Here is a 98,247-nt window from a genome sequence, read left to right on the forward strand (position 1 = left end):
TCACAGGCAACGCGCCGCATAATCAAACCAACCAGATGAGCCAAACTCTCACTTAGTTTAGGCCGCCTTTGGACCCAAAAACTCTGCCGACGCACACGCGTGAATATTTTTTTGCAAACCGGAGCGTCAGCGGGATGCTGCTCCACCAAAGTACGACTAATTGTTTCAAACACCGCAATTTGACCAAAATGACTGAGGGTAAGCCTCATCGCGGACGGAATGATTGGCGGCTCTTAGCGGTTCGATAGAATTTGCAAAGTCTAGAAACTGCACATAGCTACAGTTGGTGTTGACCACGGCGAAGGCCCGGATAGTGCAAAAACTAAATCTGGTTCAATCAACTAAGTCCCGTTCGTCAGCTAGCGCATGAGGCATGAGCCAGACGGCAGCTCTGGCCTCCAGCCTGAGAGCTAACCCGACCATCAGTTACACCACTTACGCAATCCCAATACAGCCTGGTTCAAGGCAGATACAACACTTCCAACCCTCGTTGTTGTATAAGCTGGAAACCTCCACCGAAAGCGCAAGGATTATACAACAGCTATACAACAGAAATGTTGCTGAAATCGGGTGTATCGGCGCAACTTCCGCAAATCAAAGTTGAATGCTGCGGTCGGAAACCCATATAAACAAGGCACTTCGCCTCTTGGGCAAAGTTGATTATTAATCCGAAAGTTGGAAATGGTGCCAGGGGCGGAATACGGAACAACACTCAACCAATTGATTTAAAACATTTATTTGTTGAGGAAAAATCGACATACCCCCAGACATACCCCCGAAGCCAATTTTGCTACGTTACCAGGGACATTTTCCGAACATTTAACCCGCCAACTATTGGAGTGTAGCGAACGGCCGAGGCTAAGTGGAAACGTGGATTTCTGCTAGTCTCATTGAACAATCAGCGGATATTGTATGAAGCGTTTCATTGAAGGCGATGATCGACAACAAGGCGCATTGCTTGCCAACCGACAGGCCTGGCAAGTTTGGCTCAATCATCTTACGTCTCACCGGCTGGTCCACGGCTTGAGCTTTCTTTCCAAAAAATCGTTTGCGACGGCCAGCTCCCCGATCTTGGCATGCAGCTCTTTAACCTGTTCTTCGTCAACTTCAGAGCTCTTCCGAACGCCACGCTCAAACACTCCGGATGCGCCTTCCAGTAGAGCTTTCTTCCACTGATGGATCATGGTGGGGTGTATCCCGAACCGGCTCGCCAGTTCCGAAACGGTCTCCTCGCCCTTCAGTGCTTCCAATGAAACTTTGGCCTTATACTCTGGATGATGTTGCTTTCGTTTAGACATCGCCGATCTCCTTCAGATTGAAGATCAACAGACAACAAGTCGTAGCTTACGTCAGTGTCCGAATTTCGGGGGGTAGCTCAGGGCTGAGACACATACACAGAGTTTCGGATACTCCCTTCTGAGGGGCCGCCAACTTCAAGCAATGCTCATAAAATTGGAAAATTTCGTTCCCTTGTTTGCTGTCAAAACTGTGCATGTTTTTGATGAGTTCATTCCAAGTCAGAATCCCCAAGTTTTTGGGGCTCTCTTACAGCGCACACAGTCAGCCGACCGCTTGCCCTTGGTCAGCCCAAAACGGCGCCCGCAACTCACGTTTCATCACCTTGCCTGCACCAGACAATGGAAACGGTTGGTCGCGAAACTCGACGCTGTGGGGGCGCTTGTAGTTGGCGATCCGTGATCGGCAATGATCAATGATTTCGGCTTCGGTGGGTGCGGCTCCCAATTTTGGGATTACGATGGCATGGACGGCTTCGCCCCACTTTTCGTTGGGAATGCCGATAACTGCAACAGAGGTGACAGCCGGATGGGTCGAGATGACATTTTCAACCTCAGCTGAGAACACATTCTCACCCCCAGTCACAATCATGTCTTTGACGCGGTCAACAATGAAGATGAAACCATCCTCGTCCAGATAGGCCCCGTCTCCGGTTATAACCCAGCCGTCTTTCAGCGTGGCTTTGGTCTGTTCTGGGTTTTTCCAGTATCCCAGCATCGTATGCGGACCTTTCACCGCAATTTCACCAACTTCACCCTGCGGCATTTCAGTGCCATCCTCGCCAACAATCTTGACCTGCACTCCAACACAAGGCCGTCCGGCTGAACGTAATTTGCCCGAGTATTGACCCTGCAGCACGTGATACTGCGGCGGCAGTGTCGAGATGATTGGCCCCAGTTCAGTCTGGCCATACCCTTGCAGGATCTTGACGTCAGGCAATGCCGCCATCGTTTGGCGCAACACCCCTTCGGGCATCGGTGAAGCCCCGTAAATGATGTGTTTCAAACTGGAAAATTTAGCACTGTCAAAGCCAGGGTCTTCTAAAATCATTCCCACCATCGTCGGAACCAGTAGCACGTGGGTCGGCTTGTTTAGTTCTATCTCGGCAATGACATTTTCTACTGAAAATGAAGACAGAAAACAGTGTGTCGCTCCGGCCATGGACGCGCCGTTGCTGCCAGATCCATCGGCTAGATGGAACATCGGTGCAGCGTGCAGGTAGCGATCTCCGGGTTCGAAATAATAGTGTTTGGCACTTATGATCCCATTGAACCAAAGGCACTGGTGGCTCAGCATCGCCCCCTTTGGAAAACCGGTGGTGCCACCGGTATAAAAAATCCCTGCCAGATCACCGCCGCCCGCCTCAGCATCTTTGATCGGGTCTGATTTCGCTATCAGGTCCTCATAACACAACATCCCTGCGGGGCAGTCGCCGTCGCCGATGTAAATCAAGGTCAGGTCGTGATCGGTTTTGCTGCAAATTTCTGCAACATCCGGGCTGAAATACGCATCCACAAATAGGGTTTTTGCACCGCCATCGTTGAGCGAATAGGCATTTTCAGATGGCGACCAGCGCACATTCAGCGGCATCACTGCAGCCCCGGCCCACCAGACAGAGAAATAGTATTCCAGATACCGATCCGAGTTATTGGCCAGGATCGCCACACGGTCCTCACGCTCCACGCCAAGACCGAGCAAGGCACCCGCAAGTTTGGCAACGCGCGCCTGCATCTGACCCCAGGTCTGCTCACGCTCGCCGAAAACGGTGGCCAACGTATTGGGAGTAGTTGTTGCCGCAATTTTCAACGGTTGGGTCATTTGCATGAGGGCAGTTTCCTTGTTGGAAGGGTCTATTTTGTTGATTTATAACAAAGCTCAAGGAGCTACATTCAGGTTTTTCTGTTCATTCGCAGCATTTTGACAATCCAGTCTCGTGTGTCGGCCGGATCGATCACGGCGTCTATTTCGTTCAGGCTGGCCACGTTGATTGCCTGACCCTTCTGATAGGCTTCAGCCACCAGCTTGTCATACAGCGCTTGTTGCGCTTCTGGCGAGGGTTCCGCTGAAATTTCTTTGCGGTATCCAAGTCGCACACCACCTTCGAGACCCCAGGCGCCAAATTCGCCGGTCGGCCAAGACAGGGTACAAGCTGGCGCAGCAAAACTTCCGCCCGCCATGGCTTGCGCACCGATCCCATAGCCCTTGCGCAGGCAAACAAAGATTAAGGGGGCATTCAGCGCCGCCGCGGCCCCGATAAAGTCAGCGGCGGCCTTAACAGCACCCTGCGTTTCGCTCTGTGGGCCAACCATAAAGCCCGGCGTGTCACAGAGTGACAAAACTGGCAAGTTGAACTGAGAACACAGCTTCAGGAAATCTGCGCCCTTGGCGGATGCGGAGGCATCCAGGGCACCACCCAAATGGTGTGGGTTGTTTGCCATCACAGCCATTGCACGCCCTTCGATCCGAAGGAAGCCGGTGATCAGTCCGTTTGCATGGTGTTCGCCCAGTTCCAGAAAACTGCCAGTATCCGCCAAGGCCTCGACCACTGGACGCACCAGATAAGACCGTTTTCTGTCTTCAGGGATCATATGGCGCAACACCTGTTGATCTGCCGCACCCCAAGTTGCCAGATCTCCTTGAAAATACGAAAGGGCCTGCCGTGCCAGTTGCGTGGCCTCGGCGTCATCATTGGCCAAGATATCCACCAGCCCGATTTCAGCCTGCATCATCGCCGGACCGATGTCCTTGGGATGGAACGCCCCTAACCCACCTGCTTCGATCATCGCTGGCCCTGCCAACCCGATCCAGCTTTCGCGGGTAGCAATACGAATATCACCGGACCCAAACAGCGCCGCATTCCCAGCAAAGCAGTAACCCGAATTGACCGTTACTTTGGGGCCCCTGCCCTGCAGACCTGCATAAGCGCTAAAGGTAGTGATGTTCAAAGCACTGTGCATGATGTCAGAGAAATCATCATCATTGGGGCGTCCTCCACCCCCTTCGGTCAGAAAAATTGAAGCCAGTCCCTGCTTGTGAGCCAGCTCAATCATACGGTCCGTCTTTTTGTGCCCGGCAAAACCCTGGGTCCCGGCCATTACGGTAGAATCGTAAGCAAGTATTGCAACTTGCGATGATGTTTCGTCAAAGCTGTCCGCGTTCACCCGCCCTATGCCGGTGACAATTCCGTCCGCCGGAGACAGCTCTATCAGATGATCAACGCCAAGCTTGCGACGTTGCCCGGCCAACAGCAGCTGGCCGTATTCATGGAAATCACCCGCTGCACATAGATCTGCAATGTTTTCTCGGGTGGTCCGCTGACTGCGGTCTCGGCGACGCTGTACGGCCTTGGGCCGGCTGGCATCCAGCGTCAGCGCAAGCCGGTCCTGAAGCGCCTTTAGATCGGCACGGATATGGCTAGGGTCTGCTGCTGCTTCTGCGATCTCAATCTGACCGAGGTCTTCGCCCGCCTCATAGGTCAACACGATTGCATTTGTATCGATGACATCGCCCTCGCCTACAAAGACCTCGCACACGATGCCGCCGGCCGCTGCCACAATAGCATGCTGCATTTTCATAGCTTCAATAACAGCAATCTCTTGCCCTTTTGAAAATGCCTCACCGGGGGCTACAAGTATGGTATGTACTACAGCTTGCATGGGTGACTTTATCGCCAAAACTCCTTCTGGAACTGACGCTCCACCCGGGTTTCTCACGCCGTTTTGCTGGGCGGAAGGATCAAAAAACCGCCCACCGCCGATACCTTTTTGCAGAGACCTCAGGGTTTGAATGCTGTTGTCCACACTGCGGACATTAACGGACCAGTCCTGTAAGTCCGGCAGCCCCATCAGGCTGCGCAAGAAACCAATATTTGTCTCAACTCCATCAACATGAAACTCAGACAAGGCATTCTCAGCTTTCTTAAGCAACCGAGCGAGATCAACCGATTTTTCGCAAACGATCACCTTAGCCAGCAACGAGTCAAAATTCGGGTTGGTTTTGTAACCCAAATACCCATAGCTGTCGATCCGAACCCCCGGCCCCGAAGGCGGAGAAAACACCGACAACGTACCCCCAGAGGGCACTAACTGTCCGTCTTCTCTGAAAACCTCTGCGTTTACGCGCAATTGCACAGCGCTGCCCAATGGTGGCTCAGGTGCGTCAACATTCAGCCCAACTTGGGCCAGCGTTTCACCACCTGCGATCCGCAACTGGATTTCCACCAAATCATAACCGGTGATTTCTTCAGTGATCGTATGCTCAACCTGAATGCGGGGGTTGGTTTCGATGAAATAGACCCCCTCGCCGCCATGCGCGTCAGTTTCCACCAAAAACTCAATTGTTCCAAGCCCGCGATAGTTGCACGCCCTGCCAATCGCAACGGCTGCTGACAACAATGCGCTGCGCGTTTCCGGATCCAGATTGGGCGCTGGGGCCAGTTCAATGAGCTTTTGATTTCGCCGCTGAACCGAGCAGTCACGTTCCCACAAATGGGTCACACTCAAGCCATCACCGATGATTTGAACTTCTATATGGCGGACCGAGGGCAGGAAACGCTCGGCGTAGATCGTGTCATCTCCAAAGGCCGCTAATGCCTCGGCCCGGCACTGATCCAGAGCCGTTGCAATCTTGTCGGCGGCGTCGACAACCCGCATTCCGCGTCCGCCGCCACCATTCACCGCCTTTAGCATCATCGGTGCGCACCCTGATGCTTCAAAAAACAATTGGGCCGCTTGAGCATCTTGCAGGGGTGGTGATCCATTGATCACCGCGATGCCCAGCGCCTCGGCCAATGCGCGCGCCGCCACTTTATCGCCCTGTACCTTAAGGGTTTCAGGTGTTGGCCCAACAAAAGTAACGCCGTGGGCTTGGCATTCCTGAGCCAACTCAACCCGCTCGCTCAACAGACCATAGCCCGGGTGAACAGCATCACAACCGGCCGTTACCGCAAGCCCGACTATGGCCCTGTAATCAAGGTAACCCGCCACGCCAGATTGCGGCAGGATACACAGCTCATCCATGTATTTCAAATGCAGAGAGCTTGAGTCGTCAGGCGAATAGATGCCCACAGTACCAATTCCCATCGCACGCGCAGTCCGCGCGATCCGGATTGCAATCTCACCTCGATTGGCGATCAAAATTTTCTTTAACACCGGCCCGCTCCCCTTCAAACCGTGTCGCCATGCGCAGGGTTGCCCATGCGCATGGCGGTAGTTTTAACGTGAATGCATCAAATTCCGCGTCCGCCATCAACTTCCAACGACACGCCGGTGATGAATTCTGCATCATCAGAACACAGATAGAGAGCGGCGCCAGCCACATCCGACGGGCGACCTAGACGGCCCAAGGGAATAGTCGCAAGGAATGCAGTGCGGTTCTCCGGAGTATCCTCGACGCCCATAAACTCTTCCAGCAGGCCGGTTTCGGCCAATACCGGGCACAGTGCATTTACGCGGATCTTGTCTGGTGCCAGCTCGACCGCCATGCCTTTGGTCATGTTCAGTGCGGCACCCTTGGAGCCGTTATACCAGACAAGACCGGGGCGTGGACGCAACGCACCAATTGAGGCCACGTTGATGATCGTGCCGCCGCCGAATTTCTTCATGACGGGGACCACTGCGCGCGCCGCAAGATAGATCGCCTTGGTGTTGACGTTGAAAATGCGATCATAAGTCTCTTCATCGACATCCATCATCGAACCATTGCGGCTGGTATAGCCCGCATTGTTGATCAGGATATCAAGGCGTCCGAAACTCTCTTCTGCCACCGCAATCATCGCCGCGACATCTGCTGCTGACGTCACATCTGTTGTGATAGCCACGGCAGCGTCACCGATTTCATCAGCGACACGTTTTGCGCCGTCAGCGTTGATATCAGCCACTACTACTTTGGCCCCTTCTGCGGCAAAGCGTTTTGCAATGCCTTCGCCAAAGCCCGAACCGGCACCGGTAATGATGGCAACTTTATTTGGAATGCGCATGTTTTTTCCTTTTTAGTCGTGCTTAAGAACGACGGTCTTGGTGACCGTAAATTCGTGCATTGCGGCAAGGCCTTTTTCGCGACCGTGGCCACTGTGCTTGACCCCACCAAACGGCAGTTCAACACCACCGCCGGCACCGTAATTATTGATAAAGACCTGACCACACCGCAGGGCCTTGGCGACGCGCATCTGGCGCGCACCGTCATTAGTCCAGACCCCCGCGATCAGCCCAAACTCAGTATCATTGGCAATGCGGATGGCATCTGCCTCATCCTTGAACGGAATGGCTGCCAGTACTGGTCCAAAAACCTCTTTCTGCGCCAGGGCACTGTCCTCGGGCACCGGCCCATACAGCGCCGGGCGGACATAGTGACCATCGTTGGGGGCTGCAGGATCGAGCTGCGCCTGCGCCATGCAGCGAACACCTTCAACTTCGGCCTGAGTGATGAATTCCTGCACCCGCCCCTTTTGCTTGGCACTGATCAGCGGTCCGCAATTAAGGTCTTTTTCATGGGCCCCAACAACAAGCGCGTTGATCCTGTTGCGCAACTCAGCCGTGAAAGCCTCAAAAATGTCCTGCTGGATCAGCACTCGGCTCCCTGCTGAACAAGTCTGCCCGCCATTTTGCACAATACCGGCCACTACAATGGGCAGGGCTGTGGCAAAATCTGCGTCCGAGAAAATGATCTGCGGTGATTTTCCACCCAGTTCCAACACACAGGCGCGGTGATGCTTTGCCGAGGCAATCTGAACCATTGTTCCCACTTCGGGAGAGCCGGTGAAGGAGATGAAATCCAGGTCAGGATGTTCTGCCAGCGTGGCGCCAGCTGTCGCGCCATAGCCAGTTACGACATTCAGAACACCGGCCGGAAACCCGGCCTCGTCTGCCAGTTCAGTAAGCTTGAGACAGCTCAGACAGGCCTCTTCAGCGGGTTTAAGAACCGCTGCATTGCCAGTGGCCAGAGCCGGGGCCAGTGTGCGTCCGAACATTTGTGCAGGGTAGTTCCAGGGAATGATATGCCCTGTCACGCCGCGAGGTTCACGTATGACAGTAACGAAATACTCAACCTGATAAGGGATCGTTTCACCATGGATTTTGTCGGCGGCGCCAGCGTAAAATTCAAAATACCGCGCGCAGGCCGCAATGTCGGCACGCGCCTGCGACATAGGTTTGCCGGTGTCGCGGGCTTCGAGATCTGCTAGATCATCGGCGTCCCGATTGATCAGTTCGCTTAGCTTATATAACAACCGACCCCGCTCAACTGGGGCCATCCGGCCCCACTCTCCCGAAAGACTGGCGCGGGCTGCTTTGACCGCCTGGTCTATGTCTTCACCTCCCGCATCCGCGATCCGCGCAAAAACTTGGCCATCACTGGGCGAGATAACATCAATCGGCTGTGCTGCCACAGGTCGAACCCAAGTTCCGTTGATATAGATTTTTTCAGATTTCATAGTCTCACCCAGCAAGAGTTATCGCCGCAGCAGCATTCAGGAAAATGCTCGCCGCCCATCAAGTTTGTACTGTCAGGAAAATGCTATCGGCCACGTCGATATGCGTCGAATGCTATTTCACCATGCCGTTCATGCCGGAAACGCATAGGGGCATCACCGCGCCGCAAACGGTGCTGAAACGTCCCTTCATCTCAGCCAGTAATGCCAATATCGCCAACACGATCATGTGGTTTCGGGGCGGCGTTATCGCGTTGCAGCCGCTCGGCAACCATAGTCTTTACCGCAGCGGGGAACTCAATCGCCCTTGGCCCGCCTGGTTGTTTTACATGAACCAATACGGCCTCGTTCACAGCGAGCACTGAATTGTTTGAATCGTGGTAGATCGTCGAATGTAAATGCAACCGTTTCTTGCCTGCATCAAGCAAACGCATATCAACGCGCAGAGGATCCCCTTCTCGCGCTTCCTTGCGGTACTGGATGCGGTTGTCCAAATTGTACAACGTGCACCCGGTGGATTTCAGGTACTCTGGCCCCATGCCCAGCTCATCCATCAATTGGTCATTGGCAAAGCTGATAAGCAAAACATAAAATGCATCGCGCATGTGGCCGTTAAAATCCATCCACTCGCTAGGGCATATTCTTCTGATTTGCAGCACTGAAGCTCTCCTGAGTATTTGATCTGGGCTCTTGGTTTTGAAGCGCGTTTTCCAAGGGGCTTACCCAGAAAATTGAGACGAGGCTCACCTTGTGAACATATAGATGCACCAAAAAGAGGGCGACTCTCCCCCATCGCAGATGCGCATCAAATTAAACTACCGCCAGCCCTTACATGCGTCGAATGCCTATTGAACATGCCATCCATGCCCAAAGAGCATAGCATGTAACAACGTGACCAGCTAACATTGAGGTTCTTTTGTCAACGTGCGCCCTGGGACCCAAATGAACCTGAATCTAAACCTGACCCATCTTCAGAATTTCATCCAAATCGTCGAGTGGGGAAATATTTCCAAGGCGGCGTCGGTCCTGAACATCGCGCAACCCGCCCTCAGCCGACAAATCAAGGCGCTGGAGGATTCTTTTGGCGCCAGTCTGTTGCAGCGGCATACTTGGGGAGTTGAGCCCACAGAGGCGGGCAAGCTGGTTCTTGAACATGCCAGGCGAATTCAAAAAGAATGCCTTTCGGCCAAGGAAAGTGTCCAATCAAACCAGGACAACCCAACCGGAACAGTCTATTTGGGTATCCCGGCTGCCTATGCGGTTTCTCTTGTTCCACCGCTTTTGCAGGGCATGCGTGTCAAGTACCCCAATATCAAAGTCCATATTGTAGAGGCCTTCAGCGGCACGATCTATGAATGGCTGGTTACAGGACGGCTGGATTTGGCTCTCTTATACTATTCAAGAGAACACGATGCGGCGGCAACAACGCCCTACCTTGATGAAGATATGGTGGCCCTTCGGGGGCCGAATGCGTTCGAAGCTGATAGTACAGTGACGTTGGAGGAACTTGCAGGAAAACAGCTGATCGTTCCCTGGCGTCCACACATGTTTCGTCTTGCACTAGAAACAGCCTTCTTTTCCCAGGGCATTCCATTCGAGCCGCACATCGAGATCGATTCCATGCCCTGTATGAAGGAACTGGCACGTCGAGGTGAAGGAACCACAATTCTACCGCCGTCGACGGTGACATCTGAGCTTGATCTTGGGTTGCTGTCTCAGGCTCAGGTCACACCACGCCTTAATCTGCGCACGGTTTTAGGCCAGCCGATGGGACGCAAGCCGACACGAGCTGTCAGCCTGGTAATTGAAGAACTTGAAAGGCTGGCGATTGAGCTGGCGCCAGAAGCAGGCTGGAATGTTGCAACAGAACTGGCGAGCAAAGCATCAACTCACCAGTCCAAGGCACCTCGAAAACTCAGTTGATAACGGCTAGTTTCATCATTCTATGGGCTGCAACATCTGGCCGAACTCTGCGCGAATTTCGTCGGTGTGCTCGCCAACATCAGGGATCACTGCCATTTCTATATCCGGATGCAAAGGTGGAGCAGCCAAAGAAAAGACCTTGCCATTGGCGACACCTTTCACCCGCCTAAGGGCTGGATGTGTGCTTAGGTCGGCCACGGAACTAACCGTGGCCGAAGCCAATTTGGCATCCTCGACCATACGAAATGCCTCGGTTCGGGTCATTGCTGCAAAAACCGGCTCAAGCTTCTCGTCCAAGGCCTCACGATTCTGCACCCTTAGGGCATTGGTCGCGAAACGCGGATCTGTCTCTAACTCGGGCTGTTTCAGCACCTCACAGCATAGTCTGTGCCATTCGCCACTGTGCTGAACAGCGATGACGATGCTGCCGTCTTTGCAATCAAGCCGCCGATAGGGATAGATCGAGGCATGCGAAAGACCGTGGCGCGCCGTTTCTTTGCTCTGATGTTCGTAGTGCAACAGCGGTACATTCATCCAGTCCGCAAGCCCGTCAAACATAGCGATTTTAATTGCCTTACCCTTGCCGGTGATCGAGCGCTCGATAAGCGCCTCTAGAACAGCAGCGTGGGCATTCATTCCGGTTGCGATATCGGCGACGGACACACCAACCTTGCACGCCGCATCCGCTGTACCCGTAACCGCACACAAACCGCTTTCGGCCTGCACCAGCATGTCATAGGCCCGCATCTCAGCATAATCGGTGTCTTGCCCATAGCCCACAATGCCGACAGTGATCAGCCTTGGGTTGGACTGATGCAGCACCTTTGGTGACAGGCCCAATCGATCAATTGCGCCCGGCGCAAGATTTTGTACAAACACATCGGCCTTTGCCAGCATGGATTTGACAACCGCAATATCCGCCGCGTTCTTCAAATCAAAAACGGTGCTCTGCTTGCCGCGATTTAGCCAAACGAAATAGGCGCTCATGTCGTGAACAGCAGCGTCGTAATGGCGTGCAGTCTCGCCCTCGCTGCGCTCAATCTTGATCACACGCGCACCTGCATCGGCAAGCCGTGCGGAGCACATAGGCGCGGCAACGGCCTGTTCGATGGAAACAACAGTTAGGCCTGCAAGCGGTTTGTTAATGGCCATCAGCAGAAACCTCCTCTCAATTTTCATCGCGGCGTCTGGAAATCGCGCAGCCGCTGAATCTTTTGCCGGAACGCTAGCGAGCGAGAGGCTATTCGTCCAATGCTGCAAATCAATGCAGAACATAACATTCTGGCATGGCCCTAGGCCAGCCTGGAGATAGTAGGCTCGCTAGCAGAACAAGGGTGTTGACAGAACGGAAAGCCCCTGTAGTGTCCTATTGTCGGACACTAACGCGGTATCATCACCAATGCTCAAAATGCCCAACCCAAGCTCACTCGTCGACGGGCCCCTCGTTTTAAAGGGGCTGGCCACGGCGCCATTGAACGGCCGTCAACTCAGGATTTGCGCTCCGGGCTTACGGTCAGAACTGCCATCCAAAGTGCAAGGGATCTGACATGACAGCCCATCCAAAACCGCCGCAGACAGGAACAATGGAAGTCGTACCGCGATACATGACCAAGAATATGCAGACCATAAATATCGAGACGCACAGCGGCGTTATGACCATAACGCTGAACCGACCGGATCGGTTGAACGCATTCACCCGGATAATGATGGAGGAAATGGTTGCAGCGCTCGACGAGGCCGATGCTGACGATGACGTCCGCGCCATCATCGTCACGGGCAACGGACGTGCCTTTTGCGCTGGCGCTGATCTGGACGACCCTGATGCCTTTGCCACTGCCAAGCCAGATCCCGCATCAAAGGACCCTACCGTTTGGGCAGATCCGGCGATCCGCGACAGCGGTGGCATCCTGGCCCTGCGTCTGTTCAATTGCCTCAAACCGGTCATTGCAGCGGTGAACGGAGCCTCTGTTGGCATCGGGACCACAATGCAATTGCCAATGGACATCCGTATCGCCTCAACAGACGCGCGGTTCGGCTTTGTCTTCGCCCGCCGGGGGATCATACCAGAGGCAGCATCAACTTGGTTTTTGCCACGCCTAGTAGGGATGTCCAAGGCGCTGGAATGGTGCTGTTCAGGCCGTGTTTTTGGCGCCGAAGAGGCGCTTGAGGGTGGTCTGGTCCGTTCAGTTCATGCCCCTGAGGATCTACTGCCCGAAGCCCACCGGATCGCTCGTGAGATTGCCGACAATACCGCACCTGTTTCTGTGGCACTGACGCGTCAAATGTTATGGCGCATGGCTGGGGCGGATCATCCGATGAGAGCCCATCGTGTGGACAGCCGGGCCATTGCTGCACGGAACGCTTCAGGGGATTCAGCTGAAGGTGTTTCGAGCTTTTTTGAGAAAAGAAAAGCCGAATTTCCGAACCGCGTCAGCACCGATATGCCCGGATTTTACCCCTGGCAGGATGAACCGCCATGGGCGTGATTAAACCAAATTCAAAGAATTACAACAGAGGGAGAAGACACATGAAATACACTATCAAGGGGTTGCTCACCGGCGCGTCGTTGTTGGCACTGGCACCCGCCGCGTTTGCGGATCAGCTCAACTTTGCCGGTGGTTGGCCGCCAAATTCACGCCCGAACTCCGTTGTGGAAGACTATGCCGCAGCCCTGAGCGAGAATAGCGGTGGCGCACTGACGATGAAGGTGTTCCCGCAATCGTTACTCAGCTTTGGCGAAGCCAATGCTGGCCTACGCGATGGTATGGCGGATTTGGCCGTAACCCTGACGCCGTATTTCCCAACCGAATTCCCCAACATGAATATGGTGTCGGAATTTGCTGAACTGACCGAACTGCCAGAATTTTCAGGCGAGCTAAGCTCGGCCGCCTTCGCCGGTGCAATTTCCGAATACGTGATGACACAATGCACCGAGTGCAAAAGTGAAGCCGCTGCGCAGAACCAGGTGTTCATGGGCGCTAGCATGACAACCTCATATGTTCTTCAGTGTGTTGTGCCGATCAACTCGCCTGAAGAGCTCAAGGGCAAGCGGATCCGGACAGCCGGGGCCTATTGGTCGCGTTGGGCGGAATCAGTTGGTGCCGTTCCGGTGTCGATTTCGGTCAGCGAAACCTTTGAAGCTCTGAACCAAGGTGTTCTGGATTGCACCGCCAGCAACACTGCCGACTTCATGAACTTCAGCTTCATTGATGCAGTCAAATACGTTTATGCCGGGCTTCCAGGTGGTCAGTTTACTGTTCCGACTATGATGAACAAAGACCGTTGGGACGGGCTATCTGCTGAAGGTAAGTCAGCGTTGATGAAAGCGAATGCCAAAATGGCCGCTGACATGACCTGGGTCTATGTTGACATTGGCCGTAACGGTAAAACAGAAGCGCTGGAACGTGGCCTCGAATATGGTCCCGCGGCCGACAGCCTGCTGGAAATGAACCGGAGCTTTATCGAAAATGACATCACTTCGGTTGCAGCCATCTATGACGAACGTTTTGGGCTAAAGAACGGCGCCGAAGTCAGTACCGCCCTGCGCGCGTCATTGGGTCGTTGGACTGCGCTGATCGCCGATGTTGATAGCGCTGAGGCCCTGGCCGAGGTGTACTGGAATGAGATTTACTCCAAGATCGACGTAAACAACTACGGCATGTGATCAATATGGGGCGCTGGTTCGAAGACCGGCGCCCTTTTTGGCTGCCTTGAGGGAGAAAAGCCATGCTTCTTGTTGGAAAGTTCTTGTCTGGTCTGACAAGAATTGCATCCTTGATCGGGACGTTTTGCATCGGCTTGATGATGCTACATGTGACCGCAGATGTTATTGGCCGATATCTGTTCAATGCACCTTTGACCGGCACGATCGTTATCGTCGGGCACTACTATATGATTATCGTGGTTTTCATGGCTCTTGGTGTTGCCGAAGAAAAAGGCGCCCATATTTCCGTAGAGTTCCTGACAGACATGATGCCAAAATCCGTTCAGGGTTGGCTGTCTGTCTTTTCCGGTGTGCTGACAGTCGCGGTCTTCGCGTTGCTAGCCATCAGTGGCTATTTCGAAGCCATGAAGAAAACCAAATATGGCGCATCCATCGAACAGGGATCCGACATGATCACCATTTGGCAAAGCTACTGGGCCATTCCCATCGGCGCAGCGCTAATGGCTCTGATTGCTGCCTACAAGATTGTAGTGGCGCTGACTGGTAGCCAAAATGGCCTTCACGAAACACTTGAAGATGCAGAGATAATAAATGAGTGAAGTTGCAATAGGCTTGACCGGCCTTGGGTTTCTGATGTTCCTGATCGCCCTGCGCGTTCCAATTGGAATATCTCTGATCGGGGTATCCTTTGTCGGATTATGGTCACTTATGGGCCCGCAGGTCGCCTGGGGCGCATTGGGCGTCATCCCCTACCAGTTCTCGGCAAATTGGATTCTCAGCTCCATTCCAATGTTCCTGTTTTTGGGGTTCATCAGTTATCACACCCACCTGACGCGCGGCATGTTCAATGCGGCACGGGTCTGGATGTCTGCGGTACCGGGGGGGCTAGCCATCGCTGCCATCTTTGGTTCGGCTGGCTTTGCTGCGGTGTCAGGCTCTTCCCTTGCCTGTTCGGCAGCCATGGGTCGTATCGCGATACCCGAAATGATTAAACACAAGTACCACCCGGAATTGGCCACGGGAACTGTGGCCGTAGCCGGGACCATCGGCGCATTGATCCCACCATCAATCATTCTGATCCTTTACGGTGTCATCGCGCAGGTTTCGATCGCCAAGCTGTTTCTCGGAGGGATCAGCGCAGGGCTTTTGACGGCAATTGGCTATGTCATCGTGGTTTTTGTGCGGGTCAAATTGAACCCAGCTCTTGCACCGGAACGGGATGAACAGGTCAGTTTTGCAGACAAAGTCCTTGCTCTGAAAGATACTTGGCCGATCTTTCTGGTCATGATTGGTATTTTCGGAGGGCTTTTTGGTGGTATCTTTACCCCTACAGAAGCGGGGGCCGTTGGTGCATTTCTGGCCTGTCTTGTTGCACTGGTCAGTGGCGAATTGACCTTTGACCGGTTCATGAAAGCCGCTCGCGAAACGATAATGACCACAGCCTCGCTTTTGGTCATCGCAATTGGCGCCAGCTTGCTGACCCGGTTTCTGGCTCTGTCCGGCGCAGGGGATTATCTCTCGGCCGGGATCATGTCATTGGCAACCAGCCCAACGTTGCTGCTTGTCGGTATCATTCTTGTCTATTTGGTGATGGGCATGTTCCTGGAGCCAATCGGGGCGATGTTGTTGACGTTGCCAATCATTCTTCCAGTTGTTGATTCCGCTGGCTGGAGCTTACTATGGTTCGGGATCGTCCTGACCAAGCTGCTAGAAATCGGGATGATTACCCCACCGATTGGAATGAATGTGTTTGTGATCAAAGGTGTCGTTGGCGACCTTGTGAAAACATCGGCAATCTTCCGAGGCGTTCTATGGTTCATTGTGATGGATCTGATCGTTGTAGCAATCTTGTCCGCATTCCCCGCCTTGGTACTGAAGCTGCCCGAGCTCCTGAACTGAGCACCGTTTTCTCCTCTTCCAATGCCTGAACACGGTGATAAACCGTGGACACTGAGACAAGCACATGAACCAGATCACCAGTGATTACATACAGAAACTGACCAATGCCCTGTATGTAATCACAGAACGTCTGGCGGACGGAAGATCACCCCAATCACGTCTCTCTGGAAATCGGCGGTTCGTCTTCCAGACCCGCCATCTGAATGCCACGCCAAAAATCTTCAATATGACGGCGCGTCCAGTCACGCGCGCTCTCCGGATCGTTATTGCGAATGGCCCCCAGAATATGGGAGTGTGCCTCGATCTGGCGATCAATTGCTTGCGGAACTTTGGGCGCCACCTGCAAGAAACCCTGATACAGAAGCAAAGCAAGCGGTTCACGCGCCAGACTCAGCACTCGATTTTCGCCCATTTCCGCTATCTGAGAATGAAAGAGCTTGTCCAGTCGGGTGGTCTCAACGACATCGTTTTCTACCGCAACAAAGCGCGCGTGAATGTCTTCCAGTATCTCGACCTTCTCTGGCGTAGCCAATTCCGCAGCCAAAGCCGAGGCCAGGGATTCAGTTTCCCGCGCAACCTGCCAAAGTTCACGGAACGTGACGTTCATCAAAACCATGGCGCGGCTGGCGCGGCTGGCCAGCTGATCGCTTTGTGGCACTGCAACCTCCAGCCGACGCGGCGACGGGCGATTCACCAGCCCTTCACTTTCAAGTTGGCGAAGCCCTTCGCGAACAGTCGACCGTGTGACACCAAACATCTCGGCCAGTTCTACCTCACCGGGCAGCCGTTCGCCTGGCTGCAAGGTTCCTTGCATGATTTGCGCTTCGATTTCGTCAGCGAACTGGCGGTAAGCATAGTTCACCTTCAACGGCTGTCCGCGCAAGCTCATATTGTTATCCCCATAAGGTGGTGGCCCGCCGAAACGAAACCCAGTTCAATTTTTTTCGCGACGGCATATAGGTTTATAACATCATTCATCCAGTTTTGCGAGATAAAGACTAACTTCAACAACGAAGATTTACACCCCCTTTGGCGGCCGGTGATGCCCCCTATCGTCAACACTTTTCTTGGTGTTTGGTCTGTGTTTGCGCTTCTCTTGAAACAGCCCCCACAAACTAAAAACTTAAATGCCACGTTAAGGCATTCTCATGCTTGATCATATGCCAGAAGGATCAGAGTTAACCATCGCCCCCATGATCATGATTACGCCCGACCGTGTCCTACATATCTGTCGTTTGGGGTCGCAACTCGATCATCGCGTCATGGGCGCCCTAGTCATTTACATCGGGTTGGAAGACGACATCGTTGTTCATTTACGTGGCGAAGACCCGATCAAAGCACGCGTCGTGGTGGTGCCGCCATTCAAGGCTCACCGTATCGTAGCAGGCCATCAATTTGTGAAAACCGTCCTCGTCGAACCAGAAACAGTTTCAGACGAAAGCCTTATCAAATTAGAATCCTCCCTGAATGGGTTGAGCCTCGTAGAAGCAGAAACGCTGGGGTTACTGACCCTCCCGAAACACCCGGACCAATTTTCGAGATCCGCGATCTCCAGCTATTCGTCACAGATCTTTGACATTGAGATGTTCAGCTACGGTCTCGAACCGCGCCCAATGGATGACCGTATTAAAGCTGCGACCGATCTTGTGAAAACAAGTATAAGTGACGTCATTCTAACCTCCGATTGCACAGTTGACCTTGAAATCTCCAGCTCGCGGTTTCGCAGGCTTTTTGTAAGCAATACCGGGATACAGTTCCGGCACTACAAAATGTGGAAACGGGCGCGATCATACTTAGAGAAGATCTTGGCACCTGCCTCTCTGACACAGATTGCAATGGATCTGGGATACCCAGATTCAACCCATTTCAGTCGCTCCATTCGCTCTACATACGGGCTGCCCCCGCGCAGAATGAAGGCTCACATGCAGGATTCCGCATTTTTTCTTACGAGAAACGTCTAAACTTGGCGCTGAGTTCCCAGCTTTTTTCACAAACCCCGGTTTTTGAGCTGCCATAGCCCTTGAACGCAAGAATATCACCTGAACGAAAAGTAGGTGTCGCCTCACCAATATAGGAGTAGCGACATGACCACGTGCGTAAGGCTTTCGATCGTACAAAATGTATCCGTTCTGGAAGTCGACAATCCTCCTGTTAATGCACTGTCGCGGGATGTTGTCGCAGGGCTGATCCAAAGATTTGACGAATTCCAGACCCAGACTGAAACCATCGGCCTGGTAATTTGCGCCTGTGATAAAACGTTCGTCGCCGGTGGTGATATTGCTGAATTTGAAAAACCTGGATTTTCGGCGCAGCCCTACAACGACTTTTTGATCCGGCTTGAAGCAAGCCAACGACCAGTTGTTATGGCCTTGCATGGAACCATTTTGGGTGGTGGCCTTGAACTGGCCATGGCCGGCCATCACCGTATTGCAGCCGAAGGCAGCCAATTTGCCCTCCCTGAAATCAAGCTCGGCCTCATTCCCGGGTCTCATGGCACTCAGCGCCTGCCGCGACTGGTCGGGCTAAAGACAGCCGCCAAAATGATGCTCACTGGACACATGGTGGACGCAGGTTTTGCACTATCCAGCAACCTTGTGGATGCGATTGTACCATTTGAATCCCTTCGTGATGCGGCCATCAGCAGGGTGCAGACGCTAGTGGGTCAAGCCCCTCGGCGCACCTGCGATTTATCTGTGCCGCAGGCAGATATGGACGCGCTATCCAATGTGAAAAACCAAGCAGAAAAACACCCATTTCAGCCTGCCTATACCGCATTGTACACATCACTCTGCGCCACCCGTGACCTACCATTCAACACGGGGATCGACATCGAGGCAGCTTGCTTTTCTGAACTCGTCCCTTCCCCCCCTTCACGGGCCCAGCGTCATTTGTTTTTTGCCGAACGCATGGCGTCACGCGTTCCTGCCATTGGCAAGGATACGCCCCACCGCATCATCGAAAAAGTTGGCGTTCTGGGGATTGGCACAATGGGGGCCGGGATCGCGGTCGCATCCGCGTTGGCCGGATATGAGGTCACAATCAGCGAAGTAGACGATGCAGCGCTAAAAAAGGGCATTCAGAACGTTGATGGAACAATATCTGCGATGGTTAAACGCGGTCGACTGTCTGACGCGGCAGGAAAAACCTGTCGGGATCGGGTGACCGGTGGGATCGGCGCCAAAGCTCTCAGTGATTGTGACCTGGTCATCGAAGCCGTTTTTGAGGATATGGACCTAAAGTGCTCCGTCGTGAAAACGCTAGGAAGCCTTTGCAAAAAAGGCGCAATCATCGCCACCAACACCTCGACGCTGGACGTCAATACAATCGCGCAGGCCAGTGGTCGCCCAGAAGATGTCGTCGGCACCCATTTCTTTTCGCCCGCACATATCATGCGACTGCTTGAGGTCATTCGGGGGAATCAAACCGCCCCGGAAGTTCTAAAATCAGTGATGCATTTTGCTCGACGCATTCGAAAAACCGTAGTTGTCAGCGGTGTTTGTTATGGGTTCATTGGCAACCGCATGGCCGAAACCTACCTGCGCGAAAGCGAAGCACTGCTGCTGGAAGGGGCGACGCCCTCTGCCATCGACGGCATCGCAGAAAATCCCCGGGTCTGGGGCATGGCGATGGGGCCAAACAGGATGCTGGATATGGCCGGCATCGACGTGGGCGCACGCACGGTTACAGAATGGATCAAGTCCGAGGTTGGGCCCCGCGATCCCGCCTACCGCGCAATGTGTCGTGCAATGTTTACCTTAGGTAGCCACGGACAAAAATCCGGCACTGGTTATTATCTGTATGAAGGCCGCTCAGCCCTTCCAAACCCAAAAATAAGAGAATTGTCACAAAAGCTGGCCGAGCAACACAGGATCGGTCTTCGTTATGACATCCCAAACACCGAGATCTTTGAACGACTGTTGTTCCCAATGGTGAACGAGGCCGCCCGCATTCTTGAGGAGGGCATCGCCAATCGTGGCTCGGACATCGATGTTGTCTGGACCAATGGATATGGCTTTCCAAAATGGCGTGGCGGGCCGCTTTTCATGGCGGATGAACTGGGTCTGCAAAAGGTGGTTGATCGGATGGATTTTTACGCCAAACGCTCTGGAAACACCTGGGGCTACTGGGACGTATCCCCCCTGCTCCGCCGGCTTGCCAATGCCGGCGGACGTTTGAGCAACTGGCACACCCCACATTAGACGAGGAAAAGACGCAATGAGAGAAGCTGTCATCGTAAGCACCGCAAGAACAGGTATCGGTCGTGCCTATCGGGGGGCGTTCAATGCAACCAAATCCCCATCACTGGCCGGTATCACTCTGACCCATGCCGTCCAAAGAGCGGGCGTGGACCCGAATGAAATCGAAGATTGCGTGTTTGGCACGGTGTTGTCAGCAGGCACAGCTGGGATGAACCTTGCGCGTAACGCGGTTTTTGCAGCGGGTCTGCCCGCCTCCGTTGCCGCACAGACCATTGACCGCCAGTGCGCATCAGGTCTTATGGCCGTGGCAACCGCGGCCAAACAAGTGGTGCAAGATGGCATGGACGTGGTTCTGGCAGGCGGGCAGGAAAACATCTCAGCTGTTCAACAACCCTATTTCGAATGGATCCAGACCGAGGCTGATCCGAATGTGATTGCCAAGGTGCCCGCAGCCTATATGCCGATGTTAAAGACGGCTGAAATCGTAGCCAACCGCTATGGTATTTCGCGCGAAGCGCAGGATCTGTACGCCTATCAGTCGCAACAACGCACAGCCCAGGCACAGGCTGCCGGTGTTTTTGATTACGAGATCATTCCGGTCACAACAACAATGCTGATCAAAGACCGCGAAACTGGCGAAGTGACTGAAGCTGAAGTGACTTTGGCTAAAGACGAGGGCAACCGCCCTAATACTACAATGGATAGCCTCAGCGCGCTCAATCCGGTTCTAAAGGGCGGCTCAGTCACTGCCGGAAATGCGTCGCAATTGTCCGACGCGGCATCTGCATGCGTCGTAATGGATGCTGGTCTTGCAGCACGGCGCGGGCTGTCCCCTCTTGGCATCTATCGCGGCATGGCAGTTGCAGGGTGTGATCCCGATGAAATGGGGATTGGCCCGGTCTTTGCCATTCCAAAACTGCTGCAGCGCCACGGCTTGAAAGTTGAGGATATCGGCATTTGGGAACTGAACGAAGCCTTTGCCTGTCAGGCTATCTATTGCCGCGATCACCTTGGCATTGATCCAATGCGATACAATGTAAATGGTGGCGGCATCTCAATTGGCCACCCCTATGGTATGACCGGTGCACGCATGGTTGGGCACGCTCTGCTGGAAGCGCAGCGGCGGCGCGAAAAATATGTTGTCGTGTCGATGTGCGTTGGCGGCGGCATGGGTGCGGCCGCGCTGTTTGAAACCGCCCTATAGCCAACCACAATAAGGAAAACTGGAATGATGCGCCGCGAGATAGATTTTCTGCTCTATGACTGGCTTGACATAGAACGTCTTGTTGATCTTGCGGCCTTCGGCGATCAGGAGCGCACAGATTGGGATGCGTTTCTAAACCTGTCCGAAGACATTTCCGAGAATGAATTCCTTAGTTGTTACAAGGCCACTGATCGCGAAGAACCCTATTTGGACAATGGCCAGGTCAGGGTGCAAAAAGATCTCAAAGCCGCGCTCGCCACATATCTTAAAGCAGGGCTGCATCTCTCAGCGCTTGATGTTGAGAATGGAGGTATGGGTTTGCCATACACTGTGGCGACCGCAGCCATGGCAGAGCTGATGGCCTCCAATGTGGCAGGATCGGGCTTTATCTTGCTATCTGCGGCCAACACCCGCGTCATCACCGAATTTGGGACCCCGGCGCAAATTGCCTCTTTTGCAACCCCCCAGATCGAAGGATCGGCGCTTGGCACGATGTGCCTATCCGAACCCGATGTTGGCTCCTCTCTTGGTGATATCACCACACGTGCGGTTCCTGACGGCGACGACGCCCACGGAATGCGGTATCGGATCACCGGCCAGAAAATGTGGATTTCAGCAGGCGATCACGACGTCACAGAAAACATAATCCATCTGGTTCTGGCAAAGGCAGTGCAACCAGACGGCAGCACAATTCCTGGCCCCAAAGGCACCAGCCTGTTCATCGTGCCCAAAGTTCTGCCCAGAAGCATGGGACAGGTCCGCAATGACATCGCCGTTGCCGGGCTCAACCATAAAATGGGCTACCGCGGAACGCCCAATTGCCTGTTGAACTTTGGCGAGGATGGCGGCGCAACTGGCTGGCGGATTGGTAAAGAAGGTGAAGGCCTGCGCATCATGTTTCAAATGATGAACGAGGCCCGCATAGGCGTCGGACTAAGCGGGGCCGCCCTCGCCTATCGTGGATACCAATTGGCCCGCACCTATGCCGCAGAACGAATTCAGGGGCGCCCTATCCACTTACCCAGTAATTCCAGACCAATCACCATTAATCAACACCCAGATATACGCCGTATGCTGTTGTTACAAAAAGTTATTTCTGAAGGCGCCCTGGCGCTGTGCCTAAAATCAGCTCTGCTTTGTGATGTTGCTCAATATGCCGAGAATGGAGTTGAAAAAAAGAATGCTGCCGCCCTGTTGGACCTGTTAACACCCGTGATCAAGTCGTGGCCCTCTGAGCAGGGTTTGATGGCTCTGCATCAGTCCATTCAGGTACACGGCGGATACGGTTACACGCGAGACTTCGATGTTGAACAACTGTATCGTGACAGTCGCCTTAACCCGATCCACGAGGGCACGACCGGTATTCAGGCGATCGATCTCCTGCGCCGTAAAATCCTTTTGGACGAAGGTAGGACCTTCAAAATCTTCTTAGAAACTGTGCGAAACACAATCAAGGACGCAACATCTTTTCCCGACCAGGCAGCTCAGTTGTCCGGCCTGTGCGATCACTTTGATTCATTGGTCAGGGCAATCCTCGAAACGGAAAGCACCGAAGACGCCTTGTCCAACGCCACCGGTTTTTTGGAGGCGTTTGGACATTTTGTCATAGGCTGGATCTGGCTCGACCTCGCCATGGCAGGCGAACGGTCCGGTGACCACCAGATTGCCGAAGTGAAAAAATGGGCCTGCCGGTATTTCTTTGCAGCTGAGCTGTCCAAGATTCCAGGGCTGTTAGCGCTTTTGGAAAACGACAACAGCCTAACCCGCACCGTACCAGACACAGTTTTGATTTAGTCTCCCAATCCAACAAAACCGTGGATTGCCCATAAACGCAAGAATTGCCCTCGGACTGCATGTAAGAGTCTTCCTGACCATATAAAAGAGGCGCATTATGTCTGTCACACTAGACTTCTCAGGTAAGACAATCGTGGTGATCGGCGGGACCAGCGGGATCAACCGTGGGATCGCCAAGAGCTTTGCAGCACATGGCGCAAAACTAGCCGTTGCAAGCCGGGATCAAAACAAAGTGGATGACACGGTATCCGAATTGAAAGATGCAGGTGCGCAGGAAGCCATCGGCGCAGCCTTTGACGTGCGCGACCCAGACGCTGTCGCCGAGAGCATGCAGATGTTTCACCAACAGCTAGGCGACTTCGACGTTCTGATATCAGGCGCTGCGGGAAATTTCCCAGCCTTTGCTGCTGAGATGTCGACCAACGCCTTTCGCAGTGTGATCGAAATTGACTTGATGGGTACTATCCACGTCATGAAAGCGGCTTACCCCTATCTGAGGCGCCCGGACGCAAGCGTCATCAATATCTCAGCGCCTCAGTCCTGGCTGCCTTATGAGGGACAATCTCATGTCTGCGCGGCCAAGGCCGGAGTGGATCAGATTACCCGAACGCTGTCTTTGGAATGGGGGCGCGAGGGCATCCGAGTCAACTCCGTTGTTCCCGGCTTCATCGATGACACTGAGGGGTTGCGGCGTCTTGCACCGGATGAGGAGACACGAGAGTCGTTGAACCTGGCAATCCCGGCGGGCAGGCTTGGCCAGAAACAGGATGTAGCCAATGCCTGTATGTTCCTGGCGAGTGAGTTGTCGAGCTATATTTCAGGCTCGCTCATCGTGGTTGACGGCGCAGTTTACCAACGTGGATCTGGCCAAATCGGGCAGGACATTGCCAAAACATTACGGACCCGAACCTCGTAAAAGTGCCGCCCTGAAGGATAGCACACCGTCATTCGATCATATCATCGTCCCCGCGTGCCTTCTCACGCTTTTCCGCCAGTCTTCGAGCGATACGATATTCCACAGTGCCGCGTGTAAAACGTCGTTCGTAAAAGTCGATGATCATTTCGTTTTCTTCTTCGGTAAATACTTCATCTGAGCACAGCGCCTCGATAATCGAGGCGCTTCGGGCCGAAGACATCTTCCCGTAGTGCCTTTCGGTGATTTGCTCGTCCGAGTGGCCCAGGTTCATCGACCATGCTTTACGCTCCTCCTGTGTGCGGCAGATTTTTACGCCCAGCGCCTTGAGCGTGTGCCTTGCCGAGTGCGGGGAATAACGCTTGCCCAGCATGTCAGATGCGCGGAAGAAGGCCGTTTGCAAAGATCGACTGGATCCTAGCGGCTCGATGTTAGACGTGCCTTCAAAGCGCATACATAGATCTTTGAGCTCGGGAAAAGCAGCGTCCTCGTCTTGGAAACCCAGTTGTGTCAATTCATCAACCCATCTCAAGAAAACTTCTTGAAACGCTTCGGTTCTCGGGAACCATTTTGCCTGATAACTCTTGCCGTTTTTGGCCCGCATCATTGTGGCGTCTTGCACAAAAGTTCTATTCTCAAGGTCTAGGTGCTTGAACCGAATTGAGGTCAACGCACCCGCCCTCAGCCCGCAGATGTAAGCGAAGGCGACCATCGCACGATCACGGCGCTGTACAATCGTTTCCTCCGGCATCAAAGCGACCATGCGCCAAGCCTCTTCAATGGATGCGTAGGCTTTCGCCTCTTGCTTTGCCTGCCGTGCAGAGGCGCTGCGGGGTAATGCAAAATAGTCGGGAATGCTGGCACTCAGACGCCGGTATCCGCTCTGGCCTCTGAGCCATTTGAAGAAGGCGCTGAGGTGCGAGGCCCTGTGACGCACTGTCGAGTTGCTGAGCCCTCCCTCCTTCTTTGGCTTCGCTAGCAGTCTCACAATGTGGTCGCGGTAAGCGCCGACATTTCTGGGTTTCACCTTGTCGAAGGGGCGGCCATCGAGAAATCGCTCAAGATCCCTTATGCTGACGAGATGGGACTGCACGGTTTTGGGGTCATATCTGCCAGCGTAAGCCTGCCATTCGTGCACGACCCGATCATTAATTGTGTGCCATTCAATCCCCCGAGACTCTGCATCTTTCCCAACACAGGCCGGATCTGGACCTTTACTTTCGTCTATTCCGGCAAGGCTAGTGTTGGTGGTCAGGCAATCCTTTATTGCGTCGCACTCTGTCTCACTAAGTAGCTTCATCACCGTACGGCCACAGTCGCAACACGTCGCAGTGGCGAGGGGAGCACGCCCTCCGTTCCCCTTAATGAAGACCGAGTTGATTTTGGGGAACACCGCGTGCCCGCAGCCCAAGCATTTGAACTCGCCGTGCCGTAGGTCCTCGCGCTTGCGGGCGGCTCTTTCGGCATGAAAACGCTTGAGTTCTGCCCCACGAAAGAGTTGGGGCAGAACACTATCCGATGGTGTCAGGCCAGAACTGACCCAATTTGACACGGTGTTACGACAAACGTCGTAGAGTGCCTGAACATCGGCAACGGAATAGACCATGGAACCGGTCGGGCGGATATGTCGGTAAGATCTACTCATGATTGCACTTCCTTTTTGGAAGTACGGCCAAGAGTTGCGTGTTCCGCCCCAGATTTGTCAGAGACGGGCAAAGATGCCTCGTACGCAACCAGGTCAATAATGCGCCAACGTGTTGAGCGCGCACTCACCTTTTTGGGGTTTGGCAGCTCCCCTTTAGCCGCCCATCTCCAGATTGTTTGACGGCAAACGCCGTAACGTTTAGCAACCTCGTGATCCGTTAGAAACTGCGTTTTTGCCGTCCTTGGGAATTGATTCTCCTTTGCCGCTGACGTATTGGTGGTTGCCTTACGCTTAGCATTCTTTTTCCGTTTTCTCTGTCCAGATGAGGCAGACAATTTTTTTTCTTCCTCCAACTCCAAGGCATCGAAGAGGCCTGGAAAGAGAGGGGTCTTTTCGGTGTAGCCCGGCATCATCACACCCCACTTTGCAGAAGGTCACGGATGTCGGCCACACGCCAAGCAGTGGTGCGCGGTCCAAGGCGAACTGGTTGTGGAAAGCGCCCGCTCCGCACCCCTGCCCACCAAGTGGAACGAGAGACAGGTACGGGGCCGTTGGGATGCAGGATTTGTTTTTCGCGCAACAGCGCTTCGTTGGGGAGTTCGTCAAACGTCATTTGATCCATCCTTGTATTTGAAGGTGGATCCAAGACTGATTTGGTGCAACGATGACTTGGCTGAATTCAACTATGCTAAGTTGAATTCAATTGGTCTTCTATATTTTTATGGGTAAATCGCGGTCCAGAAGGCCTGATCTACATGTTCTTCGGCGCTTTCGTTTAGGTGTTTTGCGACCGTTTGCGAGGTCACTGGGCACCCCAGCTCATCCGACTTTGCGGCAATTTGTTGGGCAACATCAGATCTGGCGCGGCGTGGGTCGTAAGAATACCCATCAACAGCCGCTGCCAACAGCGCCTTCTGCAAGCTGTTGAGGCGTCTTGTCAGTGCCGCCTTTTCACGGGGATTTTCCGGATCAGTCTTAAGTCTTGCGGTCTCTTTCTTGAGGCGTTCAATTTCTACCGCCTGGCCGTCAGTCGATACTGACTTTTCTGCGGCTTCCAGTTCCTCAATTCGGTCGGTCTTCGTCTTGACGTCCTGCCGTAATTTCTCATTCTCGATGGTTAGGGCCGCCAATTGGTCGGCCTCGATGCTTTCGATGATGGAGCTCTTGAGACCAACAGCGCGCCACCACGCCTCCGAGACGATGTACCCGCACTTATTAAGCCATAGAATATAATCTCCGGGAGCCGCTTCTTCCGAGATGTCTCCGACTTTCGCTGCCCGCTCCAGCATTTGGAAACGGTCTTCGCGCTCGCGAATTGTTTCGCCGGTCTCCGGTGCCTCGCCGCGCCAGCCATCCGTTGTGAATGGATCAAAGTTCAGCGACAGGTCAATTGCCTCTCGTGGCGTCCAATAGGGCTTTCGTGCCCACTTGTTGATCAAGCGTCGCTCTTGCTGCAAGTATGCGTCAGAGAGCATTTCCCCGCGGTTGAAAGCGAAGTGCTGTCCATCAAAACCAGTTGGCCCTTCGGGTGTTATCGCCAGCCACCAATCACTGTGAAAAGGCATGTCGTTCTTTTCGCCCCACCATAACCATTGCTTGGGTGTCGCTGCTCGCATGCCATCGCGTTCTGTCCGTTCCAGTAGCGACTGTAGCGATTGCAGACTGTCCTGATCGGCATCAGCGACCGGAGTGATGCCTGCCGCGAGAGCTACGGCCTCATTCATGGTCCAGAGTTTTCGATAAATCCAAGCCTGCATCAGGCTTTCCGTGGGCCGGGCTGGGTTGATCATCGAGTCAGTCACGGTTTGGTCCTTCCAGCTTCATTTTATCCAGAGTATCGGCCCACCACTGCGCGAGCTTCACACGCTCATCCCAATGCTGGCCACGTGCATAAGCGCGCCGGATTTCATTTTTCTCAACATGCGCAAGGGCGCGTTCAATTGCATCAGGGTGCCACAGGCCAGCTTCGTTAGCCAACGTGGAGAACACAGCTCGGAACCCATGGGCGGTCATTTCTTCCTTGCTGTAGCCCATGCGCCGGAGAGCCGCATTCAGAGTATTGTCACTCATCGCCCGCTGAGAAGAGCGTACAGATGGGAAAACCAGTTTTCCCCAGCCAGTTAGTTCTCTCAAGTCTTTCAGAATGCCCAGCGCTTGGCGCGGCAAGGGCAGCGCGTGCGGGCGACGCATTTTGGCGCGATGCGACGGAATGGTCCAAATGGCGCCGGTTTCGTCTATCTCTTCCCATTCAGCCAAACGCAGCTCTCCAGGTCGCACTGCTGTAATCGACAAAAGTTGCAACCCAAGCTTGGTGGTTCTTTGACCTGAGAAGCCATCAATCGCGCGAAGCAGCTCTCCAACTTGTTTGGGATCCGTGATGGCGGCACGATGGTTGATTTTGGGACGAATGAGTGCACCCTTAAGACCGTAAGTCGGGTCGTTCTCAGCTTTGCCCAGTGCAATGGCGTAGCGGAAGACCGCACCTGCCGCGGATCGCATTCGCACAGCGCTCTCGTGGTTTCCTTTGCGCTCAACCTTGCGCAGTGGCACTAGAACATCCTGAGCCGTAATGTGCGAAACTGGCATCGCGCCTATGTCGCTATTCAGCAATCGGTGGAACCATTCAGTTTTCTTAAGTGTGGCTTTGGCTCGACCTTCTTGCCGTTTTTTCTCTAGAAGTTCCGCAGCCAGTTTTGAAAATATGTCGTTCTGTTCTGCTGCTTCCTGGTGCTTCTGGGCCTTACGGTGGGCAGATGGGTCTTCGCCACATGCGACTAGGCCTCGCGCGTCGTCTCGCAACTTGCGCGCATCTGCCAGTGTTATGTCGGGGTATTTGCCCAGCGCCAGGAGCTTTTCTTTTCCATGCAAGCGGTATTTGAAGCGCCAGAGTTTGGATCCGCTTGGGTTCACCAGAAGATACAACCCGTCAAAGTCCGCTTGCTTGAAAGGTTTGCCCTCGGACTTAATCGCTCGAATCTTCGCGTCACTTAAAACGGCCATGGGGGTATGTTCCTAGCTACCTCAGGGCACGTACCCCCAACTATACCCCCAATCAGGGTGGATTGAGCTGCACGTGGCAGGACAACATGAGACAACTCGTTCCACAAAGCCCTGTGAATACAGGTTACTATCGTACTACTATGGACGCAATTGGAAGTTAAAATGGTGCCCAGGGGCGGAATCGCTTTATTTGAAGCGCCCCCTTTAACTAATTGATTTTATGTGATTTGTGGGAACGGAATGCAGACAAGTGTGTAGCAAAATGCGTAGCAAATCATGGAGTGCAAAGTGGGTGCATCCGGAAAGAAAATCCCGCCGAATATGGGGCTCAGGAATGGTATTTGGCACCTTCGGATGAGGGTCCCCTCTCGTTACAAATCGGTGGAGTCAAAATCTGAACTTCACCGATCCTTGTACACCGGCGATTTCGAGGAAGCGATCACCCGCAGAGGGGTCATCAAAACTCAGGTATTGGCTGAACTCAACGCAAAGCTCGCAGGCAAAGATCCTTCGCCAGCAAATCACTTCGAGGCAATCGCCCAATTGGCCACCTCCCGGAATTTCACTTACCGGACGGCAAATGAACTACAAACTGCTGGTCCTGCCGCTATTATGGAGCGTGTGTTGAACCTATTCGGAAACAAAGACACAGCCCAATCAGAAGCAGCGACAGCCCTCCTGGGAGGAATTGAGAGACCAAAACTGACGATTACGGAAGTCGCGGAAAAAATGCACCAATGGTATCCTGAAAATGTCAAAAACAAAGCGGCGAAGGCAAAGAAGACGTGGAAAGCACAGTGGACGAGACCAGCTTCCAAAGTCGTAAACCTTCTGGGATATGATCCGGTTTTCCACGAAATTTCACGTTCGGAAGCCGTCTCGCTCCGGGACGCCTTGAAGGACAGGGTCATCGACGAAGACATGTTGGGAAAATCGGCTCAGAAGGAACTGCGATTGTTGAATACCTTGTGGGAGAGGTTTCATAATCATTTGGGTGTAGATGATCGTGTGATGCCGCCTTCCCCCTTCTACAACCTGGGAAAAGGGTTTGGGGCACTTGATGATGAAGACAGTAGGAAGCTGGAAGTGCCCACCGAAATCATCCGGGACAAGATCGTCGCGCCCGGAGCACTCGATTTCATGAATGATGAACTGCGCGACATCACTCTTGTCTTGGCCGAAACCGGGGCTCGTCAATCGGAAATCACTGACCTGCCTCCACATTCCATTTTCCTTGACGATCCAATTCCACACTGCTGGGTCCGGAAGGAAACCGGCGAGTGGGCAAGAGAGATTAAGAATAAGCCAAGCAAGCGAAAAATCCCGCTTGTTGGTGTTGCATTGGAGGCCTTCCAAAGGAACCCTGATGGGTTTCCGAGATACCGTTACAAAGGCACTTATTCAGCGGCTGCCAACAAGGTGCTTCATGAGAAAAAGATTCTGCCTGAGGACATCACTATCGGCGGCCTTCGCCATACCTTCGAAACACGGATGGAAGACGCCGGCTATCAGAATGATGTGCGCGCCGGAATGATGGGGCATTCTGTCAAGAAAGCGCGTGGTCGGGAAGTGTATGGCAACGAAATGCCACTCGAGAAGAAACTCGCGATACTGCACAATGTTATGTTCAATCCAAGCACAAGATAAGTGTACCACCGACGCAAACTTGGCCTTTCTCACCCATAAGTGTTCCTCGACACTGCATGGGACATCTGAATTGCCGACATTCCGGAAGCGACAGGTATTTGCGGGTAGATTAAAGGAATCCTATGTGCGGCAACGAGAACTGACTGGCTGTGGCCTGCTGGACCTCGCCGAGCGCACTGCTGTGTCATCAGCCAACTTCAGGGGCTACTCCAAGAGAGACCAAGATGGCACCGCTCGATACTAATCTTCTGATTTATCGCGCGCAACGACATCCATTACCCGCGGAGGCAGAACGTGCTGCTGCGAGGCCGGCGCCAATGCCGCACTTACAGAACCTGAGCGGATGACTTGAGGATATGCCGCCAAACATCATGTGATTATTGAGGGTACGCCGGACTAACCAAGAAAGTTCTCGATTGGCTCATTCTCAAAATCAGCAAGTGCTACGCTAAGTGCATCCTTGTCTGTTTTGAAACGCTCATCGGGGATAATAGATGTACCCATGGAGTTGATGATCTCCAAAATCCACTCTGGTTCATCAATCCCTCGGTAGATACTGATCTCAAACGGGTGCCCTTCCACGAGCAACTTCTGGCATAGGGGACTGTCAATGATGGGATAGTCGTCCTCGTCCGCAAACATGTCTGGGTTCAATCCGTGTTCCTTGAGGTAGAGAATCGCGGCTTCATAGGCAGCTTTATCGGCAACAAACACATGCGGCCATTCCACAGGTTTGCCATCGACCTCCATTTCGAGTGTCCAGGCATATGTTCCGGCCTCGCGGAATATCTCGATATCCACATCATGGCTGCCAATGATAAGGGATTGGCTAAAATCGCTGTATTCGAAATCAGTTGAAAGCATGGATCACCTCTTGATCTCTTTGGCACGTTTTCGTCGCACGGCTTTGGTGAGTCAATAGATGCCGCGCAAGCAGTTGGTTGCAAATAGGTTCCCACTCGCAAATCTCATGCATAATGTTGCCCCAACATACCTGTTGGTGGGAGAAAATGGCTATGAGTAGTGCTAAGAAAACATGGAAGGATATCAAACCGGTGCTGTCTGGGTTTTCTTCGCCCCAGCTGCTGGGACTGGTCCAGGACCTATATCGTTTGAATGCAGAAAACGTGTCGTTCATGCATGCCCGTTTCTTGAGCGATGGCACAAAGAAGGACCATCTTACCCCTTACATGGCAAGAATTCAGCGGGCGATCAGCCCAAAGCAGCCTTGGAAACAGGATATAAAACTGGCCGAAGGTAGAAAAGCCATCAGTGAGTTCAAGAAAGCCAACGGCAACATCCGCGACACACTGACTCTCATGATCTATTTCGTCAAATGCGGCAATGATTTCACACTTGAGTTCGGGGACATTGACGAGGGCTTCTATGATAGCTTGTCTTCAATGTTCTCGAGTGTTGCCCAAACCCTAATGAAACAGCAGGATCAGGAGTTATTTGCGGAATTTCTGCCTTCGCTTGAGGCAGAAATTGACCGCGTTGATGATCAAATCGGTTGGGGATATCCCGATGAGTTGTCAGAATACCTTGCTGACCTAAAGGACGCTTTTGAATAACAGCTCGCAGCGGCGCAGAACACGGTATTCACTGAGCGACACCTACGTCCCACATTTGATTTTCGATCAGGTTGTAGCGAAAAACAGGTGAGAGCTTGAAGCGGACAATATGGGGTTACTAATTGTGGTGCTCCGAGGTTGTCGGGTCGCTACGAAGACTGATCACTGAAAATTGCCGCGTAACGTGGTGCAAAGAATTTTGTGAAAGCCTTTACCTCGGGCCGACGATACGCTTCTGGTCCTATCAGCATCATGACTGGCCGGGATAGGTCCGAAATATTGTCAAAGCAGCGCACAAAAGCATCATCCGTGTCCGCCCACCTCGCGTGAATAAGCCCCAGACCCATGCCCGCCTTGATGGATGCGTGCAGCATCTCCAGATCACTGAATGTGTTTATGATCTGGTCAGGCGAAACATGGCTTACAATCCACTGGTATAAAATGTCTGGCACGTCTTCGCGCATCAACGTGACGAAGCGATGGCCATGAAATTCGTTAGAAGACCTGGGTAAGCCGAATTTGTCCGCATAATTTTGCGTCCCGTAGAGAGCGAAATGTTCCGTACCGATCTTCCGGCCGATCAAGTTCTCATCTGGATCGCTCATCGCAACCCTAAACGCTATGTCGGCTTCGCCTTCAAGCAGATTCAAAACCCCGACGCTGTGAACGAACTCAATTGCGATCTCGGGTTGGAAGGCGGCAAATTCGGTAAATCAATCCATAGTTTGATCCGAGAAATATCCCGGAGACGTGATGCGGATCGGTTTCGGTTTCGCCAACTCCCGCGCTTTGGCAGCGAAGCTTTCAGATGCTTTTTCAAGAATTTCAGCAAACTGGACCAGACTGTGGGCCTGCGCAGTTGGCTTGAAGCCTCGCGTATCCCGCTCAAACAGTATTAGGCCGGTCTGGTGTTCTAACTCGTCAATGCGCCGTGCTACCGTCGGCTGCGCAACACCCAGCTTGCGTGAAGCCGCCAACGTCGAGCCCTCCCTGAACACCACCAGAAAAACGCGCGCGTCCGACCAATTCCAGAATTCGGTCTTCATTATTGTAGAACAGCACAATTTTTTACATAATACCACCAGCGTCGGTTGTGGCTCATCCTGCAGGAAAGGAGAGAGACCATGATGGCACCGTTTGATACTAATCTTCTGAAGTACAGCGCCCAACGGCATCAATTACCCACGGAGGCAGAACGTGCTGCTGCGAGGCTGACGCCAAGGCCGCACGAAATCTGTCGGTGGATCTCTTCCTGGTGGTCGGCACTTACAACGCTGTCCACACGTCGATTGAAGCCAGCGCCGCGCTGACGGAACTTGAGCGGATGACTTGAGGCAGTGCGGCTGAACACAGTGAATGATGATGCTCAAAATCAGCATCCGCATTCAACTGATCTTGGTTATGTCTTTTAAGGTACGCAGAGTTAGCCCGTTTAGATCGCACGCCGGACGCTTAAGCGTTCCGCGTCTTTCGCGTTCTTATTTTTCTTCTGCGAATGTCTCGCCCTCCGCTCGGCACGCCGCTCGATATCTCTCGATCACATCTTCTTCAGGTATTTCGCCCGAAGGCGACTCCATTGCATCCACTTCACTGACCGTCAGCTTAGCTCGCAAAGCAATGTCTTCTATTTCGAGACCAGCCTTCTTGCGAACGACGCGCAGCTTGATGGCCAGATCTCGTTTCTCTGCATGATCTTCAAGAAAACGTTTCAGCCCAGGATTTGTGTCGGTCAGTTCTTTTTTGAGTTCGTGTCGATCCATTTCTTTCTCTCTTTCTTCGGCATCCCCGCACGATAAGCATACGCGAGATTGGCTGCGTCTTCGTCCGCTCTGTGAGTGTTTCTGCGCGAGCGCATTGAGTTATAGCACTTATGCAAACGACCTGGCGCAACGATGCCGTCTTGTGAAAATGCCTCCCATAGAATTCGATCGAAATCATCTATCTGCGCATGCCGTTCCTCTTTGACCGTACCTGTCAGGCGATCAAGCCAGCGCTGGTCGAATTCCGGTGCGTCGCTCACAAGCGTCTGATCACCAACTGCCTCAATCAACCATTGAGCGATTTCTTCAGCTGATTCAGCATTGTCTAATTCACTGAATGGAATATTATGAACGGCGGCGCTCACCTCTGACCAATCATCCTGATCCCAGCTGTTGTGCGGCTTGATCAGTTTGCTCCGGATCTCAACCCGACGGTCCTCAACCCAGGCGATTCCAACCTCAATCGGCCAGCTCCTCGGACTTAAGCTCGATGCTTCAAAATCAATGAAAACCGGGCTGTGAACGCAATCTTTGGGGATCTCGATGATTTCACTCATCCAATCACTCCAAGCATTTCCATTTTCTCGTGGGCTGATGCCTGTTCTTTGCGAATAGCGATGTCGAGAATATCGCCACCATTCCACACAATTTTCAGCCCAATTTTCGGAATCGCATCTTTCACGAAGATCTTCACAGCAGATCGGACTTCTTTGTCATTGTGAAACACAGCAAAGTTTGAGACCTCATCCAAATCAGATAGGTGATGCTGTTCAAATTCGACATAAGCCTTGAAGCGCTCGCCGATTATATCCTTCAAGATCCGCAGTTTCCGAGCGCGCTCTTCGCGCGCAGGACGTTCAAGTTCTTCGAGCCGCTCGCGCCTCTTTTTTTCCTCGTCAAACTGACTGGTCATTTTTCTAAGTTGAAGAACGCCAAGTCTTCATCACTCATGTCGCGCGGATCTCCGTTGGACTCTTCGATAGGCTTCAGAATCGCGATAACTTCATCGCTTGATTTATCGCCTGAGATCTTGCCAGCCGCGGCCTGCAGCGCTTCAGCGTTCTCGAGACCGAGATCAGCAAAAACATTGCCAGATTCGTCAGTGACTTCAAATTCTGATGGTTCCTTGCTCATGGCTGAATTCTCCGACTGTTCACCTGAATATAGTCGTCAAATCGGAGATCACCGAGAGGTCATGCTGCAACCAAGGAAATATATTTGGTTGCAGACCAAGGGCACTCTGAAGTCATCTTATGCTCCATAAACACTACGGTGTGATGGGTTGGGTAATACTTATATTTCAATGACAGCATTGGCGTATAGCCAGCCCCCGTAGCAGTGCCATAGAAAAAAAGGGACCCTGGAAAAAGCAAGAAACTTCTTGCAATAACCTACAGTGAACAACGCAAGAATCATTTCCTTAATAGTTACAATGTCTTGAAGAAGGAATTCGACATCAATTTCTGGATCATTAGGGCGGAAAGCACAGTCCGCATGCAACACAAATCAGGATGTCAAAATCTTCCAAATCAACGTACTCGCCGGACCTCAAAAGAGAAAAATAATCTTCATGCGGCAAGTGGCTTGGGACTTTGTGCGAGACGCTGGCGAATTCGCTCCTTCGTTTCATCCAACGCCTCCAACGAAGCGAGCTCGGCTTCAAGCGTTTCGTAAAGCCCGACATACCTATCGCCGTCATCCCGAACAGTGACCATAGTTCCGATGTAACAGAGCGCACGCTCAAGTTCTTGGATCTTCTTGCTTCTTGGAAGAGCTTCATAAACGCCCATTATTCCCGACCTCCTGTTTCTGGAAGTCGGGAAATGGGTTCGTTGCAAAAACTCAGAAATCCAATCTCGACGCGGTTTGAAACACCACTTTTCAGCGGTATAACTTAACGCCTGAATGCTGCTGTTCACGCTTGCGCCAACACCCTTTCTGTCTCCCGGATCGCAGCGATTTTGTCCTTGAGTGCTCGTTGCACATTGCGAAATTGGCGCCAGCGACAGGCGAGATTGATCAGGTTGATCGCTTTGACATCGAAGATGTGTTCCGTTTCGACGTGCTGCTCCAAGGCACGGTCACCGAGACCTTCGCAGTAGCGGTTTGTGAACCGGCGGATCTGGTCACCTAAGAGCTCAATGCGCTCTTCGTCCATGTCATCCAGACCTTTCCGCTCATCCAGGCTGTCCAGGAGACCCAGAACGAACGGTTTGTTGGTCCCGTGCGGCACCAGACCGACTTCACGCCATTCCTGCGCCAGTAGGCGGCCCTGAAAAATCACCGCCAACACCAACTCATGGGTTTCGCGTTCGGTTTGTTCATCCATGATGAAGCCTCCAATTTTTGGAACCACACCACGCGGCTCCTCAAGACGCAGGCAGGGGAGGATGCTGCCAGCGGTTGCGCTCAAGCCGCGCCGAGGAAGGCCCGGGACCACTCAAGTTATCTTTCCGAAGGGCGAATTATTCCTTCGTCAGACTCAAGGAGGACGCTTTTCGATGGCGCCTTCAATTTCATTGGGGTGATCGAAAATGCGCAATCCTTGAAATCAATCTTTCTCTTCCTGCTTTTTCAACGGACAGCTCGGCGTTCCCTGTTGCTTCCGCTGAGCTGTCCGGTCAGTTGCCTCTGCCGGGCTTTCGCGTGTTGACGCAGTTGGGGAGGTGGGTGGGGGCTCTGTTCCTCCCTGGTGCGCCCAGGGCTGCTGGCTACGCCCCTGAAGCGGGCACGGGCCTGTCCGTCATCAAACCTCAGTCAGAACAGGAAGCTGTCCTGCGCCCTTCAGTTCATAATACTTGGTTCTCCCGATCCCGAGCTTTTTCCAAGGCTTTTCGCGTGAGGCGTTGTTCTTCAACAGATATTCCTCCCGCGACATTGCTCCATTGTCGGATCTGCGCCGTTGTTCCGCTTCGGCCTTACGGCGTTTTCTTTCTTGATCAGGGATGACCTGCTGCAGGCCGTGAATGCGCGCCATTTCCGACGTGACTCCCAGGCTCTCTGCAATCGTCGCACCCTTGTAATGGTATCGGCCGTCGCTCCAGACGGCGGTCGTTCTGACGAGCCTGGCTTTTTCCGCAGCTTGCCTGGCGATAGCGTTGATTTCGACCGGTTTCAGGCCCGGCGTTGCCATTGCGGCGACCTTCTGCACCTCCCTTTCGATGTCGCTGACATCATGCATGTGCGTAAGGCAGGTAGCATGGAAATGCAGCCATGTGTTTCGCAAGCCAGTCGGGATCGTGCCGCCATGAGCCTTCCGAAAAATTTCCAGATCATGACGGATCAGCTGGAAACGTTGCGCCTGGGTCAGCCCCCGGGGCATGGTCATACCGGGACGTTTCCACGCTTTCTTCTGCTTCCTGCTCTCTGCCAGTTCGGACCGCGTCGGTCTGCCGCTGGCTCGATAGATCTGATCCGAGAAGACATCGAAGCCGTGCCGTTCTCCGGTGCCGCCGGAGACACGGACCACTTTGCCAGACTTTTCGTTGATCGTGTCCGGAATGCGGAAGATCCGGGAGGAATCCTTGCATTTCTTGTCCGCTCCGAAAAATTCCGAGAGCTCAATCAGGGCCCGCATCGCCCCCTGCCAGCGCGGAAGCGCCGAAACCGGGGTTTCGTCGATCAGCCAGATCGCCGCAACGCCTCGCCCGGTATGCATGAAAACGGAGGGGGGCGGCATCCCGGAAACCAGCAAATGAGCCGTATATGCGGCCTGCACTTCATCCGGGGATTTCCCGCGCCAGTGCTGCGAGTTGAAATAGTCGAGGTCGACGTACAAGGCGTTGAGCGCAGCCAACGATTTTCCCCTTCGCCCCTTCCAGAAGCGATTGAGGGTGAGAAAACTCGAATGATCAAGGAACAGAGGCATCTGCATGATCATGCCGGCATGTTCGAGAGAATGGTTTTCCACTTCATTGTGCCCGAACTTGCATAAAACTGCCGCTCTCCCTTGGGAGTCCTCAGGATGCAGCAAGCTGTAATATTCCTCGGCGGAAAGGTTGGAAATCTGGTCGAGCGGGGCGAATTCGCAGGGATCTGTATGCTTCATCCCCAGGAATTATGTCCCGCGTGAAGATCACGGAAAAAATCGACTTGAATTGGTTTTCAGGCTCGAAATCGAGCCGGGCGAAAATCTGGTCAGGCGTCTCTCTATGACTTTCAGACATACTTATCCAACTTACTTACAAACCAACTTTCGCAACTGACTTACTTACAAACTCTTCAACCAACTTACTGATATTTATAACTTTTCCACGACGAAAGAAAAGGTTTGGTAATTTGTTTTTCGGTTTCCGGAACGAACCCAAGTCACTCCTGCAACTGGCAAACACAGGAGTATGACATGCCTCGCACCCCCATTAATTCCGAAGAGAAAATCATCGAGATCGGTGACATCCTCGCGGCAAGGTTCGGCCGAGAGATCACGGCCACGGACATTCACAAAGCATTTGACGGCAAAGGCAACTTTTCCAGGATCCGCAAGGTCTGGGAAAGCCACCTCGCAACAAAAGATGTGGAACAGCCCGAAGAGTTTCCGTTGCCGGACGATGTTCAAGAGCAGATTGATAGAGGGATCAGCGCGCTCGAAAAATCCATGCAGGGCATGGTCCAGGGGCTGATAGCCCGGATGACAGATCAGAACGTCAGGCAGTTTGCTCTGAAGGAGCGCGATTTCGCCATGCTTGAAACCGAACACGCAAAGAAGGTGCAGGCACTGGAAGAGGAGCTCAGCTATTTGACAGAATGTCTGGATCAGTATGAGACGGAAGAAGAAGTTACCGAGACCGAGGCCCCCGAACCCGAACAATCTGCGGCTTCAAAATCGGCTCCGGCTGCGACCGTCCTGGCGGAGGGTCGTAAGTTTCCAAATCGACCTCTGAAGAAAACTCGCCCGGCTCCTCGCAAGGCGTCTCGGTCAAAGAATCCTGTACCGAAGAAATCGCCAGCTCCCAAACCGACGGCGATCTGACGCTGTCGAACTGAGAAGAGGATTCGACAGCGGCCTCTGCTTCCGCAGCGGTTCTCGCATCCTTAAGCCGACGTTTTTCAGCGTCGGCTTTTTCCCTTCTTTCGGTTTCCCGTTCAGCCGTAATCCGGGCAGATTTGTCCAGCCGGTACTTTTCGCGCTGCAAAGCCCGCAATTGCAGCCAAGTGTGCCAGAGCTCGTTATTGTGCCCACGAATTTCAGTCCTGAGCTGCCCTGCCTTGCTGGTATCACCTCCCTCCTCCTCAAGACGACGTGACCTTTCGGCTCGTCGAGGCCCAAGATGATCCTGAGGGATGAGACCTTCAGGGGCATCTCCAGCCTTGGCCATTTCTTCATATGAGCGCAGGTCGATCCGAACTGGCGAGCCGATCCGTTTCAGCGCTGTATTGGTCCTTTTCTCCCATTTCTGGCGAATTCGAAGAATCTCTTCGGGACCGGTCTTCTTGTCATCCAGCACCCTGGTTTTGGCGCCGAATACGCCGGTCTCCGGGCTAACCGCGCGGGTCGTCATCAAAATGTGGGCATGGAAATTCCGATTGGTCCGCGTCGGATCGAAAAGAGCAGCCATGTATTCCGGCTGATCCATACCCAGCTTGCCGACGTTGTGAAGCCGTTCCTCACACCGGTCCAGAAATCTCGGTGCGTGGATATCTGCTTGGACGGCAACACCATACTCGTCCCTAAGCCACAGCGAAAACCCACGAACAAGCCTGACCTGCTCGGCCAGCGGTAGCTCGGCTGGCAGGGAAGGACGCAGTTCCCTGATGACCCGAGAATTGCGCCGGGTCTCAGCCCGTTCCGCCGCGTTCCAAAGGGCCTCGGCTTTACCTGACCAATTGATGATCTCATGTGAAAGGAGGCCGCCAATTTTGCAGGCGTGAAATCTCTGCCCCAGCCGCTCATCACGGTAAGATGAGCGGGCGGTGTAGGAAGCAGATTTGATGGCACTCCTGTTATCTGCCCTGGAATGAATGACGACTTCAAGTCGGCTTGCTGGATGTATCATGAAGAGGATGTTGGTCCCGAACCCGACATCCGCTCCTCAGCCTCACCGGCCAGGTGCGCAGGCAAACTTCAGTTTGCGTAACTGCGCGCAACGCTATTGGCGTGCGAATGACTCGCGCAACGTAAGATCCCTCCCACTCGTGCTTGTTTGCAGATCAATCAGGTGTGGATTTTCTTTCGCGTGCCGCGCATATTTTGCGATCTGTTCTTCCGTGGGCATGTCACCGCTCGGCGCCTCCAAGAGCTCAATTTCCTGTTCAGAAAGCCCGCCGATCTGCATAATTTCCTGGCAAGCCATGCCCAGCGCCTTTCGGCTTGCTCTAAGAAGAAGGGAAAGCTCCCTCTTGGGACGATTTTTTTCATGGTGCTCTTTGAGGCCAGGCATTCTCGCCTCCAGGGCTTCTTGGAATTTGGTTATTTTCACTTCAGACGCTCCTTGGAATTATTTTCAAAGCGCCCGTGGCGAGGCGGTCGGATAGGCCTCATTTCCAGTTCGTTCAGGACAGCTGGGAAAAACTATCATGTTAAAACTCGACCAGAAAATCGACCAAGCCAAGGCACAACTCGGCACCCTCCAAGCCCAAGCCCGGAAGCAGCGACGTAAAGATGAGGCACGGAGAAAAATCCTTTTCGGTGCGGCCGTCTTGGCCTTATTAGAAGAGCTCAATCAAGAGCAGAACCAGAAATTTCTTATGCGATTAAGTTCATATATCAAGCGGGAGACAGATCGAAAGTTCTTAGGCTTGCCACATTTGGGAAACAACGATTTTTGCAAATGATAGAACTTTAGGGATCAAATTTGGAAGTCAGTTTGTGAAATCTCTACCCCCATCAGTCTCCCTCACCTGCCGCTCGCCTAACTTCATCAAATGCCACACGCACGGCACGCGGAGAGGTTTTGAAGAAAAGCTCAACTTCCGCAGCTTCGGCACCAAGGCGCCTATAGATCCACAGAAGATGAGCAATTTCAGGAAATTCTCGGCAGCGTGTCATTAGAGGAATGAGAACTTCTGAGGATGCCACTCTTAAGTAATTGGACATAATTTCCAAGGAATCTGAAACGACATCCTCTTCAACTACAGACCCGAGAAACACCCAGTCCCGCCAAATATTTTCTTGACACATTGAAACTCTCCGTCGCTACCTTGATTGACTGGCAGCGACGAAGAAAAATGTGATCAAGGACGAGTAGCCCACGCAGCTAATATTGCCTCTGTCAGAGGGACAATCCGTCCAATGATTGCCGCTCGCGTGGCCGCGTCGTGCGTTTGATGTGCTTGCTCAGAGAGCCGTACAACCTGCTCGTGCTGTGCATCCGTTGGGTTGTATTCTGGCAAATTCATATGCTTGAACACATTCCCTACCTGAATCGACACATTGTGTGATTCAGTCCATTCCCTGACCATCGGTGCGTTTAACAGTGCACACAGAAAATACGCGGGCTCTGAGTCATCAAAAGCCGCGAAGTAGATCTTGTGGTCAGGAATGAACGGGCGCAATCCACCGCCTGGGATTAGTGCGGAGCCCGCCACCGCCGCATAAAACCTGGATGACATCTCCGGCCATACGACCTTCCAAGGTTGGAACGTATAGGGACCAACATTGTAGATTGCAAAATACGGAGCGCCTTGCATCTGGCGGCGATACGTCGAGCGTTTCTCCAAGAGCGGTTGATAGTGCGCAAACCAAGCACGCGTGCGATCCAGCGCCGGGTCATTCATTGCAAGGTCTGCTGCATCGTAGTCTTCACCATTGATGGCAGTGTTCGGAACGAATGTGAGAAACGGGTTCGCACCAGGCGCCGCAAACTTTAGATAGTAGGCTTCGAAATCGCCAGCCCCTTTGAGAAGAGGATAGAGAAGGTCGTTCTCCACCCAGGCAGTCCGAGCTGATCCGATGTCTTTACGGCCTGCCTCTGGTCGACTTTGCACCTCGATGAGGTTGCCGTTGTTGTTAAGCGGACGCACGAAATATACGCCATTTAGGTCCGCTGTAATACCCTTGCGTCCAGCTACCCAGTCACACTCGCCAGACAATGCTTGGAGGGCCGCATAGCGCCCAGGAGCGAGGACTGCCCACGGCGTCCCAACAGCTCCAACTGGAGCGGCTTCTTTTACTTCAATTTCAACGCGGTTCATTACTTCTGCCAATGGTGTCTCGGCTGGGATTGCACGCGTGCTACCCTCGGCTGCTGACCATTCTTCGTAAGGAATTGGATAATCACCCGCTTGGCTGGCCTTATCAAAGACAACGACCGTTGTGTGATTGGTCGCGTCCTCAAATGGTTTCAGGTTTTTCATATCGTCAACCAAGCGTGGCACGAGGTGTTTGGAGACCTCGTTTTCCGGTTCGATTTGAAAAGTTCGAAAGCCTGCAGAAGACGGGTTTTTGAAGACGGTGCCAGTGATAACAAATGTGAGGCGTCCCTCGTCGGAAAGCCACTTGTCCGCGGCGGTGTAAGTAATCATTGCTGAGATATCGAGCTCGTTACCGCCATGACGCTTCGTGCGTGAGAAAATGCCGTAGTGCTCGCAAGTCGGCTTCACACGTTCTCGATAAGCTTCTGGCAGCTTCGACCAGCGCACCCAAGGCGGGTTGCCAATGACATAATCGAATCGCCCCGCACTCGCAGACCAAAAGAAGTTGCGGATAATCTTGAACCAAATCCCGTCCCATTGCATCTGGTGAAGTGCCAGAACCTGATCATATGTCGCTTTCAAGGGTGCGCACCAATTCACCATTTCTTCGGCGGTTGCCAGACCGCCTGCGACAAGGCGAGTGGAGCAAGCGTCGAAGTCTCGCATAGCATCAACATCCCGACCCATCTGATCAAAGAATTGATCCATCCGATGACGGTCTCTGACAAGATCTACGGGAAGCGTGATTTTAAGTTGCGCGACTTTTGAACCGATGCGATATTCCACAATATCTTCGCCAGGGCGGGGCTCGACGTTGGGCGCATAAATAGCGTCGGCAAGAAGAACCGGAATCTCAATGCGGTGCCCTGGTGAATTTCGTAGGAGATCCGCAATCTCCATCAAATAGTTCACTCGCGCGGTCTGAACTGCGAGGGGATTAAGATCAAAGCCCCAAACCGCGTCAGTAATTCGATTGAGCTTGTCGATTGCACTCCAGCCTTCAGCAGCGGCCTCAGCTTTGAGAACGCGGATTGCTGCAACAAGGAAAGAGCCCGACCCACAAGTTGGGTCCAGAATGCGCTTGTCGAGCCATGGCGCATTCTTTGCCCGGGTAATTGTGTGATCTACCAGCCAGTCGGGGGTGTAGTATTCACCAAGGCTCTGGCGGAGCCGCCCGGGGACAAGGCCCTGATAAAGGTCACGGAGGACGTCTCTTGAATGAGTCATTCGGTCAGAGCGATAGAGTGACAACGCGGTTAGTATCCGACGCAATGGCGGCAGGATCTTCGCCGTAAAGTTTGGATCTCCAGCGACATCCAGGTGCCAGGAAAAAATAACTTCTTCGACGAACCCGAGAATACCAGCCTGGGTGAATAAACCTGAGCCTTCGATATCGGTCTTCAGGCGCTGCAAGAGTTGCGCATCATTCGCTACAGCCGCCATTTCCTGGGCAGGCTGTTGCGCTGCGGTAAGAGCGTGCCCAGACACAATTTCTGCGGCGAGCAGCTTGATGATGAGTGAGTTATAGGTGTGAATCACAAAAAGGCGACCTGAGATAGAATAGACAGCCGGGCCATTCCAATTGAATGATAGTTCACGCTCGATCTCTTCTGCCTGAAGGACAGACATATCCGCTACTTGGCCGTACAAGGTCCTCCACTCTTCAAACAGCATCTTAATTTTATTGTTGCCAGCTTCCGCAATGCTCACCGCGAGAGCATCGGCGAAGCCTTGCATTAGATCCCGGGCATTGCGCCCCCCGTGACCAAAGTCCCTCATCAAATTGTCACTGGAAATCTGTTTGCGAGTTTGGGCGGTGACAGCCTGAATGACCAGTTCGACCGCAAAGGGTGAAAAAGGGATCAGGTGCTGAGTTTGAATTTGGCCGCCAAATACTTGGGCAAAGCAAATATGATCGCCGTCGATGGCAATTCCGATGTAATCTTCTGTTTCTGCGTGTTCACTATTTGCAATGCGCTGAATATACGGGAGGAGGCGCCTCTCCATTGCCTCGATGAAGCTTCTCGAATCCTTTCGGCCGCGGAAGAAGCCAGGCGCTTTAAACTCGATGACAACGTTATTGTAACTGGAGTCTCTTCTTGCCCGCTCGGCGTCAAAGATCACTCCGGTGGCAGCTTCCAGGGCGCCAATCCATGCAACCCGAACTTCTTCTTCATTGACCCAAGGTCTTACTCGTCGATCTTGAATAGCTCGATACGCAATATCTACCGTCATTACTGCCCCACAGTTCAATCTTTTCCGGCACCTTATAGCTAAGTGTTAGCTGGGCCAAGACGCTTGGCAAGGATTGGAAGATGCTTGGGGAGCTCGCGCTTCCCCTCAGAGTTCACCTGCGCTTGTGAAGCATTTTGTGTAGCAAAATGTGGAGCAAGCCCCGGCATCCCTGCCGCCATCGAATTCCAAAATTCAAGCAAGCCGTTGAAAGGCAATAAAAAAAATATCTATACAACATGAAGTAATGGTGCCCAGGGGCGGAATCGAACCACCGACACGAGGATTTTCAATCCACTGCTCTACCCCTGAGCTACCCGGGCACGGGAAGGCTTGTCGCCTTGGGTGTGGGCGTTCTATGCCGTGTTCGCCACAGTGTCCAGAGCCTTTTTCGAAGAAAATTACTAATGTTTAGTTTGCGGATTTCTTTCGACTTGTTCCAGTGCATTTTCAAGATCTTCAGGGTCCTGACTAGGCACTGCATATGCACCATTCAACCACTTCCCAAGGTCGATATCGGCACAGCGCTTGCTGCAAAACGGGCGGTAATCGACATTCGTCTCACCATCGCAAATTGGACAGCTCATGCCAGCACCTCATCCAAAATACCCGCTAGGGCCACACGTCCGCGTTTGCGCTGCAGCTCATAATGACCAAGTGGCGTCCAGCCCACTAGAATCGTTTCCTCAACGTCGGCACGGAACGACGCTCGAAGAGACGTTTCAAAGGCGCGGCGGTCCTTCTTTGGCATTGGGGCAAGGTCTAAAACAATTTGACCGCCCAAGCCCCGCACACGCAATGCACGCGGCAAGGCCTTGGCACAGGCCATATTCGCCTTAACCCCCGCGGCCAACGAAACGTCAGACCCAGTGTTGACGTCCACAGCAACCAGTGCACGCGTCGGCTCTATATACAAAAAAGCACCACCGGACAGCGACACGTGAATGCCTCTCGCTGCCTCAAGCGCATCTAGAACGCCATGATGCTCAAAGCTCCCAGCCTCCCGCTCAACGTCTGCGGTTTCTGACCAATCCCGCCACGCCAGCAAATGCGGTGTATCGCCCTCCGTCAATGCCTGAGGTTCAAGCCCGTCATCCGACATAACGGCAGCAGCCATATCAGCCATAGCCGCGATATCCTCGGCGATATCATCAGAATCGACCCCAAGGCAGGCTGATCTGAGAATCAGCCCATGAGGGCTATCTCCCATAATCTCGTGGGCGATTTCCAACAGGCGGTCCCGTTCAGCCTCATCACGAATCGAGCGAGAAATGTTCAGGCCAGGCGCATCAGGCGTAACAATTGCATAGCGGCTCTTGAACAGAATTTTCTGAGTGACTGGAATAGCCTTGCCATCCTCGGCATATCCAGTGACCTGCACCAACAGCATCTGCCCCGGGGCCAGCCCTTTGACCTGTCGTAAAAAGGCAGGTCCGTCCGGAGTGCTCAGAAACATGCCCCCCTGCCCTTTAACCGGACGATCGGCACGGGCGCGATAAATCGTACCAGGTGTTGGCTGATCACTTTCGATCAGAATATCGTCCAACTTACCATTCACCATTAGCGCCGCAGCTTCGCGGCCTTTCAGGTGGTCGAGGATGATAGTACGGCCCTTCATTCGGCGGCCTCCTTATGCAGTGGGTAACCCGCTGCCAGTAACATGTTTGAGGTTTCGGCCAGTGGAAGCCCAACAATGCCGGTGAACGAGCCACTGATCCAGGGTATAAGTGCGCCTGCAGGCCCCTGTATGCCATAGCCGCCCGCTTTGCCCTGCCAGTCATTGCTGGCAAGGTAAGTATTCAATTCCAAGTCTGACAGACGCTTCATCCGGACCTGAGACACAACGTCCTTTTCCCACACCTTGTCACCACGTCGCAACGCAATCGCTGTAATAACCCGATGACGGCGTCCCGAAAGGGCCAGCAAAAACTCCGCAGCTTCACCGGCATTTTCTGGCTTACCCAAAATACGGCGCCCTAGCGCCACAGTCGTATCCGCACAAAGTACCAGATCCTCACTTTCGGCCCGGACCGCCATCACCTTCTCACGTGCAATGCGATTGCAATAAGCCCGTGGCAGTTCAGATTTATGTGGCGTCTCGTCAATATCTGGTGCCCGCACATCATCCGGAGAAACCCCCAATTGCGCCAATAGCTCCAGCCGCCGCGGACTACCTGATCCCAGAATGAATGCCATTACCGGCCCTCTTCTCTCATTATGGGCCGGTCCCAAGGGAACCAACCTAATAATAAACTACCAAACTAGGCAGCCGTTTTCTTAGTGTCGAAAGTACCTCCACCGGAGGCTTCGGTCTTGCGCAGCAAGGCCGAACAACAAAAGCCCGGCGAATTGGCCGGGCTTTGGTCATCGATCAGGATCATGCTTACTTGAAGCGATAGTTGATCCGTCCTTTGGTCAGGTCGTAAGGTGTCATTTCCACCTGAACCTTGTCGCCAGCCAGAACACGGATGCGGTTCTTGCGCATCTTGCCTGCCGTATGTGCGATGATCTCATGGCCGTTTTCCAGCTCGACCCGAAACGTCGCATTGGGCAAGAGTTCCTTCACGACACCGGGAAATTCGAGCGTATCTTCCTTGGCCATGTTATCTCCATTTTTGGTTACCCCCGCTCAGATGCGGGACGTGCGCTTAAATGAGGGCTTTTTAGCAGGTTTTCAAGGGTGCAATCACTTCAGATGGCTAATTGTGACCGATTTCCCCCGATCAATTTGCTCCAAGGATCTCAGAAGCAGGTTGTGCATAGTTTCGATGCATCCCTATACCTGTGAAAACGTCTCCCGGTCGGACTGATGAGACATCAGGTAAGCGTCACTGGAAAAGCACGAAGATGACGGTTACGTCTGGGTCGGATCTCCCCAGCGCTCCGTCAGGTGCCGGATTATTTGATCACGGGTTTGGCGGTAACTGTCCAACTTGGCAGCCCGGCTTTCACCCTGCCCAGTTGGATCCATGATTGGCCAGTACTCCACATCGATATGAAAGAACCGGGTTAACTCCAACGCCTGATGTCGACTTGTTGGTGACAAAGCGACAACCAGATCAAATGACGATAGATCATCCCCCCAGCGCTCCATTTCATCAAACGACCGCGAGCGATGGCGTGACAGTTCGACCCCTATTTCCTGGCACACTGCAATGGAAAACCCATCAATCTCCATGTCTGTCTTAACCCCAGCCGACTGAACATAGGTGCCGGTGCCGTAGAATTTTTTCATGATTCCTTCGGCCATCGGTGAACGCACCGAATTGTGGTCACAACAAAACAAAACCGATTGAGGCAGCTCCTTCAACCCATCAGCCTCCGAAATGCAGCACGCAGATCAGGGTAAATAAGCGTCGAGCTGTATCCGTGTCGATCTCCGCTTTGCCCTCCAACCGCTCTTGCAGGACACGGCTGCCCTCATTGTGGATACCGCGGCGTGCCATGTCGATCGTTTCAATCTGACTCGGCGGCAGGGTTTTGACTGCTGTGAAATAGCTCTCGCATATCTGATAGTAATCTTTGACCACCTGCCGGAACGGCGACAGCGAAAGGTGGAACTCAGCCGCCTTCCCACCGCCTTCGGTTTCCACATCAAACACCAAACGCCTGTCACGGATGGCCAACCCCAAATGATATGGCCCCTGCGGAACAACGCGATTTTCACGTGGCGGCAACCGAAATGAATTCTCTTCAATCAGATCAAAGATCGCAACCTTGCGCTCCTGCTCGATCTCTGGCGTCGGCGGCGGCAGGTTGCGGTCGTCCAATTCGATTTGGCAAATGCGATTCATTGTCTTTGGTCTCACTGCACGTATGCGTTTTCTTAGGGGTATCGCAACCCGTAGGCTGGGGCAATGCATCGCTTTGATCGCTGCCATTCAATATACCGCTCCGATTTTCGGCAATCTACCATCAAAAAAGTAATCATGCCTCCGGCGGGGATATTTTTAGCCAGATGGAGTAAGGAATCCTTAACCATAGGGCCCGAGCCTGTTTGCGCGGTACAGGCGGGGACGCCGATGACCGCGCCAAATGAAGCTTCCCGGCCAGCCCCGGGAAGCGGATCCCCGGCTTCATCTGGCTTGAAATATCCCGGGGTGAATTGGCCGCAGGCCAAGAGGGGCAGCGCCCTTGCCTGCTCCTACCCTAGTCGTTCAGCGCGTCGAGCCGAGCACGAACAGACAATCCATGCGCTTGCAAGCTTTCGCTAATTGCCAGAGTTTCGGCTGCTGGCCCAATGGCGCGCAGCGCGGATGGGGTCATTTGGCTAAGCGTAGTCCGCTTTAGAAAATCCATAACCGACAACCCAGAAGAAAACCGGGCTGAACGGGCGGTTGGGAGCACATGATTGGGGCCGCCGACATAGTCGCCGATGGCCTCAGGCGTATACTGCCCCAGAAAAATGGCTCCTGCATGAACTGTCTTAAGGCTCAACGCCTCTGGGTCAGCAACGCACAACTCCAGATGTTCTGGCGCAATGCGATTAGACAGCTCCGCTGCTTGATCCATGTCAGTGACGGCAATCACCGCTCCGTAGTCGCGCCAGCTTGGTACCGCGATGGCACGTCGCTCCAAAGTCTCTAGCCGCTTTTCCACGGCACTTGCCACTTCACGACCGAATTCAGCGTCATCCGTAATTAAAATGGATTGCGCACTTTCATCGTGCTCAGCTTGGCTAAGCAAGTCCAAAGCAATCCAATCCGGGTTGTTGTCTTTGTCGGCAATCACCAGAATTTCTGATGGGCCCGCAATCATATCGATTCCAACCTTGCCAAAGACCCGCCGCTTAGCTGCGGCAACAAAAGCATTGCCGGGACCTGTAATTTTATCAACAGGAACAATAGACTCGGTACCATAGGCCAGCGCCGCAATGGCCTGAGCACCGCCAATGCGGTAAATTTCGTCCACTCCGGCGATGCGGGCAGCCAGCAACACCAGTGGATTGATTTTCCCATGTGGTGTCGGCACAGTAATCGCCAATCTCTGAACACCCGCGACCTTGGCAGGAATAGCATTCATCAACACTGACGATGGATAAGTAGCCAGACCGCCAGGCACATATAGGCCCGCCGCAGAAACCGCAGACCAACGCCAACCAAGAGTTGCCCCTGTCGTGTCTGTCCAACTCTCATCTTTGGGCATCTGGCGGTCATGGTAGGATCGGATTCGCTCGGCGGCTAATTCCAGTGCGACGCGGTCTGTCTCGCTCACCTCGGCAATCGCATCGTCAATTTCGTCACTTGAAAAAGCAAGCCGATCCGATGTCAGTTCCAGATTGTCAAACTTGGCGGTCAGCTCAAGCACTGCCGCATCACCCCTGTTGCGCACATCCGCGATGATGTCGGCAACCACAGCGTCCACGTCTGGGCTGTCCTCGCGCTTGGCTCCTAGCAGAGCTGCAAAGGCTTCCTCGAAATCATCAGCGGTCGTATCCAGAAACTGCGGCATCGGGTTCTCCTTTTGGCGCTAGATAGCCGCGCATGCGCACAGGCTCAAGCAAATAGCCCCGGCTAGTCGCCGTGCCCCGGAGCCTTGCCAGAAGGTGCCTGATATGGGCGGGTGACATCTCGCAGAGAAATCTCAAGCGCCTCTACCGACAGACGCAGCACACCGTCACCGGCTAGGGTCAGCAATACATGACCTGCACCGTCTTCTCCTGGCTCAAAACTTACTTCGAGCAACGAAAGGATCACATCACGGTCACCGCGATCGACCCCCTGCGAGGCCACCGACAACACATTGTCGATGACCAATAGCGATTGCACCCGCTCATAAGCGCGCCCACGGGTCTTGGCGGTGTCGCTGTCTTCCCAACGAAAACGGTTCAGCAGCAAGGCAAAGCGAAATTGCTTTGCCTGCCACCGCATCTCGGTTACCGGAAATACCGCATCCTGCGTCAGGGATGATATGACTTGCAGGTCTTCACTCGACAAGGCGCCAAGGTTCAACGGCGCTTCGCCACCTTCTTCAAATGTTGCGTCGACCATTACTGCCCCTTGAGTCGTTCAATTTTAGCACCAACAGACGACAATTTGCCCACCACATGCTCATACCCACGATCCAGATGATAGACTCTGTTCACCAGTGTTTCGCCTTCGGCTGCCAAACCTGCCAGAATCAGCGACACTGAAGCGCGCAAATCAGTCGCCATCACCGGCGCACCCTTTAACCGGTCAACGCCAGTCACGGTGGCTGTTCCGCCGTGCACGTCAATCTGTGCGCCCATGCGAATCAGTTCCGGCGCATGCATGAAACGATTCTCGAAAATCTTCTCTTCAAGAACTGAAGTCCCATCGGCGGTGCACAACAATGCCATCATCTGAGCCTGCAAATCCGTCGGAAAACCTGGGAAAGGCTCTGTCACAACGTCCACGGCTCGGACACGGCCGCTTTTACGCGCAACCTTCAAGCCTTTGTCGGTCTCTTCAACCGAAATCCCAGCTGCGTCCAGTTTCTCGCAAAACGAAGAGACCAGATCGAGCCGCCCGCCAAGCAATTCCACTTCTCCACCACAAATCGCCGGCGCCAGCATATATGTGCCCAGCTCGATTCTATCGGTGACCACAGGGTGAGTCGCACCGTGAAGACGGTCAACACCTTGAACGGTGATCGTTGGCGTGCCGTCACCGTCGATCTGGGCGCCCATCCTGCGCAGGCAATCCGCCAGATCCACGATCTCAGGCTCGCGTGCGGCGTTGTTGATAACAGTTGTACCCTTGGCCAAAGTTGCCGCCATCAGCACATTTTCAGTCGCCCCTACAGAAACCAAGGGGAAGTCTACGGTGCCGCCCTTTAGCCCACCTGGCGCCTTGGCGTGTACGTAACCGTCTTTCAGCTCAAGCTCAGCCCCCAGCGCCTCAAGCGCTTTAAGGTGCAGATCAACTGGTCGCGCACCAATGGCACACCCACCGGGCAGAGATACCACTGCATGGCCGTCGCGCGCCAGCATTGGGCCCAGAACCAGAATCGATGCTCGCATTTTTCGCACGATGTCATAGTCAGCGGTATGGTTGCTAATGTTGTGGCTGGACATCGCCAGCACTTTTCCATCTTGCAACGATGTAACTTCAGCCCCAAGCGACTGCAGCAACTCGGTCATAGTTTTGATGTCGCTCAGCCGAGGCGCATTGGTCAACGTCAGCGGTTCATCGCTCAGCAATGTGGCCGGCATCAGTGTCAAACAAGCGTTTTTAGCCCCTGCGATTGGGATTTGACCGCTCAGTTCACCGCCACCGGTTACCAAAATACTGTCCATCTGCCGTTATCCTTCTGACTTGCCTGTCTGTTTGCCATCAACGCTAGTGCTTGCACGCGCCTTAGCCTGCGACTTACGCCGCGCCATATTAGCCTTCAACGCGGCCTTTAGCCGGTCTTCGCGTGCAGCGGATTTGCCGTTGCTTTTGGGTATTTTCTTATCTGCCATAAACCCTGTGTAACTTAGTCTGAAAAAAGCGTCCAGATTGCCCTTGCACAGTTTTGCGATTGCCCCTAAAAGCCCCCTCACCGGCGCTGCAGCGACACAGAAGACTTTGATTTTCTGCAAAGCATCAGCACCAACGCTTGAGCAACTTAACGATCAGGGTTTTTCCAGAGCCCGCAAGCTGCCAAGTACCATCTGGAAAACAGTGCGCTGTGGTAGCTCAGTGGTAGAGCACACCCTTGGTAAGGGTGAGGTCGGGAGTTCAATCCTCCCTCACAGCACCATTCTTCTTCGATGCATTCTGACAACAAGCATACACCGCACCTAACCGCGTGGTTTATGTCTATTTGCCCTGTCGACTGGTTTCAATTTTGGGCCGCACGCCAATGTGAGGCGATTCGCGTATGTGGTCTTACATCAGCATTCCTGCCGTCAAATACGACAACCTGCTCAGAGAGCACATCAGATTCATCGAAACCGCTGAGATGTGGGCGAACCCATGAGAGCTTCCAGCAGACCAACGCCCCACGATTGCACCCTCATTTCCTCAAGCAGTCCAGCATAAAACAACCTGAAGAACATACGGGATCGATTGAATACTTCACTGTCCGGAAGACAAACAAATGCCTCGCGTCGAGAGGTCATCGAAGAGGTGATCTTTCAACGACATTCTTACTCGTAATCGCCCGCCAGAGGCTGAGTAACTAAAAGGAAGAAAAAAGAGATATTTTTTCCCAACACCCTCTTGCGCGCGCCAGCAAGTAACATTAGACAGCCGCTCACTGATGGGGTGTGGCCAAGTGGTAAGGCAACAGTTTTTGGTACTGAAGATCGTAGGTTCGAATCCTACCACCCCAGCCAGTTTTCTCTCAAAAGCAAGCAAAATAAGGGTCTTTTAGCCCCTTTGAACTGCTGTGTATCCCAGTCTTCTGTAGATGGGATACAGAGTGAGATACATAGCACACCAATCCGGAGCCGCTCAAAGCGGCGGGCCCGTCACCGCGCAGGCCCCTACCTCGTGCGTCGAGGTCGAATTTTCTACTTCATGAAACGATTTCCCCGAATTTTTTTCGAGGGGGAACCAAACCGATTTCTGCGTCTTTCTTTACGGACAGATCTCCCGTTCGACGCCGTGATGCGAGCCGGAAAGCTCCTCTCGGTCTACGAGCAAAAGGAACCGGAAATCGTGGACGCCCTGGAACGTAAAGAAATATCGACAGAAGATGCGCAGGCTCTCTTGAATGAGATGCTGCGCCAAGCTCTAAAACGGATTCTCGATGAGCAGTCCGCTGATCGCGGCCTTTCAGATTGTGAAATCGACGGGCGGATTGAAACCCTAAAGGAAGAAAACCGTTTCTTAAGGCAGACCATGCGCCAGCGGGACTGGACACAGGCGCAGACTTTGTTGGAGACGGCGGGCCATGAAATCTCGGTGGGCGTTCCATCACTCGCCCCTTCTGATCTTGGTCGTCGAGCGACCTCCCTGAAGCGTCAGATCAACAAGGCAGAAATAGAAGCACTTGATGGTGAAGACATCCGGGTCGCCGCAGCAAGTCTTCTCACCGCAGACGAAAGAGAGAACTTCGATCGCTTCGTCGCCGGGGAAGTCAGGATTTCAGCTGCAATTAGTAGCGCAATGGAGCACGCGACATCGAGGGACATGGAGAGAAAATTTTCGGCCACAGGTAGCATCGCTCTTGAATTTTTTGGGGACATTCCCCTCAGCACCTTAAACTCGGACAAAGTGAAAAAGCTGATGTGGTTCATTCAACAAATCCCAGCAGTCCATGGCAAGAAACATGGCAACAATCGCTATGTTCATGATCGGAAAAAAGCTTCAAAGCGAGAAGAGATTGAATGGGCGGATCTGGAAGATATGGGGCACCGCGCTGCGATTGAATCCAATGATCTACTCTCCTTGCCTGAAAAACGTGCTCGTCTTGCTGAGGTTCTGGTGGCGAGGCTTACGATGACGACGGTCAAGCATCATCTAAATCGCCTTCACAGTATCATCCGCAATGCAGAGGAGAACCTTCGGTACAAGGGGCAAACCCGTTTTCTGAGCCAGGCCAAAATGGAGGCGCATATCAGTAAGGAAAGCGGCCAGAAATCTGATCCACTGTTCATTCGAAAGGAAAAGAACAAAGAACGGGAAGTCTGGACAAATGAACGACTTCAGAAACTGCTGCTGTCACCGGTCTACACGGGATGCGCTTCAAAGCATCGTCGATGGACGTCGGGGGAGGTGATTGTTCGAGACGCAAGCTATTGGGTTCCGCTTATTGTTATGACACTCGGCACAAGAATTCTTGAGGTTCTTCAGCTGAAGAAAACCGATATGGTCGTTCGCAACGGCGTGTTGAGCGTCATGCTTGGAATTACGTCGGAACACCGCGTAAAGAACAGCGATTCCAAAAGAACTATTCCTTTGCCGCAGCTTCTTCTCGATTTGGGCTTCGCCGAGTGGGTGCATTCCTTACCTGCTGAACAACTCCTGCTCTTTCCCGAACCTGCGGCGGGCGCAGACATTGCTGCCATTTCCGGAAATTTTGGAAAGCGCCTTAAAACGTTGTACCGCCACCTTGAGGTCGCGGATTGGAACGAGGACTTCTATGCATTGCGTAAGACATTGAGCAGCGCACTCGACGATGCAGGCGTTTCTGAGAGCCGCCGTCAGGCAATTGCTGGTCATAGCGGTGGGACAATACTCAACAGGTCCTACACTCGGCAAAATGTATTGACATTGAAATCCGACCTCGAAAAGTTCGATCTAAAATTGACGATCTCATATTCAGAACAGCATGGTTATCCGATCATCGCAAGTTGCGACCTTGTCGCCAAGCCAGTTGCAAAGGTCGAGGTCGAACTTAGTGAAGATGAAACTGCAAGCGTGGTGCGAGTCATTTCTCAAAACACCGGGAAGGTTCTAATCAGGGTCTCTGTCTCGAGGAAACTGCAAAAGGCATCTCTGTCGGCGAATGGAACCTGTTGGACACCCAAAAAGACCGCCATTAGGCTACGTGAAATAGGTGAGACGCACTCGCTGTTATTGCCGCGCATCCCACAATGTAGGCAAGCCATAGAAAGCCTTCTGACGCTGGCTTATGTTTCAGAGGGCTCCCCGGCAGCAGAAGCACAATAATAGTCCATTGCGACGCCCAGCCGAGCTTGCGGGGCCGTTAGGAAGGGCATGTCCTCATACTGTGTTGGTCCGCTTCGAGCCCAACGTGCTGAGTGGTGCGGTATGTCATCGACTACATCGCAATACTTGGTCCAGCCTACCTCGCCGGACCTCTCAAAGGCATGCGCAGCAACATGAACGGCGCCAGGCCAGCGGAAATGCCGGGTCTGTGGAATGCAGCCATTCTTGGGGTGCCTCTTTTGAGCCAGAAGACGACATTCTAACATTCAGATTGAAAGCTGAACGTCGCTCTGGCGCACTGATGCGTCATTAAGCCTACCGAACGGCGCTCTTAAACGAGCGGCTTTCGAGCACCTGCAGGCGCTTGCCTAATCACTTTTTTGCCTGACGAAAACGACGGCCCTCTCGCTGGGCTGCCGTTCTTTCATTGGTTTCCAAAAAAGAAAACAAACCATTTTTTTGCCGTCTGAAAACCCGCCCCACGTCCTTCCTACACAAATAGGAAGGACTAAAATGAAGACCCCCAAATACTACTCTGTTCTGGAGATTGCTGACATCTTCGGGCGCAATCCGCGCACAATTAGAGATTGGATCACCAAGGGCTGCCCGACAGCTGGTGGCACAGTCCGGCTTAGAGCCACCAAACTTGGTCGGTCCTGGGACATTAAAGATGAGTGGTTGCTTTTGTTCGAACATCGAATCCGGCCCGACGATGAGAAGCCGGAATTCGATCTCTAACATTCAGACAACCAGAGAGCCCACGACATGACTCATATTGATGCATTGAAATGCTATTTGACTGACACAAGCGAGTCCATGAGATCCCTCTCGCTCAGAGCGGGGCTTGGAGCAAAAGCTGTATCCGATATCCTCAATGGCTCCAGTAAGAGACCGACGTGCCAAACTCTGTCCAGACTTTCGCAAGCCATCGGTCAGAAATTGGAGGTTTCTGAAACAAATGACCCCCAGACCTACGCAGAGCTTTTCGTAGCGCTGGAAGGGAAGGCAAAATCTGGTGATGCACGAGCCCCGCGGCTTGTGCGTCGCCTAAAATGGCTTCTGCGCAAGACCGGCTGGGTGAAACAAACCAAGCCCGTGTGTCGTCGCGAAGTCATCGAGTTATTCGAAGGGTCGACCGCCGCAACATTCGATCTGAGTGTGGGGAGTTTTTCAACCTACAAGAGTGAAGTCCTGGCTGCGATAGGCGAAGTTGAGCCTCCGATGCGCCCGCGTGGCATCAATGACATCGAAGGTCTATATTTCGACCTGCATGGACAGATACGGGATAGCAACTATCCTTTGGACCTTAAAAACGCATGCGGCTCATTTTTAGTTTTCTTACACGAGAACGACATCCAACCTCAGGAAATTTCCACAGATGTATTGACTCGGTATTACGAATACCGCCTTGCCGTTTCTCCGAAAGGAGCGCGGCAATGTTGTAAACACGTAAAGCGTATGACTGCGCTTCTGGGCAAACTGAATGCTGATGTTCAGTTCCAATCCCTTGGGTTCCGGAGCGTGGCGCATCCGTTTGGAGACCGGCGTGACAAGTTTGGTGTCGATGACGGGATCGTCGCCCCTCTTCTCAAAGAATTTGATGAAAAGGTGACGCCTTGGGTGACTGGGAAAGTGTCGCGAGACGGCCTCAGCCGTGAGGCCTTTGTTCGCGAACTCGACGAGGAGGATGCGAAAGGCATTGCCCAAGCCGACTTAAAAAAAGCAAAGCTTGCCATGTTCACCCGCCAGGTAACCGAAAAACGGAAATCTGATACTAAAAAACGGAAGGCCAAATTTACGAACCGTGGGTTTCTTGTCGGAAACCAAATCTGGTCGCAACGGACACTTGGTGTGCGGCGCGGCTATATCGTTGCGTGTTCCAAGGCGCTTTTTGCGAATAGCGGTTTTCAAATTACAAATATTTACGAACTGACCGATCCTGAAGTTGTTGAAGCAATTGCAATTTCTCTGGAAGGCGCACAGGACGCAGATGAATTTGGAAGCGAATACGTCCCTGGAATTCTCAAGGCTCTTGTGAAAATCGCTCGCGATTTTGTTGTACGCGATGCTGAAGAAGTGGAGGAAATCGCGAATCTCATTGATGCATATCAGACGGGTCGAACTGGAATTGCCCCGCGAAACAAGGCCAAACTTCAGGAGTTTACCAGTAAGCGCATCGACCGGTTTCTTTCCGTGTCAGATGCGGTTGTTCGAGACCTAAATCATGAAGTCGATCGTAAGCGCATAGCAGTGAAGAAAGAAACCGGACGGCTTCCTGCCCGCAAAGATGTTTTTGATGATCAGATGGTCCGAGACGTGATGGTTGCGGTTGCTCATGACATCATGCTGGCACGTGCTCCTCGGTCCGAAAATCTGCTGGCGATTGAATTGAGCTGGATCGGGTGGAGGCAGGACAAGGCACGTATTGTCGTGCCAAGTGCTCTGGTGAAGCACCGGGACAACAGTGATCTGGATCTGGTAATACCACTGGGAGAACGTCAAAGCCGACTACTGCGGCTCTATATCGACGAACTCAGGGAAAAAGCGCTGATGCCCGGCGATGAGAAAAACCCGTATCTCTTTCCTCGTCAGCCGGGAGGTGTCTTTGTTCCGAACCATTACAACGCGAACCTTCTTAAGCGGCTCTGCAAACGGGTCCACGAAGTTGTGGGTGTCAAAATCAATCCGCATCTTTATCGGCATCTTATTGGATGGATGTGGCTTCGCGATGACACCAGTCGATTGCCAGATGTGCAGAAAATTCTGGGCCATAAGTCGCTGGAGACGACTCTCGATTACTACGCTGAAATCGACGAGGAAATCTCACTTCAGCATTGGAATGACTTCCTCAACGCTAAAGACGAAAAGAAAGACAAAAAGAAAAATGGAACAGGTTGAGCGCGCCCTTTCAGAGGGGAAATACCAAAAAAATGTTTCGAGCATTATGTGCGCGCTTCGACAAGCACTTGCGACTGAAATCGAAAGTGGGAATGCGCCATCTCCGAAGCGTTTGAGAGAAATCCTGGAAAGGCGATCTGATGAAATCGGGCACCAGTCCGCCAGCACTGAATTTGGCTACCTTCAGATTGGTGCAGCTCACATCTGGGGGGCGGAGGAGACAGCCCATTTCGGCAGGGTTCTTAGGGAATTCAGAGTTTCGGAAAAGGCCCCGGCGGTAACGAAATGGGAAAGGGTGGAAGGTGCTATTCCAACCTTGCCCAGGGAATGGCATCAGCCGATGTTTGCCTGTTTCAAGACGAGTAACGGATGGACGCCAGGTAAGCCTAAACATGCGGTTTGGAGTCCAGATTATTTCCACAGTGTTGTTAGAGCACTTGCCCGGTGGGCTCAGTGGTGCGGCATTGAAGGGAGCTCCTTGACGCCTACTGGGCAAGCTTTTGACGCTTATGCCAGCTACTTGGTGGACAGTGACGTGACTCCAGGCACAGTTGGCAATTACTTGGATAGGATCATCTCGGGATTTGCAGTGGTGTTGCAACCCGGATTTTCGTCACAAGCCTGCTTATTCGTGCGCGATGAATGGAAAGAACGAGCAAAAAAATCGGCTCCCAAAACCAAGTCAGGTAATCAGCTCGTGTCGGCAAAAGCGATTTACGATTTTGGGTTTGATCAGATCGAAATGGCGCGCAAGATGCCAGTGCGAAACCTGAGCGCTGCAATTCTCTTCAGAAACGGCCTGCTGCATATCATCGGTATCGCGTTACCAGAGCGCGCACGTGCGCTTTCTCACCTGAAATTTGATACGACCATCTGTCTTCTCGAATTTCCGCTTGTTAGGGTTTCCCTTCCTGGGAGCGCCCTGAAACGAAGACAAACGGCAAAGCACCGTTCGGGATATACTAAGGTCTTCGAGAATCCGAAGCTGTGGGAGGTTCTTGTGGAGTACAGGTCAGATTATCGGCCGATATTCGATGGAGGGAATTGTTTATTCCCTTCCAAGAATGCAGTTGGCCAGCGGTTAGCCAGCGGTCGAATTGGCCAAATTGTAGGCAATGCTACCAAAAAACGATTTGGTGTTCGTATCACAATCCACCGGTTCCGGGACAATGTCGCCACTGATGCGTCCGAAGAGTTGGAGAACGGTGCCATGATCGGGGCTGGAGTGCTCGGACACAAGTCACAGGAAACTATGGAGCGTCATTATGACCACTCTACGGGTAGCCGCGCGGCCAAAGACCTCGCGGACTTTGTTGGAAGCAAGCAAAATGGAGATGAGGAACTGAAACTATGACAATTTGGCTTGTAGATGTGGGATTGCAGCAGAAAATGGCACGTAGGTATGAGTTGCGCTATTAAAGTGGTCCTTGTTGATCAGTAGGTACATGGGCGGCCAATAGCCCATCGGCACGAGGAGTGCGAAAGACAACGCTCCTTCAAAGGTGGGCCGGGCATAGTCAGAAAACGGCAATCAAACCATGTTCCTGATTTCCGAAAATTATCTCACTTCATTTGTATAGACATCAGTCCGATGGTAACGCTGGTAATGCCGTTACCATCCAGAAAATGGAGTACCACAATGGCAACTGCTTCTAACTTGTTGAAGAAAGACTATATCGCTCTTGCAGAGACAGCCATCTTACAACTTGAAGAGCAAGGCATCAGCCCCTCCATTGCGAAGGTACGCGAAATCACAGGCGGCTCAAATCGTGACGTGTTGCCTGCATACAGACATGCCATAGATCGCCTGCAGGAACGGCGTGATCGTGATCTCAAAGCGCCTGCAATGCCGGCAGAACTTGAACATAAACTTTCTGAGCTGTGGCCGCTTGCATACGAATGTGCGTCACGTGAATTTCGTCCGCTGGTTCGTGTCGCAGAAGGTGAAAAAGAGAGAGCTCAGACGCGTGTCCTTGAAATCGAAAAGCTTGTGTCCGAAGTCGAACTCGAAATGGAAGATTGGCAGCTTCGTGCTGAGATAGCCGAAAATCTGGTCGCTAAGTTGGAGCGTAAAAACTCCGAGCTGAGGCATGAATTTGAAAAGGCTGAAGTTCGCCTCGCTGAGCGAGCTGTTATTGTCAGAGCTCTAAAGGATTCAATCGCCGTCACTCCGTAGGGTTTCAAACTGCTTAGGGATATAAGCCTCATTTTCGAAATTTTAGAAGGGGTTACCACTCATGAAACACCGCGGTCCCTTGGCAATGGCGTCTCAGAATATTTCTCACCGATCCGGTGGAACTCTCCGGTAACGCTCGGTCCTGAGTTGCCGTTGATGGCCTTCCTGTGAAACGGCTCTTCGGCCCATCAAAGGGGACATCCGTCGACGCGCCGTTTACAGGATGCTCAGAAGGCGGATGATGGTAGAACCGAATTTCGAACAGTTTCGCAGAAGGACTGTAAAAGGTCGGGATCCGTCGCTAACAGATTCCGCAGCCGTCGTGGAAGCTCGAGCTGCACACCCTCGCCGGAGCGCGTCCGATTACATATGTTTGCCTTGTCCAGGCCTGGAAGTTTTTTGTTGAGCTCAGCCTCAAAGCCGGCGTTGCGGAGCGAAGCTCCGACAGCGTCGCGCAGAAGGGTGGCGCGACCACCCAGCCACACCGCGTCAGGTCCCTCATTTCCCCGTCCATGGATTGCAATAGCGGTCCGAGACCTGCCGACAAGTTCAACCGCCATAGGTTCGTCAAAACGATGTGAAGTAATGTGAAAATCGCCGTGAGGCCCATTCCTTAGAGCCTCGAAGGCGTAAAACGAGAAGTCAGAGCCTGCGATGGCATCAGCTATCTCGGATGTCATGGGCTCGATCCATCCGCCGTGTGGCGCAAGGATCACTACTTCTGAGCCACGGTCCAAGGCTCGAATGCGGTAGTCGGTGTCGAGCTGCGCGCGGGCGGCAAGTTCTTTGAAGGATTGGAAACGGTCGGCCATTAAGTATTTTTCCGGGAAATGAAAGAATGCGTCAACCTATCACAAACACCCAGGTGATGTCGGCCCTTTTGGCTTGCGTCGAGTAAGCTGGACATTACCACGACCGCGGCTTTGCCGGACGTTTCTGCCGTCCACATTGAACGGTGCAACGGGAACAATAAAACTCTACTGTCATTCAGGAAGTGCCCAATGCTAACCGTTGATAGTACTTTGCGTTTACGCAATCTGCGCCAGGTCAAGACGAGCTTTGCTTGCGCCAAGAACTAATAGAAACTTGGGTATCAGATATTGGAGTATCTTCATTCCAACGATCCCAGAAGGCGACTGTTTGGCTATCTGGTTTCATCTTTGGCTCAGCGATCCGAATTCGCGTTGGCAGCAAGCTGGCATCACCAACGACGAGTGCCTCGCCAATATCCAGAACGGGCAGCAAGTCACCGAAGCTTCCAAGGCTATCAGGTAAGAGCCGCTTGATGACGCTTTGATCGTCGCTGTTGGTCAGGCGCATTGCTACCACATTATTACACTGGCTGAGTACAGTTCGATTTACTTCTGATGGCCGCTGGCTGATCACAACAAGGCCAATTCCGTACTTTCGACCCTCTTTGGCGATCCGTTCAAATATCTCAACAGCAACGGCGTCAGAACTGTCCGCCTGCATGCGTTCCGGGATGTACAGGTGGGCCTCGTCACACATAATTGCGATTGGATGGCGCTTGTCGGATTTCGTCCAAAGGCTGGTTGAGAAGATGATTTGAGCCAATAGGCTCACCATCAGTGGTAACACGTCAGATGGTACCTCTGAAAAGTCGATGATTTTGATGCCACCTTCGTTGTTGTCTTGTGCACCACGACCCGCAGAGATGGCGTGGACCATCCGTTCAAGCCAAGCCATATCCATACATTCAGGTGGAGGCTGGAACAGGAAAGCCAGACGGCGGTCATGCCTCTTGGCTTCCAGACGACCAATTAACCGGCTGAGCTTGCCATGATATGGGCCCTGCTTATCGGCCCTTGCTCCTGGGACCATCTCCTCGTCCAGGTCCTTAAGCTTCTTGAGAACGGTGTTGATATCGAAGGGTACCGGGCTGTCGATCGTAAAATTTTCCAGGACCTCTTTGTGCTCGACTGGGTCAAGAGAGCTCTTTTTAGCGTCAACGATGGCACGGGTCATGATCATTGATTGGTTCGGAGCATTCTGGTCACTGCGGTCGACAAACAACGACAGCAAGGCTTCATAGCCCAGCAGCCAGTACGGCAGGTGAAGGACTCCATCAGCCAAACCACGATTATGTTCGATGTCTGATGGTCCGGCGATCCGAAGGTGCCTGAAAGCTTCGCTTTTTAGCGGGCGATATTCGCCATGGATGTCGAACAAGACGGCATTCGCTTGCGGCAACTCGGCAATCTGATCGAGCAACCTTGCTGTAGTCCAAGACTTCCCAGAGCCCGTACTGCCAACTATTACGGCGTGGCGCTGAAAGAGCTTGTTCCCATTGAGGTAGGCGATAGCTTCGTCATCCAAAGTGAAATGACCAAGGGATAGCTTTGGACCGTCTGTTTTTACGTCGGAAATGACTTGCATGAATTTGGTAAGCCGCTCGCCATCCAGCGAAAAACAGTTTGCGTCGATTTCCGGAACGGTCTCAAGAGTACGGCGAAACACGTTCTGATCAGTGCCGACCCGGTCGAGCAGTGTGCCAATGAGGGTGACTTTCACCAAGTTGTTTTCGTTCGGAACAAGATCTTCGTCGCCAAGCTCGGCCTCATCCAGTTCACGCGTGTCTGGCTTCCGGGTAATCTTTACGACAATACCTATTAGGTGCTGACCGGGCTTACTGCTTTGGAGAACCACCAGCCGGTTGACCTGGAGACGCTTGAGCCGATCCAGATCATCGACGCGAATAGTGACCGCAGCGGTATCGACTGAAATGACGCTGCCAAGGGATTCTGTGTCGGTGAAGTTGAAAATGGACATTTGCATTACCTAAAGGACTAAGTTGTTGAAGCCGTCGAGCGACCAAAGATCTGGTGTCGTGACATCGGTGCCTTCCGGACAGGTAGGCGAGTAAACTCTGCTGCCGGTTCCAGATCGTTCGATTCCCAAGTAGTTCGTACCCGCCTTGTTTTTCAGGAAGTCTTTCGCTTCGTCCGTCAGCGTTCGGGCCAGCACCACTGTTGGAACGTTTCGCTCCCGGCATCGCTCGATGAGTTTGGGGTGGATGTGCTGGTCTCGAAAACCAAAACCCACACAAAGGAAGGCAGAAGCGTTCTTTAGTGCAGCATCGGCTCCGTTGATGGTTGTTCGAAACGGGTCCTCATAGGTCTTTTCGTATTTGTTTAACCCCGGCGTTACTATAAGCGGCGTGTAATGGTCTTTGGACGGCAGCTCGAACACTGGTAGCCCTATAGTCCTATCATCCGCGGTGCGGAACCAATCAAGAGACCCGTGGATCTTCCAAATCTTAACGACGCGGGCGGCCTTGGTCCCGTGTATCAGTTTTACGCGGCCCGTACTTTCCCACATCTGAATGTAACCCGGCGCAAAGCCAGTCTGAAATAACACGTTCTTGGAGTTGCAGGCAAACTCGGCAACGCGGTCATAATTTGTCGTGACCACATGCACCTCGCTATGAGTACTGCTGAACATGTTGGCCAATAGTCTGCCCAAAGCGAAATCACCATCGTGGGCGGCTGCTTCCAAAAGCCGCCTGTCTTTATCGTTCACGCAACGCCAAGTTAGACCTACAATTTTTGACAGCAGCGATGCAGGCAGTGTTTTGCCTTCCAAAGCCGCCTCGAGGTGATCGCCGACCGCCAGCGCTTCCTCTACCAGCAACCACGCTTCACCTTCAGCCTCACCGTCGGTCTTCATATTCTCGCCGAGGTAAGTGCTCAGCTCACCCATGCTGGGAAGCCCGTGGGGCATTGATGCTCCGCTGCCAAGGACGATTGTGGGGCAACCTTGAAAACAAGATTGGGCGATCTTGGCAATTTGCTCTTCCGTCACGTGAAGGTAATTCCTCATAATCAAATCAGATTTAGCCAGAACTCCATAACTGTATTCAATACTCAAAAAAAGGGAAGCGAATTGGTGGCTTTTCTTCACCTTCAGGTTGATTGAATCCTCTAAAACGTCGAATGAAACGTTTTGGAAGTGGAAACATGCAGTCTGGACTTTCTGCCCTTAGCCAACTTTCATGCAGACGGCAGCGAATGTCTGCTCTCCGCCTTTCGTTACCCTTTTCAGCACCAGTAGCATTGATCACAATGGGCTCAGAGAAAATCCAATGGTGAATTTCTTTTTTTGGCCCTGAAAATGGTGATTAGGTCAACAACATCAGCAGCAACGTTTGCCGTTATAGACGGAGACTCTTTGCTCTTCACCGCCGTAAATGCTGTAGATTCTGTATCCGGTTAAGATAGTGCCGATACCATCCCCACGGGGTGTTCTCTGGCCTTTCTTAACCATTTCCGTCTGTTCCGCTAACCGCCGAACCCCGCCGCTCCCCAAAACAAGCAGTCTTAACCAAGTCGACTTCGCCACTGCATGACCAGGCTTCAGATGATTAGAGAAGCAACATGGCGCGTATGATTTCCGACGCGATCTTTTTGACGAGATCGGTCGGAAAATCAAATCGGCCAAGTCGAATAATAACAACGAGAGAAAGGAGGATGCCCTCTTGAGCTGTCACTCGGGCAGCGCCAAAAAAGGAGACATCTCAGATGTTCCATAATCGTCAAAACGCCGATCTACGTGCCGCAAATCGTTTCATGCAAAGCAATTTGGAAGCGGTGCAAAATGCCTCGCTGTTGCTCGGTGGCCCTAAGGCCCTGAACCGCACTCATGAGCTTCTCGATGATCTACGTTCGGGAACGGCTCTAAAACGACGCCTGAAGCGCGAAATGGGCGCTCTGCACGACCTTCTGACATTGCAAAATGTGGCTGATCAGGAGCGAGAGGAATGCGGATTTTTCGCTGACATCGACCCTACTGACCCTGCAATCGAAGAGATTTGTTTTCTCTCGGATGGGTTGCTCGGGATACTTACACAGACCGACGCAGAGCACGAGCTGCCAATCAATGACTTATATACCGCAGTCTAAAGCGAGCCCCCCCGGAACCAACATTGCTGGTCCGGGGTCTTGAGGTCCTGACACGAAGTCTGGACCATATTTCAGGAGTAATTCTATGAATCTCTATCCCATTGAAACGTCAATCGAAGGGCAAGCGGCAATGGTAATTCGTGCTGGGCGGCAGTTTGCTTATGATTGGAAGGGCTACCCCAAGCTCGCTGATGCAGCCGGAACGGTGGAACAGACAACGGAAACCATTGGTCGATTGGTTGCAGGTGACGTGTTCAATCAGCTGGATGACGCGTCGTTCGACCATCTCGAAAGCGAGCTTGCCCACTGGCTTAACAGCATCAATCCGAAATTCTGCGAACTGGCAATGAATGGACGCACCGGAGAAGCCATCTTCAATGAAGATGAGCAAACAAAAGAAGTCAGGCAACTCATCTTCAAATACCTGTCTTTTCGAACAGCCCGGCAGGCTGTGATGGATCGTGTCGCCGCGGATCGAGCGATCAAGCAGCTTTATAATGGTTGTACCGATCTCGGGTCCACTTCTGTTTAATGTCTATGTTTCCCATGCGCCTGCTTCTTCTGGCGCATGGGGTGCCGGATGTCTCCGATAAATATTGAACCGTTGGCCTGTTACCGACAGACCTCTGCTTGAATATCCTCGAGGCGTTGGCTTTCTGAGCTGTTCAGGAGCAGTTTGTATTTGAGTACAACTCGTTTGAAGCGAAGCACATATTGACATTGAAATGCCTGGTTGGGTGGCAGCCACTCGGTCGGCCCTTTGGATCCCTTTTTTAGATTTGTAGCCGCGTGAACTGCAAAGAGGTTGGTCGGATCATTATAGAAGTGAATGCGAGTTTTCCGATCCCAGCTGTGGGCGCCACGCGCCCAAGCGTATGCCAAGGGTACGAGATGATCGACATGAAGTTCCCGAGAATTATAGAAGCTGCGATCTGTATAAGGATCGAGCCAGCGGCCGGACACGATTTTGCAGCCGGCAGCGTCGCGGTTCGTCACGGCAGTTGAAAGTTCTTTTAGAATCTCGTGGCGTGTATTCAGGCAATCCTTGTCAGCGTCCGTCCATTTTCCGAATGATCCCCTGTCATATGAAGGCTTTTTGATCTCGAAGCTGTTCAGAGGATCCTTGGCAGATAACAGACTTTCTGCGACGCTGTGTAGGTTGCCGTGGATAAGAAAATTTTTGAGTAGAGACGGGGATTTGCGGTAGATTTCGGACTTTGCCACCATCGCAAAGTTCCCGCTGGCGGTAACCAGCGAAGGAGATAACGTGAGAGCGGCGAAGAGCAAAACATTCAGGGATTGAAAGATCAATTGGGGCTACCGTCATAAAGTGTATTCATTGTTGTAACCCATCAATCAGATGACACAGAATGCTTCGAAACGAGGGGCTGCGCAACCGAAATACCATGTGTCAAATGCCCACATGAATAGAATGATAAATATTACCTAATTGGCGACTGGACGGCGCGACACATCCACCTGTAGTAGAGTTTTGTGGAGCCCGCTATATGGTGGGAGAAAGCCAATGCCAGTTCGGACTTGGCTTTTAGATCGGGGAGCCAAGATTTGTTCTTTGAAGAAAAATGTCAGTAGTTCTTCGTACTATAGATGCGTTTCCAAAGGGGCGCAGCACAGAGCAACTGTGTATTCTGTTAGGTGCAGGGTTCGACCATGCCAGGCGGATTTCCGTACTGAATGAACTTGATGAGCTGACAGGGGCGGGCCGCATTGTAAAAGGTCGTGATGGGTTATGGCGCCCGACACGAACATATGTTGACGCAGGCGTAAAGCTGGGTGCAGACCGGGGAAAAGTCCAACCAAACACTGATGACCATGTTTTAGTTGCAGCGCGAGCTGGTTTTGAGATTTTTGCAAATTCTGATAGTCCCCATATTACTGACGAGCCATCTTCTGCATCTGTGGATCCCCAGGCACTGCTGAGGTATTGGCGGTCAGCTCTGAGGGCAGATCCACGCGGAGCCACGACTGCGAGAGACGACTTGCATGGTGTCGATTGGCACCTTGTTGCAGGAAACGGTCCAGTATCGCCGGGCGACAATAATTCTGTTGAAATCTCGATAGAGCTCGATGGCCTTAACTCGGATTTTAGGCAAGCTTTGCTGCGTCGGGAGGGCAATGAAAATGCCTTAGCCGTTGGATGGCCCTTGGCAGTCGGGCGACGCGTTGGAACTCCGGTTGTTTGGCCAATTGGGCTATTGTCAGGGAATTGGCGAAGAACTGAAACTCACTTGTTGATCCGAGTCGAAACCGACGATGTCCTGGTAAACCCTGATTGGATTCAAGGCGCAGCCAGGGACGCAGGGTGGAGCAAGAACGAATTACGAGACGTTTTCACCGCTGAAGAAGGAGTCGGGCTGAAAGCAGACGATCTACTACTTCGGTTGAGGGAAGCTGCATCTGGCCAGTTTAAAGGTCGGGTGACAGGTGAAACGCTCGGAAGCCAACTGAACGTCACCTCTCAGGGCATCTATGACATGATGGGTTTGTTCCTGCCATCGGACTCGACCTTTACCGCAGGTGCCTCTCGCGATTTGGATCAATTAGCTAATTGGCCTTCGGAGCGCCTTGCAAGAACAGCGTTAGCTACTGTCTTGGGAATAACTCCTGACCTCGAGGACGTGACCGTTCCGGCGATCAATCTCGGCACCGCTAACCGTGAACAACTCAAAGCCATAGCACATGCCTGCTCGGCCCCTTTGTCAGTGGTTACGGGTCCTCCCGGCACCGGAAAAAGTCAAGCCATTGTGTCGATAGCGGCATCGGTTCTCATGCAAGGCGGAAGCGTTCTTGTTGCTTCAAAAAACCATCAGGCTCTTGATGCAGTAAAAGATCGTCTTGGTGGGATTGCATCTGATGTGCCGTTCTTGGTGCGCACACTTGATCCTGCCACAGATCACGACATGTCCTTCAAGGATGTGTTGAAGGATCTTGTATCGAGCGCCTTGGGGAATACAAACTTACCTCCAGACATTGAAATGCTTAATACCCTTGCCAAATTGGCCGATCAGCGCGGCGCGGTGTTGGGTGACCTTGATAAAAGCGCTGCTATTGAATGTGAGATCGCGGATGTATTGGAGCGCATCGAAGCGCGTCAGCGCCACCCTCTGACACAGATGTCGACAGGCAGTCCGGTAGTTGAAGGACCACTTATATCCCTTCCCAAAAAATCATTTTGGAATAGGATGATAGGATGGTTCAAAATTTCTGGACTGTTGCCGCAGGCCGAGACTGAAACCAACAGTAGGCCTGAGCCTTTGCAGGGCCTACCACTGCCTGTTCTGAATAAACTCTTGGCTCAACTTCGGCAGGCCAAGGCTGGTTTGAATACAGAGCACAACCCGATTGAGCTGTCAGAGGAAATTGAAAAACTGACGCGTACTTTAATGCCTGCAGTTATGGCTGATCGGGTGTCTTTGAGTGAGGTTCAGCGCCTTGAAGTCGCTCAAGAGAAGGATGATCTGGACTTCCAAGGGCAAAAAGCTCTTATTCCATCTGCCTTGGCTCAGAGAGTTGTTCGACACCGGCCTTTGTGGCTTGCTTCTGTTCTCGGTACACCAAAACGTATCCCGTTGGATGACGGGTTGTTTGATCTTGTGATTTTTGACGAAGCAAGCCAATGCGATATTGCCTCAGCTTTGCCACTGTTGGCACGTGCGAAGAGAGCTGTTGTTGTTGGCGATAATCAGCAACTTTCATTTATTCCGCAGCTTGGCCTGGAACGCGACAGAAACCTTATGCAATCCCAGGGGCTCCCAATCATCAATATGAGCCGCTACGCTCAAAGTCGGCAGTCCCTTTTTGATTTTGCTCTGAAGGTGCCTGATATTCCTCGGGTCACATTGAGGCAGCAATTTCGCTCGGCCGGCCCAATCGTTGAGTACATAAGCCGCGAATTCTATGAGAACAAATTGCAGGTTGCTCAGGACCCAACGTCGCAGAAAGTGCCAAATGGGGGTAAACCCGGATTGGCTTGGACGGATGTGCCCTGCCCATCAGTGGGCGAAAAGGGTAATGTTAACAGTGCGGAACGAAATGCCATTGTTGCTGAAATGGTTCGGTTGCTTGAAGAGCAAAGCTACGAAGGCACCATCGGCGTAATTTCACCCTTTCGGGCACAAGCTCTTGAGATCGACCAATCCGTGCGCGGCCGATTGAACCCAAGCCTATTATCCAAAGCGGATTTTCGGGCAGCTACAGTAGACGGGTTTCAAGGACAGGAACGGGATCTCATTCTCTTTTCACCATGCATTGGCAATTCCAGTGCACAGACAGCCACCACTTTTGTGCAAAAAGATTCACGGCGCTTGAATGTTGCTATTTCGCGGGCGCGCGCTGTGGCCCATGTGTTTGGCGATCTCTCTTTTGCTCGCTCTGGAAAAGTTTCGTCACTTGTCCGTTTGGCAGCTTTCGCGACCGAACCACGCAAGCCCGTCGGGGAAGGTCACTTTGACAGTGAGTGGGAGCGCCGGGTGTATTACGCCCTACTTGACCGAGGCCTAAAACCGAAGCCACAACATGAGATTGCGGGACGTCGGCTTGATTTTGCATTGTTTGGCGAAAACGGCGTGAAAATGGATCTGGAAGTCGACGGGCGGCGTTGGCACCAAACTGCAGATGGACGGCGCAAGTCTTCAGACTTGTGGCGAGACAAACAAATGGAAGCCCTCGGATGGCGTGTACGCCGTTTCTGGGTGGATGAACTTTCTCAAAATATGGAGGCATGTCTTGACCTCGTCGAACAAGAACTCGCGTAAACCGAGCGGCTACAAGCTAACTGCTGGGCTTCTTGCTGGCACTGCGATCGCAAGTGTCGTCTATCTTGGCTACCAGATCAAAGGACTTGATGAGTCTTATGGCCGAATTGCTGAGGATATTGGCTATTACACTCAACAGGTTTCAGATCTCCGTGAAAATCAGAGTGCTTTGCGGAGTGACCTTGCTTTTCTGAGACGTGAAAAGGCTGCATCTGAGCTGCGTTTGGCAGAACTGGAAGCCCAAAAAATCGCAGCCGAAACTGCAGTCAATCAGGCGCAGGAAGCGGCAAATGGCTTCGATGAGACGATTTTATCCTTAAAAAACCGCCTTGATGGTGCTCAAAACGTGATTGCTCAGGGCAATCAAATGCAAAGAGACATTTCCAGCCTCGAAGGCTCGTTAATAGAATTGAAGCGCCAACAAAATGCACTGAGCAACGATGTTTCTGGACTGGAAAGCCAAAAATCTAATGCTACTGGTGAAGTAGAGCAATTGCGGGATGATCTGCAGAATTTAACAACGCGGATCAGCGATCTGCGCAACCAACGTGAAAAGCTGTCCAGAGATGTTGTAGGGCTTGATGCTCAACGTATCGAAAAAGCGTCAATTTCCGAGCAAATCCGCAGACTGACAGTAGAGGCCGCAGATCTTGAAAAGCGGATCGAACAGGCTCGGCAAGGGACGGAAAACGGGGAAGACGAATTAGAGCGGTTGTCAGTTCTTCTTTCAAGTTCGGAAGTAGAACTTGGTCAGGTTCGTGAACAGCTGGGACATGCAAAAGGCTTGCTGGGCTCCGCTACCGCAGAATTGGGTCAGCGACAGACGCAACTGGAAAACTTAACCGAACAAGCGACACGAGCCTCGGCAGACAACAGTGCGGCAATGCAAGAACAAGCGCGTGCTGAAGCTGCAGTCGAACAACTGCGTTTAGAGCGCAGCAGCCTAAAGGCAGAACTCATCAGTGTAACGGAGGAAGTGGCTGAATTAAGGATCGTAAGCGACCGTCTGAACGCCGAGATCCAAGCCGGGCAAGTGAGACAGAAAGAACTTGCTATGCTCAGCCATGACCTCCTGGAAATGAAGACAGAACGTGAAGTTCTTTCACCGGCGCTTGAAAAATTACGACAGGACGTTGCAATCGCGAAAGAAGAATTAGAACAGCTTGAGCCCGACCTACAGGCGTCGCGAGAAACGCTCGCTGGATTGGCCGCACGTGAAGGTGAGTTGCTCCAGCGGGTTAATGCGCTGGAGTTCGAGGCAAAACAGGCAAGCGTTAACCTGGCTACTACGCAGCAAGAACATGAAGAAATGCAAGAGATGTTGGCGGCACTGAAATCAGAAAATGGGGCCGCAAAACTTGAAAGAAGTCGGCTTGAAGGTGAGATCTCGGTAAAATCTACTGAGCTGCAAAACCTTGTAACGGAAATTGCAGTCATACAGGCAAGGATAAAGGAAAATACGGTAACTGAAAGCAGCCTTGCAGCGCTAAAAACAGAGCGCGATAGCCTTGTTCCTATGATTTCCGAAAGAAGAAGAGAGCTGACGCAGGTGCGCGCTGAACTTGATCTCACCGTTTCTGACCTTCAATCGACGAAGGTTTCGGTAACCGCACTCGCTGGTCGCAAAGGCGAATTGGAACAGAGGATTGCCAATCTAACGGATGAAGCGGCTGATGCCCTGACCGCAAAACAAACAGCTGAGGCAAAGAATGAGCAACAAGCCGAACTTCAGGGTCGTGCCAGAAGAGAGAGAGACTCGCTTCAACGGCAAATAGACAGTTTGAAGGATCAGTATGGCGATCTCATCGAACAGATCGGGATTGCCAACCTGCCCCTGGTTCAACCGGTTGATACACCCGCTGACACCGTACCGCCTCAACCGCCTACGACCAGCAAATAAGGAACTAAATAGATGCCTACGATAGATACGACGATGGTCGTTTTTGTAATTGGTGCAGCTTTGGCCTTGCTTGCGGTTGTCCAATTCATGCTCGCAATGAAACATGACAAAGCAGTGGCTGCTGCAGGGCCGATTGAGGAACTTGCTACTTATGATGCTCGCCTCGCGCAAAAAAAGGACCTGCTGGTCGATCTTGAGGAAGAACTTGAAAAGCGGCGACAGAACATTGCAACTATCGCGGATGTTCAGGTTGAAGTTGATGCACTGGTACGACAGCGAGAAAACCTGTTGACGGAATGGGCCACGCTTGAAGAAAAGCGCCAGGAAGTGACAACGGTACGGGAGGACATGGAAGCGGCCATGGTTGAACGCCAGTCATTGGAAGCTGAATTGTCTGAGAAGCGGCAAGAGTACCTGACGGTTCAGGAACGGCTTGAAAGGGCCGAGCAACTTGTTCACCAAACAGCGGCGCTAACGAAGGAAAAAGAAGAACTTGACGCCATCGTCGGACAGCTACGTGACGAGGGGCGACGCCTACAAGACGCAGAACTACGGGTTGTAGAGCTTCAGTCGCAGGCAACCGAGTTGGAAACTAAACTTGCATTACTGCAAGGGCGAATTTCTCAAAAAGAAAGCGAAATTGGGGAGGTCGATGCGCGTGTTACTGCCGAGCGCGAGGCGTTGGCTCAATCGCAAGTTCAATTGTCAAAGGTCACTGCCGATATTGCCTCCCAAGATAGCGAGGTCAGGCGGCAAAAAGGTGAAGTCTCCGCATTGGAAGAAAAACGCGGTATGCTGGAAGCTCGACTTGCGGTTTTGGTAGAAGAGATCGCCCGCAAAGAAGGCCAGGCCTCGGGATCATCCAACACCTCTACTGGTGTCGATCCGCTGAAGGAACTTAAAGAGAAACCCCCGGTTATTCTGGAACTTGAAAAATGGGTTGAGCACAGCCAGATTTCCGAAGCCGAAGCGCTCAAAAACGTTGAGAACCGGTTCAAGGCGAGTGGCTTGGATTATCCGCAGCGTATTTTGCGCGCCTTTCATACAGCTATGAAGGTGAACGAGAGCACCCAAATGGCAGTTCTTGCGGGCATTTCGGGAACCGGGAAGAGCCAGCTGCCTCGCCAATATGCGGCAGGTATGGGCATCGGTTTTCTTCAGGTTCCGGTACAGCCGCGGTGGGACAGCCCGCAGGACTTGATGGGCTTTTATAACTACATTGAAGGGCGGTTCCGTCCGACGGACATGGCAAGAGCTCTATGGTCGCTTGATCCTCTCAACAATAGCGAAGCCGTTTCTGACCGAATGATGATGATTTTGCTGGACGAGATGAACTTGGCCCGCGTCGAGTACTATTTCTCTGACTTTCTTAGTCGCCTTGAAAGCCGACCGCATTTAGATTTGGTTGGCGATTTCAACCAACGTAAGGACGCTGAGATCGAACTGGAAATTCCAAAGCTGGAAAGATCACCACGGATTTTCCCTGGCTACAACTTGCTCTTTGCGGGCACTATGAATGAGGATGAAAGCACCCAATCGCTATCGGATAAGGTGGTCGATCGGGCTAACATTCTGCGGTTTGCGGCCCCCAAAAGCATCAAAAGTGGAAAAGCCGAAGGGAGTTTCCCAGAGATGAAAGCTCTGCCACAGCACACCTGGAACGGCTGGGTTCGGCCTATCTCTGATATCGAAAGAGACCAAGACGTAACGAAGAAAGTGGCTCAGATGGTAGAGCTGATGAAAGGTTTTAAAAGCCCGTTTGGCCATCGCCTGGGCCGCGCAATAATGGCCTATGTCGCTAATTACCCTCAACTGGAGGGCGCAGATCCTATTCGGAATGCCTTAGCAGATCAGGTTGAAATGCGTTTGCTTCCAAAATTGCGCGGGGTAGAGGTAGATGTAATGGAACCTCAGTTCTCTGCTCTGCGCAATTTTGTTGAGCGTGATCTTGGTGACGGTGTTTTAGCCGAAGCGATCAGCGAGGCACTGCAACACGCAGAAAGTACCGGTCAATTTGTTTGGACTGGAGTCACACGATAATGTCTCGCCTTGTGCGGCCTTGGGCCGGACGTTTTCTGGATGAGGGGACAGCGTTTGGCCCAGGGGACAGCTTACTCAGTGAGATCACTGGACCACTTCCGAAAGACCAAGAATTTGTACTGCTGATGCAAGGTGCGCTTCAAGGGCAAGGTAAAGCCTTGTGCTTGCACCCTTACCCCAAGTGGGAAGCTGCCCTTCGGCCAGATCGGGGTGGGTTTCCTGTCCGGCCCCGTACTGGGCAGGAGCCCAAAAACGATAGCGAAGAAATTGCGTCTCAAGCACTTGGGAGGATGAATGAAGTTCTGGCGAGAGTGCAGGAACTTCAGGAGGCCCTTGATGAGCCATCTGAAACCTGGCCGCGCTTGCGTGCCGCCTGGACAAGAGCGCAAGATGAAGAAGATCCAAGGATGGCAGAGATCGTGCGTCAAGCACGTGATTTATTGCCGGTTGTTCGCAATCTTGAAAAGCGTATCAGAAGGGTGTTACGCCGACATAGAGAGTTAACGCCGCTCGACCGAGTGCAAGAAATGGACCGTGCGTCCATGGTTTGGTTAAGTCGGCAACCGGGCAAAACGGTTGCAGAGCGAGCGGGAGCCAATCAGCGGATCCTGGCAACCGTTCGGCAAGAGGACTTTAACACTCTCGAAAACCGGGTCTTTCACTCTTACCTTCGCTTGGCTGCAGATGTTGCCAGAGAATGGGTCCGGCAACACCCAAATGCCCAGGCGAGTAACCGATATAGAGCCGTGGATAGCTATCGTAAGGTATGCCTGAGCCTTGCTCGTATGTTAGTTGGCCAGTCCGTCGGGCTGGCGGGTCCAGGCGCCACTCCCAACTACGTTTTGATGCAAGATAAAGGCTATAGGCTGGTATATGATGGCTGGATTAAACTCTTGCAGCGCCAAAAAATCGAGGATGATCTTTGGGCCTGGCAGGCTCAGGCTTGGACTGATTTTTCCGTTCTTGCCATAGTCTTGGCCTTGGACGAACTGGAGGAGTCAGAATTGGTTGCCCAGTCGCCAATTCTCTGGCGTGACGAAGCATATACGGGGCGATGGTTTGAACAAGACCGTCCGCTCGCTGTTTTCTGGTTGCGTGAAACCGGGCGTGTGGTTGAAGTTCAGGCCCGTCCAGAGGCTCCGGGTCCATTGCTGACACTTGCTCGAGCACATGTTGCGCTTCGCATTACTGACCCGAACCGAGGAGATCTACCGAGGCGTGTCGCAGTTTGGACACCTCATGCGATGCAACGTTTCGACCTCGAACAATCCGCAGAAGATAGTTTGGAACGTGTAAAGCAAATTCAACGGTTCAGCAGCCATGAAGTTCTCCGAAATGGTTTGATCCTGGCACCTGCGCACGGAGTGTCGGAAGCAATAACAAAATCCCACGACAACCTTAGAGTAAATGCAATTGCACTCGGTGCTTCTGGACAGACGCTTGCAGACGGACTGGATGCGTTGCGCGCCTTTGCTCGCAGCGAAATTTACCGGGGAGTTACATGAAAAAAGCGAAGCTCTGCGGGTATGATCTCAACGGTTGGCGAGACTTGGCTGCTCGAAATTGGAGCATCCTCCCTGGTGAGGGTGAGCGCTTAGGCCCTGCCCAGATTGGGCAAGGCGGCTTGGCTGGTGCAGTTGTGCGCATCGGCGAGGGCAAGCCCGAGATCTGGGTCGGCGGAAAGCAGGCAGATCTTGCTCCACATGGTCTTGGCGGGGGCTGGGGAGAAGTCGGTGCCCCGGAACGAAAGATTTCTATTCGCGCTCTAATTGAAGGGCATGCTGAAAACCCGTCAGCGCTGTCGTCGGCCATTGTCGGTCTTGCAAGTGGCGCACGGTTTTCGGTGATGTCGATTGATGACGCCCCGTCGACAACTGAAGCCATGCAGGAAAGAATGTTAGCTGCGATGGTCACCTCACGACTGTCAAATCCAATGCTTGTATGGCGATCAGTTCTTGCGGCACTTTACTACATCGCCGAAGGGCATGCACGTCCGGACACAACTCTGGGTATCATCAATCATAGTCAGGACGGCTTCTCAGTTCAAAGACTTCGCATTCTTCAGCAGGATGGGCGAAATGCTTCATTGCTCGCACCAGAGCGACGGTTCGCGGCACAGCAAGTGGGGTCTGAGTATGGCTATGAATCTTTACTTAAGACTGCGCGGGAAACGGTGTTGGGCGGTGAGACCTTCAATCAGCGCACAGCGCACCGCGCGCAGGCCAATGCAGTTGCACGTCTGTTATTGGGTGAAGAGGCTAAGCCGGAAATTCTCAGAACCTTGAACGGTGATTGGGACATACTTGAGCCGCCATCCGAGCTGGATTTTCCCTTGGGCGAATTTGAACCAGGTGATTTGGCAGATCTTGGAGACTGCGACGAAATTCTACTGGAAAGCTTGACCACTGGCACCGTTCGGAAGCGGGTCGAAGCATTGGTATCTGAAGCGGCTGACAAAGAAATATGTGCTCTTCCAGTGGACGCTGTGGCTCGGGGCGCGCTTGAAGCTGCTACCAGGATTTCTGGCGGAGACCCTGTCTATTTTGATTTTCTGCCCAATATCTCGACAATTGTCTTCTCTAATGATGGCGCCCAAAATTATGATCTTGTCGATGGCAAGGAGACCCTCGAGGCTGGACGTTATTTCCGCAGCAAAGAGCCGGCGCGCCTTGGTATCCCAGCGGGGCAAAGCTCCATTTCTGTTTACCTGAACAAGGAAGCTGAAGAACATCCACGCAAAGTTGTAGTGGATATTGGTGCTCCACTGCCCAGCCCTTCGCCCGTTTCTCTTTGGGTCGAGCAAAAACCCGCAGCGGGTCGCGCGCGTATTCTTCTGGAAGCAAGTGATCTTGGGAGGCAGTTTGTGGTGGATTGGGAAGCTGCTGAGGAAGTGCCCGAGGATTGGGATACTATCATTGACAGCTTGGAGAATGTGCCACCGACCATCCCTGCGCGTTTGATCCTCAGCAATGGAATGCACGCGTGGGAAGATGGCAAGCATGGCCCCGGCCTTTCTTCTTTGTTGGCAATGAACGTGGATCAATCAATTGTTGATTGGGATGACCTCGCAGCAAAGCTGGCGTCGCGCCCCTTCAAGCAGTATTGCATTTCCAGCGACGGTGAACTGCCGACTACAGTCGATCCCTCTGACATTAGCCGGTTGGAGAAACTGACAAAGCGCGCGTTGGAGGATACGATACGGCGCACTGTAGCTGTCGATGATCGCAGGAACAATTCCGCACTGAAATTTCTGACCTGGCAGTTCAAAAAATGCCCTGAGAAAATTTCAGAATTGCTTTTGGAATGCGTATCGGCTCGTAGCCTTCCTTTGTTCAAACACCCGTTTGTTACCCATCCGTCTCACCTCGTTCTTGTATATCAAGGGCTTGGCCGGATTTCTTCCGATACAGCAACAGAAGAACGCATTCTGCGTAGTATCTTAGAAACACCGATAAACACTTGGAACTGGCGGATCGAGGCAGCATGTTTGGCCTTGTTACTGTCTCGGTCTGAGACCGCTCCTCTGTTGTTGACACAGGAGCAAGTGCAATTGATCGCCAAGCGTATTCTATTTGAATTTAAGGACAATCTGAACTCGGACTATACCAAGTTTTTCTATGCACCATTCCTGTTGGCTGGCTTGTTGCGTTTTCGGTTGTGCGATCCACAGGCCCTCGTAGAAGGTAGGGATGAAATGGGGTCTCGGCTGGCCTCGGCGGTTCAAAGAACGCTGGGCGATTTCAATCGGCGTAAATCTCAAAGCCCAAGATTTAAAAAAGCAGTCACACGTTACCAACCCATACTTTTGGATCTTGCTAAAGAACTCCAAGGTCAGGGAACAAATCCAGACCTTCTATTGGATATTTATAATACTACTGATTAAATGGGGCCGCCGTGTCTCATGATGTTGTCTTCACACAGTGATGCAAAATGGTGCCGGTCCCGGAATCTAAGTTAAACGGAGCCCAAGCCGACAAGCTAAAAGAATGATCCGGAGGATTTTTTGATGAAATGTAACCGAACAAACGCGCTGGTGCCGCGGTCCTTCCTAATGGCAAAGAAAAGTAACAAATGAGAGTTTGCGGCTGTGAGATTTCAGCACATGAAGTGAGACTGGCCGTCGTCTACAGGGATGACTAAGGCAATGTGGCGAAGCTCCCTCTGAAGACCACCCGAATAGAACTCAAAGATGACACATCTGAAGAGGACCTTAGGTCTTTTCTGGCCTCACTTGGTGAGTTTGCTCGTGACAATGAAGTAGAGACGTTTGCAATCAAAACGCGTGCGAAAAAGGGCAAGATGGCTGGTGGAGCCGTATCTTTCAAAATCGAGACCTTGATCCAACTCGTGGAAGGATGTGACACTAAGTTCGTCAATCCAGTTGCGCTCTCGAACTTTGCCAAAAAAGAAGTTGAAGAGTACCCTGAGAAACTGCTTGTCTATTTGAAGAACGCGTTCCTTGCAGGGGCATATGCCTTAACTAAAAGGTAATTGGCATCCGAGTTTCTGGGCTAAGGACACGTAATTTTCAAGTCGGGCTGCTGTCCACAATAGAGGAAAGTGCAGGTCCAGCAGCTCAAATTCGGAAATCTCCCTCCGGCAGTTAAACTGAGGAGCCAAAAATTCAATCCATTCAATTGGGCAAGGCGCTTCGTGGTCCTGGCAGATGGTTGTAGTGTCTTCAGCTCTGGATTGGGGTTTGCGGGCGTGATTAGTTATTCCCCAGCTTTTAGGTGTGCGGAGTGGCTTCTGGAATTTCAAATCCCGACAATTTGATGGTATCGGTTGCTTTTCCATGAAGAGTGGCAACCTTTGAGTTGTACGGAGAGCGAGATTCGTACCAATGAAGTCGGGAAAATCCCTCTTTAGTTTGGAGGATTTCATCTACGTTTTAAAAGAAAAAGTGAGCGATGTATTGTCCTTATCAACCATTCCTGCGAGCTCGATTTCAATTGCACATGGCATCGCGTCCCTTGGGAGGTCGGAATTATGCAACATGATTGCCATGTTCGAGACACTCGGGACGCAAGCGCAACTGAAGGAGGTTTTGAATCTCGCAGCTGAAAAAATAGGGAAACCTGACTACAAGTTCGAAGACCTTTCAAAGGCCGTTCAGCTAAAGCAAGAAGCTCTCGAGAATTCAGACATAGACGAGACTGAGCTTCGTCTGGCTCTATGGAACCACCAGCAAAAAGCGTTGGGACAAGAGGTGTCTTTCCCCCTGGCTCAGCACTCGCTTGAGGTCGATACCCTCCGTATGGGCTTTACTTTCGCTGAAAGCACAGTGCCGGATGTGGCACCAGATATTTGGGCGAAGATTAAGGGACTATGGGGGGATAGGTCCGACTGTTTGTCGTTCGAAGATGCACTAAACCTTGAGGCATCGCGCTTGTTAGGTCAGCTGATGAGCTCTGGTGACCTGTCTGATCAGGAAGAGGCAGAGATCCGTGAGCAAGTGTTAAAAGCAGCAAATTGCTTGGATGATGATGTTGTCGATGATGTTCTCACAGCTGCCATTCAGAAAGGTGATATCCAGGCGATTGGAGCGATAATTGCGGGAGGTTCAATTGCAGGGCTCGCTCTTGCCGTAGAGCTTGGAGGATTTGCCGCCTACATTCTCGCAGCAAAACTGTCTGCATTTATTCCGATGGTTGGCGGAGTAGGACTCGTGTCTGCTCTTGCTGTTTTGGTAAACCCAATCACTGTAGTAGGCGCTGTTTTAGGTGGAGGGGTATTTGCCTGGAACCGCAACAACAAGAGCTTGGTTGGAGTGCTTGCGCGGCGTTTGCTGGTTGCCTTGGCACTAAAAGGCCAGGATGGGCAGAAGAGCCTTTTGTCCGACTTTCGACAACTTCCGCAAGAGCCTGCTAAGGATGTTCGAAAGCTCTTGAAAATCGTCAACCGATCTCACTATGCAAAGCGTCACGTGATCGCGGGGACGTTTAATGGGGTTTTACCAGAACCCTATGGTGCGCCCCGGTTTGGGCGAGATGAGCTCGGAGGTCATGCCTCGATTGAAAAGAAACTTTCGACTGAAGGTAAAACTGCCATTGCTGTCGGAGGTTTAACACTTGCAGACAAAATCTACACGGCCTGGATGATTGATCCCACAGTATTGAAGGCCGCTGATTTTTCGAGATCTGAGAATATTGAAACCGTTCTGGGTTTTTCTGTTTTCTCCCAGAAGTGGGATAGCACAGAAGCAGCTTCCAGGCTGGGTTTTGAAAACAATCTGCAAGGCTATGTCGCGGAGGAATTCGTTTTGGCCCGACTGGTGCAAGCTGGGCATTCCGTTGCACGTCCAGCTACGGCCAATATGGCCGGATTTGATCTGATCGTTGATGGTGCTCCTGTTCAGGTGAAATGTGGGCAAAGCTTAGGGCTGCTGAACGAGCATTTTGAAAAATACCCTGACATTCCGGTCATTGCGAATAGTGAGTTGGTCGAAAAAGCGATCGACGCCGACTTAGAATGGCTGCAGTTGGTGCATAGTGTTGAGGGATTTGGCCTCGAGCCTATCACTCAGATGACCCAGACGGCATTGGCTTCTGGTGTCGATCTGGCAGAGAATTCGGCAATTATGGGGTCTATTTTTGTCTCCGTAGGTGGACAGGTTTGGGCATACTCCAAGGGACAAATACCCCTTCATCGACTGCCAACAGAGATTGCCACTGAAGTTTCATTGCGGGGTGGAGCGACGTGGCTTGGCGGCTTAGCTGGAAATGCCGTGGGTCTGCTTGCCTTTGGGCCGGCGGGAGTGGTCATCCTTGGGCCCTTGGGGGGTGTTGCCGGACTGCTGGGCTTGAGCGTGGCACGTGGAAGCCTCGAGCACTGGTTCTCCCCGGAATGGTGGGAGGAGTTATTGATCGCAGCTGAAGAGCTAAAGGAAGTGGCTGATAAGGCGTTGGATCGTAAGATTGAAGCGTTGTTGGACATGCCTGTAGTTGGTTCACAGGATTTTCATTGGTTGATACAACGTCGCCAGGATGCTGCCTTAGCGGCGACAGAAGCCCGCTGGGATCTGAGTAATTCCAAAACGAATACCATTAATGATGTCTTGGACGTGCTATTCAAGATTGAGGATGCATCACTTTTCGGAGCTGACGTCAGCATCGCCAAAAGCCGCGCGTTGAAAGTTCTCTCTGAAAAACCAACAATCGCAGAAGGCTCCAAAAAATGGGCTGGAAAGCTGAAAGGCTTCGCGAAAAATTTGACGGCGAGTGAGTAAAGTAAGGCATGGAATTCTGAAGCGGTGAACCTTGGATCCCGAAACGGCAGTTGACCCACTCCCGCGCAGCCTTCAAGTTGCGAAGCCGGTTCGGCCGGCAAATTATTCGAATGACTTGGCATGTGGGTGGCCCATCATCGCAAAGAGAACGGCAACGTAGCGATCATACCCAATCCCGCGCATTAGACAGTCAAACAGCGTCGCAATTCTCTGGACGCCCATGCCTGTCCTTTCCGGTTTATCCGAAAAGCCAAATCCAGGCAGAGACGGCGCAACGACATGAAGGGCATCTTCTGCGCTGCCGCCATACGCAACCGGGTCCAGCCGCCTTGGGATCGCCTTGGAGAATTCGACGATTGAACCCGGCCAGCGCTGACTGAGTAGGAGAGGTAAGGCGTTTTCATGTGGAGAGCGCATATGGACAAAATGGAGACCATATCCCTCCGCTTCTCCCCGCCACTGGGTAAGTCGATTCAGTGCTGCTTCGCGTGAGCGCCAGTCGTACTGATCGGCCCAGTAAGTGCCACTTCTTGCACATAACTCAGCGGAGCCTCCTGAGACCAATCATCGACAGTCTCCCTTTCCGGCCATTGCGTATTGTGCAATCGGGTGCACAAATTCTCCATTTGGGTATCGCTGGCATGAGTACGGAATGGTGTGGGTTTGGTCATTGAAATTCCTTTCTCAGACAACGCGCATCAGGCGAACCGCGTGTGCTGGCATCGTACTCCTATTTGTACGTAAAAATGGAACTAACATGTTTGCTTCGGGCTCGATCTTGTCCTTCCCTACGTTCCGGAAAAACGATTTCTGAGTAGACAAATCGGAACTTTATCTTGCGAGGTCAGTCATCAACCAGTTCATAATGCTTGATTGTTCTGGACTCGACCAACTCGGCTTCGGCCGGGTCGATGTGCGGGCTCTCGTAGTCCTCACCTACAAATGCCTTCAGAGAATGGAGGTCCTTCCACACCATAACGAAGCTGAATTCTCGTGGACTATTTGAACAAGGAGCGCCGGGAAGAACCGAAACAATCCCCTCTGTGGATTTCATCAGCGGGATGGCTGTCTCGTGAAAAAACTTGCTAAATTCCCCTTCCTTTCCCGGGCGGGTCACAACCTGAAATATGCGCATGATCATGTTGAAACCCCCTATAATGCAAAACTCACGGTCACCTATTCACTCAAGAAAGAGAAGAATTCCGCTAAGGTATATCATAGCACTAATCCCATCTTTCGCCCGCGAAAGGCACAGAACAGTCATAGATCGGTACAGAAAAGGTGGCCTGACTATGGTGGATTTACGGACAGAACCATCACTATTAGGCAATGCCCAGTTCGTGAGGCAGTCATTCTCGGCTATGATTTCTTGGACGCTTGGTTCTGCAAGGATGTCAATATTCCTTGAGCCTGGTCGCACACTTGCGATGGCACAAACACATGGTCGTGGTGAAAGGCTGCGATCATGTTGCAGGGGATACCATTGTCCCCAAGTGCCTTTGACACGGCGGCGGTAAGCCCAACCCCTTCGAGCGAAGAAAACACGTTGAGCGTAATGCAACGCATCGGCTGATCCACATTCAGCATGGATTTTTCTGCCAATTCTACAGGGATGAGCATCGACAACCCCTCGTCCTCCTTAAAGGTCGAAATGGCTTCGTAAGAAAGCGATGCAACAAGAGCAGGATCATTAGTGGTGATAAAGACAAAATTGCCAGGCTGTACAATTGGCGTCATCCCCGAAATCATTTCGTCGGCTGTTCGTGCTACTTCTGGCATCCGAGTGCTCCCTCGCTGTCTCTCGTCAAGGATTGCAGCGTTTCATAATTTCGGCAAGCTTTGGCGCGGCCAATTCGGGCTCTGACCAGTCATTCGCCACCGTTGTCACGATGGACTGACTGAGGCCGTTCTCGATGGTGACAGTGGAGGCAAAGGGCAAAATGCTGCACCAGTCGCATTTGGCAGCGAAAAGTAGAGAGCCGCCGTTCGCTGCGATCTGCTCGAACGATTTTTGTTTGGACAAGAAGACCTTGCCGTAGCGTATTGGGGACGAGGATCAATCGCGTCCCACCGACCGCAGATGTCGCGGAGGGTGAAGTTCTCATCTGTTGTTCTGTTTCGGCTCAAGGCAGCACAAGCCTTGTTCTCGACCTTTGACACAACCGCGCAATGGACCGGTCCCGCCACTTGGGGAGTATCAGCTCGAACTCTCCACCGGAAATTCCTTCCTATTGCGTGCAATACACGCGAAAGAGGATCATGACGATTTTGACCTTTCTTCGTGACAACGCGCGCTGGCTCAGCGCCGGGATGCTGCTGACCTTTCTCAGCAGCTTCGGGCAGACGTATTTCATCTCGATCTTCGCCGGTGAAATTCGCGAGGTGTTTCAAATTTCACATGGTCAATGGGGCGGCATCTATGCTGTTGGCACCTCCGCATCGGCCGCCGTCATGGTCTGGGCCGGGGGGCTGACGGATCATTTCCGTGTGCGCTCCCTTGGAGTCGTATTTCTCGTGATGCTGGCGGGCGCTTGCCTTTCCATGGCGCTCAACCCGGTGTGGTGGCTTTTGCCTGTGATCATTTTCTGCCTGAGATTCACCGGTCAGGGCATGACTACCCACATTGCCTTAGTCGCCATGTCGCGGTGGTTTATCGCGACACGGGGCAAAGCCTTGTCCATAGCTTCGCTTGGTTTCGCCCTGGGTCAGGCTGTGTTGCCGCTGGTCTTCGTTGGTCTCATGGTAATCTATGATTGGCGCCTGCTGTGGGGTGTCGCCGCGCTCCTCACTGTGTGTGGCGTTCCCTTATTGCTGATGCTTCTGCGGACAGAACGCACACCGCACTCCTTGGCGCGGTCTGATCAATCGTTGGGCATGCAAGCCTTGCACTGGACCCGCAATCAGACGTTTCGCCATCCGCTATTTTGGTTCATGGTGCCTGCCCTTCTGGGGCCGGGGGCGTTTAACACCGCGTTTTTCTTTCACCAGGTACATTTCGCGGAGACTAAACAGATGACCCATGTTGAACTGGTGACGATGTTCCCCTTTTACATCATGGTCGGAATCGTTTCGATGGTTCTGTCAGGCTGGGCGGTGGACAAAGTTGGGACAGCGCGGCTGATCCCCTGGTTCCAGCTGCCCATGGTGGCGGCCTTCATCATCTTTGCATATGCCGATAACTATTCGACCATTCTGCTCGGCTTCTTCTTTCTGGCGGTGACAACTGGGGCTAACTCTATCCTGCCCAATTCCTTTTGGGCTGAATTCTTCGGCACCCGCCATCTGGGTTCGATCAAGGCGATGGCAGCAGCGGTCATGGTGCTGGGCTCGGCCATCGGACCGGGTATCACAGGGGTGGGCATTGACCTTGGGATCGGGATCGAGCTCCAGTATCTCTGGGTTGCGGCTTTTTTCGTTTTTACTACGTTCATGATGTGGGTCGGCGTCGCGCAGTTTCGCTCGGACTTGGACACTGAGTATGTAGTTTGAGTGTGTGGAAGGTGTGGAAGGACCTCTGATGTCCCATTTTATATGACGACGGCCAGTGAAGGGGCCATCGCCCATGAAACAGCAGGATCCCTTGGCAATGGAGTCACTATTTCTTTCTCTGTAGGATCGGATTTCCGCACGCGCATCATCACGATGATCGCAGCGGCGAGGCGCACGCAAACATGAACGACGAAGACGCGTAAACCTCTTGCTAAAAGTTCGGATTAAAGGGAATGACCTGCGCACTGTTTTGGACGGGCCTTAAGTTTGCAACGTCTCTTGGTTGAGCCATAATCAACCTCTCCGCCAACCCCATACTGGCCGCTTCCTTCAAAACCAGTGGATTTTCAATCATGCGCCTATTTTGGTGCAACATCAGGTCAAAACAGATCAAATCACCGACGTGCAAATCTACAAGTGCCTGACACTGCCCTTGCGAATAAAACGCCAGATCGCCCTGATCTTCACACCAAATGACAGCTTTCTGTTGGCTTTCATTGCTCCAAAGGACCACACCGTTCATGTCTCGCCCCATTCTCAACTTCCTCCAACCGACGCTTCTAAAGTGGAACGTAATGTGTCTCACCAAGCTTAAGACTGGATTATTTAGTGTCAATCTGACACTAAATTTGATCTCACTGGCGTTGCCTTTTGGTCATGGTAGAATGGTCATCAACACACGGTATATTGAAGGTGCTGCCCGAGGTACGAATTGAAATCATGCTTGAGGGGCGCAAGCTATTTATCGGTGATGGCGCAGATACTGACCTTATTCTGGAACTGGCGTGGGGACCGACCGCACGCGGGGATCGACAATGGACACCATGCGAGGACGTGATGAGATCAACTGCTAATAGTCTGGGAGCATCTAAAGAAGATTTTCTGCACTTGATGGCTTTCGGTATTATTGGCGCAGTCCGTGCGACGTGCTCGCTTGAAATAGGGCGCAAATGCCTGGATGCTATGCTGCGGGCCTTGAAAGAGAAAAGAGGCTTGATCGCAGCATCATTTCAGCGAAGGGCCCGTTCGAGCCCCATCTGACAAATGCCACTCTGCCAGAAATTCGTCAGGATGGTTGATAAACGAGGCTCTTCGGAGACCCCGAATTAGGCATCTGCCGGTCTCTTTTTTAATCAGAATTCCTGTCGTTCATTTTGCATCTGCGAACAGCCTTATCCAACGGAATACTATCATTAATACGAGCATACTTACGTATAACCCCACGAGGTCTCCGACGGCGTATGTAATCAGGACGGCGAAGAGGTCGTCTGGGACAATCAGCCCGGAAAACACAAATATTTGACCCACCGAGTTGATGACCGAAGCTACGGCTCCAACAATGAGAAGCCACTTCCAGTTCATAGCTCGGTCCCGGCCAGCATACAGGTCGCGTCCAAAGAACTTCATTATAATGAAGCTGACGTATGCGGACATGGCACCGACAGCAATTGACCACAAAATCACCGGTTCTATGAACGTAAAAATTGGGTCCGGTGTGAACATTAATTCCGAAAGGAACGCACCGGCAAACAGCGAAAATAGTGCTTTCCAACCCGATAGCCACGTTGCCAGTACGCGCACTCCATGGGGCAAGTAAATCAGGCTTGCGAAAACTGTGATATCAGAGAAGAACAAATTCTGGACGGGTGTCACAACAAACGCGGTAACACCGTGGCACAGAACATAAACTGCGACCACGATCAGGAAGCTCTTTGCGAAGTCGACCATGTAGTCGAACCTGCTCATCCTCGCACTATCCAAGTCGAACACACCACTAATCCAAGGATTTCACAGTGTACTGACCACGTCCGGTCTCTTGGGCCTGAATGAGGTATCCTCTGGAAACCAACGATTTGAGTGCTCGAAAAAATGTTGGACGAGACACTTCAACAACGAGCTTGTGATCAAGCAAGTCGGTGGTTCTTACACCGTTGAGTGCATTTGAGAGATCAGTCGCTGCGTAGTAGATGTCGCGTTCGACTGGAGACAGGTCCAAAAGCCCAATTGAACGCTCCATTTCCAACATCAACTTTCGTAGCTCTGCCAATTTGGAAATCTTAGACATACATTCACGTCCAATACACTGGTGCTCGAGGCACCATATCATCACAAACATAATTGGTACAACAGCAACCCTACAAGTCTCACATTGACACTAAGAAAAACTGCCTTACTCTCAGTTACAGTCCGGTTGCTGCTACTTGTGAGTGAGTGTGTATTTAACCAGAGGCGGCCGAAAAGATATTTAAGCTGGCGCGGTGCTTTCGAGTGCCGCGTCCTTTATATCCCGTCCTCCATCTCCAAGAGCTACTTATTTGGCAAGATTGCAGGACCCTATTGGATCTGTCGAGTCAGTTGACTTGAGGCTCATGTGCGGCGCTGGCAAGATAACTGCGTTGGTCAGGGATGTATGCCATTGCGAGCAAGATTTTTCGGCGGCTATCAAGTGTATGCTGCTGAACAAGCAGAGCGCTGCCGCACAGGCGGCTGAGAATGACGGAATTTAGATGATCTCCCGCATAGACAGCTGGGAAAAGTGGAGGCGTTCAAATGAGTGAAGGGTCCGTTTTGCGCGCCCCCCCCTTCTTGATACTTGAGCATCAATAGTAAAGGTCGATTCGTCCCCTGACTGACGGTTCCCAACGATTTGGGGGCAATATCGGTAGTACTGTAGCCGACCTTCGATTGGGTTGCGGTGAATGAGCATTACATTCAATTTGACCAATAAAGTATTGGGTTTTGAACGTGTTTCATCGCATCGGTCACTATGCGCGGCTTTGTTGATAGCGTGGATGCTCCCACCTACCGGCATCAACAAAGCCAGGGGAATGGCTAAAGCTTTAGATGCACCCCTTGCACGCAACTGAAATGCAAGGGGTGAAGGGACTGATCAGAGAAGCAGCTCGGCCAGTTGCTTGGGCAGGGACAGGGTTGGGAAATGTCCAGCTTCAAGAGTGTGGATATGCTCGACCTTCCAATTGCCCAGCATTTCGTCCTGCAACGTCGGAGACACCATTTTGTCCAGTGACGTGCGGATATATACTTTTGGCAGGCGACCGAAGTTTTCGTCTGTAACAGCGACCTTAGAAACAAAGGGTTCAGTCGCCTGCGGAAGGTCTTTAATATAGGACAGCGCGCTCTGAATGTCCTTCTCGGTCACATCATGAAACGCCTTGCTGCGCCATGTGGTCTCTGACGCTGTTGCATAACTTTGGTCTTCGGCAAAGGTGAGCTCTGGTAGGAACTCCCCATCCGGATCACGCTGCATAGCCTCAAGGATGCTGTCGCCGTTTTCCAATAGAAATGCAGCCACATAGTACAGCTTTTCGATTTTATCGGGCACCTGTTCAGCGGCCTGCGAAATGATCGCCCCTGCCAGACTGTGTCCGACCAGCTTGACCTGTCCTTCGGCTTGATTGAGGGCATCAACCACAGTCTGCACATAGCTGTTCATCGTCACCTGTGACAGGCTCTGCTCGTTTTCCGGGCTGCCAGGCAGGGCTACGGCAGTCACCTTATGACCATTTTGCTCCAATGTTGGGCGGGTTTCGTTCCAGCTCCATGCGCCTTCCCAAGCGCCGTGTACGAGGATGTAATGTGTCATTATCTTTTCCTTTGAGGGGGGGGTAAGTGTTTTCGCCATCTATGACAGCTGGATTGATTGGGTTAGCCGAAGTACGCGGAACTCAAGTATTGGTTCGCCTCCCTTGATTGGGATGCGTCAAAGACGCGGGTGTAGGGGGCAGCTTGTAGGGCGATTGCCGTTTTTGGCACTACGTCCACGGCATAAGCCCAGGCGGTTTCAACCGAGTCGAAAGCGTAGAAGCCACCCAAGGTGTTGGTCCGCATTCCGCTGAGCCATGTCTTTGCCAGCAACCCTGGTTGGGTTTTCAGAACCGGATTGCGGTCCCGCCAAGGCGCGTTTTCAAACGGCACGGACACCTGCATTTCCGCATAGACAAACGCTTTGGCTGGTTTGGCTAACTCCCCAGAAAAATGAGGAGAGTTCATCTCAAGACTGGCGTCTCGAACCGCTGTTGCATCGAACAATCGTGAGACATAGGTAACACCCAGCGATCGCGCTTTTTCAGATAATGTCGCGGTTGCAAACTGTGTCGCGTCACCTAATTCCGCAAAAGTGTAAAAGCCGGCAGAGCTGTTGTTGCGGCAGTCTGATAGCAATGTGACGTCAAGCAAGCCTGCTTCCTGAAAATCCGTTTCAGGCGCGGGGGGCCAAAGGGCAGAGTTTGCCGGATCTGGACCATGGAGCTCTGCATAGACAAAGGCTGCGGGGGGCATGGCCTGTCCTTTCATAATGAGGGAGAAATGTGTGAATGGAAGGTCTTACTCAGCTTCGATCAGTTCGATCCTGTAGCCATCGGGGTCTTCGACAAATGCGATGATCTCACGGTGGCCTGTTTCGTCAGGAGCCATCTTCATGGGGCCGGGAGCGCGCACGATGTTGACACCCAAATCGACAAGGTTGTTACAGGTTGCCTCAATGTCGCTGACCTCAAGCGCAATGTGCCCGTATCCAGATCCATGTGAATAACCATCACTATCCCAATTGTGGGTCAGCTCGATCAGCGCATTACCGTCGTCATAACCAATAAACACCAACGTAAAACGCGCGTCGGTAAACGTTTCCCGGCGAAGTTCACGCATCCCCAAAGCGTCGTGGTAGAAGCGCAAGGACCGGTCCAGATCAGCAACCCGGATCATTGTGTACAGGATGCGGCTGGGCAATATTTTACTGTGAAGTGTCATCTTAAAATCTCCTAAAGGGAGGGACCTCAGCCCAAGTATCCGGGGCTGAGGTGTGCCAATGGATCAGTTGGTGGCTGTCTGGGATGGGATCAGGCGGAATGAAATCACCTTGGCGGGAACTTCGGTTGAGCCGTTTCTGATCTCGGTTCCAGATACACTTTCCGGCAGCGAGAAGCTCTGACCTGCCACAATGCGCTGCGTTTCAACACCTGGGGTTTCAATGACAACAATGCCCTCGGCCACAATGCCTACTGTTGCGACATCACTCTCAACAACAATGGCGTCTGCGGCGGGAATGTTGACTTCGTGAATGTCGACCTGATTGATGTCGGTGTCGTTGATATCAAAAGTTGGCAGAGTGCGGCGGTCGATGGCTTCGGTGGGCGTGTCCTCAAATACGATAAACGGCTCACCTTCCTGTTCCAAGTTGAAGTCAATAAAGATCGCTTCTTCGGTGGCCGATGCGTTGTCAAAGCGCAGGATCCGCTGGTCCACGGGTTCAAAAAAGGCATCGCCTGCGTTCAGAACCTGCGGCTTTTCACCTTCGACCTGATAGATAATCGAACCCTTGGCGACATAACCAACCGCAGGTGCGTCATGGGTGTGAACAGGAGCAACCTGGCCAGGAGCAAAGTGGAAGTCGCCTGCTTCCACTTGAACAACATGGCGTGTTTCAAAGTTGGCAGTCAGCAGTTTGACCGAGTTGCTTTGTGTTTCAGCCGACGGCGCAGTGGCGACAAACCCTGCAGTGGCAAGAGCCGAAATGGCGGTGAAGGTGCGGGTTTTGGTGAAGAAAGAGTTCATTTTCATATTCCTATTGGGTCGCTCAGGAGAATTCCCGATGCACATGTTTCTTGGGTCAGAGAGACTATCTCTCTGGGTGGGATCGACTTACGTTGTAGGTTTTCACGAAGGTGACCCGATTGTTGGGCATCTCAGGATAGGCAGTTAATTAGCTTGCGTTTTGCAAGGCGTGACTCTTCATAACTTTACACCTTGCGTTTTGCAAGATGTTTTTTTAAAAGTTCACATGACAAAAAATAAAACAAAAATCAGACAGACAGGGTGCCCCGTCGCTTTTGGTCTGGATATCTTTGGTGACCGGTGGACGCTGCTGGTCATTCGCGAAATCATGCTGCGTGGTAGGCGGACCTACAGCGAGTTCATGGAGATGGAAGAAGAAATTGCCACCAATATCCTGATCGACAGGCTGAAGTCTCTGGAAGCTGAAGGACTGGTGGATAAGGAACGTGATCCACAAAACCGACGCAGTTTTCTGTATTCACTGACCAAGAAAGGCCGAGATCTGGCGCCGATCCTGCTGGAAATCATCATTTGGAGTGGAGAGCACGACAAGCGTTCATTTGCTCTGACCGAGGTTCTCGAGAAAATTGAAGCGGATCGAGAGGGATTTGAAAGTGGGCTAAGATCAGAAAAAGGTTGCTGAAACATGCGGCGGGAACAGCTGTATTGTCTCAGCGAAATGTGCCAAAGACCAAGTTATAAACAAAGTCGCCTTTGGCTCGGTTAAGAGCGGGTTGATAGTTTTTTCCTCAACCTTAAAGCAGAGTCCTGATCGTCTGAATTTCGTGTACCCTTGCACGTTCTGCGAATGCTTCGAGGATGGAAATAGCAACTTCTACGCGACGCGGGGTATATCTACGATCTGGTCGTAAAATGTGAATGGAGCGGTCCGTGTGCCAGAAATCATTCAGAATTGGTGTAAGTGTTCCATCGGAGAGTGTTTTTCCGAAGCCGCCAATAGCCATGTAGGCAATACCCAGTCCCCGAGAGCAACCATCAAGAATTGCCTGTCCTGAATTCAGATTGAGCCGACCTGTAACTGCGACATCCAGGAGCTTTCCCTTTTCCGTAAATCGCCACGTGTTGGAATGTGTCAGAATGCACTGGTGTTCCTTCAGTTCAGCGGGATAAAGCGGTTTTCCGTTGCTGGCTAAGTATTCAGGCGATGCGGCTGCAACTCTTGTCCTCGAAGACAGAGGTCGCGCAATCAAGCCACTATCCTGCATAGGACCAGCCCTGATTGCAAAATCATACCCTTCGCTAAGGATGTCGACCTGACGCGCGTTGAAGTCGATCACAATTTCAACGTTCGGATGCAAGGCAGCCATTTCATTCATCGCAGGCCCAACAACTTGATCCGCGAAGGAGCCAGAGAGTGAGGCAACCCGCAACCGGCCTTCCAAGTTGTGCTGTGCACTGGACACTTCGGAAAGCGCGGCTTCGAGATCATCTGCAATTTTCTCGGAACTTCTTCGCAGAGTTTCTCCCGGCTGTGTCAGATGAACAGAACGTGTGCTTCTCTGGAACAGTTTGGTGCCCAGCCGTTCTTCCAGCCGTGCAACTTGGCGGCTGACATGGGGAACTGACACGCCCAGAATTTTTGCCGCTCCTGTGAATGATCCTGCCCGTACAACGGCAAGAAATTCTGTCAGCCCATCAGAGTTCATTATTTCCACCAAGTAATAGTGTCTTGTCAAATTAACGACTAATCCTTCCACACGGAAATAACAATATTGCTGTCAGGTAAAACATCTATGGAGCGACAACAGATGACTGCGATACTTTTTGATCCCATCCAACTGGGCGACTATCACCTGAAAAACCGTATCTTTATGGCCCCGATGACCCGGGCACGCACTGGACCCGCTGGCATACCAAATGAACTTGTAGCCACCCATTATGCCCAACGGGCGAGCGCTGGACTGATCATTTCAGAAGCGACCGCGGTTCACCCACGCGGTGATGGCTGGCCAGGGGCTCCGGGTATCTACACGGATGAACAGCAAGCCGGATGGTCAACCGTTGCTGATGCTGTTCACGCTGCAGGCGGGCGTATCTTCATGCAAATCTGGCACATGGGACGGGCGGTGATTTCTGAGGCCATCGAAGGGCAGAAACCGCTGGCGCCGTCGCCCATTCCTGCAGCAGGTGAACTTCCCAATAGCAAAGGCATCCCGACCGCTTTTGACACCCCGGAAGCCATGTCCATAGTGCAGATCAGGGAAACCGTTTCAGCCTTCGCGTCGGCAGCTCGGCGTGCAATCGACGCTGGCTTGGATGGGGTCGAAATTCACGCTGCCAATAACTTCCTCATCGACTCATTTCTGCGCGATGGAACCAATCAACGGAAAGATGAATACGGCGGTTCGCTCGAAAACCGCAGTAGATTTCTGCTGGAAGTTGTTGATGCGGTCGCTGCTGAGATCGGCGCGGGCAAGGTTGGTGTACGCTTCTCTCCTACTAACGCAGTTTTTGGGATCAGCGACAGTAATCCAAAGGCGATTTTCACCTACGCGGCGCGTCAACTGTCTAAACGCAACTTGGCCTATCTGCACGTGCTTGAACCCGCGTTGGACAGTGGTAGCCCGATGTCTGTCGGTCTGCCAACGGTCGCGCGTGCGTTGCGTGAAGAATACGAAGGACTGATGATCCTCAATGGATCGCTCTCAAATGAAACGGGGCAAAGTGCTCTGGCATCCAATACTGCAGACGCCATCGCTTTCGGCATTCCATTCATCTCCAATCCTGATCTTGTGGAACGGTTCAAAAACAACATCACTCTCACAGAGGCAAACCCTGACACATTCTATAGCGGCGGCGCAGAAGGGTATGTTGATTATGCGCCGGTAGAGTTCGAAACCGCTTAGAAGGAGGAAGTATTCAGCCGCGCCTGCTTTCCTCAAGCGCGGCTGAATAAATTTACCGGATGACCCGAATTGATATCTGTACGGGTCACCCAAAGCGGTCGCTCAACTACTGAAAATTTCGGTAGTCAGCATGCCAGTTACTATTCTTTAAAAACTCGCAGACAATTCACTCTGCTGCACGTCTGATTTCTGATTTGAGCAGGCCAAAAGAATGAAGCTTTAATACATGCTTTACTTCGTCAGTTGACTGCTCCGTGTCAGTATAAACAGTGATGCACTCTTCCCGACCCATTTGCTGGCTGCTAAGCTTAGTACAAAAATGGTCACCCTTGATGTACCAATTACCTGTCAAAATTTGACCATTCAGCCATTGAAATTCCATCGAAATCTTACCGTCACTCCGGCGGAATTCTTTGTAAGGTGCGCCAAAAGAATCTTTATCATGAGTCTCCACGTATCGGTCAGAGAACAGCTCGATAAGGTCGTCATGCAACACTCTTTCGTGGTCGGTACTATTCGCAAAATCGTATGGCGTTTCTGGAAGCCCAGCTGCAATCATGGCGTCAGCCCAAGCCTTAAAAATGCTCGGGTCAGAATAACTGTCGAATAGCGGTTTGTACCAGATCACGCTTAGCCATGGCACTTCTTTCAGAAGCTCGTTTATATAGGTTTTTGCAATCTCAACATCACCGTTTCGCGCATGCGCCTCAGCCAGCAACAGTTGCAGAGAAAGTTTCGCTTCTCCCGTTTGAATGCCTGCAACGAGTGAAAGAGCCTTCTTAACATTGCCTAACCTAAGATATTGCTGCGCGAGGTCTCGTTTTTCACCCACGTTGAGCCTTGGAGAAAGCTCTTCATATGCGACAAACTCCTCCCTGGCAGTGGAATATTCGCCTGATGCGAGTAACACCAACCCAAGAACTTTCCTCAACCGTGGATCGTCTGTTTCCAGAAAGATCGCAGCCCGAGCTTCCGACAACGCCTGCTCAAGGTTTAAATGCTCAATATGCAATCGTATTCGAAGGCCGATTGCACGTGCATTTTGTGCGTCTGCGGCTAATATGGTTTCGATTGTTTTTTCAAGGTCAACAAAAGCTTCAGGCACAGGTTTGACTGTGTTCCAACTCCGATTCCAAATTATATAGTTCAATTCTGCATAGCCAATTTTGGCGTCAACGAAACTTGGATCAAGTTCCATAGCTTTTTCATAAAGCAGAAGCGCCGGTTTGATTTTCGAGAAATTCCTGCCGTTCAACAGTCGCTGCGCTTTGACGAAATCGAGATAGGCCTCAATATTGCTGGTTAGTCGGGCGTTGAAAACTGAGCGTTCCGAGTTACTTATCTTGATTTTCATTGCGGCGGCCGCGTTCTGCTTTGCCGTTTCCAGAAGGTCGAAAAAATGCTCTGATGGTGCACTCAAAGTTTGTTTCCAAATGACCTCTTCACTTCCGTCTTGCGTGTCGCGAAGGCGCGCCGATATTTCAACGTCACCGTCTTTTGCGCCGACAGTTCCGTCCAGAATATAACGGACGTCGAATTCTTCAGGCAGGTCCTCGCGCATGACCTCGATTCCTTTGTATTCCATTGAAACGTTGCGCGGTACAATTGTCAGCCCTTTCAACCGAGCGAAAGAAGCGATCAGGTTTTCAGTCGCCGCATCGGCAAATGTCTTGTTAGAGGGAATTCCGGCTTTCAGCGGTAAAACCATGAGGCTGGGTGGCCCGGTTTCGCGTGTCGCGAACCTGTCAAAGGCAAAGTATCCGCCGCTTGCGATCAGCACAAAGATGGCAAATGCGGCCAACACGTTTCGGACCAGATCGGAACGCAGCATTCCTAAGTTGACGATCTTGCCGATGTCACCGGGATCAAGTAAAACTTTGAACGTTGGAATTGGTTCAGACAGGTTCTTTACTTTCTGCGGGCCAAGATCAGCGAACCCAAGATCAAGCTTACCTTTCACATTGTTAAAAACAGCCTCTGAAATGTAAATGCCGCCCGGTTCTGCCAGACCTTCCAATCTTGAGGCCACGTTCACGCCGTCACCGAAAATATCGTCGCCGTCGTGAATGATGTCACCAAGATTGATACCGACGCGATAGGCAATGCGACGGTCTTCGGGGATGTCCATCTCGCGGTCTGCCATCTCACGCTGGACGGCAACCGAGCACAATACAGCGTTAACCGCGCTGGGAAACTCGATCAGTGCTCCGTCGCCAGTGGTTTTGACAACACGGCCACCGAATTCTTTCACTTTTGGCCTGATGAGATCGTCGTTGATCACCTTTTGCCGAGCGATCGTACTTGCCTCATCGACTTCCACCAGACGGCTGTAGCCAACCATGTCGGCGGCAACAATCGCGGCCAGTCTTCTGGAATCCAATTTGGTGGACATATGTGCCCCGCAACTAAAAAAAACGTCGTGTCCCTATCCAGGGCGACCATACACAAGTTTCAAGAATTAGTCATTTCCGTTGAATTTCTGCGATCACATTGCAACTTGCGGTTCAACAGCCGCGGGCAAAGGCTCAAGGGAGTGCATCGACGCATAACAGTCGGTAGGGCGGACAAATCGAATTATCGCTATAGAAGTCACATTTGAGGCGGACAGCCCAAGCCAGATGCCCAAATGTTGCATCATCCGGTTGTCGACGTGTCTACGATAGCTACTTTGAAGCTCGTGGCCGGTTACTCAGCCACACGTCTGAACTGAGAATTGAAAACGCCAAATGAATACACGTTCGAAATATGCTTTACCTCGTTCGTTGATTTTTCCCGGTTAATGTAAACGTTGTTGCATTCTTCCCGATCGAGATGGACAGCGAGAATGCGGTGACAAAACTGGTCGCCCTTGATGGACCAGGTCCCAGTCAAGTCAACGCCGTTCATCCATTGGAATGTCATCGCAATCGTTCCGTCCGGACTTCGTACTTCACTGTAGGGGGCACCGAATGGGCCCACACTGTGCACTTCGACATAACTTTCTGAAAATAGCTCGATCAGGTCATCATGCCGTACCCTGTCATCTTCCCGTCCATTGCCAAAATCATAGGGCAAATCCGGTACTCCTGCGGCGGAAAATGCGTTTGCCCAGTCCTCGAAAATGCTCTGATCAGCGTAGATGTCGAAGTAGGGTTTCTGCCATGTCAAATTCCCCCAAACAGTGTCCTTCAAAAATAAGGCGCCATACGACTTAGCAACTTCCAGATTTCCACTGCGTGCGTGGGCATTTGCGGCAACCGAGTAGTATTCGATATTGTAAGATTCTTCAGTTGGGATGTCGGCAATAAGAGACAGTGCTTTTTCCACGTCATTTAGCCGCAGGTATTGATGAATGAGGTCGTATTTTTCGGCAGAATTCAACCTGGGCGAAAGGGCTTCATAAGTGGAGAATTCCGTTCTTGCCTCCTCTGATTGCCCCGAAGCAAGAAGGGCTTGACCCAGGATGTTCCTCAACCACGGTTCATTAGGCCGAAAAAACACAGCCCCCTTAGCGTCAGCAACGGCCTTTTCCCGATTCAGTTTTTGAATTGAAAACAGGATTTGCAGCCCGATTGCCTTCGGGTGCGATGGGTTCAGTTTCAAGATTTGATCGACGGCCCTCTTGGCCTCCTCGAACGCGTGGGGCGCGAAACGAATGGTATTGTAGCTTTTACTCCAGATTTCGAAATTTACCTCAGCAATCCCAAGATAAGCGTCGACAAACTCCGGGTCATTTTCGACCGCAAATTCATATGCGTGAAGGGCATCTTTGAGTTCGAAAAAATTACCGCTGCCACGAAAGTTTTCGGCAGTCGAATAAGCGAGATAGGCATCAATAGTTGCCATGGGACTGGTTGCCAGTATTTCTCTCTCAACTGGACTAATCTTAACTTTCATCGCGCTGGTCGCGTTCTGCTTAAGCGTTGCCAATAGGTCGAAAATTTCTGCTGAAGGCCCACTCATAGTTTGTTCCCATATGACCTCCTCGCTCCCGTTTTGCGTGTCGCGAAGGCGTGCCGCGATTTCAATGGTGCCGTCTTCCGAGTACACAGTTCCGTCCAGAATGTAGCGGATGCCGAGATCTTCAGGCAGGTCTTCACGCGTGACCTCGATGCCTTTGTATGCCATTGAAACGTTGCGCGGCGATATTGTCAGCCCTTTCAACCGGGCGAAGGAAGCGATCAGATTTTCAGTCGCCGCGTCGGCAAATGCCTTGTTAGAGGAGATTTCGGATTTCAGCGGCAAAATCAGGAGCCTGGGCTCCCCGGGTCCACGTGTCGCGACGCTGTCAAAGACTAAATATCCACCGCTTGCGATCAGAAAAAAGACGGCTAATGCGGCCAAACCGTTTCGGACCAAACTGGAACGTAGTGCTTTTGATTTGACGATTTTGCCGATGTCACCAGGATCAAGCAGAATTTTGAACGTTGAAATTGGTTCAGACAGGTTCTTTACCTTCTGCGGGCCAAGATCAGCGAACCCCAAGTCAAGCTTGCCTTTCACGCTGTTAAAAACAGCCTCTGAAATGGAAATGCCGCCCGGTTCCGCCAGACCTTCCAATCTTGAGGCCACGTTCACGCCGTCGCCGAAGATGTCGTCGCCATCGTGAATGATGTCACCAAGGTTGATACCGACACGATAGGTAATGCGACGATCTTCGGGGATATCCACTTCGCGGTCTGCCATCTCGCGCTGGACGGCAACCGAGCACAATACAGCGTTAATTGCGCTGGGAAACTCGATGAGCGCTCCGTCGCCAGTGGTTTTGACAACACGGCCACCGAATTCCTTCACTTTCGGATTGATGAGATCGTCGTTGATCGCTTTTTGTCGGGCGATCGTACCTTCCTCATCGACTTCCATCAGGCGGCTGTAGCCAACCATGTCGGCGGCAACAATCGCGGCCAGTCTTCTGGATTCCAATTTGGTGGACATATGTGCCCCGCAACTCAAATAAACGTCGTGTCCCTATCCAGGGCGACCATACACAAGTTTCAAGAATTAGTCATTTTCGTTGAATTCCCTCGATCACATTGCAACTTGCAGTTCAACAGTCGCGGCCAAAGGCCCAAGCGTATGTCGATGTCTTTTGAAAGCCGGTCGACGAGATCCTCAACTCAATCCTCTTTGTGATGATCGGTTCGAGATCTTCGCGATCACTGATGGCTACCTGCTGCAGAGTTTCTAAGCCAACACTTGCCCTGTTGGGACGCCTGGCGGCAGGTACAGTTCCCAATATCATGCTGAGTGGTCCAGGCGTCATCAAAGGCGATATCATTCCCTTGATGACCAGGGGGGATATGTCTTCGCCAAAATCGGTTCCGTGAATCCGATGTTTCAAAATTGAGAACCAAACCGGGATACAAAATTACAGCTTGACCCCATATCCTCAATATTTTACGTTTAAATATAGCAATATCAAAGGTTTAGCATGGAATCCTACCACCCCAGCCAGTACTTCCTGACATAGACTAACGACCGCGTATCTGGCCCACTGTGGCTCAGAATGCCCCTAGAAATGCCCCCCTTCGACC

85 protein-coding genes, 3 tRNA genes and 2 pseudogenes are annotated in these 98,247 nt (G+C 52.3%); 33 read left to right on the forward strand and 57 right to left on the reverse strand.

The features are described from left to right. Positions 1 to 1,004: 1,004 nt before the first annotated feature. The 6 genes from DL239_RS14990 to DL239_RS15015 all read right to left on the reverse strand — a co-directional run bounded on the left by DL239_RS14990 (position 1,005) and on the right by DL239_RS15015 (position 9,345). Positions 1,005 to 1,298: a transposase gene (locus DL239_RS14990; RefSeq protein WP_167684916.1), complete on the reverse strand. Its 294-nt coding sequence runs from the start codon at positions 1,296 to 1,298 to the stop codon at positions 1,005 to 1,007. Positions 1,299 to 1,560: 262 nt separating this feature from the next. After that, a complete protein-coding gene (locus tag DL239_RS14995) occupies positions 1,561 to 3,120 on the reverse strand; it encodes an acyl-CoA synthetase (RefSeq protein ID WP_167684917.1) in 1,560 nt (519 codons plus the stop codon). Positions 3,121 to 3,185: 65 nt separating this feature from the next. Beyond that, positions 3,186 to 6,446, reverse strand: a complete 3,261-nt coding sequence (locus tag DL239_RS15000; protein ID WP_167684918.1) for an acetyl-CoA carboxylase family protein — start codon at positions 6,444 to 6,446, stop codon at positions 3,186 to 3,188. A 77-nt stretch (positions 6,447 to 6,523) separates the two neighbouring features. Next, positions 6,524 to 7,273 (reverse strand): glucose 1-dehydrogenase, encoded by a 750-nt coding sequence (locus DL239_RS15005; RefSeq protein ID WP_167684919.1) that lies wholly within the window; start codon positions 7,271 to 7,273, stop codon positions 6,524 to 6,526. 12 nt (positions 7,274 to 7,285) lie between these two features. Continuing rightward, positions 7,286 to 8,725: an aldehyde dehydrogenase family protein gene (locus DL239_RS15010; protein ID WP_167684920.1), complete on the reverse strand. Its 1,440-nt coding sequence runs from the start codon at positions 8,723 to 8,725 to the stop codon at positions 7,286 to 7,288. Between the two features lie 191 nt (positions 8,726 to 8,916). Continuing rightward, positions 8,917 to 9,345 (reverse strand): thioesterase family protein, encoded by a 429-nt coding sequence (locus tag DL239_RS15015; protein WP_255456298.1) that lies wholly within the window; start codon positions 9,343 to 9,345, stop codon positions 8,917 to 8,919. Between the two features lie 319 nt (positions 9,346 to 9,664). On the opposite strand from DL239_RS15015, the gene DL239_RS15020 reads away from it, so the two are divergent. Continuing rightward, entirely contained in the window at positions 9,665 to 10,645 is a 981-nt protein-coding gene (locus DL239_RS15020) for a LysR family transcriptional regulator (RefSeq protein WP_167684922.1), read from the forward strand. Positions 10,646 to 10,660: 15 nt separating this feature from the next. Here the strand turns inward: DL239_RS15020 and DL239_RS15025 are convergent, their stop codons facing one another. Next, a complete protein-coding gene (locus DL239_RS15025) occupies positions 10,661 to 11,797 on the reverse strand; it encodes a CaiB/BaiF CoA transferase family protein (RefSeq protein ID WP_167684923.1) in 1,137 nt (378 codons plus the stop codon). A gap of 452 nt (positions 11,798 to 12,249) precedes the next feature. Here DL239_RS15025 and DL239_RS15030 point away from each other — a divergent pair, with 452 nt between their 5' ends. The 4 genes from DL239_RS15030 to DL239_RS15045 all read left to right on the forward strand — a co-directional run bounded on the left by DL239_RS15030 (position 12,250) and on the right by DL239_RS15045 (position 16,208). Continuing rightward, on the forward strand, positions 12,250 to 13,131 hold the full coding sequence (locus DL239_RS15030; protein WP_167684994.1) for a crotonase/enoyl-CoA hydratase family protein: 882 nt from the start codon (positions 12,250 to 12,252) through the stop codon (positions 13,129 to 13,131). Positions 13,132 to 13,172: 41 nt separating this feature from the next. After that, complete coding sequence (locus DL239_RS15035; RefSeq protein ID WP_167684924.1) at positions 13,173 to 14,309, forward strand: C4-dicarboxylate TRAP transporter substrate-binding protein; 1,137 nt, start codon at positions 13,173 to 13,175, stop codon at positions 14,307 to 14,309. 62 nt (positions 14,310 to 14,371) lie between these two features. Next, entirely contained in the window at positions 14,372 to 14,908 is a 537-nt protein-coding gene (locus DL239_RS15040) for a TRAP transporter small permease (RefSeq protein ID WP_167684925.1), read from the forward strand. After that, positions 14,901 to 16,208, forward strand: a complete 1,308-nt coding sequence (locus DL239_RS15045) for a TRAP transporter large permease (protein WP_167684926.1) — start codon at positions 14,901 to 14,903, stop codon at positions 16,206 to 16,208. Before DL239_RS15040 ends, DL239_RS15045 begins: the two co-directional genes overlap by 8 nt. A gap of 154 nt (positions 16,209 to 16,362) precedes the next feature. Here DL239_RS15045 and DL239_RS15050 read toward each other — a convergent pair whose 3' ends face one another. Further along, complete coding sequence (locus tag DL239_RS15050; protein WP_167684927.1) at positions 16,363 to 17,097, reverse strand: FadR/GntR family transcriptional regulator; 735 nt, start codon at positions 17,095 to 17,097, stop codon at positions 16,363 to 16,365. 259 nt (positions 17,098 to 17,356) lie between these two features. Here DL239_RS15050 and DL239_RS15055 point away from each other — a divergent pair, with 259 nt between their 5' ends. From DL239_RS15055 to DL239_RS15075, 5 genes are all read left to right on the forward strand, one after another. Beyond that, positions 17,357 to 18,169 (forward strand): helix-turn-helix transcriptional regulator, encoded by an 813-nt coding sequence (locus DL239_RS15055; protein WP_167684928.1) that lies wholly within the window; start codon positions 17,357 to 17,359, stop codon positions 18,167 to 18,169. 123 nt (positions 18,170 to 18,292) lie between these two features. Beyond that, complete coding sequence (locus DL239_RS15060) at positions 18,293 to 20,407, forward strand: 3-hydroxyacyl-CoA dehydrogenase NAD-binding domain-containing protein (protein WP_167684929.1); 2,115 nt, start codon at positions 18,293 to 18,295, stop codon at positions 20,405 to 20,407. A 16-nt stretch (positions 20,408 to 20,423) separates the two neighbouring features. After that, positions 20,424 to 21,611 carry an acetyl-CoA C-acyltransferase gene (locus DL239_RS15065; protein ID WP_167684930.1) on the forward strand — a complete coding sequence of 396 codons (1,188 nt, stop codon included), beginning with the start codon at positions 20,424 to 20,426 and terminating at the stop codon, positions 21,609 to 21,611. Positions 21,612 to 21,635: 24 nt separating this feature from the next. Continuing rightward, positions 21,636 to 23,405, forward strand: coding sequence for an acyl-CoA dehydrogenase (locus DL239_RS15070; protein ID WP_167684931.1), 1,770 nt, complete (start codon positions 21,636 to 21,638; stop codon positions 23,403 to 23,405). 97 nt (positions 23,406 to 23,502) lie between these two features. Then, positions 23,503 to 24,321 carry an SDR family oxidoreductase gene (locus tag DL239_RS15075; protein WP_167684932.1) on the forward strand — a complete coding sequence of 273 codons (819 nt, stop codon included), beginning with the start codon at positions 23,503 to 23,505 and terminating at the stop codon, positions 24,319 to 24,321. A gap of 28 nt (positions 24,322 to 24,349) precedes the next feature. On the opposite strand, the gene DL239_RS15080 is transcribed toward DL239_RS15075, so the two are convergent. The 5 genes from DL239_RS15080 to DL239_RS15100 all read right to left on the reverse strand — a co-directional run bounded on the left by DL239_RS15080 (position 24,350) and on the right by DL239_RS15100 (position 28,963). After that, the gene (locus DL239_RS15080) at positions 24,350 to 25,963 is read right to left on the reverse strand and encodes a tyrosine-type recombinase/integrase (protein WP_167684933.1); all 1,614 of its coding nucleotides are present in this window, start codon (positions 25,961 to 25,963) and stop codon (positions 24,350 to 24,352) included. Beyond that, a complete protein-coding gene (locus tag DL239_RS15085) occupies positions 25,960 to 26,376 on the reverse strand; it encodes a helix-turn-helix transcriptional regulator (RefSeq protein ID WP_206188476.1) in 417 nt (138 codons plus the stop codon). The genes DL239_RS15080 and DL239_RS15085 overlap by 4 nt, the downstream gene beginning before the upstream one ends. Next, positions 26,376 to 26,576 (reverse strand): helix-turn-helix transcriptional regulator, encoded by a 201-nt coding sequence (locus DL239_RS15090; RefSeq protein WP_167684934.1) that lies wholly within the window; start codon positions 26,574 to 26,576, stop codon positions 26,376 to 26,378. The genes DL239_RS15085 and DL239_RS15090 overlap by 1 nt, the downstream gene beginning before the upstream one ends. A 106-nt stretch (positions 26,577 to 26,682) precedes the next feature. After that, complete coding sequence (locus DL239_RS15095) at positions 26,683 to 27,765, reverse strand: hypothetical protein (protein ID WP_167684935.1); 1,083 nt, start codon at positions 27,763 to 27,765, stop codon at positions 26,683 to 26,685. Continuing rightward, positions 27,758 to 28,963 carry a tyrosine-type recombinase/integrase gene (locus DL239_RS15100; protein WP_167684936.1) on the reverse strand — a complete coding sequence of 402 codons (1,206 nt, stop codon included), beginning with the start codon at positions 28,961 to 28,963 and terminating at the stop codon, positions 27,758 to 27,760. Before DL239_RS15100 ends, DL239_RS15095 begins: the two co-directional genes overlap by 8 nt. Before the next feature lie 321 nt (positions 28,964 to 29,284). On the opposite strand from DL239_RS15100, the gene DL239_RS15105 reads away from it, so the two are divergent. After that, positions 29,285 to 30,610, forward strand: a complete 1,326-nt coding sequence (locus DL239_RS15105; protein WP_369410577.1) for a DUF6538 domain-containing protein — start codon at positions 29,285 to 29,287, stop codon at positions 30,608 to 30,610. 396 nt (positions 30,611 to 31,006) lie between these two features. Here DL239_RS15105 and DL239_RS15110 read toward each other — a convergent pair whose 3' ends face one another. Continuing rightward, a complete protein-coding gene (locus DL239_RS15110; protein WP_167684938.1) occupies positions 31,007 to 31,474 on the reverse strand; it encodes a hypothetical protein in 468 nt (155 codons plus the stop codon). A gap of 146 nt (positions 31,475 to 31,620) precedes the next feature. On the opposite strand from DL239_RS15110, the gene DL239_RS15115 reads away from it, so the two are divergent. Beyond that, on the forward strand, positions 31,621 to 32,184 hold the full coding sequence (locus DL239_RS15115) for a hypothetical protein (RefSeq protein ID WP_240931882.1): 564 nt from the start codon (positions 31,621 to 31,623) through the stop codon (positions 32,182 to 32,184). A 149-nt stretch (positions 32,185 to 32,333) separates the two neighbouring features. Here DL239_RS15115 and DL239_RS15120 read toward each other — a convergent pair. The 12 genes and pseudogenes from DL239_RS15120 to DL239_RS15175 all read right to left on the reverse strand — a co-directional run. After that, a pseudogene (locus DL239_RS15120) lies at positions 32,334 to 32,879 on the reverse strand (LysR substrate-binding domain-containing protein); the annotation flags it as partial. Between the two features lie 18 nt (positions 32,880 to 32,897). Next, complete coding sequence (locus DL239_RS15125) at positions 32,898 to 33,230, reverse strand: LysR family transcriptional regulator (protein WP_167684939.1); 333 nt, start codon at positions 33,228 to 33,230, stop codon at positions 32,898 to 32,900. A gap of 432 nt (positions 33,231 to 33,662) precedes the next feature. Further along, positions 33,663 to 33,944: a helix-turn-helix domain-containing protein gene (locus DL239_RS15130; protein WP_167684940.1), complete on the reverse strand. Its 282-nt coding sequence runs from the start codon at positions 33,942 to 33,944 to the stop codon at positions 33,663 to 33,665. Continuing rightward, positions 33,914 to 34,501 (reverse strand): 3'-5' exonuclease, encoded by a 588-nt coding sequence (locus DL239_RS15135; protein WP_167684941.1) that lies wholly within the window; start codon positions 34,499 to 34,501, stop codon positions 33,914 to 33,916. The genes DL239_RS15130 and DL239_RS15135 overlap by 31 nt, the downstream gene beginning before the upstream one ends. After that, the gene (locus DL239_RS15140; RefSeq protein ID WP_167684942.1) at positions 34,498 to 34,857 is read right to left on the reverse strand and encodes a hypothetical protein; all 360 of its coding nucleotides are present in this window, start codon (positions 34,855 to 34,857) and stop codon (positions 34,498 to 34,500) included. The genes DL239_RS15135 and DL239_RS15140 overlap by 4 nt, the downstream gene beginning before the upstream one ends. Next, entirely contained in the window at positions 34,854 to 35,078 is a 225-nt protein-coding gene (locus tag DL239_RS15145; protein ID WP_167684943.1) for a hypothetical protein, read from the reverse strand. Before DL239_RS15145 ends, DL239_RS15140 begins: the two co-directional genes overlap by 4 nt. A gap of 434 nt (positions 35,079 to 35,512) precedes the next feature. After that, complete coding sequence (locus DL239_RS15150) at positions 35,513 to 35,734, reverse strand: hypothetical protein (RefSeq protein ID WP_167684944.1); 222 nt, start codon at positions 35,732 to 35,734, stop codon at positions 35,513 to 35,515. A gap of 125 nt (positions 35,735 to 35,859) precedes the next feature. Beyond that, a complete protein-coding gene (locus DL239_RS15155; RefSeq protein WP_167684945.1) occupies positions 35,860 to 36,273 on the reverse strand; it encodes a hypothetical protein in 414 nt (137 codons plus the stop codon). A 417-nt stretch (positions 36,274 to 36,690) separates the two neighbouring features. Beyond that, entirely contained in the window at positions 36,691 to 37,992 is a 1,302-nt protein-coding gene (locus DL239_RS15160) for a hypothetical protein (RefSeq protein ID WP_167684946.1), read from the reverse strand. Positions 37,993 to 38,184: 192 nt separating this feature from the next. Further along, positions 38,185 to 38,640, reverse strand: a complete 456-nt coding sequence (locus tag DL239_RS15165) for a hypothetical protein (protein WP_167684947.1) — start codon at positions 38,638 to 38,640, stop codon at positions 38,185 to 38,187. Positions 38,641 to 38,719: 79 nt separating this feature from the next. Continuing rightward, entirely contained in the window at positions 38,720 to 39,937 is a 1,218-nt protein-coding gene (locus tag DL239_RS15170; RefSeq protein ID WP_167684948.1) for a MobA/MobL family protein, read from the reverse strand. A gap of 93 nt (positions 39,938 to 40,030) precedes the next feature. Next, positions 40,031 to 40,360: a hypothetical protein gene (locus tag DL239_RS15175; protein WP_167684949.1), complete on the reverse strand. Its 330-nt coding sequence runs from the start codon at positions 40,358 to 40,360 to the stop codon at positions 40,031 to 40,033. A gap of 97 nt (positions 40,361 to 40,457) precedes the next feature. On the opposite strand from DL239_RS15175, the gene DL239_RS15180 reads away from it, so the two are divergent. Next, positions 40,458 to 40,715 (forward strand): mobilization protein, encoded by a 258-nt coding sequence (locus DL239_RS15180; RefSeq protein ID WP_167684950.1) that lies wholly within the window; start codon positions 40,458 to 40,460, stop codon positions 40,713 to 40,715. Positions 40,716 to 40,767: 52 nt separating this feature from the next. On the opposite strand, the gene DL239_RS15185 is transcribed toward DL239_RS15180, so the two are convergent. The 13 genes from DL239_RS15185 to DL239_RS15245 form a co-directional block, all read right to left on the reverse strand. Beyond that, positions 40,768 to 41,061 carry a hypothetical protein gene (locus DL239_RS15185; RefSeq protein WP_167684951.1) on the reverse strand — a complete coding sequence of 98 codons (294 nt, stop codon included), beginning with the start codon at positions 41,059 to 41,061 and terminating at the stop codon, positions 40,768 to 40,770. Between the two features lie 53 nt (positions 41,062 to 41,114). After that, the gene (locus DL239_RS15190; protein ID WP_167684952.1) at positions 41,115 to 44,309 is read right to left on the reverse strand and encodes an N-6 DNA methylase; all 3,195 of its coding nucleotides are present in this window, start codon (positions 44,307 to 44,309) and stop codon (positions 41,115 to 41,117) included. 245 nt (positions 44,310 to 44,554) lie between these two features. Next, a tRNA-Phe gene (locus tag DL239_RS15195) sits at positions 44,555 to 44,629 on the reverse strand. A gap of 81 nt (positions 44,630 to 44,710) precedes the next feature. Beyond that, the gene (locus tag DL239_RS15200; protein ID WP_167684953.1) at positions 44,711 to 44,893 is read right to left on the reverse strand and encodes a DNA gyrase inhibitor YacG; all 183 of its coding nucleotides are present in this window, start codon (positions 44,891 to 44,893) and stop codon (positions 44,711 to 44,713) included. After that, on the reverse strand, positions 44,890 to 45,924 hold the full coding sequence (locus DL239_RS15205) for a ribonuclease E/G (RefSeq protein WP_167684954.1): 1,035 nt from the start codon (positions 45,922 to 45,924) through the stop codon (positions 44,890 to 44,892). Before DL239_RS15205 ends, DL239_RS15200 begins: the two co-directional genes overlap by 4 nt. Next, entirely contained in the window at positions 45,921 to 46,502 is a 582-nt protein-coding gene (locus tag DL239_RS15210; RefSeq protein WP_167684955.1) for a Maf family protein, read from the reverse strand. Before DL239_RS15210 ends, DL239_RS15205 begins: the two co-directional genes overlap by 4 nt. Before the next feature lie 187 nt (positions 46,503 to 46,689). After that, positions 46,690 to 46,908, reverse strand: a complete 219-nt coding sequence (gene infA / locus DL239_RS15215; protein WP_005978431.1) for a translation initiation factor IF-1 — start codon at positions 46,906 to 46,908, stop codon at positions 46,690 to 46,692. A 252-nt stretch (positions 46,909 to 47,160) separates the two neighbouring features. Then, complete coding sequence (locus DL239_RS15220; RefSeq protein ID WP_167684956.1) at positions 47,161 to 47,616, reverse strand: arsenate-mycothiol transferase ArsC; 456 nt, start codon at positions 47,614 to 47,616, stop codon at positions 47,161 to 47,163. Between the two features lie 4 nt (positions 47,617 to 47,620). Further along, a complete protein-coding gene (locus DL239_RS15225) occupies positions 47,621 to 48,100 on the reverse strand; it encodes a UPF0262 family protein (protein ID WP_167684957.1) in 480 nt (159 codons plus the stop codon). Positions 48,101 to 48,455: 355 nt separating this feature from the next. Beyond that, entirely contained in the window at positions 48,456 to 49,757 is a 1,302-nt protein-coding gene (gene hisD / locus DL239_RS15230; RefSeq protein WP_167684958.1) for a histidinol dehydrogenase, read from the reverse strand. Between the two features lie 62 nt (positions 49,758 to 49,819). Continuing rightward, positions 49,820 to 50,296, reverse strand: coding sequence for a DUF2948 family protein (locus DL239_RS15235; RefSeq protein WP_167684959.1), 477 nt, complete (start codon positions 50,294 to 50,296; stop codon positions 49,820 to 49,822). Then, a complete protein-coding gene (gene murA, locus DL239_RS15240) occupies positions 50,296 to 51,564 on the reverse strand; it encodes a UDP-N-acetylglucosamine 1-carboxyvinyltransferase (RefSeq protein ID WP_167684960.1) in 1,269 nt (422 codons plus the stop codon). The genes DL239_RS15235 and murA overlap by 1 nt, the downstream gene beginning before the upstream one ends. A 6-nt stretch (positions 51,565 to 51,570) precedes the next feature. Beyond that, positions 51,571 to 51,732, reverse strand: coding sequence for a hypothetical protein (locus DL239_RS15245; protein WP_167684961.1), 162 nt, complete (start codon positions 51,730 to 51,732; stop codon positions 51,571 to 51,573). A 206-nt stretch (positions 51,733 to 51,938) separates the two neighbouring features. Here DL239_RS15245 and DL239_RS15250 point away from each other — a divergent pair. The 7 genes from DL239_RS15250 (at position 51,939) to DL239_RS15280 (ending at position 59,945) form a co-directional block, all read left to right on the forward strand. Continuing rightward, positions 51,939 to 52,013, forward strand: a tRNA-Thr gene (locus DL239_RS15250). Positions 52,014 to 52,515: 502 nt separating this feature from the next. Continuing rightward, positions 52,516 to 52,590: transfer RNA gene (locus DL239_RS15255), tRNA-Gln, on the forward strand. 184 nt (positions 52,591 to 52,774) lie between these two features. After that, positions 52,775 to 54,871 (forward strand): site-specific integrase, encoded by a 2,097-nt coding sequence (locus tag DL239_RS15260; RefSeq protein ID WP_167684962.1) that lies wholly within the window; start codon positions 52,775 to 52,777, stop codon positions 54,869 to 54,871. A 513-nt stretch (positions 54,872 to 55,384) separates the two neighbouring features. Continuing rightward, the gene (locus tag DL239_RS15265) at positions 55,385 to 55,609 is read left to right on the forward strand and encodes a helix-turn-helix domain-containing protein (protein ID WP_167684963.1); all 225 of its coding nucleotides are present in this window, start codon (positions 55,385 to 55,387) and stop codon (positions 55,607 to 55,609) included. A gap of 27 nt (positions 55,610 to 55,636) precedes the next feature. After that, positions 55,637 to 57,769, forward strand: a complete 2,133-nt coding sequence (locus DL239_RS15270; protein ID WP_167684964.1) for a site-specific integrase — start codon at positions 55,637 to 55,639, stop codon at positions 57,767 to 57,769. Continuing rightward, positions 57,756 to 59,123, forward strand: a complete 1,368-nt coding sequence (locus DL239_RS15275) for a site-specific integrase (protein ID WP_167684965.1) — start codon at positions 57,756 to 57,758, stop codon at positions 59,121 to 59,123. The genes DL239_RS15270 and DL239_RS15275 overlap by 14 nt, the downstream gene beginning before the upstream one ends. A gap of 285 nt (positions 59,124 to 59,408) precedes the next feature. Continuing rightward, positions 59,409 to 59,945: a DNA-binding protein gene (locus DL239_RS15280; protein ID WP_167684966.1), complete on the forward strand. Its 537-nt coding sequence runs from the start codon at positions 59,409 to 59,411 to the stop codon at positions 59,943 to 59,945. A gap of 227 nt (positions 59,946 to 60,172) precedes the next feature. Here DL239_RS15280 and DL239_RS15285 read toward each other — a convergent pair whose 3' ends face one another. The 3 genes from DL239_RS15285 to DL239_RS15295 form a co-directional block, all read right to left on the reverse strand. Then, on the reverse strand, positions 60,173 to 60,757 hold the full coding sequence (locus DL239_RS15285; protein WP_167684967.1) for a poly-gamma-glutamate hydrolase family protein: 585 nt from the start codon (positions 60,755 to 60,757) through the stop codon (positions 60,173 to 60,175). Positions 60,758 to 60,992: 235 nt separating this feature from the next. Continuing rightward, a complete protein-coding gene (locus DL239_RS15290) occupies positions 60,993 to 62,735 on the reverse strand; it encodes an ATP-binding protein (protein ID WP_167684968.1) in 1,743 nt (580 codons plus the stop codon). 9 nt (positions 62,736 to 62,744) lie between these two features. Beyond that, positions 62,745 to 63,833, reverse strand: a complete 1,089-nt coding sequence (locus tag DL239_RS15295) for an SIR2 family protein (protein ID WP_206188477.1) — start codon at positions 63,831 to 63,833, stop codon at positions 62,745 to 62,747. A gap of 650 nt (positions 63,834 to 64,483) precedes the next feature. On the opposite strand from DL239_RS15295, the gene DL239_RS15300 reads away from it, so the two are divergent. Together DL239_RS15300 and DL239_RS15305 are read left to right on the forward strand one after the other, a co-directional pair. Further along, positions 64,484 to 64,864, forward strand: coding sequence for a hypothetical protein (locus DL239_RS15300; protein ID WP_167684970.1), 381 nt, complete (start codon positions 64,484 to 64,486; stop codon positions 64,862 to 64,864). Between the two features lie 85 nt (positions 64,865 to 64,949). Further along, complete coding sequence (locus DL239_RS15305) at positions 64,950 to 65,396, forward strand: hypothetical protein (RefSeq protein WP_167684971.1); 447 nt, start codon at positions 64,950 to 64,952, stop codon at positions 65,394 to 65,396. An 80-nt stretch (positions 65,397 to 65,476) separates the two neighbouring features. Here DL239_RS15305 and DL239_RS15310 read toward each other — a convergent pair whose 3' ends face one another. Further along, on the reverse strand, positions 65,477 to 66,175 hold the full coding sequence (locus tag DL239_RS15310) for a GmrSD restriction endonuclease domain-containing protein (protein ID WP_167684972.1): 699 nt from the start codon (positions 66,173 to 66,175) through the stop codon (positions 65,477 to 65,479). A gap of 272 nt (positions 66,176 to 66,447) precedes the next feature. On the opposite strand from DL239_RS15310, the gene DL239_RS15315 reads away from it, so the two are divergent. From DL239_RS15315 to DL239_RS15345, 7 genes are all read left to right on the forward strand, one after another. Further along, positions 66,448 to 69,639, forward strand: a complete 3,192-nt coding sequence (locus DL239_RS15315; protein ID WP_167684973.1) for an AAA domain-containing protein — start codon at positions 66,448 to 66,450, stop codon at positions 69,637 to 69,639. Beyond that, positions 69,611 to 71,539, forward strand: a complete 1,929-nt coding sequence (locus DL239_RS15320) for a coiled-coil domain-containing protein (protein WP_167684974.1) — start codon at positions 69,611 to 69,613, stop codon at positions 71,537 to 71,539. The genes DL239_RS15315 and DL239_RS15320 overlap by 29 nt, the downstream gene beginning before the upstream one ends. Positions 71,540 to 71,551: 12 nt before the next feature. Next, positions 71,552 to 73,579, forward strand: a complete 2,028-nt coding sequence (locus tag DL239_RS15325; protein WP_206188478.1) for an McrB family protein — start codon at positions 71,552 to 71,554, stop codon at positions 73,577 to 73,579. Between the two features lie 290 nt (positions 73,580 to 73,869). After that, entirely contained in the window at positions 73,870 to 75,084 is a 1,215-nt protein-coding gene (locus DL239_RS15330; RefSeq protein WP_240931884.1) for a DUF2357 domain-containing protein, read from the forward strand. Beyond that, entirely contained in the window at positions 75,081 to 77,462 is a 2,382-nt protein-coding gene (locus tag DL239_RS15335; RefSeq protein ID WP_167684976.1) for a hypothetical protein, read from the forward strand. Before DL239_RS15330 ends, DL239_RS15335 begins: the two co-directional genes overlap by 4 nt. A 263-nt stretch (positions 77,463 to 77,725) precedes the next feature. After that, positions 77,726 to 78,070, forward strand: a complete 345-nt coding sequence (locus tag DL239_RS21725) for a DUF3010 family protein (protein ID WP_369410576.1) — start codon at positions 77,726 to 77,728, stop codon at positions 78,068 to 78,070. A gap of 352 nt (positions 78,071 to 78,422) precedes the next feature. Next, positions 78,423 to 80,807, forward strand: a complete 2,385-nt coding sequence (locus tag DL239_RS15345; protein WP_167684977.1) for a hypothetical protein — start codon at positions 78,423 to 78,425, stop codon at positions 80,805 to 80,807. Positions 80,808 to 80,909: 102 nt separating this feature from the next. Here DL239_RS15345 and DL239_RS15350 read toward each other — a convergent pair. The 4 genes and pseudogenes from DL239_RS15350 to DL239_RS15370 form a co-directional block, all read right to left on the reverse strand. After that, positions 80,910 to 81,478: pseudogene (locus tag DL239_RS15350) on the reverse strand (epoxide hydrolase family protein). A 173-nt stretch (positions 81,479 to 81,651) separates the two neighbouring features. Then, entirely contained in the window at positions 81,652 to 81,948 is a 297-nt protein-coding gene (locus tag DL239_RS15360) for an antibiotic biosynthesis monooxygenase family protein (RefSeq protein ID WP_167684979.1), read from the reverse strand. A 218-nt stretch (positions 81,949 to 82,166) separates the two neighbouring features. Continuing rightward, the gene (locus DL239_RS15365; protein ID WP_167684980.1) at positions 82,167 to 82,586 is read right to left on the reverse strand and encodes an ACT domain-containing protein; all 420 of its coding nucleotides are present in this window, start codon (positions 82,584 to 82,586) and stop codon (positions 82,167 to 82,169) included. A 25-nt stretch (positions 82,587 to 82,611) separates the two neighbouring features. Continuing rightward, a complete protein-coding gene (locus DL239_RS15370) occupies positions 82,612 to 82,830 on the reverse strand; it encodes a hypothetical protein (protein WP_167684981.1) in 219 nt (72 codons plus the stop codon). 236 nt (positions 82,831 to 83,066) lie between these two features. Between DL239_RS15370 and DL239_RS15375 the strand changes: the two genes are divergently transcribed. Then, positions 83,067 to 84,296 carry an MFS transporter gene (locus DL239_RS15375; RefSeq protein ID WP_206188480.1) on the forward strand — a complete coding sequence of 410 codons (1,230 nt, stop codon included), beginning with the start codon at positions 83,067 to 83,069 and terminating at the stop codon, positions 84,294 to 84,296. A gap of 211 nt (positions 84,297 to 84,507) precedes the next feature. Here DL239_RS15375 and DL239_RS15380 read toward each other — a convergent pair whose 3' ends face one another. Further along, positions 84,508 to 84,819: a hypothetical protein gene (locus tag DL239_RS15380; RefSeq protein WP_167684982.1), complete on the reverse strand. Its 312-nt coding sequence runs from the start codon at positions 84,817 to 84,819 to the stop codon at positions 84,508 to 84,510. 134 nt (positions 84,820 to 84,953) lie between these two features. On the opposite strand from DL239_RS15380, the gene DL239_RS15385 reads away from it, so the two are divergent. Then, the gene (locus DL239_RS15385; protein ID WP_167684983.1) at positions 84,954 to 85,337 is read left to right on the forward strand and encodes a hypothetical protein; all 384 of its coding nucleotides are present in this window, start codon (positions 84,954 to 84,956) and stop codon (positions 85,335 to 85,337) included. A 108-nt stretch (positions 85,338 to 85,445) separates the two neighbouring features. Here the strand turns inward: DL239_RS15385 and DL239_RS15390 are convergent, their stop codons facing one another. The 6 genes from DL239_RS15390 to DL239_RS15415 all read right to left on the reverse strand — a co-directional run bounded on the left by DL239_RS15390 (position 85,446) and on the right by DL239_RS15415 (position 89,867). Continuing rightward, on the reverse strand, positions 85,446 to 86,042 hold the full coding sequence (locus tag DL239_RS15390) for a hypothetical protein (protein WP_167684984.1): 597 nt from the start codon (positions 86,040 to 86,042) through the stop codon (positions 85,446 to 85,448). A 28-nt stretch (positions 86,043 to 86,070) separates the two neighbouring features. Next, entirely contained in the window at positions 86,071 to 86,361 is a 291-nt protein-coding gene (locus DL239_RS15395; RefSeq protein ID WP_167684985.1) for a hypothetical protein, read from the reverse strand. Between the two features lie 825 nt (positions 86,362 to 87,186). Beyond that, positions 87,187 to 87,900 (reverse strand): alpha/beta fold hydrolase, encoded by a 714-nt coding sequence (locus tag DL239_RS15400; RefSeq protein WP_167684986.1) that lies wholly within the window; start codon positions 87,898 to 87,900, stop codon positions 87,187 to 87,189. Positions 87,901 to 87,962: 62 nt separating this feature from the next. Next, positions 87,963 to 88,595 (reverse strand): hypothetical protein, encoded by a 633-nt coding sequence (locus DL239_RS21515; RefSeq protein WP_206188481.1) that lies wholly within the window; start codon positions 88,593 to 88,595, stop codon positions 87,963 to 87,965. Positions 88,596 to 88,640: 45 nt separating this feature from the next. Continuing rightward, on the reverse strand, positions 88,641 to 89,063 hold the full coding sequence (gloA, locus tag DL239_RS15410; RefSeq protein ID WP_167684987.1) for a lactoylglutathione lyase: 423 nt from the start codon (positions 89,061 to 89,063) through the stop codon (positions 88,641 to 88,643). A gap of 63 nt (positions 89,064 to 89,126) precedes the next feature. Then, positions 89,127 to 89,867, reverse strand: coding sequence for a cupin domain-containing protein (locus DL239_RS15415; RefSeq protein ID WP_167684988.1), 741 nt, complete (start codon positions 89,865 to 89,867; stop codon positions 89,127 to 89,129). A 226-nt stretch (positions 89,868 to 90,093) separates the two neighbouring features. On the opposite strand from DL239_RS15415, the gene DL239_RS15420 reads away from it, so the two are divergent. Continuing rightward, on the forward strand, positions 90,094 to 90,510 hold the full coding sequence (locus DL239_RS15420) for a winged helix-turn-helix transcriptional regulator (RefSeq protein WP_167684989.1): 417 nt from the start codon (positions 90,094 to 90,096) through the stop codon (positions 90,508 to 90,510). Between the two features lie 112 nt (positions 90,511 to 90,622). On the opposite strand, the gene DL239_RS15425 is transcribed toward DL239_RS15420, so the two are convergent. Beyond that, a complete protein-coding gene (locus tag DL239_RS15425; RefSeq protein WP_167684990.1) occupies positions 90,623 to 91,534 on the reverse strand; it encodes a LysR family transcriptional regulator in 912 nt (303 codons plus the stop codon). Between the two features lie 102 nt (positions 91,535 to 91,636). Here DL239_RS15425 and DL239_RS15430 point away from each other — a divergent pair, with 102 nt between their 5' ends. Beyond that, complete coding sequence (locus DL239_RS15430; RefSeq protein ID WP_167684991.1) at positions 91,637 to 92,734, forward strand: alkene reductase; 1,098 nt, start codon at positions 91,637 to 91,639, stop codon at positions 92,732 to 92,734. Positions 92,735 to 92,900: 166 nt separating this feature from the next. Here DL239_RS15430 and DL239_RS15435 read toward each other — a convergent pair whose 3' ends face one another. Then, positions 92,901 to 95,126 carry an adenylate/guanylate cyclase domain-containing protein gene (locus DL239_RS15435; protein ID WP_167684992.1) on the reverse strand — a complete coding sequence of 742 codons (2,226 nt, stop codon included), beginning with the start codon at positions 95,124 to 95,126 and terminating at the stop codon, positions 92,901 to 92,903. A gap of 293 nt (positions 95,127 to 95,419) precedes the next feature. Next, positions 95,420 to 97,648 (reverse strand): adenylate/guanylate cyclase domain-containing protein, encoded by a 2,229-nt coding sequence (locus tag DL239_RS15440; protein WP_167684993.1) that lies wholly within the window; start codon positions 97,646 to 97,648, stop codon positions 95,420 to 95,422. Positions 97,649 to 98,247: the final 599 nt, after the last annotated feature.

Source organism: Parasedimentitalea denitrificans (assembly GCF_011813015.1).
Classification (GTDB): domain Bacteria; phylum Pseudomonadota; class Alphaproteobacteria; order Rhodobacterales; family Rhodobacteraceae; genus Parasedimentitalea; species Parasedimentitalea denitrificans.

Excerpts from the sequence above, each read along its gene's own strand:
- DL239_RS15080 (WP_167684933.1), bottom strand. The coding sequence starts at position 25,963 with ATGAGTAGATCTTACCGACATATCCGCCCGACCGGTTCCATGGTCTAT.
- DL239_RS15045 (WP_167684926.1), top strand. The coding sequence starts at position 14,901 with ATGAGTGAAGTTGCAATAGGCTTGACCGGCCTTGGGTTTCTGATGTTC.
- DL239_RS15160 (WP_167684946.1), bottom strand. The coding sequence starts at position 37,992 with ATGAAGCATACAGATCCCTGCGAATTCGCCCCGCTCGACCAGATTTCC.
- DL239_RS15040 (WP_167684925.1), top strand. The coding sequence starts at position 14,372 with ATGCTTCTTGTTGGAAAGTTCTTGTCTGGTCTGACAAGAATTGCATCC.
- DL239_RS21515 (WP_206188481.1), bottom strand. The coding sequence starts at position 88,595 with ATGCCCCCCGCAGCCTTTGTCTATGCAGAGCTCCATGGTCCAGATCCG.
- DL239_RS15380 (WP_167684982.1), bottom strand. The coding sequence starts at position 84,819 with ATGAACGGTGTGGTCCTTTGGAGCAATGAAAGCCAACAGAAAGCTGTC.
- DL239_RS15090 (WP_167684934.1), bottom strand. The coding sequence starts at position 26,576 with ATGACGTTTGACGAACTCCCCAACGAAGCGCTGTTGCGCGAAAAACAA.
- DL239_RS15050 (WP_167684927.1), bottom strand. The coding sequence starts at position 17,097 with ATGAGCTTGCGCGGACAGCCGTTGAAGGTGAACTATGCTTACCGCCAG.
- DL239_RS15140 (WP_167684942.1), bottom strand. The coding sequence starts at position 34,857 with ATGACCAGTCAGTTTGACGAGGAAAAAAAGAGGCGCGAGCGGCTCGAA.
- DL239_RS15315 (WP_167684973.1), top strand. The coding sequence starts at position 66,448 with ATGTCAGTAGTTCTTCGTACTATAGATGCGTTTCCAAAGGGGCGCAGC.
- DL239_RS15205 (WP_167684954.1), bottom strand. The coding sequence starts at position 45,924 with ATGAAGGGCCGTACTATCATCCTCGACCACCTGAAAGGCCGCGAAGCT.
- DL239_RS15185 (WP_167684951.1), bottom strand. The coding sequence starts at position 41,061 with ATGTGTCAAGAAAATATTTGGCGGGACTGGGTGTTTCTCGGGTCTGTA.
- DL239_RS15330 (WP_240931884.1), top strand. The coding sequence starts at position 73,870 with ATGAATGAAGTTCTGGCGAGAGTGCAGGAACTTCAGGAGGCCCTTGAT.
- DL239_RS15010 (WP_167684920.1), bottom strand. The coding sequence starts at position 8,725 with ATGAAATCTGAAAAAATCTATATCAACGGAACTTGGGTTCGACCTGTG.
- DL239_RS15290 (WP_167684968.1), bottom strand. The coding sequence starts at position 62,735 with ATGTCCATTTTCAACTTCACCGACACAGAATCCCTTGGCAGCGTCATT.
- DL239_RS15435 (WP_167684992.1), bottom strand. The coding sequence starts at position 95,126 with ATGTCCACCAAATTGGATTCCAGAAGACTGGCCGCGATTGTTGCCGCC.
- DL239_RS14995 (WP_167684917.1), bottom strand. The coding sequence starts at position 3,120 with ATGCAAATGACCCAACCGTTGAAAATTGCGGCAACAACTACTCCCAAT.
- DL239_RS15055 (WP_167684928.1), top strand. The coding sequence starts at position 17,357 with ATGCTTGATCATATGCCAGAAGGATCAGAGTTAACCATCGCCCCCATG.
- DL239_RS15135 (WP_167684941.1), bottom strand. The coding sequence starts at position 34,501 with ATGAGTGAAATCATCGAGATCCCCAAAGATTGCGTTCACAGCCCGGTT.
- DL239_RS15225 (WP_167684957.1), bottom strand. The coding sequence starts at position 48,100 with ATGAATCGCATTTGCCAAATCGAATTGGACGACCGCAACCTGCCGCCG.
- DL239_RS15325 (WP_206188478.1), top strand. The coding sequence starts at position 71,552 with ATGCCTACGATAGATACGACGATGGTCGTTTTTGTAATTGGTGCAGCT.
- DL239_RS15150 (WP_167684944.1), bottom strand. The coding sequence starts at position 35,734 with ATGGGCGTTTATGAAGCTCTTCCAAGAAGCAAGAAGATCCAAGAACTT.
- DL239_RS15415 (WP_167684988.1), bottom strand. The coding sequence starts at position 89,867 with ATGAACTCTTTCTTCACCAAAACCCGCACCTTCACCGCCATTTCGGCT.
- DL239_RS15285 (WP_167684967.1), bottom strand. The coding sequence starts at position 60,757 with ATGGCCGACCGTTTCCAATCCTTCAAAGAACTTGCCGCCCGCGCGCAG.
- DL239_RS15065 (WP_167684930.1), top strand. The coding sequence starts at position 20,424 with ATGAGAGAAGCTGTCATCGTAAGCACCGCAAGAACAGGTATCGGTCGT.
- gloA (WP_167684987.1), bottom strand. The coding sequence starts at position 89,063 with ATGACACTTCACAGTAAAATATTGCCCAGCCGCATCCTGTACACAATG.
- DL239_RS15425 (WP_167684990.1), bottom strand. The coding sequence starts at position 91,534 with ATGAACTCTGATGGGCTGACAGAATTTCTTGCCGTTGTACGGGCAGGA.
- DL239_RS14990 (WP_167684916.1), bottom strand. The coding sequence starts at position 1,298 with ATGTCTAAACGAAAGCAACATCATCCAGAGTATAAGGCCAAAGTTTCA.
- DL239_RS15440 (WP_167684993.1), bottom strand. The coding sequence starts at position 97,648 with ATGTCCACCAAATTGGAATCCAGAAGACTGGCCGCGATTGTTGCCGCC.
- DL239_RS15005 (WP_167684919.1), bottom strand. The coding sequence starts at position 7,273 with ATGCGCATTCCAAATAAAGTTGCCATCATTACCGGTGCCGGTTCGGGC.
- DL239_RS15130 (WP_167684940.1), bottom strand. The coding sequence starts at position 33,944 with ATGGATCGACACGAACTCAAAAAAGAACTGACCGACACAAATCCTGGG.
- DL239_RS15265 (WP_167684963.1), top strand. The coding sequence starts at position 55,385 with ATGAAGACCCCCAAATACTACTCTGTTCTGGAGATTGCTGACATCTTC.
- DL239_RS15070 (WP_167684931.1), top strand. The coding sequence starts at position 21,636 with ATGATGCGCCGCGAGATAGATTTTCTGCTCTATGACTGGCTTGACATA.
- DL239_RS15105 (WP_369410577.1), top strand. The coding sequence starts at position 29,285 with ATGGGGCTCAGGAATGGTATTTGGCACCTTCGGATGAGGGTCCCCTCT.
- DL239_RS15035 (WP_167684924.1), top strand. The coding sequence starts at position 13,173 with ATGAAATACACTATCAAGGGGTTGCTCACCGGCGCGTCGTTGTTGGCA.
- murA (WP_167684960.1), bottom strand. The coding sequence starts at position 51,564 with ATGGACAGTATTTTGGTAACCGGTGGCGGTGAACTGAGCGGTCAAATC.
- DL239_RS15390 (WP_167684984.1), bottom strand. The coding sequence starts at position 86,042 with ATGAGCAGGTTCGACTACATGGTCGACTTCGCAAAGAGCTTCCTGATC.
- DL239_RS15235 (WP_167684959.1), bottom strand. The coding sequence starts at position 50,296 with ATGGTCGACGCAACATTTGAAGAAGGTGGCGAAGCGCCGTTGAACCTT.
- DL239_RS15375 (WP_206188480.1), top strand. The coding sequence starts at position 83,067 with ATGACGATTTTGACCTTTCTTCGTGACAACGCGCGCTGGCTCAGCGCC.
- DL239_RS15025 (WP_167684923.1), bottom strand. The coding sequence starts at position 11,797 with ATGGCCATTAACAAACCGCTTGCAGGCCTAACTGTTGTTTCCATCGAA.
- DL239_RS15260 (WP_167684962.1), top strand. The coding sequence starts at position 52,775 with ATGAAACGATTTCCCCGAATTTTTTTCGAGGGGGAACCAAACCGATTT.
- DL239_RS15345 (WP_167684977.1), top strand. The coding sequence starts at position 78,423 with ATGAAGTCGGGAAAATCCCTCTTTAGTTTGGAGGATTTCATCTACGTT.
- DL239_RS15180 (WP_167684950.1), top strand. The coding sequence starts at position 40,458 with ATGTTAAAACTCGACCAGAAAATCGACCAAGCCAAGGCACAACTCGGC.
- DL239_RS15395 (WP_167684985.1), bottom strand. The coding sequence starts at position 86,361 with ATGTCTAAGATTTCCAAATTGGCAGAGCTACGAAAGTTGATGTTGGAA.
- DL239_RS15280 (WP_167684966.1), top strand. The coding sequence starts at position 59,409 with ATGGCAACTGCTTCTAACTTGTTGAAGAAAGACTATATCGCTCTTGCA.
- DL239_RS15245 (WP_167684961.1), bottom strand. The coding sequence starts at position 51,732 with ATGGCAGATAAGAAAATACCCAAAAGCAACGGCAAATCCGCTGCACGC.
- DL239_RS15060 (WP_167684929.1), top strand. The coding sequence starts at position 18,293 with ATGACCACGTGCGTAAGGCTTTCGATCGTACAAAATGTATCCGTTCTG.
- DL239_RS15020 (WP_167684922.1), top strand. The coding sequence starts at position 9,665 with ATGAACCTGAATCTAAACCTGACCCATCTTCAGAATTTCATCCAAATC.
- DL239_RS15365 (WP_167684980.1), bottom strand. The coding sequence starts at position 82,586 with ATGCCAGAAGTAGCACGAACAGCCGACGAAATGATTTCGGGGATGACG.
- DL239_RS15430 (WP_167684991.1), top strand. The coding sequence starts at position 91,637 with ATGACTGCGATACTTTTTGATCCCATCCAACTGGGCGACTATCACCTG.
- DL239_RS15075 (WP_167684932.1), top strand. The coding sequence starts at position 23,503 with ATGTCTGTCACACTAGACTTCTCAGGTAAGACAATCGTGGTGATCGGC.
- DL239_RS15270 (WP_167684964.1), top strand. The coding sequence starts at position 55,637 with ATGACTCATATTGATGCATTGAAATGCTATTTGACTGACACAAGCGAG.
- DL239_RS15275 (WP_167684965.1), top strand. The coding sequence starts at position 57,756 with ATGGAACAGGTTGAGCGCGCCCTTTCAGAGGGGAAATACCAAAAAAAT.
- DL239_RS15360 (WP_167684979.1), bottom strand. The coding sequence starts at position 81,948 with ATGATCATGCGCATATTTCAGGTTGTGACCCGCCCGGGAAAGGAAGGG.
- hisD (WP_167684958.1), bottom strand. The coding sequence starts at position 49,757 with ATGCCGCAGTTTCTGGATACGACCGCTGATGATTTCGAGGAAGCCTTT.
- DL239_RS15335 (WP_167684976.1), top strand. The coding sequence starts at position 75,081 with ATGAAAAAAGCGAAGCTCTGCGGGTATGATCTCAACGGTTGGCGAGAC.
- DL239_RS15420 (WP_167684989.1), top strand. The coding sequence starts at position 90,094 with ATGACAAAAAATAAAACAAAAATCAGACAGACAGGGTGCCCCGTCGCT.
- DL239_RS15190 (WP_167684952.1), bottom strand. The coding sequence starts at position 44,309 with ATGACGGTAGATATTGCGTATCGAGCTATTCAAGATCGACGAGTAAGA.
- DL239_RS15030 (WP_167684994.1), top strand. The coding sequence starts at position 12,250 with ATGACCAAGAATATGCAGACCATAAATATCGAGACGCACAGCGGCGTT.
- DL239_RS15125 (WP_167684939.1), bottom strand. The coding sequence starts at position 33,230 with ATGAAGACCGAATTCTGGAATTGGTCGGACGCGCGCGTTTTTCTGGTG.
- DL239_RS15170 (WP_167684948.1), bottom strand. The coding sequence starts at position 39,937 with ATGATACATCCAGCAAGCCGACTTGAAGTCGTCATTCATTCCAGGGCA.
- infA (WP_005978431.1), bottom strand. The coding sequence starts at position 46,908 with ATGGCCAAGGAAGATACGCTCGAATTTCCCGGTGTCGTGAAGGAACTC.
- DL239_RS15400 (WP_167684986.1), bottom strand. The coding sequence starts at position 87,900 with ATGACACATTACATCCTCGTACACGGCGCTTGGGAAGGCGCATGGAGC.
- DL239_RS15155 (WP_167684945.1), bottom strand. The coding sequence starts at position 36,273 with ATGGATGAACAAACCGAACGCGAAACCCATGAGTTGGTGTTGGCGGTG.
- DL239_RS15200 (WP_167684953.1), bottom strand. The coding sequence starts at position 44,893 with ATGAGCTGTCCAATTTGCGATGGTGAGACGAATGTCGATTACCGCCCG.
- DL239_RS15385 (WP_167684983.1), top strand. The coding sequence starts at position 84,954 with ATGGTAGAATGGTCATCAACACACGGTATATTGAAGGTGCTGCCCGAG.
- DL239_RS15115 (WP_240931882.1), top strand. The coding sequence starts at position 31,621 with ATGGCTATGAGTAGTGCTAAGAAAACATGGAAGGATATCAAACCGGTG.
- DL239_RS15100 (WP_167684936.1), bottom strand. The coding sequence starts at position 28,963 with ATGGCCGTTTTAAGTGACGCGAAGATTCGAGCGATTAAGTCCGAGGGC.
- DL239_RS15145 (WP_167684943.1), bottom strand. The coding sequence starts at position 35,078 with ATGAGCAAGGAACCATCAGAATTTGAAGTCACTGACGAATCTGGCAAT.
- DL239_RS15085 (WP_206188476.1), bottom strand. The coding sequence starts at position 26,376 with ATGATGCCGGGCTACACCGAAAAGACCCCTCTCTTTCCAGGCCTCTTC.
- DL239_RS15305 (WP_167684971.1), top strand. The coding sequence starts at position 64,950 with ATGAATCTCTATCCCATTGAAACGTCAATCGAAGGGCAAGCGGCAATG.
- DL239_RS15110 (WP_167684938.1), bottom strand. The coding sequence starts at position 31,474 with ATGCTTTCAACTGATTTCGAATACAGCGATTTTAGCCAATCCCTTATC.
- DL239_RS15015 (WP_255456298.1), bottom strand. The coding sequence starts at position 9,345 with ATGGATTTTAACGGCCACATGCGCGATGCATTTTATGTTTTGCTTATC.
- DL239_RS15210 (WP_167684955.1), bottom strand. The coding sequence starts at position 46,502 with ATGGCATTCATTCTGGGATCAGGTAGTCCGCGGCGGCTGGAGCTATTG.
- DL239_RS15300 (WP_167684970.1), top strand. The coding sequence starts at position 64,484 with ATGTTCCATAATCGTCAAAACGCCGATCTACGTGCCGCAAATCGTTTC.